At 61.5% G+C, this 115,343-nt stretch carries 105 protein-coding genes, 1 other RNA gene and 1 pseudogene (1 of these 107 running past the window's edge); 62 read left to right on the top strand and 45 right to left on the bottom strand.

Features of this window, described 5'->3' with window-relative positions; all coding sequences use genetic code 11:
• The 5 genes from ACODSK_RS11265 to sdhC form a co-directional block, all read right to left on the bottom strand.
• Positions 1-2,628, bottom strand: the 5' portion of a protein-coding gene (locus ACODSK_RS11265; RefSeq protein WP_489016008.1) for a 2-oxoglutarate dehydrogenase E1 component. 204 nt of this gene lie to the left of the window's left edge; only the first 2,628 of its 2,832 coding nucleotides appear in the window; it begins with the start codon at positions 2,626-2,628; its stop codon lies beyond the left edge, outside the window.
• Positions 2,629-2,862: 234 nt separating this feature from the next.
• Positions 2,863-3,567 carry a succinate dehydrogenase iron-sulfur subunit gene (locus tag ACODSK_RS11260; protein WP_489016006.1) on the bottom strand — a complete coding sequence of 235 codons (705 nt, stop codon included), beginning with the start codon at positions 3,565-3,567 and terminating at the stop codon, positions 2,863-2,865.
• Positions 3,568-3,578: 11 nt separating this feature from the next.
• Positions 3,579-5,351, bottom strand: a complete 1,773-nt coding sequence (gene sdhA, locus ACODSK_RS11255; protein WP_009396298.1) for a succinate dehydrogenase flavoprotein subunit — start codon at positions 5,349-5,351, stop codon at positions 3,579-3,581.
• Positions 5,352-5,354: 3 nt separating this feature from the next.
• Entirely contained in the window at positions 5,355-5,723 is a 369-nt protein-coding gene (gene sdhD / locus ACODSK_RS11250) for a succinate dehydrogenase, hydrophobic membrane anchor protein (RefSeq protein WP_009396297.1), read from the bottom strand.
• Complete coding sequence (gene sdhC, locus ACODSK_RS11245) at positions 5,717-6,103, bottom strand: succinate dehydrogenase, cytochrome b556 subunit (RefSeq protein WP_170394861.1); 387 nt, start codon at positions 6,101-6,103, stop codon at positions 5,717-5,719. The genes sdhD and sdhC overlap by 7 nt, the downstream gene beginning before the upstream one ends.
• A gap of 351 nt (positions 6,104-6,454) precedes the next feature.
• On the opposite strand from sdhC, the gene gltA reads away from it, so the two are divergent.
• Positions 6,455-7,744, top strand: a complete 1,290-nt coding sequence (gene gltA / locus ACODSK_RS11240) for a citrate synthase (protein WP_009396293.1) — start codon at positions 6,455-6,457, stop codon at positions 7,742-7,744.
• A 103-nt stretch (positions 7,745-7,847) separates the two neighbouring features.
• On the opposite strand, the gene ACODSK_RS11235 is transcribed toward gltA, so the two are convergent.
• The 9 genes from ACODSK_RS11235 to ACODSK_RS11195 form a co-directional block, all read right to left on the bottom strand.
• The gene (locus tag ACODSK_RS11235) at positions 7,848-8,453 is read right to left on the bottom strand and encodes an START domain-containing protein (RefSeq protein WP_489016004.1); all 606 of its coding nucleotides are present in this window, start codon (positions 8,451-8,453) and stop codon (positions 7,848-7,850) included.
• 34 nt (positions 8,454-8,487) lie between these two features.
• Positions 8,488-8,742: a YkgJ family cysteine cluster protein gene (locus tag ACODSK_RS11230; RefSeq protein WP_489016002.1), complete on the bottom strand. Its 255-nt coding sequence runs from the start codon at positions 8,740-8,742 to the stop codon at positions 8,488-8,490.
• 119 nt (positions 8,743-8,861) lie between these two features.
• Positions 8,862-9,362 (bottom strand): translation initiation factor 2, encoded by a 501-nt coding sequence (locus ACODSK_RS11225; protein WP_489016015.1) that lies wholly within the window; start codon positions 9,360-9,362, stop codon positions 8,862-8,864.
• A 69-nt stretch (positions 9,363-9,431) separates the two neighbouring features.
• Positions 9,432-10,877, bottom strand: coding sequence for an aminotransferase-like domain-containing protein (locus ACODSK_RS11220; protein ID WP_064301828.1), 1,446 nt, complete (start codon positions 10,875-10,877; stop codon positions 9,432-9,434).
• Between the two features lie 262 nt (positions 10,878-11,139).
• Positions 11,140-11,949, bottom strand: coding sequence for an OmpA family protein (locus ACODSK_RS11215; RefSeq protein ID WP_489016001.1), 810 nt, complete (start codon positions 11,947-11,949; stop codon positions 11,140-11,142).
• Positions 11,946-12,299 (bottom strand): DUF4398 domain-containing protein, encoded by a 354-nt coding sequence (locus ACODSK_RS11210; protein WP_489015999.1) that lies wholly within the window; start codon positions 12,297-12,299, stop codon positions 11,946-11,948. Before ACODSK_RS11210 ends, ACODSK_RS11215 begins: the two co-directional genes overlap by 4 nt.
• Positions 12,300-12,308: 9 nt before the next feature.
• Positions 12,309-13,133 (bottom strand): substrate-binding periplasmic protein, encoded by an 825-nt coding sequence (locus ACODSK_RS11205; RefSeq protein ID WP_489015997.1) that lies wholly within the window; start codon positions 13,131-13,133, stop codon positions 12,309-12,311.
• Between the two features lie 121 nt (positions 13,134-13,254).
• Entirely contained in the window at positions 13,255-14,184 is a 930-nt protein-coding gene (locus ACODSK_RS11200; protein WP_489015995.1) for an electron transfer flavoprotein subunit alpha/FixB family protein, read from the bottom strand.
• Entirely contained in the window at positions 14,185-14,934 is a 750-nt protein-coding gene (locus ACODSK_RS11195) for an electron transfer flavoprotein subunit beta/FixA family protein (RefSeq protein ID WP_489015993.1), read from the bottom strand.
• 539 nt (positions 14,935-15,473) lie between these two features.
• Between ACODSK_RS11195 and ACODSK_RS11190 the strand changes: the two genes are divergently transcribed.
• A complete protein-coding gene (locus ACODSK_RS11190; protein WP_489015991.1) occupies positions 15,474-17,138 on the top strand; it encodes an electron transfer flavoprotein-ubiquinone oxidoreductase in 1,665 nt (554 codons plus the stop codon).
• A gap of 62 nt (positions 17,139-17,200) precedes the next feature.
• Here ACODSK_RS11190 and ACODSK_RS11185 read toward each other — a convergent pair whose 3' ends face one another.
• A complete protein-coding gene (locus ACODSK_RS11185; RefSeq protein WP_489015989.1) occupies positions 17,201-18,511 on the bottom strand; it encodes an MFS transporter in 1,311 nt (436 codons plus the stop codon).
• Positions 18,512-18,602: 91 nt separating this feature from the next.
• Positions 18,603-19,088, bottom strand: a complete 486-nt coding sequence (locus ACODSK_RS11180; RefSeq protein ID WP_489015987.1) for a histidine kinase — start codon at positions 19,086-19,088, stop codon at positions 18,603-18,605.
• A 356-nt stretch (positions 19,089-19,444) separates the two neighbouring features.
• Here ACODSK_RS11180 and ACODSK_RS11175 point away from each other — a divergent pair, with 356 nt between their 5' ends.
• From ACODSK_RS11175 to ACODSK_RS11165, 3 genes are read left to right on the top strand one after another with little or no spacing between them, the layout of a single operon-like run.
• Entirely contained in the window at positions 19,445-20,617 is a 1,173-nt protein-coding gene (locus ACODSK_RS11175; RefSeq protein WP_489015985.1) for an efflux RND transporter periplasmic adaptor subunit, read from the top strand.
• On the top strand, positions 20,618-22,582 hold the full coding sequence (locus ACODSK_RS11170; RefSeq protein WP_489015984.1) for a MacB family efflux pump subunit: 1,965 nt from the start codon (positions 20,618-20,620) through the stop codon (positions 22,580-22,582).
• Positions 22,583-22,585: 3 nt separating this feature from the next.
• Positions 22,586-23,986 (top strand): efflux transporter outer membrane subunit, encoded by a 1,401-nt coding sequence (locus ACODSK_RS11165; RefSeq protein ID WP_489015982.1) that lies wholly within the window; start codon positions 22,586-22,588, stop codon positions 23,984-23,986.
• A 353-nt stretch (positions 23,987-24,339) separates the two neighbouring features.
• Here the strand turns inward: ACODSK_RS11165 and pvdP are convergent, their stop codons facing one another.
• The 3 genes from pvdP to ACODSK_RS11150 form a co-directional block, all read right to left on the bottom strand.
• Complete coding sequence (gene pvdP / locus ACODSK_RS11160) at positions 24,340-25,959, bottom strand: pyoverdine maturation tyrosinase PvdP (protein ID WP_489015980.1); 1,620 nt, start codon at positions 25,957-25,959, stop codon at positions 24,340-24,342.
• A gap of 204 nt (positions 25,960-26,163) precedes the next feature.
• Positions 26,164-27,486, bottom strand: coding sequence for an ATP-binding protein (locus ACODSK_RS11155; protein WP_489015979.1), 1,323 nt, complete (start codon positions 27,484-27,486; stop codon positions 26,164-26,166).
• Positions 27,483-28,166: a response regulator gene (locus ACODSK_RS11150; protein ID WP_489015977.1), complete on the bottom strand. Its 684-nt coding sequence runs from the start codon at positions 28,164-28,166 to the stop codon at positions 27,483-27,485. The genes ACODSK_RS11155 and ACODSK_RS11150 overlap by 4 nt, the downstream gene beginning before the upstream one ends.
• Before the next feature lie 167 nt (positions 28,167-28,333).
• Between ACODSK_RS11150 and dsbD the strand changes: the two genes are divergently transcribed.
• The 4 genes from dsbD (at position 28,334) to ACODSK_RS11130 (ending at position 32,536) form a co-directional block, all read left to right on the top strand.
• Complete coding sequence (gene dsbD / locus ACODSK_RS11145) at positions 28,334-30,046, top strand: protein-disulfide reductase DsbD (protein WP_489015976.1); 1,713 nt, start codon at positions 28,334-28,336, stop codon at positions 30,044-30,046.
• The gene (locus tag ACODSK_RS11140; RefSeq protein WP_489015974.1) at positions 30,046-30,891 is read left to right on the top strand and encodes a TlpA family protein disulfide reductase; all 846 of its coding nucleotides are present in this window, start codon (positions 30,046-30,048) and stop codon (positions 30,889-30,891) included. Before dsbD ends, ACODSK_RS11140 begins: the two co-directional genes overlap by 1 nt.
• Complete coding sequence (gene dsbG, locus ACODSK_RS11135) at positions 30,888-31,646, top strand: thiol:disulfide interchange protein DsbG (RefSeq protein ID WP_489015972.1); 759 nt, start codon at positions 30,888-30,890, stop codon at positions 31,644-31,646. The genes ACODSK_RS11140 and dsbG overlap by 4 nt, the downstream gene beginning before the upstream one ends.
• Positions 31,647-31,990: 344 nt before the next feature.
• Complete coding sequence (locus ACODSK_RS11130; RefSeq protein ID WP_489015971.1) at positions 31,991-32,536, top strand: RNA polymerase factor sigma-70; 546 nt, start codon at positions 31,991-31,993, stop codon at positions 32,534-32,536.
• Positions 32,537-32,566: 30 nt separating this feature from the next.
• On the opposite strand, the gene ACODSK_RS11125 is transcribed toward ACODSK_RS11130, so the two are convergent.
• Entirely contained in the window at positions 32,567-33,370 is an 804-nt protein-coding gene (locus tag ACODSK_RS11125) for a substrate-binding periplasmic protein (protein ID WP_489016014.1), read from the bottom strand.
• Positions 33,371-33,541: 171 nt separating this feature from the next.
• On the opposite strand from ACODSK_RS11125, the gene ACODSK_RS11120 reads away from it, so the two are divergent.
• Entirely contained in the window at positions 33,542-34,093 is a 552-nt protein-coding gene (locus ACODSK_RS11120; protein ID WP_489015970.1) for a 3'-5' exonuclease, read from the top strand.
• A gap of 72 nt (positions 34,094-34,165) precedes the next feature.
• Positions 34,166-34,450 carry a pyrimidine/purine nucleoside phosphorylase gene (gene ppnP, locus ACODSK_RS11115; RefSeq protein WP_489015968.1) on the top strand — a complete coding sequence of 95 codons (285 nt, stop codon included), beginning with the start codon at positions 34,166-34,168 and terminating at the stop codon, positions 34,448-34,450.
• 136 nt (positions 34,451-34,586) lie between these two features.
• Here the strand turns inward: ppnP and ACODSK_RS11110 are convergent, their stop codons facing one another.
• A complete protein-coding gene (locus ACODSK_RS11110) occupies positions 34,587-35,276 on the bottom strand; it encodes an alpha/beta family hydrolase (protein WP_489015966.1) in 690 nt (229 codons plus the stop codon).
• 49 nt (positions 35,277-35,325) lie between these two features.
• On the opposite strand from ACODSK_RS11110, the gene ccoN (ACODSK_RS11105) reads away from it, so the two are divergent.
• The 14 genes from ccoN (ACODSK_RS11105) (at position 35,326) to hemN (ending at position 49,492) form a co-directional block, all read left to right on the top strand.
• Positions 35,326-36,750 (top strand): cytochrome-c oxidase, cbb3-type subunit I, encoded by a 1,425-nt coding sequence (gene ccoN / locus ACODSK_RS11105; protein ID WP_489015965.1) that lies wholly within the window; start codon positions 35,326-35,328, stop codon positions 36,748-36,750.
• A 10-nt stretch (positions 36,751-36,760) separates the two neighbouring features.
• Positions 36,761-37,369 (top strand): cytochrome-c oxidase, cbb3-type subunit II, encoded by a 609-nt coding sequence (gene ccoO / locus ACODSK_RS11100; protein WP_489015964.1) that lies wholly within the window; start codon positions 36,761-36,763, stop codon positions 37,367-37,369.
• Positions 37,370-37,374: 5 nt separating this feature from the next.
• Positions 37,375-37,572, top strand: a complete 198-nt coding sequence (locus ACODSK_RS11095; protein ID WP_489015962.1) for a cbb3-type cytochrome oxidase subunit 3 — start codon at positions 37,375-37,377, stop codon at positions 37,570-37,572.
• Positions 37,569-38,504, top strand: a complete 936-nt coding sequence (ccoP, locus tag ACODSK_RS11090; protein ID WP_489015960.1) for a cytochrome-c oxidase, cbb3-type subunit III — start codon at positions 37,569-37,571, stop codon at positions 38,502-38,504. The genes ACODSK_RS11095 and ccoP (ACODSK_RS11090) overlap by 4 nt, the downstream gene beginning before the upstream one ends.
• A 492-nt stretch (positions 38,505-38,996) precedes the next feature.
• Positions 38,997-40,439 (top strand): cytochrome-c oxidase, cbb3-type subunit I, encoded by a 1,443-nt coding sequence (gene ccoN, locus ACODSK_RS11085; protein ID WP_489015958.1) that lies wholly within the window; start codon positions 38,997-38,999, stop codon positions 40,437-40,439.
• Complete coding sequence (gene ccoO / locus ACODSK_RS11080) at positions 40,439-41,047, top strand: cytochrome-c oxidase, cbb3-type subunit II (protein WP_489015956.1); 609 nt, start codon at positions 40,439-40,441, stop codon at positions 41,045-41,047. The genes ccoN (ACODSK_RS11085) and ccoO (ACODSK_RS11080) overlap by 1 nt, the downstream gene beginning before the upstream one ends.
• Before the next feature lie 5 nt (positions 41,048-41,052).
• Positions 41,053-41,250: a cbb3-type cytochrome oxidase subunit 3 gene (locus tag ACODSK_RS11075; protein WP_489015955.1), complete on the top strand. Its 198-nt coding sequence runs from the start codon at positions 41,053-41,055 to the stop codon at positions 41,248-41,250.
• Positions 41,247-42,227, top strand: a complete 981-nt coding sequence (ccoP, locus tag ACODSK_RS11070) for a cytochrome-c oxidase, cbb3-type subunit III (RefSeq protein ID WP_489015953.1) — start codon at positions 41,247-41,249, stop codon at positions 42,225-42,227. Before ACODSK_RS11075 ends, ccoP (ACODSK_RS11070) begins: the two co-directional genes overlap by 4 nt.
• A gap of 367 nt (positions 42,228-42,594) precedes the next feature.
• On the top strand, positions 42,595-44,013 hold the full coding sequence (gene ccoG, locus ACODSK_RS11065; RefSeq protein ID WP_489015952.1) for a cytochrome c oxidase accessory protein CcoG: 1,419 nt from the start codon (positions 42,595-42,597) through the stop codon (positions 44,011-44,013).
• 12 nt (positions 44,014-44,025) lie between these two features.
• Positions 44,026-44,562 (top strand): FixH family protein, encoded by a 537-nt coding sequence (locus ACODSK_RS11060; protein WP_489015950.1) that lies wholly within the window; start codon positions 44,026-44,028, stop codon positions 44,560-44,562.
• Positions 44,563-44,672: 110 nt separating this feature from the next.
• Entirely contained in the window at positions 44,673-47,126 is a 2,454-nt protein-coding gene (locus ACODSK_RS11055; RefSeq protein WP_489015948.1) for a heavy metal translocating P-type ATPase, read from the top strand.
• A 9-nt stretch (positions 47,127-47,135) separates the two neighbouring features.
• Positions 47,136-47,351: a cbb3-type cytochrome oxidase assembly protein CcoS gene (gene ccoS, locus ACODSK_RS11050; protein WP_489015947.1), complete on the top strand. Its 216-nt coding sequence runs from the start codon at positions 47,136-47,138 to the stop codon at positions 47,349-47,351.
• Entirely contained in the window at positions 47,344-48,027 is a 684-nt protein-coding gene (locus ACODSK_RS11045) for a sulfite exporter TauE/SafE family protein (protein ID WP_489015945.1), read from the top strand. Before ccoS ends, ACODSK_RS11045 begins: the two co-directional genes overlap by 8 nt.
• Before the next feature lie 82 nt (positions 48,028-48,109).
• Positions 48,110-49,492, top strand: a complete 1,383-nt coding sequence (hemN, locus tag ACODSK_RS11040) for an oxygen-independent coproporphyrinogen III oxidase (RefSeq protein WP_489015943.1) — start codon at positions 48,110-48,112, stop codon at positions 49,490-49,492.
• On the opposite strand, the gene ACODSK_RS11035 is transcribed toward hemN, so the two are convergent.
• The gene (locus tag ACODSK_RS11035; RefSeq protein WP_489015942.1) at positions 49,489-49,947 is read right to left on the bottom strand and encodes a hypothetical protein; all 459 of its coding nucleotides are present in this window, start codon (positions 49,945-49,947) and stop codon (positions 49,489-49,491) included. The two genes, hemN and ACODSK_RS11035, sit on opposite strands and share 4 nt — an antisense overlap.
• 156 nt (positions 49,948-50,103) lie before the next feature.
• Here ACODSK_RS11035 and fnrA point away from each other — a divergent pair, with 156 nt between their 5' ends.
• Together fnrA and ACODSK_RS11025 are read left to right on the top strand one after the other, a co-directional pair.
• Complete coding sequence (gene fnrA, locus ACODSK_RS11030; protein ID WP_476746895.1) at positions 50,104-50,838, top strand: Crp/Fnr family transcriptional regulator FnrA; 735 nt, start codon at positions 50,104-50,106, stop codon at positions 50,836-50,838.
• Between the two features lie 56 nt (positions 50,839-50,894).
• Complete coding sequence (locus ACODSK_RS11025; protein ID WP_489015940.1) at positions 50,895-51,443, top strand: adenine phosphoribosyltransferase; 549 nt, start codon at positions 50,895-50,897, stop codon at positions 51,441-51,443.
• A gap of 114 nt (positions 51,444-51,557) precedes the next feature.
• On the opposite strand, the gene recR is transcribed toward ACODSK_RS11025, so the two are convergent.
• The 4 genes from recR to ACODSK_RS11005 form a co-directional block, all read right to left on the bottom strand.
• On the bottom strand, positions 51,558-52,160 hold the full coding sequence (gene recR, locus ACODSK_RS11020; RefSeq protein WP_489015938.1) for a recombination mediator RecR: 603 nt from the start codon (positions 52,158-52,160) through the stop codon (positions 51,558-51,560).
• Positions 52,161-52,255: 95 nt separating this feature from the next.
• Positions 52,256-52,582: a YbaB/EbfC family nucleoid-associated protein gene (locus ACODSK_RS11015; protein ID WP_075802553.1), complete on the bottom strand. Its 327-nt coding sequence runs from the start codon at positions 52,580-52,582 to the stop codon at positions 52,256-52,258.
• Positions 52,583-52,642: 60 nt separating this feature from the next.
• The gene (gene dnaX / locus ACODSK_RS11010; protein ID WP_489015936.1) at positions 52,643-54,685 is read right to left on the bottom strand and encodes a DNA polymerase III subunit gamma/tau; all 2,043 of its coding nucleotides are present in this window, start codon (positions 54,683-54,685) and stop codon (positions 52,643-52,645) included.
• A gap of 206 nt (positions 54,686-54,891) precedes the next feature.
• On the bottom strand, positions 54,892-55,365 hold the full coding sequence (locus ACODSK_RS11005) for a DUF2938 domain-containing protein (protein ID WP_489015935.1): 474 nt from the start codon (positions 55,363-55,365) through the stop codon (positions 54,892-54,894).
• Between the two features lie 85 nt (positions 55,366-55,450).
• Here ACODSK_RS11005 and ACODSK_RS11000 point away from each other — a divergent pair, with 85 nt between their 5' ends.
• Complete coding sequence (locus ACODSK_RS11000) at positions 55,451-55,828, top strand: helix-turn-helix domain-containing protein (protein ID WP_489015933.1); 378 nt, start codon at positions 55,451-55,453, stop codon at positions 55,826-55,828.
• A 101-nt stretch (positions 55,829-55,929) separates the two neighbouring features.
• Here the strand turns inward: ACODSK_RS11000 and ACODSK_RS10995 are convergent, their stop codons facing one another.
• The 3 genes from ACODSK_RS10995 to ACODSK_RS10985 form a co-directional block, all read right to left on the bottom strand.
• The gene (locus tag ACODSK_RS10995; RefSeq protein ID WP_489015931.1) at positions 55,930-56,592 is read right to left on the bottom strand and encodes a Fic/DOC family protein; all 663 of its coding nucleotides are present in this window, start codon (positions 56,590-56,592) and stop codon (positions 55,930-55,932) included.
• Positions 56,585-56,770, bottom strand: coding sequence for an antitoxin VbhA family protein (locus tag ACODSK_RS10990; RefSeq protein WP_489015930.1), 186 nt, complete (start codon positions 56,768-56,770; stop codon positions 56,585-56,587). The genes ACODSK_RS10995 and ACODSK_RS10990 overlap by 8 nt, the downstream gene beginning before the upstream one ends.
• Before the next feature lie 201 nt (positions 56,771-56,971).
• Positions 56,972-57,868, bottom strand: coding sequence for a LysR substrate-binding domain-containing protein (locus ACODSK_RS10985; protein WP_489015928.1), 897 nt, complete (start codon positions 57,866-57,868; stop codon positions 56,972-56,974).
• Between the two features lie 124 nt (positions 57,869-57,992).
• On the opposite strand from ACODSK_RS10985, the gene ACODSK_RS10980 reads away from it, so the two are divergent.
• The 4 genes from ACODSK_RS10980 to tssD all read left to right on the top strand — a co-directional run bounded on the left by ACODSK_RS10980 (position 57,993) and on the right by tssD (position 60,734).
• Entirely contained in the window at positions 57,993-58,628 is a 636-nt protein-coding gene (locus ACODSK_RS10980) for a glutathione S-transferase family protein (protein WP_489015927.1), read from the top strand.
• Between the two features lie 21 nt (positions 58,629-58,649).
• Positions 58,650-59,675, top strand: coding sequence for an LLM class oxidoreductase (locus tag ACODSK_RS10975; protein ID WP_489015925.1), 1,026 nt, complete (start codon positions 58,650-58,652; stop codon positions 59,673-59,675).
• A gap of 335 nt (positions 59,676-60,010) precedes the next feature.
• On the top strand, positions 60,011-60,253 hold the full coding sequence (locus tag ACODSK_RS10970; RefSeq protein WP_489015924.1) for a hypothetical protein: 243 nt from the start codon (positions 60,011-60,013) through the stop codon (positions 60,251-60,253).
• A 160-nt stretch (positions 60,254-60,413) separates the two neighbouring features.
• Positions 60,414-60,734, top strand: coding sequence for a type VI secretion system tube protein TssD (gene tssD, locus ACODSK_RS10965; RefSeq protein ID WP_489015922.1), 321 nt, complete (start codon positions 60,414-60,416; stop codon positions 60,732-60,734).
• Between the two features lie 1,104 nt (positions 60,735-61,838).
• Here tssD and ACODSK_RS10960 read toward each other — a convergent pair.
• The 4 genes from ACODSK_RS10960 to ACODSK_RS10945 form a co-directional block, all read right to left on the bottom strand.
• Positions 61,839-62,729, bottom strand: a complete 891-nt coding sequence (locus ACODSK_RS10960; RefSeq protein WP_489016017.1) for a hypothetical protein — start codon at positions 62,727-62,729, stop codon at positions 61,839-61,841.
• Positions 62,730-63,254: 525 nt separating this feature from the next.
• A complete protein-coding gene (locus ACODSK_RS10955) occupies positions 63,255-64,088 on the bottom strand; it encodes an abortive infection family protein (RefSeq protein WP_489015920.1) in 834 nt (277 codons plus the stop codon).
• A 33-nt stretch (positions 64,089-64,121) separates the two neighbouring features.
• The gene (locus tag ACODSK_RS10950) at positions 64,122-64,751 is read right to left on the bottom strand and encodes a hypothetical protein (RefSeq protein WP_489015918.1); all 630 of its coding nucleotides are present in this window, start codon (positions 64,749-64,751) and stop codon (positions 64,122-64,124) included.
• A gap of 101 nt (positions 64,752-64,852) precedes the next feature.
• The gene (locus tag ACODSK_RS10945; RefSeq protein ID WP_489015917.1) at positions 64,853-65,938 is read right to left on the bottom strand and encodes a type I restriction endonuclease; all 1,086 of its coding nucleotides are present in this window, start codon (positions 65,936-65,938) and stop codon (positions 64,853-64,855) included.
• A 401-nt stretch (positions 65,939-66,339) separates the two neighbouring features.
• Here ACODSK_RS10945 and ACODSK_RS10940 point away from each other — a divergent pair, with 401 nt between their 5' ends.
• The 9 genes from ACODSK_RS10940 (at position 66,340) to ACODSK_RS10900 (ending at position 73,614) form a co-directional block, all read left to right on the top strand.
• A complete protein-coding gene (locus ACODSK_RS10940) occupies positions 66,340-67,635 on the top strand; it encodes a site-specific integrase (protein ID WP_489015915.1) in 1,296 nt (431 codons plus the stop codon).
• A gap of 330 nt (positions 67,636-67,965) precedes the next feature.
• Complete coding sequence (locus ACODSK_RS10935; RefSeq protein WP_489015914.1) at positions 67,966-68,787, top strand: phage antirepressor KilAC domain-containing protein; 822 nt, start codon at positions 67,966-67,968, stop codon at positions 68,785-68,787.
• Positions 68,784-68,969: a hypothetical protein gene (locus tag ACODSK_RS10930; protein ID WP_489015913.1), complete on the top strand. Its 186-nt coding sequence runs from the start codon at positions 68,784-68,786 to the stop codon at positions 68,967-68,969. The genes ACODSK_RS10935 and ACODSK_RS10930 overlap by 4 nt, the downstream gene beginning before the upstream one ends.
• Positions 68,966-69,190, top strand: a complete 225-nt coding sequence (locus ACODSK_RS10925) for a hypothetical protein (RefSeq protein ID WP_489015911.1) — start codon at positions 68,966-68,968, stop codon at positions 69,188-69,190. The genes ACODSK_RS10930 and ACODSK_RS10925 overlap by 4 nt, the downstream gene beginning before the upstream one ends.
• A gap of 245 nt (positions 69,191-69,435) precedes the next feature.
• Positions 69,436-70,284, top strand: a complete 849-nt coding sequence (locus ACODSK_RS10920) for a helix-turn-helix domain-containing protein (RefSeq protein WP_489015909.1) — start codon at positions 69,436-69,438, stop codon at positions 70,282-70,284.
• A 1,204-nt stretch (positions 70,285-71,488) separates the two neighbouring features.
• Positions 71,489-71,869, top strand: a complete 381-nt coding sequence (locus ACODSK_RS10915) for a hypothetical protein (RefSeq protein WP_489015907.1) — start codon at positions 71,489-71,491, stop codon at positions 71,867-71,869.
• 16 nt (positions 71,870-71,885) lie between these two features.
• Positions 71,886-72,434 carry a hypothetical protein gene (locus ACODSK_RS10910; RefSeq protein ID WP_489015906.1) on the top strand — a complete coding sequence of 183 codons (549 nt, stop codon included), beginning with the start codon at positions 71,886-71,888 and terminating at the stop codon, positions 72,432-72,434.
• A gap of 184 nt (positions 72,435-72,618) precedes the next feature.
• Positions 72,619-72,936 (top strand): hypothetical protein, encoded by a 318-nt coding sequence (locus ACODSK_RS10905; RefSeq protein WP_489015905.1) that lies wholly within the window; start codon positions 72,619-72,621, stop codon positions 72,934-72,936.
• Positions 72,937-73,614, top strand: coding sequence for a hypothetical protein (locus ACODSK_RS10900; protein ID WP_489015904.1), 678 nt, complete (start codon positions 72,937-72,939; stop codon positions 73,612-73,614).
• An 813-nt stretch (positions 73,615-74,427) separates the two neighbouring features.
• Here the strand turns inward: ACODSK_RS10900 and ACODSK_RS10895 are convergent.
• The gene (locus ACODSK_RS10895) at positions 74,428-74,706 is read right to left on the bottom strand and encodes a hypothetical protein (protein ID WP_489015902.1); all 279 of its coding nucleotides are present in this window, start codon (positions 74,704-74,706) and stop codon (positions 74,428-74,430) included.
• Positions 74,707-74,885: 179 nt separating this feature from the next.
• On the opposite strand from ACODSK_RS10895, the gene ACODSK_RS10890 reads away from it, so the two are divergent.
• The 5 genes and pseudogenes from ACODSK_RS10890 (at position 74,886) to ACODSK_RS10870 (ending at position 77,378) form a co-directional block, all read left to right on the top strand.
• Positions 74,886-75,143 carry a helix-turn-helix domain-containing protein gene (locus tag ACODSK_RS10890; RefSeq protein WP_489015901.1) on the top strand — a complete coding sequence of 86 codons (258 nt, stop codon included), beginning with the start codon at positions 74,886-74,888 and terminating at the stop codon, positions 75,141-75,143.
• Between the two features lie 200 nt (positions 75,144-75,343).
• Positions 75,344-75,676, top strand: a complete 333-nt coding sequence (locus tag ACODSK_RS10885) for a response regulator (protein WP_489015899.1) — start codon at positions 75,344-75,346, stop codon at positions 75,674-75,676.
• Between the two features lie 122 nt (positions 75,677-75,798).
• A pseudogene (locus tag ACODSK_RS10880) lies at positions 75,799-76,096 on the top strand (hypothetical protein).
• 420 nt (positions 76,097-76,516) lie between these two features.
• On the top strand, positions 76,517-77,140 hold the full coding sequence (locus tag ACODSK_RS10875) for a recombinase family protein (protein WP_489015898.1): 624 nt from the start codon (positions 76,517-76,519) through the stop codon (positions 77,138-77,140).
• A 31-nt stretch (positions 77,141-77,171) separates the two neighbouring features.
• Positions 77,172-77,378, top strand: coding sequence for a hypothetical protein (locus ACODSK_RS10870; protein WP_489015896.1), 207 nt, complete (start codon positions 77,172-77,174; stop codon positions 77,376-77,378).
• A gap of 221 nt (positions 77,379-77,599) precedes the next feature.
• Here ACODSK_RS10870 and ACODSK_RS10865 read toward each other — a convergent pair whose 3' ends face one another.
• From ACODSK_RS10865 to ACODSK_RS10840, 6 genes are all read right to left on the bottom strand, one after another.
• Positions 77,600-79,102, bottom strand: a complete 1,503-nt coding sequence (locus ACODSK_RS10865; protein ID WP_489015894.1) for an ATP-binding protein — start codon at positions 79,100-79,102, stop codon at positions 77,600-77,602.
• Between the two features lie 379 nt (positions 79,103-79,481).
• An RNA gene (gene ffs / locus ACODSK_RS10860) (signal recognition particle sRNA small type) lies at positions 79,482-79,578 on the bottom strand.
• A 342-nt stretch (positions 79,579-79,920) separates the two neighbouring features.
• Positions 79,921-82,278, bottom strand: coding sequence for an NAD-dependent DNA ligase LigA (ligA, locus tag ACODSK_RS10855; RefSeq protein WP_489015893.1), 2,358 nt, complete (start codon positions 82,276-82,278; stop codon positions 79,921-79,923).
• Positions 82,279-82,565: 287 nt separating this feature from the next.
• Positions 82,566-83,453 (bottom strand): cell division protein ZipA, encoded by an 888-nt coding sequence (gene zipA, locus ACODSK_RS10850; RefSeq protein ID WP_489015891.1) that lies wholly within the window; start codon positions 83,451-83,453, stop codon positions 82,566-82,568.
• Between the two features lie 201 nt (positions 83,454-83,654).
• On the bottom strand, positions 83,655-87,143 hold the full coding sequence (gene smc, locus ACODSK_RS10845; protein ID WP_489015889.1) for a chromosome segregation protein SMC: 3,489 nt from the start codon (positions 87,141-87,143) through the stop codon (positions 83,655-83,657).
• A gap of 1 nt (position 87,144) precedes the next feature.
• Positions 87,145-87,804 carry a GntR family transcriptional regulator gene (locus tag ACODSK_RS10840; protein WP_489015888.1) on the bottom strand — a complete coding sequence of 220 codons (660 nt, stop codon included), beginning with the start codon at positions 87,802-87,804 and terminating at the stop codon, positions 87,145-87,147.
• A 402-nt stretch (positions 87,805-88,206) separates the two neighbouring features.
• Between ACODSK_RS10840 and xdhA the strand changes: the two genes are divergently transcribed.
• The 4 genes from xdhA to guaD all read left to right on the top strand — a co-directional run bounded on the left by xdhA (position 88,207) and on the right by guaD (position 94,375).
• Positions 88,207-89,661 carry a xanthine dehydrogenase small subunit gene (xdhA, locus tag ACODSK_RS10835; protein WP_489015886.1) on the top strand — a complete coding sequence of 485 codons (1,455 nt, stop codon included), beginning with the start codon at positions 88,207-88,209 and terminating at the stop codon, positions 89,659-89,661.
• Entirely contained in the window at positions 89,654-92,053 is a 2,400-nt protein-coding gene (xdhB, locus tag ACODSK_RS10830; RefSeq protein WP_489015885.1) for a xanthine dehydrogenase molybdopterin binding subunit, read from the top strand. The genes xdhA and xdhB overlap by 8 nt, the downstream gene beginning before the upstream one ends.
• 152 nt (positions 92,054-92,205) lie before the next feature.
• Positions 92,206-93,051: a xanthine dehydrogenase accessory protein XdhC gene (gene xdhC / locus ACODSK_RS10825; RefSeq protein WP_489015883.1), complete on the top strand. Its 846-nt coding sequence runs from the start codon at positions 92,206-92,208 to the stop codon at positions 93,049-93,051.
• A 16-nt stretch (positions 93,052-93,067) separates the two neighbouring features.
• Positions 93,068-94,375 (top strand): guanine deaminase, encoded by a 1,308-nt coding sequence (guaD, locus tag ACODSK_RS10820; protein WP_489015881.1) that lies wholly within the window; start codon positions 93,068-93,070, stop codon positions 94,373-94,375.
• Between the two features lie 157 nt (positions 94,376-94,532).
• On the opposite strand, the gene ACODSK_RS10815 is transcribed toward guaD, so the two are convergent.
• Positions 94,533-95,303, bottom strand: coding sequence for a GntR family transcriptional regulator (locus ACODSK_RS10815; protein ID WP_489015879.1), 771 nt, complete (start codon positions 95,301-95,303; stop codon positions 94,533-94,535).
• 468 nt (positions 95,304-95,771) lie between these two features.
• Between ACODSK_RS10815 and ACODSK_RS10810 the strand changes: the two genes are divergently transcribed.
• On the top strand, positions 95,772-97,007 hold the full coding sequence (locus tag ACODSK_RS10810; protein WP_489016013.1) for an NCS2 family permease: 1,236 nt from the start codon (positions 95,772-95,774) through the stop codon (positions 97,005-97,007).
• Between the two features lie 416 nt (positions 97,008-97,423).
• Here the strand turns inward: ACODSK_RS10810 and uraH are convergent, their stop codons facing one another.
• Positions 97,424-97,777 (bottom strand): hydroxyisourate hydrolase, encoded by a 354-nt coding sequence (uraH, locus tag ACODSK_RS10805; RefSeq protein WP_489015877.1) that lies wholly within the window; start codon positions 97,775-97,777, stop codon positions 97,424-97,426.
• A gap of 390 nt (positions 97,778-98,167) precedes the next feature.
• Between uraH and puuE the strand changes: the two genes are divergently transcribed.
• The 8 genes from puuE to ACODSK_RS10765 all read left to right on the top strand — a co-directional run bounded on the left by puuE (position 98,168) and on the right by ACODSK_RS10765 (position 107,277).
• The gene (puuE, locus tag ACODSK_RS10800; protein WP_489015876.1) at positions 98,168-99,097 is read left to right on the top strand and encodes an allantoinase PuuE; all 930 of its coding nucleotides are present in this window, start codon (positions 98,168-98,170) and stop codon (positions 99,095-99,097) included.
• A complete protein-coding gene (gene uraD / locus ACODSK_RS10795; RefSeq protein ID WP_489015874.1) occupies positions 99,094-99,609 on the top strand; it encodes a 2-oxo-4-hydroxy-4-carboxy-5-ureidoimidazoline decarboxylase in 516 nt (171 codons plus the stop codon). Before puuE ends, uraD begins: the two co-directional genes overlap by 4 nt.
• A 68-nt stretch (positions 99,610-99,677) precedes the next feature.
• Positions 99,678-100,181 carry an ureidoglycolate lyase gene (locus ACODSK_RS10790; protein ID WP_042123240.1) on the top strand — a complete coding sequence of 168 codons (504 nt, stop codon included), beginning with the start codon at positions 99,678-99,680 and terminating at the stop codon, positions 100,179-100,181.
• 48 nt (positions 100,182-100,229) lie between these two features.
• Positions 100,230-101,597 (top strand): urate hydroxylase PuuD, encoded by a 1,368-nt coding sequence (locus ACODSK_RS10785; RefSeq protein WP_489015873.1) that lies wholly within the window; start codon positions 100,230-100,232, stop codon positions 101,595-101,597.
• Positions 101,598-101,724: 127 nt separating this feature from the next.
• Positions 101,725-103,080, top strand: coding sequence for a nucleobase:cation symporter-2 family protein (locus tag ACODSK_RS10780; RefSeq protein ID WP_489015871.1), 1,356 nt, complete (start codon positions 101,725-101,727; stop codon positions 103,078-103,080).
• Positions 103,081-103,216: 136 nt separating this feature from the next.
• Positions 103,217-104,005, top strand: coding sequence for an outer membrane protein OmpK (locus tag ACODSK_RS10775; RefSeq protein ID WP_489015870.1), 789 nt, complete (start codon positions 103,217-103,219; stop codon positions 104,003-104,005).
• A gap of 349 nt (positions 104,006-104,354) precedes the next feature.
• A complete protein-coding gene (locus ACODSK_RS10770; RefSeq protein ID WP_489015869.1) occupies positions 104,355-105,125 on the top strand; it encodes an outer membrane protein OmpK in 771 nt (256 codons plus the stop codon).
• Positions 105,126-105,330: 205 nt separating this feature from the next.
• Entirely contained in the window at positions 105,331-107,277 is a 1,947-nt protein-coding gene (locus tag ACODSK_RS10765; RefSeq protein ID WP_489015868.1) for an LTA synthase family protein, read from the top strand.
• Between the two features lie 30 nt (positions 107,278-107,307).
• Here the strand turns inward: ACODSK_RS10765 and ACODSK_RS10760 are convergent, their stop codons facing one another.
• Both ACODSK_RS10760 and ACODSK_RS10755 read right to left on the bottom strand, forming a co-directional pair.
• Positions 107,308-110,136 carry an RHS repeat-associated core domain-containing protein gene (locus ACODSK_RS10760; protein ID WP_489015867.1) on the bottom strand — a complete coding sequence of 943 codons (2,829 nt, stop codon included), beginning with the start codon at positions 110,134-110,136 and terminating at the stop codon, positions 107,308-107,310.
• A gap of 77 nt (positions 110,137-110,213) precedes the next feature.
• Entirely contained in the window at positions 110,214-111,122 is a 909-nt protein-coding gene (locus ACODSK_RS10755) for a DUF808 domain-containing protein (protein ID WP_489015865.1), read from the bottom strand.
• Positions 111,123-111,310: 188 nt separating this feature from the next.
• Between ACODSK_RS10755 and ACODSK_RS10750 the strand changes: the two genes are divergently transcribed.
• Entirely contained in the window at positions 111,311-111,919 is a 609-nt protein-coding gene (locus tag ACODSK_RS10750) for a TetR/AcrR family transcriptional regulator (protein WP_489015863.1), read from the top strand.
• A gap of 137 nt (positions 111,920-112,056) precedes the next feature.
• Here the strand turns inward: ACODSK_RS10750 and ACODSK_RS10745 are convergent, their stop codons facing one another.
• Entirely contained in the window at positions 112,057-112,497 is a 441-nt protein-coding gene (locus ACODSK_RS10745) for a GlcG/HbpS family heme-binding protein (RefSeq protein ID WP_009397627.1), read from the bottom strand.
• A gap of 256 nt (positions 112,498-112,753) precedes the next feature.
• Here ACODSK_RS10745 and gcl point away from each other — a divergent pair, with 256 nt between their 5' ends.
• Both gcl and hyi read left to right on the top strand, forming a co-directional pair.
• Positions 112,754-114,529, top strand: a complete 1,776-nt coding sequence (gene gcl, locus ACODSK_RS10740) for a glyoxylate carboligase (RefSeq protein WP_489015862.1) — start codon at positions 112,754-112,756, stop codon at positions 114,527-114,529.
• A gap of 57 nt (positions 114,530-114,586) precedes the next feature.
• On the top strand, positions 114,587-115,343 hold a 757-nt coding region (gene hyi, locus ACODSK_RS10735), incomplete at its 3' end, for a hydroxypyruvate isomerase (protein WP_489015861.1).

The raw sequence follows: 115,343 nt of genomic DNA, 5'->3' as shown, positions 1-115,343 counted from the left end.
GTTCTTCAGTTCGGTGTATGGCGCGAGGATTTCAACCAGATCGTCTTCAGGGAACGGATACAGTTGCTCGATACGCACGATGGCGATGTCTTCACGACCTTCGGCACGGCGTTTTTCCAGCAGATCGTAGTAGACCTTGCCGCTGCACAGGACCAGACGGGTGACTTTCTTCGGATCGAGGGTATCGATTTCCGGGATCACGGTCTGGAACGAGCCTTCGGCCAGTTCTTCCAGGGTCGAGATGGCCAGCTTGTGGCGCAGCAGCGACTTCGGCGTCAGCACGATCAGCGGTTTGCGCAGCGGACGGATCACCTGGCGGCGCAGCAGATGGTAGATCTGGGCCGGGGTGGTCGGTACGCAGACCTGGACGTTGTGCTCGGCGCACAGCTGCAGGTAACGCTCAAGACGTGCCGAGGAGTGCTCGGGGCCCTGACCTTCATAACCGTGTGGCAGCAGCATGGTCAGACCGCACAGACGGCCCCACTTGTGCTCGCCGCTGGTGATGAACTGGTCGACGACCACTTGCGCGCCGTTGGCGAAGTCACCGAACTGGGCTTCCCAGATCACCAGCGCGTTCGGCGTGGTGGTCGAGTAGCCGTATTCGAAGGCCAGTACCGCTTCTTCCGACAGGAAGGAGTCGTACAGGTCGAACTTCGGCTGGCCGGCAAACAGGTTCTGCAAAGGCAGGTAGGTGCTGGCGTCCTTCTGGTTGTGCAGCGCCGCGTGGCGGTGCGAGAAGGTGCCGCGACCAACGTCCTGACCGGTGATACGCACCGGGTGACCTTCGAACAGCAGGGTCGCGTAGGCCATGGTTTCGGCGTAGCCCCAGTTGATCGGCAAGCCACCGGCCTGCATCTTCTGGCGGTCTTCGTAGATCTTCGAAACCTGACGCTGGACCAGGAAGCCTTCCGGCAGTTCCAGCAGCTTGGCAGACAGTTCCTGCAGGGTCTTCAGATCGAAGCGGGTGTCGTGACGCGCGGTCCAGGCATGGCCCAGGTATGGACGCCAGTCGACGAACAGCTCCTTGTTCGGCTCCTTGACCAGGCTCTTGACCACGTGCAGGCCGTTGTCCAGGGCGCTGCGGTACTCGTCGACCTTGGCCTGGACGCGCTCGGCATCCAGACGACCAGCCTGCACCAGGCTGTCGGCGTAGAGTTCGCGGGTGGTGCGCTGCTTGGCGATCTGCTGGTACATCAGCGGCTGGGTGCCGTTCGGCTCGTCGGCCTCGTTGTGGCCACGACGACGGTAGCAGACCAGGTCGATGACCACGTCACGCTTGAACTGCATGCGGTAGTCGACGGCCAGCTGGGTCACGAACAGCACCGCTTCCGGATCGTCACCGTTCACGTGCAGGATCGGCGCCTGGATCATCTTGGCGACGTCGGTGCAGTACTCGGTGGAACGGGAGTCCAGCGGGTTGCTGATGGTGAAACCAACCTGGTTGTTGATCACGATGTGCACGGTACCGCCGGTCTTGAAACCGCGGGTCTGCGACATCTGGAAGGTTTCCATGACCACGCCCTGACCCGCGAACGCGGCGTCACCGTGGATGGAAATCGGCAGGACCTTGTCGCCAACGGTGTCGTTGCGGCGATCCTGGCGAGCGCGTACCGAACCTTCCACTACTGGCGAGACGATTTCCAGGTGGGACGGGTTGAACGCCATGGCTAGGTGGACTTCGCCGCCTGCGGTCATCACGTTGGACGAGAAGCCCTGGTGGTATTTCACGTCACCGGAGCCCAGCTCGACCTTCTTCTTGCCTTCGAACTCGTCGAACAGCTCGCGCGGGTTCTTGCCGAAGGTGTTGACCAGCACGTTGAGACGGCCACGGTGGGCCATGCCGATGACAACTTCCTTGGTGCCGTAGGAGCCGGAACGCTGGATCATTTCGTCCAGCATCGGGATCAGGCTCTCGCCACCTTCCAGACCGAAACGCTTGGTGCCCGGGTACTTGGTGCCCAGGTACTTCTCCAGGCCCTCGGCAGCGGTAACGCGCTCGAGCAGATGGCTCTGGATGTCGGCGGAGAAGGACGGACGACCACGCACGCTCTCCAGACGCTGCTGGAACCAGCTGCGCTGCTCGGAGTCGACGATGTGGGTGAACTCGGCGCCGATGGTGCGACAATATGTCTGCTGCAACGCATCGAAGATTTCGCGTAGGCTCGCTTCCTCTTTGCCGATGAACAGGTCGCCGGCACGGAAGGTCGTATCAAGATCGGCATTGGTCAAGCCGTAATGATTGATCGACAGGTCGACTGGCGCAGGGCGCTGCCACAACCCCAGGGGGTCGAGCTTCGCGGCTTGGTGGCCGCGCATACGGTAGGCCTGGATCAGTCGCAGCACTTCAACCTGCTTCTTCTCATGCTCACTGCTCACGCTACCGGCGGACACCGGTTGGGCGCGGCGCTGGTTCTTTGCCAGCAGCACGAAATGGTCGCGGATCGTCGAGTGCGATACATCGGTAGCAGTGCTGCCTTCTGCGGGCAACTTCTGGAAGTAGGTGCGCCACTCTTCTGGCACAGCGTTAGGGTCGTGCAGGTAGAGCTCATAAAGCTCTTCCACATATGCAGCGTTACCACCTGACAGGTGGGCGCTGTTCCACATGCGCTGCATCACGCTTTCTTGCATGCTTGGTCACCCTCGGTTAGGGGCCTCGATCGACAGAACCACGTAAGCCTGGAGTCATCTCACCAAAACCAGGCCTGCAAGATCCCGCAGATTTACCGGGTACCAGCCCGGATGCCCCTGCTGGTCTCATATCTTCATAGGTAAAAGCTCGGGCTTATGACCCTCGCTTGGTTTCACCTCGGTGCGGGCAAGATGCCCGCACTTCGGCGTACTGCGGTTACAACATCTTCAGAATCAGGTACCGCTTTGCAGCAGCATGTTGCGTACGTGACCGATCGCCTTGGTCGGGTTCAGACCTTTAGGGCAAACGTTCACGCAGTTCATGATCCCGCGGCAGCGGAATACGCTGAACGGGTCATCCAGGGACGCCAGGCGCTCCTGGGTCTTGGTGTCGCGGCTGTCGGCCAGGAAACGATAGGCCTGCAGCAGAGCGGCTGGACCGAGGAACTTGTCAGGGTTCCACCAGAACGACGGGCAAGAGGTCGAGCAGCAGGCGCACAGGATGCACTCGTACAGACCGTCCAGCTTGTCACGCTCTTCCGGCGATTGCAGACGCTCGATGGCCGGAGCCGGAGTATCGTTCTGCAGGAACGGCTTCACCTTCTCGTACTGCTTGTAGAAGATGCTCATGTCGACGACCAGGTCACGGATAACCGGCAAACCAGGCAGCGGACGCACGACCAACTTGTTACCTTTTACGACAGAAGACAGCGGCGTGATGCACGCCAGGCCGTTCTTGCCGTTGATGTTCATGCCGTCGGAACCGCAAACGCCTTCACGGCAGGAGCGACGATAGGAGAAACCTTCGTCCTGCTCCTTGATCAGCGCCAGCACGTCCAGCACCATCAGGTCCTTGCCACCGGTATCGATCTGGAACACCTGGGTTTTAGGGGCCGAGTCGGTATCCGGGTTGTAACGATAAACTTCAACTTGCAACATGGCAGCCACCCTTAGTAAGTCCGGACTTTTGGTTCGAACGCCGGTACGGTCTTCGGCGCGAAGTTGACTGCACGTTTGGCAACCCGCTTCTCACCTGGGAAGTACAGGGTGTGGCACAGCCAGTTTTCGTCGTCACGGTCTTCGTAGTCTTCACGGGCGTGAGCGCCACGGGACTCTTTACGGACTTCGGCCGCGATGGCGGTAGCTTCAGCGACTTCCAGCAGGTTCTGCAGCTCCAGCGCTTCGATACGTGCGGTGTTGAAGGCCTGGGACTTGTCGTTGATCTTGACGTTGGCGATACGCTCGCGCAGATCGGCCAGCTGGGCGATACCTTTCTGCATGTATTCGCCGGTACGGAACACACCGAAGTAGTTCTGCATGCAGCTCTGCAGCTCGCGCTTCAGGGTTGCCACGTCTTCGCCAGTGGTACGCTCGTTGAGCTTGTTCAGGCGGTTCAGGGCAACTTCGACGTCGGTGTCGCTGGCGTCGCGGTATTCGATACCGTCGGTCAGCGCTTTTTCCAGGTGCAGGCCGGCGGCGCGACCGAATACCACCAGGTCGAGCAGCGAGTTGCCGCCCAGACGGTTGGCACCGTGTACCGATACGCAAGCGACTTCACCTACGGCGAACAGACCTGGAATGATCTGGTCCTGACCGTTGGCGTCCTGGGTGATGGCCTGGCCATGAATATTGGTGGCAACGCCGCCCATCATGTAGTGGCAGGTTGGAACGACCGGAACCGGCGCGACCACAGGGTCGACGTGGGCGAAGGTCTTGGACAGTTCGCAGATGCCTGGCAGGCGGCTGTGCAGGACTTCCTCACCGAGGTGGTCGAGCTTCAGCATCACGTGGTCGCCGTTCGGACCGCAGCCGTTGCCGGCGATGATTTCCTTGACCATCGAACGCGCCACGACGTCACGACCTGCAAGGTCCTTGGCGTTCGGAGCATAACGCTCCATGAAACGCTCGCCATGCTTGTTGATCAGGTAGCCACCCTCACCGCGGCAACCCTCGGTGACCAGTACACCTGCGCCGGCGATGCCGGTTGGGTGGAACTGCCACATTTCGATGTCCTGCACCGGAACGCCGGCACGCAGGGCCATGCCCACGCCGTCACCGGTGTTGATCAGGGCGTTGGTGGTCGAAGCATAGATACGACCTGCACCGCCAGTGGCCAGTACAGTTGCCTTCGAACGGATGTACTGGGTTTCGCCGGTTTCGATGCAGATAGCGATCACACCGACGAACGCGCCGTCCTGGTTTTTCACCAGGTCAACTGCGTAGTACTCGTTGAGGAAGGTGGTGCCTGCCTTCAGGTTGCCCTGGTACAGGGTGTGCAGCAGCGCGTGACCGGTACGGTCGGAAGCGGCGCAGGTACGGGCAGCCTGGCCACCTTTACCGAAGTCCTTGGACTGACCGCCGAACGGACGCTGGTAGATACGGCCGGTTTCGGTACGCGAGAACGGCAGACCCATGTGGTCCAGCTCGAAAACCGCAGCCGGGCCTTCCTGACACATGTATTCGATAGCGTCCTGGTCACCGATGTAGTCGGAACCCTTGACGGTATCGTACATGTGCCAGCGCCAGTCATCGTTCGGGTCGGCCGAAGCGATGGCGCAGGTGATGCCGCCCTGGGCGGATACAGTGTGCGAGCGGGTCGGGAAGACCTTGGTGATCACGGCAGTCTTGTGACCACCCTGGGCCAGCTGCAACGCAGCGCGCATGCCGGCGCCGCCACCACCAACGATGATGGCGTCGAAAGAAATGGTTGGAATGATAGCCATGAATCAGATACCCCAGAGAATCTGCACACCCCAGACGAAGTACGCGAACATCGCGACACCACATACCGCCTGGAACAGGAAACGAATCGCAGTCGCCGACTTGCCGAACGCCATAGGGGTCAGGTAGTCGGTTGCAATGGTCCACATGCCGACCCAGGCGTGAGCGCCCAGGGCAACCAGTGCCAGCAGACTGAAGATACGCATCGCGTTATTGGAGAACAGAGCGTGCCACTGGGCATATTCGATGCCAGGGTGCGCCACCAGGTAGCCGATCAGGAAGATGAAATAAGCCGCGAGAACGACCGCAGAAACGCGCTGCGCCATCCAGTCATAGAGGCCCGAACGCGAAAGGTTCGTGACGTTGGTTACCATATCCAAACTCCCGCCAGCACGATCACCACCACGGAGATGACGATGACAATTTTCGAGCCCAGTTTGCCGCCTTCCAGCGTCTCACCGATGCCCATGTCCATGATCAGGTGGCGCACACCGGCCACCAGGTGATACAGCAAGGCGGACAGCAGAGCCCAGAACACGAACTTGGCCAGCGGACTGGTCAGACACGCCTTCACCTCGCCAAAGCCTTCCTCGGAACCCAGGGATTTGCCCAATGCATAAAGCATGATGGCCAGGCCCAGGAACAGGATGACGCCGGAGATGCGGTGAAGAATGGACGTGTAAGCGGTGATCGGGAGTTTGATGGTCCTTAGGTCTAGGTTTACAGGTCGTTGGCTTTTCACGGCTTTTTTCACACTGAAGAGCCCCTAGCAAGCAGGGCAAAGTTGTTGGTAAGTGTACTGGTCAGGTACCCACCACCCAGGGAGCGGCGACCCCCAGTGAGACGGGCGCGGATGCCCCTGGCGGTCGGGTGCCGAGTATAGACAGTTAGGCTACTAATGACAACGTGAAGGGGTAGCCCAAATAGCGCATTGCCTTTATCGAACAAAAGGCGTAAATGGGCGGCATTTTCGAGGAAAAACAGTGCCTAAGCCCCATTACAACCGTGCTTTAGGCAAATTGACTTTCGAATTTATCTCTCTATAGTGATGCGGGCCCTGCGTGGGGGGTCTGTCAGATGATTTCAAGCATTAATAGGAGGCCACATGGCTGACAAAAAAGCGCAGTTGGTCATCGAGGGCGCAGCCCCCGTCGAGCTGCCCATTTTAACCGGCACCGTTGGTCCAGATGTTATCGACGTTAGAGGGTTGGGGGCCACGGGTCACTTCACTTTCGACCCTGGTTTCATGGCGACCGCATCCTGCGAGTCGAAGATCACCTACATCGACGGCGACAAGGGCATCCTGCTGCACCGCGGCTACCCGATCGAACAGCTCGCCGAGCAATCCGACTACCTCGAAACCTGCTACCTGCTGCTCAACGGCGAACTGCCGAACGCCGAGCAGAAGGCCCAGTTCGTCAGCACCGTGAAGAATCACACCATGGTGCACGAGCAGTTGAAGTCCTTCTTCAACGGCTTCCGCCGCGACGCCCACCCGATGGCCGTCATGTGCGGTGTGGTCGGCGCCCTGTCGGCGTTCTACCACGACTCGCTGGACATCAATAACCCGCAACACCGGGAAATCTCCGCCGTTCGCCTGGTCGCCAAGATGCCGACCCTGGCCGCGATGGTCTACAAGTACTCCATGGGCCAGCCCATGATGTACCCGCGCAACGACCTGTCGTACGCGGAAAACTTCCTGCACATGATGTTCAACACCCCGTGCGAGATCAAACCGATCAGCCCGGTGCTGGCCAAGGCAATGGACCGGATCTTCATCCTCCACGCCGACCACGAGCAGAACGCCTCCACCTCCACCGTGCGCCTGGCAGGCTCGTCGGGTGCCAACCCGTTCGCCTGTATCGCCGCCGGCATCGCCGCACTCTGGGGCCCTGCCCACGGCGGTGCGAACGAAGCCGTGCTGACCATGCTGGATGAAATCGGCGACGTCTCGAACATCGACAAGTTCATCGCCAAGGCGAAGGACAAGAACGATCCGTTCAAGCTGATGGGCTTCGGTCACCGCGTCTACAAGAACCGCGACCCGCGCGCCACCGTGATGAAGCAGACCTGCGACGAAGTCCTGCGCGAGCTGGGCATCACCAACGACCCGCAACTGGAACTGGCAATGCGCTTGGAAGAGATCGCCCTGACCGATCCGTACTTCATCGAGCGCTCGCTGTACCCGAACGTCGACTTCTACTCGGGCATCATCCTGAAGGCGATCGGCATTCCAACCAGCATGTTCACCGTGATCTTCGCCCTGGCGCGTACCGTCGGCTGGATCTCGCACTGGAAGGAAATGCTCTCCAGCCCGTACAAGATCGGCCGCCCTCGTCAGCTGTACACCGGCTACGAGTCCCGCGACCTGGTCAAGCTGGAAGACCGCAAGTAAGCCGTCGACCAGACACAAAAAAGGCTGCCTGATGGCAGCCTTTTTTGTTAGCCCAATAATTACAGTTTCCGAGTAATAGCGACCACTTAGAAACTGTTATGTCTTATTTGGCTGCTTCAGCTCTTTCCTTCAGCGCTTTCAAGGTATTGAACGGCGCTTCGACGACGAATTTGTTCGACAACCAGGACGGCACGCTACCGCCAGGATCAGTGTGCAACTGGTAGGTCACTTCGGTGGCATCACCCTTGGACACCAGCTTCCAGAAACCAGTGGCCGCCGCCACCCGCACAAAGCCCTTTTCTTCCGGCTGATAGGTCGGTGCAGCCTCGATCTTGCGGGTCACGCTGCCATCAGCACCTTGCTCGGTGGTGATATGCAGCACCGAATCACGTGCAGTCACTGGCCAGGGAGTATTGAACTGGGCGTAAGTCCAGGTCTGGTCGCCCTCATGCTTGAGCAGCTTCTGCTGCTTGCACTCATGAATCCAGGCACAGGAACCGGCAACGTCCTCCTGCAACCGGGTGATGGTCGCCAGCGGCGCCTTGATCAGGGTGACCCCGCGATAAGCCTTGTACTTGGAACCGGCTACATCGCTGAGGGACACCTGGATACCCTGCTCATCCTTGACCACTTGCCATTGCTCGGCAAAGGCCATGCTCGACAAGGCAGTCAAACCCACGATTACTGCTACACGCTTGAACGATCTCATCCGCTTGTTTTCCTTATTGTCGAAGATCCAGCTTTCAGGCCGCAGTCATTTGCTCCCACCAGCCGATGATCCTGATCGCCTCGTCACGATCGCTGCCACACACCTCGATATCCGCCTTGAAACCGGAACAGACCGCCGGACGCTCCGGCTTGCCGAACAGATTGCACATATTGGCCACGGAGAGATGAATGCAACGCTCGCCAGCCGGCTTGCCTTCAGGCATGCCGGGAATGGACGAGCTGATTGATGGCGCTATGCAACAGGCGCCGCAGCCTTCTCGGCATTTCATGAATCAGAACCTCGGGAACGCAAATGGTGCGGATGAAAGGATAGTAACGACTAAAACAAGCGTTTGAAATTCCGGCAAGATGAAATATCGCTGACCGACCGGTTCTCGTTTTCGAGCGCTTACTGCTTGAATTCGAAATCGATGGCGGCGCCTTCGATTTCCTGCTGGCGACTGTCGTTGCGCAGTTGCAGCTGCATTTCGTTGCTGAGCAGGCGCCCGTTGAGCTGGAAAGGACTCTGGGCTTCCGGCTTCTCCCCGAACATCGCCGGAAGCAGCGGCTTGCGCACCTCCGCCTCGATCTGTTCCACCGGCTTCATTTCCTTGACCATATCCGGCGGAAGGCTCAAGTCGAGCCTGGCCTTGGGCAGTGGCGCAGCAATAGCGTCGGATTTCTTGCGCGCGGCGGTCTTTTTGACCTTGACCGGCTTCTTGGCAGCAGCGGCTGGCTTGGCCTTGGCCGGCTGCTGTTTCTTGGCAACAGCGCTATTGGCCTTCTGTACCTGCGGCTTGGCCTCGGCCAGCAACACGGAGGTTGCCAGTGGATCAGCCAGCGCCGGGCCGGCCACAGGCAATGCAAACAACCCTGCCAACACCAGTCCGACACAACGCAAAAGAGTCATAGGCAACGACAGACCACCAGGGGAAAGTGCCTATGCTCCCCGTTCCAGACACGCATGACAAGGTGCAGATTACAGATAGCCAGCACTCGCCGTTTCCTGGCACAGCTGACTGGCCAGCATCCCCAGGGTCATGAGCGCCCTCTCCGCCTCGCGATTCCAGGGGATGCCGCAGTTGAGGCGAATGCAGTGGTTGAACTGCTCGGTGTTACTGAAGATCAGCCCCGGCGCGATACTGATCCCTTGCTGCAGGGCCCGCACGTGCAGTTCCTGGGTATTGACCCTTCCCGGCAAACTGACCCAGAGAATGAACCCGCCCGTTGGCCGGGTCATCTGCGTACCTTCGGGGAAGTACTGCTGCACGGCCAGTTGATAGGCACTGAGATTCTTGCGGTACTCCTGGCGAATGAAGCGCAGATGGCGGTCATAGCCGCCATTTTCCAGGTAGGCGGCCACCCCCATCTGCGTCACGCTGCACGCGGAATGGGTGCTGAAGGTCTGCAAACGCTGGATTTCCTGCTGATAATTGCCAGCGATCATCCAGCCGATGCGTACACCCGGCGACAGGGTCTTGGAAAAGCTAGAACAGTAGATGACCCGCCCCAGTCGATCGAACGCCTTGAGCGACTTGGTCTTGCCCTGCTCGAACATCAGCTCGCCGTAGATGTCGTCTTCGATGATCTGGATATTGAAATCCGAGGACAGGCGCAACAGTTGCTTCTGTCGCTCCTCCGGAATGGTCCCGCCCAAGGGATTGCTCAGCCGTGCCGTGAGCACCAGGGCCTTGATCGACCATTGGTTGGCTGCCAGTTGCAGGGCCTCAAGACTGATCCCGGTGGAGGGGTCGCTAGGGATCTCGATTACTTTCAAGCCCAGCAAATCTGCCAGTTGCAGCAAGCCGTAATAGGTCGGGGACTCTGCAGCGATCAAGTCACCCGGCCGGGTCAGCACCCGCAAGGACATTTGCAAGGCATCGACGCAACCGTGGGTGACCACCACTTCTGAAGGGTCGACCACCACCCCGGCATCACGCATGCGGATGGCGATCTGCCGACGCAGCGGCTCGAAGCCCGGGCTGAACATATAGCTGAAGGCCCGCGGACTCTGGAAACGAGTGACCTTGGCCAATTGCTGATGCAGCGCTCGCACTGGCAGGTAATCCACATGAGGGACCGCCGCGCCAAGAGGGAAAACGCCATCACGGCGCGCTTCGGTCAGCACTTGCTGGATGATACTGGCCCGGGTGACCAGACCAGGCCGCTCGACCCTGGCGATATCCGGTGTCGACGCCGTCAGCGCGGGGGTCTGGTGCACGTAGTAGCCAGATTGCGGCCGGGCACGGATCAGCCCCTGGTCTTCGAGATTGGCATAAGCCTGCAGCACCGTGGCATGGCTCACATTCAACTGCGAACTCATCTTGCGCACGGACGGTACACGCTCACCCGGCTGATAAACGCCACGACGGATATCCTCGGCGAGCTGCTGGGCGATACGCTGGTAGAGCAACAGGTTGGTCATGGATCCTTCTCTCGACACGCCGGCAATCCAGTGATGGTGATCAAAGCCACGGAGAATACCGTAACAGTTGCCAAGTGTACTGGGACAGATTGCAGATCAGACGACGATACAGTTGTGTGACGGCGAAGCAAAGCTTCCTTTGGATATAAAAACGGCAAGCGGCCCATCATTTTCTACAGGCCACTGGTGCAGTCGTCGATTATCCCCATGAAAAAACCCGGGATCTTTCGATCACCGGGTTCCAGTCACGACAAGTGGCAACTCAGCGCTCGGCGCCCAGCCTGCCCTTTTCATCGGAGAAGACAATCTCGACCCGCCGGTTCTGCGCCCGGCCCCGCTCGGAGGCATTGGCCTCGACCGGATACTGGTCGCCATAGCCGATCACCTTGGTCCGCTTCTCGTCGATACCCAGATCCACCAGCATATCGGCCACCGACTGCGCACGATCGCGGGACAACTTGAGGTTGTCGTCCGGATTGCCGGTGCTATCGGTATAACCCTCGATGCGCACCACACGCTTGGGGTTGAGTTGGAGGAACTGGACCAGCTTCAGCACGGTGCGGCTGGCGGAACTCTTCAGGTCCGCCTCGCCGGTGTCGAACAGCACGTCACCCAGGGTCATGACCAGCCCACGATCGGTATCGGTGGTGGCAAGGCTGATGATCTGCTCTTCCAGCCACTTGCCCTGCTGCTGCACGCTGGACAGCTTGGCCTCGCGCAAGGCCAGTTGCAGGCGCTGGCGCTCCAGTTCCAGCTTGGCCTGACGCTCCTGGGTGAGAACCAGATTGCTGTGCTCACGAGCGATTTCACTGTAGCGCTGGCTCAGATAGGCGTAGTGGCGCACGTCGCTACCAGTCCCCCAATAGGTGGCCAGACGCTCGGCCTTGGCCAGCGACTCGCCGGCACGAATGACATCCCGTGGCGCGCTGCGCAGCACATTGGAATCATCCTTGACCGACTGGAAAGCACTGCTTGCCTGATCCAGAGCGACCTCGCTGCGCTCGCTGGCGCAGCCCTGCAATCCGAGAACACCGACGATGGCCAGCAATGCCAGAGGCTTGATCGAACTCACTGCTGTTCCCCCAGTTGCTTGCGAAGACGGTCTACCCGGGACTGCAGCAGCGTCAGTTGCTCCTGGCTTTTCAGGGTCAGCACCTTGGCCTCGGCCAGGCGCGCATCCAGCTCGGACTGCTCGGCACGCATCCGAGCATCGCGGAACGATTCGCCGAGCATGTTCGAACGAGCCCGCTCCAGCTTGTCTTCAGCCAGCTTGAGCTCGGCAACATCGTCAGTAGCACCTACTGCCTTGGCTTGCTCCACAGCCTGTTCGGACAGGCGCATCTGCTCCAGGGGAGCTGGATCACTGGCGCAACCGGCCAGGGCCAGCGCTGCCAGGGCAACGAATAGCGGTTGAATTCTCACACGGTCTTCCTACTGTTTTGGGGCATCGAGTGGCGCCTGCAACTGCGCCTGCCAGCGCTCGACATTGCGTTGCACCACCGCCTGGACTACGCCAGAAGCCGGCAATTCTGTCAGTTTTTTCGCCAACTGTCCGCGTAACCAGGCGTCGTTGCAGGCGGAATTGTGCGATAGCGCCAAAAACAACCCCGGATGATCGAGCGCCTGACCGCGAGGCACCAGGTCATTGCCCATACCCAACCCCTGGACCATGGCCATCCCGGCATAGCGCCCGGCGAGGACATAATCCACCTGCCCAAGCAGCAGCTTCTGCATGGCCTGGGTCAGGTTGGGAACCTGGGTCAGCTTCAATTCGGCCTTGCTGAATGCGGCAAACTCCGGGGTCAGCCGGGCTTTCTCGGAGATAGCGCCCTGATGCTTGTGCAGATCGGCGAGGTTGTCGTACACCAGCGTGGAGTCATGCCGGGTCCAGACCACGTACTCGTTCTGCAGCACGGACGGATGAATGTAGTCCATGGAAGTCAGCTCGCTGACGGCCAGCGGCGCATCCACCAGCAAGTCCATGCGACCGCTGCGCACCTCAGCCTGGGCCTCGCTGCGCTTGCCGGAATACAGCACCTCGATCTTCAGGCCCAGCTCACCGGCGACCTGTTTGAGCAGATCGACGTTGGCCCCCATCAGGTGCCGCGGATCCTGCGGATCACGCCACGAGTAAGGCGGTGCATCCGGGCTTCCCGTCGCCACCAGGCGTTCGCATTTGCCGGCCGCCATCGCCAACGACGGCAGGCAGGCCAGCCCAAGTGCCGCCAGGATTCCCTTTCGTGCAAACCGCACCATCACACGCCCCTTCTTCGACCTGCGGAAATCAAAAAGCCCGGTTGCCCGGGCTGTGTCGCAGTGGATAACCACCGAGCGCACGCCCCGGACAACCGGGCCCTTTATAAGTGAAGCGACTGGATTAAACCAGCTTCTCCAGCTCGGGAACGGCTTCGAACAGATCCGCCACCAGGCCGTAGTCGGCCACCTGGAAGATCGGCGCTTCTTCGTCCTTGTTGATCGCGACGATGACTTTCGAGTCCTTCATGCCGGCCAGGTGCTGGATCGCGCCGGAGATACCGACGGCGATGTACAGCTGTGGCGCAACGATCTTGCCGGTCTGGCCGACCTGCATGTCGTTCGGCACGAAGCCTGCGTCGACTGCGGCGCGGGAAGCGCCGACTGCCGCGCCGAGCTTGTCAGCCAGAGCGTACAGATGCTTGAAGTTGTCACCGTTCTGCATGCCGCGGCCGCCGGAAACGACGATCTTGGCTGCAGTCAGTTCAGGGCGGTCGGACTTGGCCAGTTCTTCGCCAACGAAAGACGACTTGCCAGCGTCGTGCACAGCGCCGACCACTTCAACGGCAGCCGAACCACCTTCGGCAGCAACGGCATCGAAGCCGGTGGCGCGAACGGTGATGACCTTGACCGCAGCGCTCGATTGCACGGTGGCAATGGCGTTGCCAGCGTAGATCGGACGCTTGAAGGTATCGGCCGATTCAACCGAGATGATCTCGGAGATCTGGTCGACGTCGAGCAGCGCGGCAACGCGCGGCAGGACGTTCTTGCCATTGGAGGTGGCAGGTGCCAGCACGTGGCTGTAGCCCTTGCCCAGCTCGGCGACCAGCGGCGCGACGTTCTCTGGCAGGAAGTTGGCGTAGGCAGCGTTGTCGGCTACCAGGACCTTGGCCACGCCTGCGATTTTCGCAGCGGCTTCGGCAACGCCACCAACGTTCTGGCCAGCGACCAGGACGTGGATGTCGCCACCGATCTTGGCGGCAGCGGCAACGGTGTTCAGGGTAGCGGGTGCAACGGCACCGTTTTCGTGTTCAGCGATAACCAGGATAGTCATTTAGATTACCTTCGCCTCGTTCTTCAGTTTCTCGACCAGTTCAGCAACCGACTTGACCTTGATGCCCGCGCTGCGTGCAGCTGGAGCTTCGACTTTCAGGGTCTTGTTGGTCGAGGCGGTGGAAACGCCCAGCGCGTCCGGAGTGACGGTCTCCAGCGGCTTTTTCTTGGCCTTCATGATGTTCGGCAGCGACGCGTAGCGTGGCTCGTTCAGGCGCAGGTCGGTGGTGACGATCGCCGGCAGGTTCAGGGCAACAGTCTGCAGGCCGCCGTCGATTTCACGGGTGACGTTGACCTTGTCGCCAGCGATTTCGACTTTCGACGCGAAGGTGCCCTGGCCGAAACCGGTCAGTGCAGCCAGCATCTGGCCGGTCTGGTTGTTGTCGCTGTCGATGGCTTGCTTGCCGAGGATGACCAGCTGAGGCTGCTCCTTGTCGACAACGGCCTTGAGCAGCTTGGCCACGGCCAGGGAGGTCAGCTCATCGGCGGACTCCACCAGCACGGCGCGGTCGGCGCCCAGAGCCAGAGCGGTACGCAGTTGTTCCTGGGCAGTGGCAGGACCGACGGTAACGACGACGATCTCGCTGGCCACGCCTTTCTCTTTCAGGCGTACGGCTTCTTCGACGGCGATCTCGCAGAAGGGGTTCATGGACATTTTGACGTTGGCGAGGTCGACGCCGGAGTTGTCCGCCTTGACGCGAACCTTGACGTTGTAGTCGACCACTCGTTTGACAGCTACAAGAACCTTCATGGATTCCTCGTTACTCTCCGGTGAAAAGAATGTCGCCTGGGCCGGACCCGGCGATTGCGTGGGTACAAGGGCACCTCTAAAAACGATTGCAGCGGGACAAAATTAGACTGACTGGCCAGTCTCGTTTCGACCCTTCATCGCAAAACCCGTGAGTCATTTTTTGTGGTGACGTGTAAACTTCACTACAAACCCCGGATTGGCGTAACTGCCCTGCTTTCTGCCAGGTCTTTAGGGGTGCTCCTGCATCCGACGGTCAGCCTACGGCGAGCGTAAAACCGCCCGTATCTTGACCGTAACGCCCAATCCGGTCAATACGGCAAAACCGCCAGCTTCAAGCCGCGCCACTTTGATTTTACTGGGCTGCGGCAAATTCAAACAAACGTTTGTATTGGACCGCGCAAGTGGTGTAGTTATAATGCGCGGCCAAGAGAAAGCGGTGTAGTACGTCATCCCCCGAAGCTACAGAATCGCCCCCTTCGAAGTGACCGCCTAACACCCACTACAAAGAAAAACCGAGAGCCTTGAGTAGGAGAGAACCTGTGGAACGCGAATACATGGAATTCGACGTGGTCGTCGTCGGCGCAGGCCCGGCGGGCCTGTCCGCCGCCTGCCGACTGAAGCAGAAGGCCGCCGAAGCCGGTAGCGAAATCAGCGTCTGCGTGGTCGAGAAAGGTTCCGAGGTCGGCGCGCACATCCTCTCCGGCGCGGTGTTCGAACCCCGTGCCCTGAACGAACTGTTCCCCGACTGGAAGGAACTCGGCGCACCGCTCAACACCGAGGTCAAGCGCGACGACATCTACGTCCTGAAAAATGGCGAAAGCGCGACCAAGGTCCCCGACCTGTTCGTGCCCAAGACCATGCACAACCAGGGCAACTACATCATCTCCCTCGGCAACCTGTGCCGCTGGCTGGCCCAGCAGGCCGAGAACCTTGGCGTCGAGATCTACCCGGGCTTCGCCGCCCAGGAAGTGCTGTTCGACGACAACGGCGTGGTCCGCGGCATCATCACCGGCGACATGGGTGTGGATCGTGAAGGCCAGCCGAAGGACGGCATGTACACCCCCGGCATGGAACTGCGCGGCAAGTACACCCTGTTCGCCGAAGGCTGCCGCGGCCACCTGGGCAAGCAGCTGATCAAGCGCTTCAACCTCGACAGCGATGCCGACGCCCAGCACTACGGCATCGGCCTCAAGGAAATCTGGGAAATCGACCCGGCCAAGCACGAGCAAGGCCTGGTGGTGCACACCGCCGGCTGGCCGCTGGACGTGACCAGCAAGGAAAACACCGGTGGTTCCTTCCTCTATCACCTGGAAAACAACCAGGTGGTGGTCGGCCTGATCGTCGACCTGTCCTACAGCAACCCGTTCCTCTCGCCATTCGACGAATTCCAGCGCCTCAAGCACCACCCGGTGATGAAGCAGTACCTCGAAGGCGGCAAGCGCATCAGCTACGGCGCCCGAGCCATCTGCAAGGGCGGCCTGAACTCGCTGCCGAAGATGGTCTTCAACGGCGGCGCCCTGATCGGCTGCGACCTCGGCACCCTGAACTTCTCCAAGATCAAGGGCAGCCACACCGCGATGAAGTCCGGCATGCTCGCCGCCGACGCCGTGGCCGACGCGCTGATCGCCGGTAGCGAGGGTGGCGACGCACTCAATACCTACGTCGACGCCTTCAAGGCCAGCTGGCTGTACGAAGAACTGTTCGCCAGCCGCAACTTCGGCCCGGCCCTGCACAAGTTCGGCCCACTGCTCGGCGGCGCGTTCAACTACGTCGACCAGAACTGGTTCGGCGGCAAGCTGCCGTTCACCCTGCACGACACAAAGCCGGACTACGCCTGCCTCAAGCTGGCCGCCGACTCGAAAAAGATCGACTACCCGAAACCGGACGGCAAGCTCAGCTTCGACAAACTGAGCTCGGTGTTCCTCTCCAGCACCAACCATGAAGAAGAGCAGCCCTGCCACCTCAAGCTGGCCGACGCCGGCATCCCGATCGGCACCAACCTGCCGCTGTACGACGAACCGGCGCAGCGCTACTGCCCGGCTGGCGTATACGAGGTGATCGCCCAGGAAGACGGCAGCAAGCGCTTCCAGATCAACGCGCAGAACTGCGTGCACTGCAAGACCTGCGACATCAAGGATCCATCGCAGAACATCACCTGGGTTACCCCTGAAGGTGCGGGCGGACCGACCTACCCGAACATGTAAGTCACCGGCCACGAAAAAGCCCCTCCACCGCAAGGTGAGAGGGGCTTTTCATTGCATCGGGCTCAGCTATTGGCCAACGCCAGATCCTCTTCCGCACTCAACTGCTCACGCCCACTGAAATACAGGGCCGTCAGCACACCAACCAGCCCCATCACTGCACAGAACCCCACGCACACCCACGGACTCCAGGGCATCAGCGCGATCAGCAGCAATGGTGTGGTACTCGCCCACAGCGCATAGGCGACGTTGTAGGTAAAGGAAATCCCCGACACCCGGATCCGCGCCGGAAACAGCCCGACCATCACCGACGGCACCACCCCCACCACACCGCACGCCAGGCCGGCCAGGGCGTAAGCCGTGCCGACAGTGTCCCAGCCGGCGACCAGGCTGCCGTACAGCGCACCAATCCCCAGCGGAAGCAAAAGCGAATACAGGACCAACGCACGCCAGGCCCCGATGCGGTCCACCAGCATCCCGGCCAGCACGCAGCCGATATTAAGGAAGACGATGCCGATGCTGCTCAAGGCGAAGGTGTGCCCGGCAGTCATGCCGAAACGTTGCTGCATCACGGTCGGGGTGATCACCACCAGCACCACCACGGCCGAGGTCAGCACGCAGGTCAGCAATGCCGCCGGCACCAGAGCCCGGCGATGCTCGCGCAAGACTGCACGCAAGGGGAACTCCACCGGCTTGTCGTTGCGCTGGCGCTCCAGGGCAAGAAAGATCGGGGTTTCGCTGAGCCAGCGCCGTAGCCACACTCCGATCACCCCGAACACGCCGCCAAGCAGGAACGGATAGCGCCAGGCGTGATCGAGGATTTCCTGGGGAGTAAAGAGCTGCGCCAGCAGGGTGGCGGTCAGGGCGCCGAGCAGGTAACCGAAGGTCAGCCCGGCCTGGAGAAAGCCCAAGGCATAGCCGCGTCGCCCGACCGGTGCATGCTCGGCGACGAAGGTCCAGGCACTCGGCACCTCGCCGCCCACCGCAGCCCCCTGCAGAATGCGCAGCGCCAGCAGGATCAGCGGCGCCGCATAACCGATCTCGGCATAGGTCGGCATTACACCGATCAGCAGACAGGGCAAGGCCATCATCAGGATGCTCAGGCTGAACACCTTCTTGCGCCCCAGATGATCGGCGAAATGGGCCATGAGGATGCCGCCCAACGGCCGTGCCAGGTAGCCGGTGACGAAGATCCCGAAGCTCTGCAGCAGACGCAGCCACTCGGGCATTTCCGGCGGGAAGAACAACTGACTCAGGGTCAGGGCAAAAAACACGAAGATGATGAAATCGTAGATCTCCAGCGCACCGCCCAGGGCCGCCAGGCCAAGGGTCTTGTGGTCGCCGCGCGAAAGCCGCGTCGAGTCGTTGGCAGTCATAGGGATTTCCGCAGGAATGAACGGGGCCGCGCACCAGGCGGGCCGCAACGAGGGGCAGAGCATATCAAAAATGCGCCGGGAAGCAGGCGCCTCAGGAGGGACGGGAGAACACCGTCTGGCCCATGTTCTGCCAGCGCTTCGCCGGCCCGCGCACGCCCGGCTTGCCGGTTGGCCGGGGCAACTGGCCGATCACCCGCGGTGTATCCACCAACGCCATGAACGCCTGCAGGGTTTCGTCATCGGGCACCTTGGGCAGGCTGATGCTCACCGCCTGGCGCTGTCCCGGCGGCGGCACCGGTATCTTCAGGTGTTGCGACTCGTACAACAGCGCGTGCTGGATCTGCACATTGACCCGGCAGAAGCGCTCCAGGTCCACGCCCGCATGGCTGGCCAGGTCGATATTGCCGATCAGCAGGTTGAAGGGCAGCAAGGCGTTCTGCACCAGATGCTGGAGATCGTCGAAGGACTGCACCGGAGCGATGCGGAAGTAGCCCATGCCGTTGAGCATTTTCTCCAGTTGCAATAGCTGCATCGGATGCGCGTCGGCGAGGAGGATTCGCAGGGATTTGTCGGGCATCGTCGTTGACCAAGGGCAGTGGTTAAAGGGAACAATCCTTGGTCGACGTACCGCGCGAAGCGGCGTTCCGTGGGTGCTTTCATTGATAGTTGACGGGAAACCGGCGGAAATCAAGGAAGCGTCAATATATTGTTGAAGTAGCCGATTCGCTGGTTGCTCCGAAACAGACGATTATATCGGCCAACAGTAAATGGTTCTCACATGCACTTACCCCTTTCAGCCTAGTATTGCCCGCCCTCGCCCGCCACGGCTCCCATCGTCTGCGGGTAAATCGGGGCGCAAGCCCTTCGTTTATCTGGGAGTCTCCCGTACCGCCCACGCGCGGCACGGGCCGAACCCATTGGCTGGAACCCCGCATGAGACGTCCGACTTTCAAACGCCGCCTGCTGCTCTGCGCCCTCGGCCTGGCCAGCCTCGGCGCCCTGGTGGCCTGGAAAACCCTGCCGGGCCATGACCCGCAGAGCACGGTCGCGGTCACCCGCGGCAATATCGAAAGCAGCGTGACCGCCCTCGGCACCCTGCAACCGCGCCGCTATGTGGATGTCGGCGCCCAGGCTTCCGGGCAGATCCGCAAGCTGCATGTCGAACCCGGCGACCAGGTCAAGGAAGGTCAACTGCTGGTGGAAATCGATCCTTCGACCCAGCAGGCCAAGCTCGATGCCGGCCGCTATTCCATCGACAACCTCAAGGCGCAACTGGCCGAACAGCAGGCCCAGTACAAGCTCGCCGAGCAACAGTACAAGCGCCAGCAGAGCCTGGCCGCCGGCGGCGCCACCCGCGAGGAAGACGTGCAGACCGCCCAGGCCCAGCTCAAGGTGACCCAGGCGCGGATCGACATGTACCGCGCGCAGATCCTCCAGGCCCAGGCCAGCCTGCGCAGCGACGAAGCCGAGCTGGGCTACACGCGGATCTACGCACCGATGTCCGGCACCGTGGTCGCGGTGGATGCCCGCGAAGGCCAGACCCTCAACGCCCAGCAGCAGACGCCGCTGATCCTGCGCATTGCCAGGCTGTCGCCGATGACCGTCTGGGCCCAGGTCTCGGAAGCCGACATCGGTCACGTCAAGCCGGGCATGCAGGCCTACTTCACCACCCTGGCCGGCGGCAAGCGCCGCTGGGTCAGCACGGTGCGGCAGATCCTGCCGATCCCGCCCAAGCCCCTCGACCCTTCGATGCAGAGCAGCGGCGGCTCGTCCAGCGGCGGTAGCAGCAGCGGCGGCAAGGTGGTGCTCTACACCGTGCTGCTGGATGTGGATAACCCGGACAACAGCCTGATGGCGGAAATGACCGCCCAGGTATTCTTCGTCGCCAGCCAGGCCAGCGACGTGCTGACCGCACCGCTGGCCGCCCTCGAAGAGGACGGCGGCAAGGCCGACCAACGCCTGGCCCAGGTGGTCGATCGCGACGGCAAGGTGCAGGTGCGCCACGTCCGCACCGGCATCAGCGACCGCCTGCGGGTACAGATCCTCGACGGCCTGGCCGAAGGCGAGCACCTGCTGATCGGCGCCCCCGTCGCCAGCGGAGGTTGAATGAGCACACCGCTGATCGAACTGCGCGATATCCGCAAATCCTACGGCGGCATCGACACGCCGAAAGTCGAAGTGGTGCGCGGCGTCGACCTGGCCATCCACCCGGGCGAGTTCGTCGCCATCGTCGGTGCCTCGGGCTCCGGCAAGTCGACGTTGATGAATATCCTCGGCTGCCTCGACCGTCCCACCAGCGGCCAGTACCTGTTCGCCGGCAAGGATGTCGCCGAACTGGACAGCGACGAGCTCGCCTGGCTGCGCCGCGAAGCCTTCGGTTTCGTGTTCCAGGGCTATCACTTGATCGCCTCCGGCTCGGCCCAGGAAAACGTCGAGATGCCCGCCATCTACGCCGGCACCCCGGCCGATGAGCGCCATGCCCGCGCCGCTGCCCTGCTGGAGCGCCTGGGCCTGGCTGGACGCACCGGCAACCGCCCGCACCAGCTCTCCGGCGGTCAGCAGCAGCGGGTTTCGATTGCCCGGGCGCTGATGAACGGCGGCCATATCATCCTCGCCGACGAACCCACCGGCGCCCTCGACAGCCAGAGCGGTGCCGAGGTCATGGCGCTGCTCGACGAACTGGCCAGCCAGGGCCATGTGATCATCCTCATCACCCACGACCGCGAAGTCGCCGCCCGCGCCCAGCGGGTCATCGAGATCCGCGACGGCCTGGTAATCAGCGACTCGATCAACCAGCAGCAAGAGCGCCAACCCGCCAAGGCCGGCCCCCGGGCCGAAGAACTGCGCCAGCACCTGGACCGCGGCGCAACCCAGACCGGCGCCTGGAAAGGCGAGTTGCTCGAAGCCCTGCAAGCGGCCTGGCGGGTCATGTGGATCAACCGCTTCCGCACCGCCCTGACCCTGCTCGGCATTGTCATCGGGGTCGCCTCGGTGGTGGTCATGCTCGCCGTCGGCGAAGGCAGCAAGCGCCAGGTAGTGGCGCAGATGGCCGCGTTCGGCTCGAACATCCTTTACCTCAACGCCAAGTCAGCCAGCCTTCACGAGCCGCCAGGGCGGGTCACCCTCGACGATGTCGAAGCCCTCTCCGGGCTGCCCCAGGTGAAAAAGATCATGCCGGTGATCGGCAGCGAACTGACCGTGCGCTACGGCAATGCCAGCCACAAGTTCTACGTCGGCGGCAACAACACCGAATTCCCGGCGATCTTCAACTGGCCGGTGGTCGAGGGCAGTTTCTTCACCGAAGCCGACGAACGCAACGCTGCCGCCGTGGCGGTGATCGGACCGAAGGTCAAGGAAAAGCTGTTCGCCGAACGCAACCCCATCGGTGAATACATCCTGATCGGCAACGTGCCCTTTCAGGTCCTCGGTATCCTCGTCGCCAAGGGCGCCAGCTCCGGCGACAGCGATAGCGACGGGCGCATCGTCGTGCCCTACTCCGCAGCGTCGGTGCGCCTGTTCGGCAGCCTCGATCCGGAATACGTGACCATCGCCGCCGTCGACTCGACCCGGGTCAAGGAAACCGAAGTCGCCATCGACCACCTGATGCGCAAGCTGCACCACGGCAAGCAGGACTACGAACTGACCAACTTCGCCGCATTGATCCAGGCCGAAGCCCGCACGCAGAACACCCTGTCGCTGATGCTCGGGGCGATCGCGGCGATTTCCCTGCTGGTGGGCGGTATCGGGGTGATGAACATCATGCTGATGACGGTCCGCGAACGCACCCGCGAGATCGGTATCCGCATGGCCACCGGCGCACGCCAGCGCGACATCCTGCGCCAGTTCCTCACCGAGGCGGTGCTGCTGTCGATGGTCGGCGGGGTGACCGGAATCATCCTCGCCGCGCTGATCGGTGGCGGACTGATGCTCGCCGATATCGCCGTGGCCTTCTCTCTCGGTGCCGTGCTCGGCGCCTTTACCTGCGCCGTGATGACCGGCGTGGTGTTCGGCTTCATGCCGGCCCGCAAAGCAGCCCGGCTCGATCCGGTCAAAGCCCTGACAAGCGAATAAGCGATGAACTCCAGCCGTCTCAGCCTTCTGTCCCTTTGCGTGCTGCTCGCTGCCTGCGCCAGCCAGACTCCCGAGAGCACCCTGCCCGCCGCTCCGGCGCAATGGCAAGGCCAGCCAGCCTCCCCGGCGGCGATCGCCGACGGTCCGTGGTGGCAGGCCTTCGCCAGCCCACAACTGGACCTCTTGATCGAACAGGCGCGGAACAACAGTTTCGACCTGGCCGCAGCCATGGCCCGGGTCCGCCAGGCCCAGGCCAGCGCGGTGATCGCCGGCGCGCCCCTGCTGCCGGAAGTGAAGTTCGGCCTCGACGCCAGCCGCCAGCGCCTGTTGCACGGCAATGGCTACAACGGCATCGATGCCAGCAGCAGCGAACGCACCTACACCTCCTACGGTTCTGCCCTCAGCGCCAGCTACGAGGTGGACTTCTGGGGCGGCAAGGCCGCCGCCCGCGACAGTGCCCTGCACAGCCTCGACGCCAGCCGCTTCGATCGCCAGACAGTGGAACTGACCCTGTTCAGTGGCGTCGCCAGCAGCTACCTGCAAAGCCTGGCCCTGGTCGAACAACTGGAGATTGCCCGGCTCAACCTGACCAACGCCCGGGATGTCCTCAAGCTGGTCCAGACCCGACATGACGCCGGCTCGGCCACCGCCCTGGAGCTAGCCCAGCAGCGCAGCCTGGTGGCGGCGCAGGAGCGCCAGGTGCCGTTGCTGGAGCAGCAGTTGCAGGACACCCGCATTACCCTGGCGACCTTGCTCGGCGAACCGGTGCAGCAATTGCCGGCCAGTGGTGAACACTTCGAATCCATTCATTGGCCGGAGATCGGTACCGGCGTGCCCAGCGACCTGCTCGGCAGACGGCCGGATATCGCCGCCGCCGAAGCGCGCATGGCCGCGGCGCAGGCCAATGTTCAGGTGGCGCGGGCCGCGATGCTGCCGAGCCTGACCCTGGGTACCACCTTTGGTTCTGGCGCCCAGATATTCGACCAGATACTGCGCAGCCCCTACTACAGCCTGACCGCCGGGCTGGCGGCGCCGATCTTCAACAATGGCCGGCTCAAGGCCGAGCGCGACAAGGCCAGCGCCGAGCAGGAGGAGTTGCTGGAGCTGTATCGCGGCAGCATCGTGGCGGCGTTCGGTGATGTGGAAAAGGCACTGAACGGGATCGGTGGCGTGGACCGCCAACGTCAGTGGCAGGACGAGGAAGTGCGCCAGGCGCGCACGGCATTCGAGCTGGCGGAAAGTCGCTATCGGGCCGGGGCGGAAACCTTGCTCACCGTGCTGGAGACCCAGCGCACCCTGTACCAGGCGCAGGATCAGCAGGTGCAGCTAAGGCTGGCGCGGGTGCAGGGTAGCGTGGCGTTGTACAAGGCGTTGGGTGGTGGCTGGCAGGTGGTTTCCCGGTGAGGCTCCTGGCCTCATCGCTGCATGGGCATCTACACATCTCAACCAAGCGCAACACGCCACCCCCTGTGGGAGCGGCTGTTAGCCGCGATTGGGCGCGAAGCGGCCATAAAACCGGTGCCCTCGGTGTGTCAGGCAGATCTGGGACTTAGGTTTTACGACGGCTTTGCGGCCAATCGCGGCTAACAGCCGCTCCCACAAGGTCCGTGTTGTACCTGATAGAGATGTGTAGATACCCATGCTCATCGCTGGCAAGCCAGCTCCCACAGGGACCGCGTCGATCACGGATACGGTGGCTGGCCCAAAACCCTGTGGGAGTCGGCCGGGCGGCGATCCGCTTGCCGACGATGAGGCCCTCAGACAATCCCTTTCATCGATAGATGCCGCGCATACCACGGCCGCTGCGGCACCCGCTTGAACAGCGGTTCCAGCAGATCGTCCTTGGTAAAGACGATGCGCAAGGCCAGCTTCATGGTCTCGATATCCATCTCCACCGACTTGCCCGGGAACATCCCCGGCGTGGTGCTGCAACCATGGGTGTCCGGTCCCAGCCAGGGATCTTCCACCTCGTTCCAGCGCCCCGGGGCGAACCAGTCCACGCCATTGACCTGCAAGCGCGTCACCTGCCCGGGATTGTGCCGTTCGTGGGCGCGGTACCAGTCGTCGATGCGATCGTCGATCCAGCCATGGAAGCCCCAGAACACCGGGTTCACATGGGACGAGAACGGGTCGCCGAGAAAGTCGTTTTCCGGCTCGTACCAGCGAGCGGCGAAGTCCGAGGGATCGCGGGCGAAAGGCACCGGCGCGCCATTGGACGGGTCACGCGGCACCGAGGCCCAGCACATGTGCAACCAGTCGTGCAGGTTCATCTCCAGTTCCGAACCCAACTCGCCGAGGGTCATCTTCGACAGGTAATGCGGATCCTGGTACTGGGATTCCCACACCTGGAAGTTGGAGCAGAAGGTCTCCTGCGCCTTGATCGCCGCGACCCACTGGGTGTAATCGCTGTCACCCGGAGCCCACCAGGTCGGCGGCACGCTGTAGCCGTCGTGGTTGTCGAAGTAGCGGGCGAAACCGTGGCGGTCGTATTCCACGTTCGGCTGCGGCAGGGGGAAATGCGCCCAGGACTTGAGCGGCTGGATCTTGCGGGCGGCGTTGAGCATATGCCGGTGCATGAACAGGAAGTCCACGCCCGAGCCATTGCGGTGCTTCTTCGGCCCTCGGGCATCGCGCTCCTTGTCCCGCGGCCCTGGCTGCCAGCCAAGCCCGCGCAAGGCGCCATGGCGCTCTGCGGAAAGGCGGTGCCATTTGTCCCGGGTCGCATGCCAGAGCTGGTGGAACAGACGGTGCTCGGCGCTGATCAGCCAGGCGTGCATTTCCGGGGTATAGGCTATGCGTTCACGGGCCTCGGGGAACGTGCGCTTGACCGCGACGAAATGGCTGTCCTGCAACGGCAGGGCCATGGAACGATCGAGGCGCTGCATGCGCCCGCTAAGGGTGCCGCTGCCGGCATTGCCGAACTCGCCCCAGACTTCGTCGAGGGTGGCGATGCATTCGAAGCCCGGTCCGCCCTGGTTGCTCAGCAGGCGCCAGCGCACCTCGGCGGTGGAGGCGCCAACCAGGTCGCCAAGCACGCGGTAGGCCGCCGGGCCGGGTTGTTCGAGGTTGTCCGGGGTACCCAGCACACCACGCAGGCCACGGCCCTTGGCGGCGATATCGAGGTAGAGCAACACACCATCGCGAGGCAGGTCCGGCAGGCCGCCGTCGGCGCCAGTGAAGCGGATATCCCAGACGCCACGCAGCTGGTTGCCCAGTTGCTGGCCGGCGATATCGGCCAGTTCGACGCTGGCTTCGCCGGGGGTAACGATGTCGTCCTCAGGGTCGTGGGTCAGCTTCTGATGGGCGTAATACACCGCCGGCACTGCCGCACCCGTCACCGCCAGACCTGCCAGGAACCCTCGCCGCGATATCGTCATTCCCCACCCGTGTCAGCCATGGAAACTGCTTATGTCCAAGCTAGAACGTTGGGTTGGCTGAAAAATTTAGGCAGGAGAATCGAATAGAGGTGGCATCACAAAACCCTGTGGGAGCTGGCTTGCCAGCGATTGCTGCGGTGAATTCACCATCGCTATCGCTGGCAAGCCAGCTCCCACAAGGGCCAATTCCACTGGATCACTTGCTCAGGCAGAGGCCTTCAACGGCATCCGCAACAACACCCGCAAGCCATCGCTGCGGCTGTCGAAATTCAGCGAACAGGCGCAGCGCTGGACGATCGCCTGGACGATCGCCAACCCCAGCCCGCTGCCTTCGCTGTGGCCATTGCGCCAGAAGCGCTGGGTCAGGTGCTGCAGGTCCTGCTCGGGAATGCCCGGGCCATGGTCGCGGACCAGGAAGCCGACCGCCTCGCCCTCCACCTGCACTTCCAGCTCCACCGGCGCCTCGCCACTGCTGTGACGCAAGGCGTTGTCCAGCAGGTTGCGCAAGGCCGCGACCGCCAGCGCACCGGGCATGTCCAGCAGCGCCCTGGCTGCCGGAGGCGGAGCATTGAGGACAATGCGACGGTTGTCGCCGGTGTCCTGGATCGCCTGCCGCGCCACCTGGTCGGCGCTGCACTGCACACCGTCGTCGAACGACAGGCTGCCCTCGACCCGCGCCAGCAACAACAACTGCTCCAGGGTCCGATGCAGGCGATCGGCGCCCTCCTCGGCATGGGCCAGTGCCTGTTCACGCACCAGGCCATCGGTCATTCGCGCCACCTGCAGGTGGGTCTTGATCGCGGTCAGCGGGCTGCGCAGTTCGTGGGCGGCATCGCCGGTCAGGCGTCGCTCGCGTTCGATGGTCTGGCCAATACGCAGGAACAGCTGGTTCTGGGTATCCAGCAGCGGTTGCAGCTCGCTGGGCACGGTCTTGATCTGCAACGGCTCCACCGAGTCCGGGCTGCGCCGGCGCAGGGCCTCACGCATCCAGTTCAGCGGCGCCAGGCCCTTGCCGATGCCGATCCACAGCAGACCGAGACTGCCGAGCAAGGCCACCAGCACCGGAGCCGACGCAGCCAGCAGGATCGAGCGATTGAGCGCCTCGCGCTCCAGATGGCGGTCGGCGGTGGTGATGCGGATATCGCCGTGGGCGAAGGTAAAGGTGCGCCAGCGGGCGCCGTCGATCATCTGGTCGTGGAAGCCGCCCTGGCCATCTTCCAGATGCTGGTCGGCGTGCTGATGGCTACGCGCGAGGATCTCGCCGCGCAGGGAGGTGACCTGGCAGGCCATGCCGTCAGGCACGCTCAGTTGGTCGGCGCTCAGGCGGGTCCCTTCGCCCTGGCTGGTCAGCGGCTGCGGCAACTGGTCGATCAGGCCGGCGACCATCCGCGCCGACGCCACCAGGCGCTGGTCCAGGGAAAACATCATCTGCTGGCGCAGGTCGCGCAGCATCCAGGCAGCGGCCAGGGCCCAGATCAGCACGAAGGCCGTGCCGAGGATCAGGCTCAGACGCAGACGCAGGCTCACGACCGGGCCTCAGCGGACGACTGCGCCGGACCGAGGCGATAGCCCAGGCCGCGGACGGTCTCGACGATGCCGTTGCCGAGCTTGCGCCGCAGGTGATGGATATGCACGTTGAGGGCGTTGCTTTCGACTTCGTCGCTGAAGCCGTAGACGCTGTCCTTGAGCTGCTCGCTGGAGAGCACCCGGCCGGGGTTGTTGAGCAGGGCCTGGAGCAGCGCCTGCTCGCGCCGCGACAGGTCCACCGGCTGCCCGCCCAGACTGACTTCGCAGTTGCTCGGATCGAAGCTCAGCGGGCCATGCTCGATGATGTTGACGCAGCGCCCGGCACTGCGCCGCACCAGGGTGTGCAGGCGCGCGGCCAGTTCGCGCAGGTCGAAGGGTTTGAGCAGGTAATCGTCGGCGCCGGCCTGCAGGCCGTCGACCCGGTCGGTTACCGCGTCGCGAGCGGTGAGGATCAGCACCGGCAGGCTATGGCCTTGCTGGCGCAGGCGCTGGAGCAACTTGAGACCATCTTCGTCGGGCAGCCCGAGGTCGAGCACCATCACATCGAAATGCGCGGCCTGGAGCATGGCCCGTGCCGCGCTGGCGTTGGCCACGCGGTCCACGTTCAGGGCCTGGGCGCTCAGGCCGGCTATGATGCCGCTGGCGATCAGGTCGTCGTCTTCACAGAGCAGTACATGCATGGGCTGGATTCGGTCATTGACGAGGAAAACCTGCATTGGGCCAGTGCAGGATTAACCGGGGATTATGCCCTGCCCCGCAGACCGCGTCGCCTGCCGGCCGACGGCTTAACCCTGGGTTAATCCAGCGGCGGCAGCCTTGGCCGCTCATGAAATCCCAAGGCTTCGACATGCGTGCATTGATCCTGGCATTTCTCTGCCTGTTCAGTTCCCTGAGCCTGGCGCAGAACTTCGCCAATCCCTTCGCCCAAAACGACTTCCTGCCGGTGGACAAGGCGTTCGTCTTCACCAGCGAACGCCTGCCCTCCGGCGAAACCCGTCTGCATTGGGCGATCACCGAGGGCTACTACCTCTACCAGAAGCGCCTGAAATTCGATGGCCTGACACCGCAACAGATCCCGCAACTGCCGCCGGCGGTCGACCATCACGACGAATTCTTCGGTGACCAGCCGGTATACCGCCAGCAACTCGAACTGATCCTTCCGGCTTCGGCCACAGGCACCCTGCGCATGGGCTGGCAAGGCTGCGCCGACGCCGGGTTGTGCTACCCGCCACAGACGTCGGTGGTCGATCTGGGCGGGGCGCCGTCCGCTGCAACCCAGGCCGACGACCAGGCCCTGGCGGGTACCCTGCAACAGGGCCAACTGGCCTGGGGCCTGCTGGTGTTCTTCGGCCTTGGCCTGCTGCTGGCCTTTACCCCGTGCTCGCTGCCGATGCTGCCGATCCTCGCCGGACTGGTGATGGGCAACAACGTCAGCAGCCGCCGCGGCTGGGTGCTGGCCGGCGCCTATGTACTGAGCATGGCGCTGGTGTATGCCGCACTCGGGGTGATCGCCGCGCTGCTCGGTGCCAATCTTCAGGCCTGGCTGCAGCAGCCATGGTTGCTGGGCAGCCTGGCGGCGCTGTTCGTACTGCTGGCGCTGCCCATGTTCGGCGCCTTCGAGCTGCAATTGCCGGTGTTCCTGCGCGACCGCCTGGAACGCGCCGGCAGCAAGACCCGCGGCGGTAACCTGGCGGGCGCGGCGCTGCTCGGTGCCTTGTCCGGCCTGCTGATGGGCCCGTGCATGACCGCGCCGCTGGCCGGCGCCCTGCTCTATATCGCCCAGAGCGGCAATGCCGTGCATGGCGGCCTGGTGCTGTTCAGCCTCGGCCTGGGCATGGGCCTGCCGCTGTTGCTGCTGGTCACCGTGGGCAACCGCTACCTGCCGCGCCCCGGCACCTGGATGAACCTGGTCAAGGGTCTGTTCGGTTTCGTCTTCCTCGGCATGGCCCTGTACACCCTGCGCGTGGTGCTGGCGCCAAGCCTGTGGCTGGCCCTGGCCGGGGCATGGCTGCTGGCCCTGGCATGGAGCGCCTGGCCGCCCCTGAAGCGCTTCCGCGCCATGCAGCCGCTGTTGTTGATCGGCGGTCTGTGGGGTGTGCTGGCCCTGGTCGGCGCGGCCGGTGGCGGCAGCGATCCGTGGCGCCCGCTTGCGCCCTTCAGCGGCGGCGGGTCCCAGGCGCCCGCCCATGAAGACGCCTTCACCACGGTCAGTACCCCGCAAGCGCTGCAAGCCGAACTGGATGCCGCGCGCAGCCAGGGCCAATGGGTGTTCCTCGACTACTATGCGGACTGGTGCGTGTCGTGCAAGGTCATGGAAAAGCAGGTGTTCGCCCGCGCCGATGTACTTGCCGCGCTCGACGGCGTGCGTCTGGTCCGCCTGGACGTGACCGCCGACGCCGCCCCCGCCCGCGAACTGCTCAAGCGCTACCAGGTGCCGGGCCCGCCAAGCATGCTGTGGATTGGTCCTGACGGCGAAGAACGCCGCGCTCGCCGCCTGGTCGGCGAGGTGGACGCAACCACCTTCCTGCAACACTGGAATGCCATTCGGAGCGAAGGCTGATGCTGACGGTGAACCTCGGCCCGATCGCCCTGGCCCTCGACCACCTGCTGCTGCTCCTGGCCCTGGGCCTCGCGACCCTGGTCGGCTGGCGAGTGGCCAAGCGTGGTGGCGACAATCCCGAATCCTCGCTGTTCAACCTGTTCATCGTTGGCCTGCTCTGCGCGCGCCTCGGTTTCGTCATTGCCTACTGGCCGCTGTACCGCGACGACCTGGTGCAGATCGTCGATATCCGCGACGGCGGTTTCCTGCCCTGGGTCGGCCTGGCAACCGTGCTGCTGGGGGCACTGTGGACCGCCTGGCGCAAGCCGGGGCGGCGCCGGCCATTGGGCTGGGGCCTGGCCAGCGGTGCGCTGTTCTGGATCCTGACCAGTTGGGCCAGCCACCTCTACGAGCAAGGCACTCGGTTGCCGCAACTGAGCCTGATGGACGCCCGCGGCCAGGCAGTCGCGCTCGACAGCCATCGCGGCAAGCCGCTGGTGATCAACCTCTGGGCTACCTGGTGCCCACCCTGCCGGCGTGAGATGCCGGTGCTGCAACAGGCCCAGCACGACTATCCGGACGTCACCTTCCTGTTCGTCAACCAGGGCGAGACGCCGCAGATCGTCACCAACTTCCTCGCCACCACCGGCCTCAACCTGTCCCATGTGCTGTTCGACGCTGGCGGTCAGTTGGCGACCCAGGTCGGTTCCATGGCCCTGCCCACCACCCTGTTCTACGACGCCGACGGGCGCCTGGTCGGCAGCCATCTGGGCGAGCTGTCCCGCGCCAGCCTGCATCACGCGCTGCAGTCCCTCGACGAGGACCTGCGCCGCGCCCCCACTCCCGCAACAAGGAATGCACCATGAGGATCCCTCTTTACCTGGGCCTGGTCGCTGGCCTGGTCGCCAGCCCGCTGATCGTCGCCGACGAGCTGCCTGCCGCCGTCCGCCAGATCGAAGCCAAGGGCGCCAAGGTGGTCGGCAGCTTCGACGCCCCCAACGGCCTGAAAGGCTATGCCGCACAGTTCCAGAACCGCGGGGTGGCCCTGTACCTGACGCCGGACGGCAAGCATGTGCTGGTCGGCAGTCTGTTCGATGAACAGGGCCGCGACCTCAGCGAGCAACCGCTGGAGCAACTGGTCTATGCACCCATGGCCAAGGAGGTCTGGGCGAAAATGGAGAAGTCGGCCTGGATCGCCGACGGCAAGGCCAATGCGCCGCGCATCGTCTACCTGTTCAGCGACCCTAATTGCCCGTACTGCAATATGTTCTGGGAACAGGCGCGGCCCTGGGTCGAGTCCGGCAAGGTGCAGTTGCGCCATATCATGGTCGGCATCATCCGCGCGGACAGCCCGGGCAAGTCCGCCGCCCTGCTCGCCGCCAAGGATCCGCAACAGGCCCTGCTCGATCATGAGAAGGCCGGCAAGGCGAGCAAGCTCAAGGCGCTGGACAAAGTGCCCGCCGATATCCAGGCCAAGCTCGACGCCAACCAGGCACTGATGGAAGAGCTGGGCCTTTCCGCCACCCCGGCGATCTTCTACCTCGACGATCAGCAGCGCCTGCAACAGCAGCAAGGCGCTCCGCGTCCGGAAATGCTCGGCAAGATCCTCGGCAAACGCTGACCCCCCTCCCCCCCCCGGAGCGAATTCAGCCCGCGCTCCGGGTTTCTTGACCGCCCATCGTGGCGGTCTTTTTTTGCCCGCTCGGCAGACCTCGATTCGTCATTTGCCTGTGCGATAAGGAAAGCCTGCCCCCTGCCCAAAAAGTGCCGAAGCCTCTATGGCGGCCCTGTCCGCCGCGGCCGATTCATGCGCCACGTCACAGCCTCGGACTTAGATCCAAATCGCAGGGTCGATCAGCAACTTTCGCATTTGACAATAATTATCATTAATACTAGTTTGTCGCACGTCGCAGCGTAGGACCCTGTAAGGCCTTTCGCTATCCACTTAGAGAAAAGGTGATTTCCATGGCGGAACAACTATCCACAAGTAAGTGCGATTCACCGTTACTCCAAGCGTTCGTCGACAATCGTGGCATTCTCGTCAAGATCGCAGCCCGCATCACCGGCTGCCGCTCACGGGCCGAGGACGTCGTACAGGACGCTTTCTTCCGTCTCAACTCCGCGCCACAGATCACCTCGTCGTTCAAGGCGCAGTTGAGCTACCTGTTCCAGATCGTGCGCAACCTGGCCATTGACCATTACCGCAAGCAGGCGATGGAGATGAAGTACTCGGGCAGCGAAGAGGAAGGTTTGAACGTGGTGGTCCAGGGCGCCTCGCCCGAGGCCGCGCATATCAACTTCGCCACCCTGGAGCACATCGCCGAGGCCCTGACCGAGTTGCCACCGCGCACCCGCTATGCCTTCGAGATGTACCGCCTGCACGGTGTGCCGCAAAAGGACATCGCCAAGGAGCTCGGGGTTTCGCCGACCCTGGTCAACTTCATGATCCGCGATGCCCTGGTGCATTGCCGCAAGGTGTCCAGCGCGCGCAGCGCCGGTCTGCCCAACTGAGTCCATGCCAGCCGGGATGATCCTCGACGCTCAATGCGCGTGCGGGCCGATCACCTGGATCTGGTAGGGCTGGAAAATCCTCGATAACTCGCCACTGCTGCGCAACTGCTCGAGCAATGCGGCGAACTCCTCGCCAGTGATCTTCGCCTGCGGGCGCAACAGCGCGTAATGGTGGTAGACCTGATCGATGCGCTGCGAAGCGAGCAACTCCCCGACGCTGTCCGGATTACGCACCTGGTAATCGCTCAGGTACGAGCGGGTGACCAGGGCAATGTCGGCGCGATCACGCTGGACCATCAGCAGGTTGCTGTCGTGGGAATAGGTCAGGGTGGCGTTGTAGGTAGTGGCCAGGTAGCGCGGATCGGGATTGAAGTTGGCGAAGGCGTAGTGATAACCGCTGAACAGCGCCAGGCGCTTGCCCTTCAGATCATCGAAATAATGCTGGTCGCGCCCCTCGGTACGATGGGTGACGAACACCTCGGCATCTTCCAGCCCCATGTCGACGCTGACATGGGGAATGTTCTGCCAGCCCCAGTCCGGGTTCTCGAAGATCGCCATGTCCACCCGCCCCTGCTCGAAATCGCGAAAACGCCGCGGAATCGAGGTGGGCACCAACACGAAATGGAAACGGTCCTGGGCCTGGTTCAGCGCTTGCGCCAGTTGCGGCAGCAGGCCAGTATCGGCGCCTTGCTCGGGACGCACGGTGGAGGGTGGGAAATGGGCCGCGCCGATCTTGATATCGACGGTTTCGACAGCGAAGACCGCCTCGGCCTGCCAGACCAGGGCGAGGCACAACAACGAAGGCAATACCCGTGGTATTGGCGCTGGGATCAAGGGCAACACTCTCAAGGATTTCCGGCCTGAATCTGACTAAGCTAGGTGTTTTCCCGGGGTAGCACAACCCGGCGCATGCGCCATTTTCGCGCACTGGGGCAAAATGCCATGGGCTACCGGCAATGCCCGTGCTTGGCTACGCTTGAGCGTCATCTTGTCAGGGAAACAGTTATGGGCCATTGGTTGGTGATCGACCTGGAAGCCACCACCGATGACGGCGGTTGGCCAATCACGGAAATGGAAGTCATCGAGATCGGCGCGAGCCTGGTCAATCGCGAGGGGCGCGAGGTGGATCATTTCCAGCGCTTCGTCAAACCGCGGCGGCGCCCGCAACTGACGCCGTTCTGCCGTCAGTTGACCCACATCACCCAGGCCAACGTCGATGGTGCGGCGCCATTTGCCGAGGTCTGGGGGCAGTTCGAACGCTGGCTGGGCAACTACCAGCCGCGCCTGGAGGGCTGGACCAGCTGGGGCGACTACGACCGCAAGCAACTGCTCCAGGAATGGCAGGCCAATGACATCGACAGCCTGCTCGCCCGCCTGCCCCACCTCAACCTCAAGCAGCGCTTCGCCAAGGCCCGTCACCTGAGCCGGCCGCTGGGGCTCAATGGTGCGCTGCAACTGGCCGGCCTGCAGTTTCATGGCCAGCAGCACCGCGCCCTCGAAGATGCCCGCAATACCGCGCGCCTGCTGCCCCTGACACTGCCGTTGCAGGGCACCTGAAAGCGGATGACGGAGCCGTCTGGCTTGGGCATACTGGCCGGCCTTTTTGGTCCCTTTTTTCAGGAGTCGCCCATGTTCAAAGTCAACGAGTACTTCGACGGCACGGTCAAATCCATCGCCTTCACCGGTACCGAGGGTCCGGCCACCATCGGCGTCATGGCCCCGGGCGAATACGAGTTCGGCACTGCCCAGCGTGAAATCATGCACGTGGTCTCCGGCGCCCTGACCGTCAAGCTGCCCGACAGCGACAACTGGGAAACCTTCTCTGCCGGCAGCCAGTTCAATGTCCCGGCCAATGCCAAGTTCCAGCTGAAGGTGGCGGTGGATACCGCTTACCTGTGCGAGTACCGCGACTGAGCAATCCCTTGGGATTGATGCTGTTGCTACCGGCCTCATCGCCGGCAACGCCGGCTCCCACAGGTATTGCGTACACCTCGGAACCTTGTGGGAGCCGGCATTGCCGGCGATGAGGCCCTGATAGCCTCCAGAAGAATCAACCCAGAAATGCGGCAACCCGCTCCGCCGCCGTCTGCAAATGATCTTCATGACTGAACCCTGAAGCCTTCAACGGCTTGAGGTCATGATCCCCCGCCTCCAGCCAGCACAGTTCGATCGCCGGCGACAATTCATAACCCTCCACCGTCTCCCGATTGCCCAGCGCATCCCGCGTTCCCTGGACGATCAAGGTCGGCGTCTGCAACCCGGCCAGATGCGCCACCCGCGGTTTCTCCGGTTTGCCCGCCGCATAGAACGGATAGCCCAGGCACACCAGCCCGTCCGCGCCCAACTCATCAGCCAGCAGACTGGCCATGCGCCCGCCCATCGACTTGCCGCCGATGGCCAGCGGCCCAGCGACCAATGGTCGCACCTCCTGCCACACCTCGCGCCAGCACTCCAGCAGCACGGCCTGCGGATTCGGCGGCCTTTTGCCACCAGTGAGCCGCCGCTCGGCCATGTACGGAAACTCGAAGCGCAATACGCCAACCCCTTGCCCGGCAAGCCTTTGCGCCATGTCCTGCATGAACCCGCTGTCCATCGGCGCACCCGCCCCGTGAGCCAGGATCAGGCAGCCGCGAACAGCGCCATCCGCCTGATTTTGCGGGGCATTCCATAGCCACCCCCGCACGTTCGCCTTGTCGGCCAGTTGATCCCCGTCAATACCGGCGATCTGCCCATTAATCATGCTTGCCTCGCTGTTTAGCCTGCCTATAACCGTGGATGGGAACCCATACATGAACACAACCAGCAGTACCGCCTACAACTACAGGGTGGTCCGCCAATTCGCCATTATGACGGTGATATGGGGAATCGTCGGGATGGGGCTCGGCGTTTTCATCGCCGCGCAACTCGTCTGGCCGTCCCTTAACTTCGACCTTCCCTGGACCAGCTTCGGGCGCCTGCGCCCGCTGCATACCAACGCGGTGATCTTCGCCTTCGGTGGTTGCGCGCTGTTCGCCAGTTCGTACTACTCCGTGCAGCGCACCTGCCAGACCCAACTGTTCGCGCCCGCGCTGGCGGCGTTCACCTTCTGGGGCTGGCAACTGGTGATCCTGCTGGCGGCGATCACCTTGCCACTGGGCTTCACCAGTTCCAAGGAATACGCCGAGCTGGAGTGGCCGATCGACATCCTCATCACCATCGTCTGGGTGGCCTACGCCGTGGTGTTCTTCGGTACGCTGATGAAGCGCACCACCAAGCACATCTACGTCGGCAACTGGTTCTTCGGTGCCTTCATCATCACCGTGGCGATCCTGCACATCGTCAACAACATGGAACTGCCGGTCAGCCTGACCAAGTCCTACTCGCTGTACAGCGGCGCTACCGACGCCATGGTGCAGTGGTGGTACGGCCACAACGCCGTGGGCTTCTTCCTCACCGCCGGCTTCCTGGGGATGATGTACTACTTCGTGCCCAAGCAGGCCGAACGTCCGGTCTATTCCTATCGCCTGTCCATCGTGCACTTCTGGGCGCTGATCACCCTGTACATCTGGGCCGGTCCGCACCACCTGCACTACACCGCTCTGCCCGACTGGGCCCAGTCTCTCGGAATGATCATGTCCCTGGTGCTGCTGGCGCCCAGCTGGGGCGGCATGATCAACGGCATGATGACCCTCTCCGGGGCCTGGCATAAGCTGCGTTCCGACCCGATCCTGCGCTTCCTCGTGGTATCGCTGGCGTTCTACGGCATGTCGACCTTCGAAGGTCCGATGATGGCGATCAAGACCGTCAACGCCCTGTCCCACTACACCGACTGGACCATCGGTCACGTACACGCCGGCGCGCTCGGCTGGGTAGCGATGATCTCCATCGGCGCGCTGTACCACATGATCCCGAAAGTCTTCGGCAAGACCCAGATGCACAGCATCGGCCTGATCAACGCGCACTTCTGGCTCGCCACCATCGGCACCGTGCTCTACATCGCCTCGATGTGGGTCAACGGTATCGCCCAGGGCCTGATGTGGCGTGCGGTCAACGCCGACGGCACGCTGACCTACTCGTTCGTGGAAACCCTGGTGGCCAGCCACCCAGGCTTCATCGTGCGCTTCGTCGGTGGTGCGATCTTCCTGACCGGCATGCTGCTGATGGCCTGGAACACCTGGCGCACCGTGCGTGCCCCGGCTCCGGCAACCGCAGACGCAACCGCGCAGCTGGCCTGAGGACTAGGACATGAAACACGAAGCCATTGAAAAGAACGTCTTCCTGCTGGTGCTGCTGATGGTCTTCGCCGTCAGCATCGGCGGCCTGACCCAGATCGTCCCGCTGTTCTTCCAGGACGTCACCAACAAGCCGGTCGAAGGCATGAAGCCCTACACCGCGCTGCAACTGGAAGGCCGCGATATCTACATCCGCGAAGGCTGCGTCGGCTGCCACTCGCAGATGATCCGTCCGTTCCGCGCCGAGACCGAACGCTACGGCCACTACTCGGTAGCCGGCGAAAGCGTCTGGGACCACCCGTTCCTCTGGGGTTCCAAGCGTACCGGTCCGGACCTGGCCCGCGTTGGCGGCCGCTACTCCGACGACTGGCACCGCGCGCACCTGTACAACCCGCGCAACGTCGTGCCCGAGTCGAAGATGCCGTCGTACCCGTGGCTGGTCGCCCAGCAGGTCGATACCAGCCACACCGAAGCCAAGATCAAGGCCATGCGCACCCTCGGCGTGCCGTACACCGACGACGACATCAGCGGTGCCGTCGCCTCGGTCAAGGGCAAGACCGAAATGGACGCCCTGGTCGCCTACCTGCAGGTGCTCGGCACCGCGATCAAGAACAAGAGGTAAGCGCCATGGATTTCAGCCTGGATATCGGCCAACTGCGCGGCCTCGGCACCCTGGTGGTGGCGATCGCCTTCATCGGCCTGTCGCTGTGGGTGTTCAACCGCCGCCGTGACCGCGAGTTCGCCGAAGCGAGCCTGCTGCCCTTCGCCGACGAACGCCTGCCCGACGCCGAACAAGAAAACGCCATGAGGAGTAATCGGCAATGACCACCTTCTGGAGTACGTATATCAGCGTACTGACCATCGGCAGCCTGATCGGCCTGACCTGGTTGCTGCTGTCCACCCGCAAGGGCGAGACACCCGGCAGCACCGACCAGACCATGGGCCACGCCTTCGATGGCATCGAGGAGTACGACAACCCGCTGCCACGCTGGTGGTTCTGGCTGTTCGTCGGCACCCTGGTGTTCGCCGCCGGCTACCTGGTGCTCTACCCGGGCCTGGGCAACTGGAAAGGCATCCTGCCCGGCTATGAAAACGGCTGGACCGGCGCCAACGAGTGGCAGAAAGAGATGGAACGTGCCGACGCCAAGTACGGCCCGATCTTCGCCAAGTTCGCCGCCATGCCGGTGGAAGAAGTGGCCAAGGACCCGCAAGCACTGAAGATGGGTGGCCGCCTGTTTGCCTCCAACTGCTCGGTGTGCCACGGTTCCGACGCCAAGGGTTCCTACGGTTTCCCCAACCTGACCGACAAGGACTGGCGCTGGGGCGGCGAGCCGGAAACCATCAAGACCAGCATCATGCTCGGTCGCCACGGGGTGATGCCGGCCTGGTCGGAAGTCATCGGCGAACAAGGCGTGGCCGACGTCGCCGCGTTCGTCCTGACCAAGCTCGATGGCCGCAGCGTGCCGGAAGGCACCAAGGCCGACGCGGCCAACGGCGAGAAGATCTTCGCCGCCAACTGCGTGGCCTGCCACGGCGCCGAAGGCCAGGGCACCCCGGCCATGGGCGCACCGAACCTGACCCATCCGCAGGCGTTCATCTACGGTTCCAGCTTCGCCCAACTGCAGCAGACCATCCGTTACGGCCGCCAGGGCCAGATGCCTGCACAGCAGGACATCCAGGGCAACGACAAGGTCCACCTGCTGGCCGCCTACGTCTATAGCCTTTCGCAGGAAGGCGACAAGACTTCTGCACAGTAAGACTTCGATCCAACTGAGGATTGACTGACACCGCCGCATCCGAACAGATGCGGCGGTGTTTTTTTGCCCTTGCGACAGAGTGTCGCACCCCCTTCCCACCCCTCCTTGCAGCCCCTCCGAACGGGACTAAGCTTGTTGCCACATGTGGCTGGAAGCGATGTCGCGCATGCACCCCTGTCGGTCCGGTTCATGTCATCGTGCCAGCGCAAAGGCTGGTGATTGCCAGCTTCGCTGCCGTTTCGAGGAAAAACGCGCCCTTGGGTTCGTATCGGATCGGCGCTTTGTCGAGCGTGCATTCCACGCTGAAAATGGTGCACATAAATAAATAATAATTGTGTACAATTTGCGCGGTAGAGGTTTCGGAAAGGCCTTGGAACAGGCTTTGGCAGGCTGTGGGGCAGGTCCCCTTGCGTTGCAATACCCACACTGTCTGTAGATACTTGCGCCGATTTTCTACCTACAAAAACACCTAAAAACCGTGGAACCTTGGAAATGAGCACAGCAATCAGTCCGACTGCTTATAACTATAAGGTCGTCCGCCAGTTCGCCATCATGACGGTGGTCTGGGGGATCCTTGGCATGGGTCTCGGTGTCTTCATCGCCTCGCAACTGGTCTGGCCGCAACTCAACCTTGACCTGCCGTGGACGAGCTTTGGACGCCTGCGCCCCCTGCACACCAACCTGGTGATCTTCGCCTTCGGTGGATGTGCACTGTTCGCCACCTCCTACTACGTCGTGCAGCGAACCTGCCAGACCCGACTGATCTCCGACAGCCTCGCGGCCTTCACCTTCTGGGGTTGGCAAGCGGTCATCGTCGGCGCGCTGATCACCCTGCCCATGGGCTACACCACCACCAAGGAATACGCCGAGCTGGAATGGCCGATCGCCATTTTGCTGGCCATCGTCTGGGTGACCTACGCCGTGGTGTTCTTCGGCACCATCGTCAAGCGCAAGACCAAGCACATCTATGTCGGCAACTGGTTCTACGGTGCCTTCATCCTGGTCACCGCGATGCTGCACATCGTCAACCACATGTCGCTGCCGGTCAGCCTGTTCAAGTCGTACTCGGCCTACTCCGGCGCCACCGACGCGATGATCCAGTGGTGGTACGGGCACAACGCCGTGGGCTTCTTCCTGACCACCGGCTTCCTCGGGATGATGTACTACTTCGTGCCGAAACAGGCCGAGCGCCCGATCTATTCGTATCGCCTGTCCATCGTCCACTTCTGGGCGCTGATCACCCTGTACATCTGGGCAGGTCCGCACCACCTGCACTACACCGCCCTGCCCGACTGGGCACAATCCCTGGGCATGGTGATGTCGATCATTCTCCTGGCACCAAGCTGGGGCGGCATGATCAACGGCATGATGACCCTCTCCGGCGCCTGGCATAAGCTGCGCACCGACCCGATCCTGCGCTTCCTCGTGGTATCGCTGGCGTTCTACGGCATGTCGACCTTCGAAGGTCCGATGATGGCGATCAAGACCGTCAACTCGCTGTCCCACTACACCGACTGGACCATCGGCCACGTGCACGCCGGCGCCCTCGGCTGGGTAGCGATGATCTCCATCGGCGCCGTGTACCACATGATTCCGAAACTCTACGGCCGTGCGCAGATGCACAGCATCGGCCTGATCAACGCGCACTTCTGGCTCGCCACCATCGGCACCGTGCTCTACATCGCCTCGATGTGGGTCAACGGCATCACCCAGGGCCTGATGTGGCGTGCGATCAACGATGACGGCACCCTCACCTACTCCTTCGTCGAAGCCCTGCAAGCCAGCCACCCGGGCTACATCGTCCGCGCCCTGGGCGGTGCGTTCTTCGCCTCGGGCATGCTGCTGATGGCCTGGAACGTCCTGCGTACCGTACGCGCAGCGAACTCGGCCGAAGCCAAGGCCGCCGAACAGATCGTCGTCGTGGGAGCGCACTGATGAAGCACGAAGTAGTCGAGAAGAATATCGGCCTGCTGGCCTTCTTCATGGTCATCGCCGTGAGCATCGGCGGCCTGACCCAGATCGTTCCGCTGTTCTTCCAGGACGTCACCAACAAGCCGGTCGAAGGCATGAAGCCACGTACCGCGCTGGAACTGGAAGGCCGCGACGTGTACATCCGCGAAGGCTGCGTTGGCTGCCACTCGCAGATGATCCGTCCGTTCCGCGCCGAGACCGAGCGCTACGGCCACTACTCGGTGGCCGGCGAAAGCGTCTGGGACCACCCGTTCCTCTGGGGTTCCAAGCGTACCGGTCCGGACCTGGCCCGCGTTGGCGGACGTTACTCCGACGACTGGCACCGCGCGCACCTGTACAACCCGCGCAACGTGGTCCCCGAGTCGAAGATGCCGGCCTACCCATGGCTGGTCGAGAACAAGCTCGATGGCAAGGACACTCCGAAGAAAATGGAAGTCCTGCGCACCCTCGGCGTGCCGTACACCGATGCTGATATCGCCGGTGCCCGCGACGCGGTCAAGGGCAAGACCGAGATGGACGCGCTGGTCGCGTACCTCCAGGGTCTTGGCACCATCATCAAAAGCAAACGGTGACGGCGATGGATATCGGGATGATTCGTGGCCTGGGCACCGTCGTGGTGATGGTGGCCTTCGTGGGCCTGGCGTTGTGGGTGTTCAGTTCTCGGCGCAAGTCCGAGTTCGACGAAGCGACCATGCTGCCCTTCGCGGATGATCCCGAGGCCAGCCAGCACGTCGAGCAAGCGCAAGCGAAAGCGTCTAGGAGTAACAACGAATGACTACCTTCTGGAGTCTGTACGTCACCGTTCTGAGTCTGGGCACCATCTTTGCCCTGACCTGGCTGCTGCTCTCCACCCGCAAGGGCCAGCGCAGCGAAACCACCGAGGAAACCGTCGGCCATTCCTTCGACGGCATCGAGGAGTACGACAACCCGCTGCCGAAGTGGTGGTTCATGCTGTTCGTCGGCACCATCATCTTCGCCCTCGGCTACCTGGCCCTGTACCCGGGCCTGGGCAACTGGCGCGGCGTGCTGCCGGGCTACGACTACGTGGATACCGAGAAGAAAACCGACTTCGCCAACGGCCAGACCGGCTGGACCGGCGTGCATGAGTGGGAAAAGGAAATGGCCCGGGCTGATGCGAAGTTCGGTCCGATCTTCGCCAAATTCGCGGCCATGCCAATCGAAGAAGTGGCGAAAGACCCACAAGCGCTGAAGATGGGCGGTCGCCTGTTCGCCTCCAACTGTTCGGTTTGCCACGGTTCCGACGCCAAGGGTTCCTACGGCTTCCCCAACCTAACCGACAACGACTGGCGCTGGGGCGGCGAGCCGGAAACCATCAAGCAGACCATCATGGGCGGTCGGCACGGCGTGATGCCGGCCTGGGCCGAAGTGATCGGCGAACAGGGCGTGGCGGACGTTGCCGCATTCGTGCTGACCAACCTCGACGGCCGCACCCTGCCGGAAGGCACCAAGGCCGATCCGGTTGCCGGGCAGAAGATCTTCGCCGCCAACTGCGTGGCCTGCCATGGTCCGGAAGGCAAGGGCACCCCGGCCATGGGCGCACCGAACCTGACCCACCCGCAGGCGTTCATCTACGGTTCGAGCTTCGCCCAGTTGCAGCAGACCATCCGCTATGGCCGTCAGGGCCAGATGCCGGCGCAGGAGCAGATCCAGGGCAACGACAAGGTCCACCTGCTGGCGGCCTACGTCTACAGCCTGTCGCACAAGGATGAGAAACCGGCCGAGGCGCAGTAAGGCCCGGCGGTAGAAAAGGCCCCGTCAGTGCAGACTGGTGGGGCCTTTTTTCTTGGCTGGGGATACAGGGGTGTTCTTTCTGGCCTCATCGCCGGCAACGCCGGCTCCCACAGGTATCGAGTACACCGCCGGACTTGTGGGAGCCGGCGTTGCCGGCGATGAGGCCCGAAAGAACACCCTCCCATGACCTGGATCAATTGACATCGCCAATACACCATTGCCGACTCCAAACCAACGCGACCCAGTGTCGCACCCGCACCCCGGAGTGCCAGCACAGGCGTATCATGCGGACCAGAGCAGCAACACTTCTGACTGCGGTCGGCACGCACTGGCCGCGGCGTTTTTCCACTGCCGTGGGACTGTAACGATGAGCAAGCAGATTCCTGTACACGACGTCACCCCGCCTGCCAAGCACAGCAAGGACCAGGGCGTCGACCTCTACGCCGCCCGGGAAAAGATCTACACCCGGGCCTTCACCGGACTGTTCCGCAACCTGCGCATGGCCGGTGGCGCGTTCCTCTTCCTCCTCTATTTCGGCACCGTCTGGCTCAACTGGGGCGGCCACCAGGCCGTCTGGTGGAACCTGCCGGAGCGCAAGTTCTACATCTTCGGCGCCACCATCTGGCCGCAGGACTTCATCCTTCTCTCCGGCATCCTCATCGTCGCCGCCTTCGGCCTGTTCTTCATCACCGTATTCGCCGGCCGCGTCTGGTGCGGCTACACCTGCCCGCAGAGCGTGTGGACCTGGATCTTCATGTGGTGCGAAAAGGTCACCGAAGGCGACCGCAACCAGCGCATGAAGCTGGACAAGGCGCCGATGAACGCCAACAAGTTCGCCCGCAAGTTCGCCAAGCACAGCCTGTGGCTGCTGATCGGCTTCGTCACCGGCATGACCTTCGTCGGCTACTTCTCGCCAATCCGCGAGCTGATGATCGATTTCTTCACCGGCCAGGCCGACGGCTGGGCCTACTTCTGGGTCGGCTTCTTCACCCTCGCCACCTACGGCAACGCCGGCTGGCTGCGCGAACAGGTGTGTGTGTACATGTGCCCCTACGCGCGCTTCCAAAGCGTGATGTTCGACAAGGACACCCTGATCGTCTCCTACGACCCGCGTCGCGGCGAAACCCGTGGCCCGCGCAAGAAGGACGTCGACTACAAAGCCAAGGGCCTCGGCGACTGCATCGACTGCACCATGTGCGTCCAGGTCTGCCCCACCGGCATCGACATCCGCGACGGCCTGCAGATCGAATGCATCGGCTGCGCCGCCTGCATCGACGCCTGCGACAGCATCATGGACAAGATGAACTACCCGCGCGGCCTGATCAGCTACACCACCGAACACAATCTGTCGGGCCAGAAAACCCACATGCTGCGGCCACGGCTGATCGGCTATTTCGTGGTCCTGCTGACCATGATCGGCCTGCTCGCCACCGCCTTCTTCATGCGCTCGCTGGTCGGCTTCGATGTCAGCAAGGACCGCGTGCTGTACCGCGAGAACGCCCAGGGCTGGATCGAGAACGTGTACAGCCTGAAGGTCATGAACAAGGACCAGCGCGACCACGTCTACGTCCTCGAAGCCAAGGGCCTGCCCAACCTGCGCCTGGAAGGTGCCAAGGAAATCCGCGTGGCCGCCGGCGATATCGTCAGCCTGCCGGTGCAGCTGTCGGTCTCCCCCGAACTGCTGCCGTCCACCACCAACGAAGTCACCTTCATTCTCCGGGACGCCGACGACAGCGCTTCCGAAGTCGAAGCCAAGAGCCGCTTCATCGGCCCGCAAATCCGTTAAGAGACTACGCCCATGCCTGCAACGAACACGGTTCACAGCGTCTGGTACAAGAACCTCTGGCCCTGGATCATCATCGGCATCCTGGCCACCTCGGTGACCTTGAGCCTGACCATGGTCAGCATCGCGGTGAACAACCCGGACAACCTGGTCAACGACAACTACTACGAGGCCGGCAAGGGCATCAACCGCTCGCTGGACCGCGAACTGCTCGGCCAGACCCTCAAGCTCAAGGCCAGCGTGCACCTGGACGAACTGACCGGCGAAGTGGAACTGCGCCTGACCGGCGACAGCCAGCCGCAGGCCCTGGAACTGAACCTGATCTCGCCGACCCAGCCGGAGAAGGACCGCAAGATCGCCCTGACCCTCACTGGCGAAGGCCGCTATGTCGGGCAACTGCCGGATCGCGTCGAAGGCCGGCGTTTCGTCGAGTTGCTGGGTACCGAGAAAGGCCAGACCTGGCGCCTGTTCGAGGAGGAAGAGGTGGCCCACGATGTGACCTTGCTGCTCGGGGATGAAGAACTGAAAGGGGCCGAGCACCTGGACAAGTAAGAAGCATCGCTGGCAAGCCAGCTCCCACAGGTACTGCCTGCACCGAACCCTGTGGGAGCTGGCTTGCCAGCGATTGGCTCCACCACCGAAAGGCCTGCGATAAGACAGTCATGACCCCCCCCACGCCTTGCTACCACTGCGCCCTGCCCGTCCCCGCCGGCAGTTCGTTCACCGCCGTCGTCCTCGGCGAACCCCGGGCCTTCTGCTGCCCCGGCTGCCAGGCAGTGGCCGAGGCGATCGTCGCCGGCAAGCTGGAGAGCTACTACCAGCACCGCAGCGAGGCCAGCGCCAACCCCGAAGCCCTGCCGCGCCAATTGAGCGACGAACTGGCCCTGTACGACCGCGCCGACGTGCAACAACCCTTCGTCCGCCACCAGGGCGACCTCTCGGAAACCACCCTGCTCATCGAAGGCATCAGTTGCGCCGCCTGCGGCTGGCTGATCGAGAAACACCTGCGCGGCCTGCCCGGCGTCGCCGAGGCGCGCCTGAACCTGTCCAACCACCGCCTGCTGGTGAGCTGGGCCGACAGCCAGTTGCCGCTGTCCAGGCTGCTCGCCGAGCTGCGCCAGATCGGCTACGCCGCCCACCCCTACCAGGCCGACCGCGCCGCCGAGCAACTGGCCAGCGAGAACCGCACCGCCCTGCGCCAGCTCGGTGTCGCCGGGCTGCTGTGGTTCCAGGCGATGATGGCGACCATGGCCACCTGGCCGGAATTCAACATCGACCTTAGCCCGGAGATGCACACCATCCTGCGCTGGGTGGCGATGTTCCTCACCACGCCCATCGTGTTCTACAGCTGCGCGCCGTTCTTCCGCGGCGCCGCCCGCGACCTGCGCACCCGCCACCTGACCATGGACGTCTCGGTGTCCCTGGCCATCGGCCTGGCCTACGGTGCCGGGATCTGGACCGCGATCACCGGCAGCGGCGAGCTGTACTTCGATGCGGTGGGGATGTTCGCCCTGCTCCTCCTCGCCGGCCGCTACCTGGAGCGCCGCGCCCGCGAGCGCACGGCGGCGGCCACCGCACAACTGGTCAACCTGCTGCCCGCCTCTTGCCTGCGCCTGGACGCCGCCGGCAACAGCGAGCGCATTCTGCTGCGCGAGCTGCAGATCGGCGATCGCGTGCAGGTCCAGCCCGGCGCGGTGATGCCGGCGGACGGACGCATCGTCGAGGGCCAGTCGAGCGTCGATGAATCGCTGCTCACCGGCGAGTACCTGCCACAACCGCGACAGCAGGGCGACAGCGTCACCGCCGGCACCTTGAACGTGGAAAGCGTGCTGACCGTGGAAGTCCAGGCCCTCGGCCACGACACCCGCCTGTCGGCCATCGTCCGCCTGCTGGAGCGGGCGCAGTCGGAAAAGCCGCGCCTGGCCGAGATCGCCGACCGCGCCTCGCAGTGGTTCCTGCTGTTCAGCCTGATGGCCGCCGTCGCCATCGGCCTGCTCTGGTGGCAGCTCGACCCTGAGCGGGCGTTCTGGATCGTCCTGGCCATGCTGGTCGCCACCTGCCCCTGCGCCCTGTCCCTCGCGACGCCAACCGCATTGACCGCCGCCACCGGCACCCTGCACAGCCTCGGCCTGCTGCTGACCCGCGGCCATGTGCTGGAAGGCCTGAACCAGATCGACACGGTGATCTTCGACAAGACCGGCACCCTCACCGAAGGCCGCCTGACCCTGCGCGCCATCCGCCCGCTGGCCGGACTGGATGCCGAACACTGCCTGCGCCTGGCCGCCGCCCTGGAAAACCGCTCCGAACACCCGATCGCCCGCGCCTTCGGCCGCACCGTCGCCGTGGCCGAAGCGGTACAGGCCACCCCCGGCCTCGGCCTTGAAGGCCAAGTGGAACAACGCCAACTGCGCATCGGCCAGCCGGCATTCGTCTGCGCCCTGAGCAACGCGGTGGTCCCGTCCATGCCCGACGAGCCCGGCCAATGGCTGCTGCTTGGCGACACCACGGGCCCGCTGGCCTGGTTCGTCCTCGACGACCGCCTGCGCCATGACGCCGCCGATCTGCTCGACGCCTGCCGCGCCCGTGGCTGGAAGACCCTGCTGCTGTCCGGCGACAGTTCGCCGATGGTCGCCAGCGTCGCCGCCGAGCTGAACATCGACCAGGCCATCGGCGGCCTGCGCCCGGACGACAAGCTGCAACGCCTCAAGGCCCTCCAGGCCGAGGGGCGCAAGGTGCTGATGCTGGGCGACGGGGTCAACGACGTGCCGGTGCTGGCGGCGGCGGATATCAGCATCGCCATGGGCTCGGCCACCGACCTGGCCAAGACCAGCGCCGACGCGGTGCTGCTGTCCAACCGCCTCGACACCCTGGTGCAGGCCTTCGTCCTGGCCCGGCGCACGCGGCGGATCATCATCGAGAATCTGTGCTGGGCCGCGCTCTACAATGGCCTTATGCTGCCGTTCGCCGCCCTCGGCTGGATCACTCCGGTGTGGGCGGCGGTCGGCATGTCGGTCAGTTCGCTGATCGTGGTGCTCAATGCCCTGCGCCTGACCCGGCTGCGTGGCACCCCGGCGACGCACAGCGCGCCCGCCACCGGCCACGCCGCGACCGCCTGAGGAGAAACCATGCCCGCGCTCTACGTGATGATTCCCGCCGCCCTGGTGCTGGTCGGCATCGCCATCTACATCTTCTTCTGGGCCGTGGACAGCGGCCAGTACGAAGACCTCGACGGCCCGGCCCACAGCATCCTGTTCGATGACCAGGACCCCAAGCACCAGGCTGCGGTAAAGGGCGAAGACGCCAGCGACGAAAACAAGCCAGAGCCGCCTGCCCGTGGTTGAACTGCTGCCCCTGCTCAGCTCCGCCCTGATCCTCGGACTGCTCGGTGGCGGCCATTGCCTGGGCATGTGCGGCGGCCTGATAGGCGCCCTGACCCTGGCCATCCCGGCCGAACAGCGCGGCCGCCGCCTGCGCCTGCTGATTGCCTACAACCTCGGCCGCGTCCTCAGCTACGCCAGTGCCGGCCTGCTGCTCGGCCTGGCCGGCTGGGCCGTGGCCGGCAGCCCGCTGGCCACCGCCATGCGCGTGATCGCCGCCTTGCTGCTGATCAGCATGGGCCTGTACCTGGCCGGCTGGTGGAGCGGCCTGACCTGCGTGGAAAGCCTTGGCCGCGGCCTGTGGCGGCATATCCAGCCGGTGGCTACGCGCTTGCTGCCGGTGTCCAGCCTGCCCCGCGCCCTGCTGCTCGGCGCGCTGTGGGGCTGGCTGCCCTGCGGCCTGGTCTACAGCACCCTGCTCTGGGCCGCGAGCCAGGGCAGCGCGATCCACAGCGCCCTGCTGATGCTGGCCTTCGGTATCGGCACCTGGCCGATCCTGCTCGCCACCGGCCTGGCCGCCGAGCGCAGCAATGCCCTGCTGCGCAAGCGCGGGGTGCGGGTGGCCGGCGGCCTGCTGGTGATCCTGTTCGGCCTGTGGACCCTGCCCGGCCCGCACCAGCACTGGCTGATGGGCCACTGAAGCGGGCTTGATGCAAATCAACACCCATGTACGTGGCGCTCCCTAGACTCCGGACACTGCCGCAATTCCTGGGACCGCCACCATGCACGACGCCCTCCAATGGGACTCTGACCTGATCCGCCGCTACGATCTGGCCGGCCCGCGCTACACCTCCTACCCGACCGCCGTGCAACTGCACAGCGAGATCGGCTCCTTCGACCTCCTCCACGCCCTGCGCGACAGCCGCCGCGCGGCGCGTCCGTTGTCCCTCTACGTGCATGTGCCGTTCTGCGCCAACATCTGCTACTACTGCGCCTGCAACAAGGTCATCACCAAGGACCGCGCCCGCGCCCAGCCCTACCTGCAACGCCTGGAACAGGAAATCCAGCTGATCGCCTGCCACCTCGACCCGGGGCAGACGGTCGAGCAACTGCACTTCGGCGGCGGCACCCCGACCTTTCTCAGCCATGTCGAATTGCGCGAGCTGATGGCCCACCTGCGCCAGCACTTCAACCTGCTGGACGACGACTCCGGCGACTACGGCATCGAGATCGACCCGCGCGAGGCCGACTGGTCGACCATGGGCCTGCTCCGCGAGCTGGGCGTCAACCGCGTCAGCCTCGGCGTGCAGGACCTCGACCCGGCCGTGCAGCGGGCGATCAACCGCCTGCAAAGCCTGGAGCAGACCCGCACCATCATCGAGGCGGCGCGCACCCTGCAATTCCGCTCGATCAACCTCGACCTGATCTACGGCCTGCCCAAGCAGACCCCGGAAGGCTTCGCCCGCACCGTCGACGAAGTAATCAAGCTGCAGCCGGACCGGCTCTCGGTGTTCAACTACGCGCATTTGCCGGAGCGCTTCATGCCGCAGCGGCGCATCGACAGCAGCGACCTGCCGGCGCCAGCGGCCAAGCTGGAGATGCTGCACCGCACCATCGAGCAACTGACCGCCGCCGGCTACCGCTACATCGGCATGGACCACTTCGCCCTGCCCGATGACGAACTGGCCATCGCCCAGGAAGAAGGCACCCTGCAACGCAACTTCCAGGGCTACACCACCCACGGCCACTGCGACCTGATCGGACTGGGCGTGTCGTCGATCAGCCAGATCGGCGACCTGTACTGCCAGAACAGCAGCGACCTCGCGGAATACCAGAACGCCCTCGACGCCGCGCAACTGGCCACCAGCCGCGGCCTCATCTGCAACCAGGACGACCGCCTGCGCCGGGCAGTGATCCAGGACCTGATCTGTCATTTCGAGCTGGAGTTCGAGCGCATCGAACAGGCCTTCACCATCGATTTCCGTGGCTACTTCAAGGACCTGTGGCCGGCGCTGGAAGGCATGGCCAAGGACGGCCTGATCGAACTGCGCAGCGACGGCATCAGCGTGCTGCCGGCCGGCCGCCTGCTGGTACGTTCGGTGTGCATGGTGTTCGACGCCTACCTCGACCTGAACAACCGCCAGCGCTTCTCGCGGGTGATTTAAGCGGCGAGGAGCTTCATGGCCTTGCCGACCTGTTCCGGGGTCAGCTCGACCTGGCTCATGGCCCGGACCAGGCCGAAATTGACCGTGTTCAACGAGGCCGACAGGGCACTGACCCGGGCCTGCAGGGCGGCGGTCTTCTTCTGCATCTCTACCGGATCGAGGGAACGATCCCGCATCAACGCCTGGAGCTGGCGGTTGGCCTCGGCCAGTTCCTTTTGCAGTTTGCGAATCATCTTGAGCAACTGACGAACGGACTCGGGCAGCCCGCTTTCGTCGATATCGGCATCGCCCTGCTGCTTGCTGGCGACTTCCAGGCCCTTGAGGGACAGGTTGACCCTGACCCCCTCGGATGACGCCGAAGCCCGCTCCACGGCCTCTTCAGCCTGGCTGGCACGGGACTCGGACTGTTGGGCGAGGATGGCCTGGCGAGTACTTTTGATATCGACGGTCAGCATGGCGTGGCCTGCCTGGGGAAAGGTTCATGAAGTTGCATCGGCAGCAAAGCCGCGAACTTGAGCGGAACGCGCACCAAAACAGAGCAAGCTGGCCTCCAGTAGCCCGGCTGGGTTACCCTTGCGTTCTATGTGTGCTTTCCCACAAGGATCGATGAAATGTCTGAGCCAGTTAAACTGCGCCCTCACAACCAGGCTCATTGCAAGGATTGCAGCCTGGCGCCCCTGTGCCTGCCCCTGTCGCTGAACCTGGAAGACATGGACGCACTGGATGAAATCGTCAAACGCGGTCGTCCGCTGAAAAAAGGCGAGTTTCTGTTCCGCCAGGGTGACAACTTCGGTTCTGTCTACGCGGTGCGCTCCGGTGCCTTGAAAACCTTCAGCCTGAGCGATGGCGGCGAAGAGCAGATCACCGGCTTCCACCTGCCGAGCGAGCTGGTCGGGCTGTCCGGCATGGACACCGAAACCTACCCGGTCTCGGCCCAGGCCCAGGAAACCACCTCGGTCTGCGAAATCCCCTTCGAACGCCTCGACGAACTGTCGGTGCAACTGCCGCAACTGCGCCGCCAGCTGATGCGGGTGATGAGCCGGGAAATCCGCGATGACCAGCAGATGATGCTGCTGCTGTCGAAGAAAACCGCCGACGAACGCATCGCCACCTTCCTGGTCAACCTGTCTGCGCGCTTCCGCGCCCGCGGTTATTCGGCCAACCAGTTCCGCCTGAGCATGTCGCGCAACGAAATCGGCAACTACCTGGGCCTGGCGGTGGAAACCGTGTCCCGGGTGTTCACCCGCTTCCAGCAGAACGGCCTGATCGAAGCCGAGGGCAAGGAAGTGCGCATTCTCGATCCGATCCAGCTTTGTGCGCTGGCCGGTGGCGCACTGGAAGCCTGACCCGCGCGACAAACGGGTATACTGACGGGCGTTTTGCCCACCAGGATACCCGTTCCATGCCCAGCGAAAGCTTTGATCTGAAATCCCTCATCCGCCCGGTCGTGGACTTCCCCAAGCCCGGCGTGATCTTCCGCGACATCACCCCGCTGTTCCAGTCGCCGCGTGGCCTGCGCCACGTCATGGATCAGTTCATCGAGCGCTATGTCGAAGCCGACTTCAGCCATATCGGCGCGATGGATGCCCGCGGCTTCCTGATCGGCTCGATCATCGCCCATGAGCTGAACAAGCCGCTGATCCTGTTCCGCAAGCAGGGCAAGCTGCCGGCCGACGTGCTCAGCCAGGGCTACCAGACCGAATACGGCGAAGCCTTCCTCGAAGTGCATGCCGACAGCCTGTGCGAAGGCGACCAGGTGCTGATCTTCGACGACCTGATCGCCACCGGCGGGACCTTGCTCGCGGCGGCCAGCCTGGTGCGGCGCATGGGTGCGGCGGTGTATGAAGCAGCGGCGATCATCGACCTGCCGGAGCTGGGTGGCTCGCAGAAACTGCGCGATGCGCAGGTGCCGACCTTCTGCCTGACCGAGTTTTCGTTGAGCGAATACTGATCGGCTTCAGGGCCTCATCGCCGGCAACGCCGGCTCCCACAAGGTTCAATGTCAACCTCGAACCTGTGGGAGCCGGCGTTGCCGGCGATAGGGCCCTCAGTAACAACACAAGACTCAGAGGGAAATCGGCTTGCGTCCGGCAAACGAGTGCGCCAGCGTCCCGCCATCCACCAGCTCCAGCTCCCCACCCAGCGGCACGCCATGGGCAATGCGCGATGCCACCAGCCCCTTGTCCGCCAGCAGCTGCGCGATGTAATGCGCGGTCGCCTCGCCCTCCACCGTCGGGTTGGTCGCCAGGATCACCTCGACAAAGGTGCCCTGCTCCTCGATCCGCGCCATCAGTTGCGGAATGCCGATCGCCTCCGGCCCCAGGCCGTCCAGCGGCGACAGATGCCCCTTGAGCACGAAGTAACGTCCGCGATAGCCAGTCTGCTCCACCGCATACACATCCATCGGCCCTTCCACCACGCACAACAGGGTGTCATCCCGCCGTGGATCGGCGCATTGCGGGCACAGCTCCTGCTCGGTCAGGGTGCGGCACTGGCGGCAATGGCCGACCCCGTCCATGGCCTTGGTCAGCGCTTCGGCCAGGCGGGTGCCGCCGCTGCGGTCGCGCTCCAGCAACTGCAAGGCCATGCGCTGGGCGGTTTTCTGACCCACGCCCGGCAGGGTGCGCAGGGCGTCGATCAACTGGCGAATCAGGGGACTGAAGCTCATGGTAAAAGGCCCGGCAAATCATCGAATGGGAGAAACGACGGTGGGAGCGACGACCCTGAGGCCGTGCTCCCACCGAGGGTGAAACAAATGCAGTCTTAGAACGGCATCTTGAAGCCTGGCGGCAGTTGCATGCCAGCAGTCATGCCGCCCATTTTTTCCTGGCTGCTCTGCTCGACCTTGCGCACCGCGTCGTTGACGGCGGCGGCGATCAGATCTTCCAGCACTTCCTTGTCTTCCTGCATCAGGCTGTCGTCCAGACTGATGCGCTTGACGTCATGACGGCCGGTCATGACCACGCTGACCAGACCGGCGCCGGATTGACCGGTCACTTCGGCGTTGGCCAGTTCTTCCTGCATCTTGGCCATCTTTTCCTGCATCTGCTGTGCCTGCTTCATCAGGCCGGCCATGCCACCTTTCATCATGAGAATCACCTCGGTAGTTGTTTGACATGCCGCGCACCAGGCGCGGCGCTGGATATTCGCTTAGTTGCCCTGGGTAACCACGGCGTCGACAGGTTCAATAGTATCGTGGCGCACGCTGGCACCGAACTTCTGGATCATCTGCTGGATGAACGGGTCGTTATGGATCGACTCTTCCGCCTCGCGCTGACGGTTGGCGCGCTTGCGCGCCGCGGCCTGGGCCGGGGTTTCCTGCTCCGGGCGGATCAACTCGATGCTCAGGTTCAGGGTGCGCCCCAGATGCTGGTTCAGGGCTTCGTTCAGGCGTCGCTGCTGGGTGGCGTTGAACAGTGCACTGTGATTCGGGTCCAGGTGCAGCAGCCAGTTGTCGCCCTCGGCGCTGATCAGCGTGCAGTTGGCGGCGATGCTGCCGGTCATGCCGGAAATCGGCAGGTGCGGGAACAGCTCCAGCCACTGCAAGGCCAGACCGGTCGCCGGCTGTCCGGCAGGCTCGGGTTCAGGCTCGGCGGCCGGCTCTTCGCTGAGTTCGGCGGCGTGCTCGGTGGCCAGTTCGTCCAGGTAGCTGTAGCCCACCGGATCGACTTCGCCCATGTAGTAATCATCGTCCGGCGGCGGCTCGTCGTCGCGGTCCATGCCGGCGGGAGCGTAGGCCTGCTCGTCCAGCGGCGGCGCTTCGTGCTGCACGGGCTGGGCGGCTACAGGTGCCGGTTGCGGCTCGGGTTCTGGCTGAGGTTCTGGCTCTGGCTCGCTGACCGCTGCCGGGACCGGATCTTCCCAGGGCGGGTTGATGGCCTCGACGACCGGCTCGGGAGCGGGTTCTGGTTCTGGCTCTGGTTCCGGCTCGGGCTCAGGTTGCGGCTCAGGCTCGGGCGCCGCCTCGACGAGGGGAGCAGGAACTGGAGCGGCAACCGGCTGCGGGGCTGGTGCGGCGATTGCGACCGGGGCCACCGGTACCGGGGAGTCAGTCGTGGCCTGGCTGATCCCCACTGGCTTTAGCGTCGTGCCCGGGGCATCGCCGCTGTCCGCCGGACGGAAGGCCAGCATGCGCAGCAGCACCATTTCGAAGCCGCCACGGGGATCCGGTGCCAGCGGCAGGTCGCGGCGGCCGATCAGGCCCATCTGGTAGTAGAACTGCACATCCTCGGCCGGCAGGGCCTGGGCCAGCGCCAGCACCTTGTCGCGGTCGCCCTGGCCGTTGTCCACCGCCTCCGGCAGCGCCTGGGCAATGGCCACGCGGTGCAGCACGTTGAGCATTTCCGAGAGCACGCCATTCCAGTCCGGGCCTTGCTCGGCCAGGTGGCGCACCGCTTCCAGCAGCGCCCGGGCATCGCCTTCCAGCAGGGCCTGGAGCACGCCGTAGACCTGGCCGTGATCGAGGGTGCCGAGCATTGCCCGCACATCGGCGGCGAGCACCTTGCCCTCGCCGAAGGCGATGGCCTGGTCGGTCAGGCTCATGGCATCGCGCATCGAACCATCGGCGGCGCGACCCAGCAGCCACAGGGCGTCGTCCTCGAACGGCACGTTCTCCACACCCAGCACATGGCTCAGGTGCTCGACCACGCGCTCGGGGGTCATGTTCTTCAGGGAGAACTGCAGGCAGCGCGACAGGATGGTCGCCGGAAGTTTCTGCGGATCGGTGGTGGCGAGGATGAATTTGACGTAGGGCGGCGGCTCTTCCAGGGTCTTCAGCAGGGCGTTGAAGGAATGGCTGGAGAGCATGTGCACTTCGTCGATCAGGTAGACCTTGAAGCGCCCGCGGCTTGGCGCGTACTGCACGTTGTCGAGCAGTTCGCGGGTGTCCTCGACCTTGGTCCGGCTCGCGGCGTCGATCTCGATCAGGTCGACGAAACGGCCCTCGTCGATCTCCCGGCACACCGAGCAGGTGCCGCAGGGGGTCGAGGTGATGCCGGTTTCGCAGTTGACGCACTTGGCGATGATCCGCGCGATGGTGGTCTTGCCCACGCCGCGGGTGCCGGTGAACAGATAGGCATGGTGCAGGCGCTGATTGTCCAGCGCGTTGATCAGGGCCTTGAGCACATGGGTCTGGCCGACCATTTCGCGGAACGAGCGCGGACGCCATTTACGTGCAAGAACCTGATAACTCATGAAAAACGTCGCAACCTGAACGAGCCGAGAGAGACCGCTAATCCTAGCGGAGCGGGGGCAAAATTGCATCCTGCCATTCAAGCTCCAGGCGTGCTGGCCCTTGCAAGCACCGCGAACCTTGTGGGAGCGGGTTTACCCGCGATAGCGATAGTGAATTCACCATAGTCATCGCGGGTGAACCCGCTCCCACAGGATTAGTGGTGCTTTCAGAAAAGGTGCGCAACCGCCGAGGCCGCCAGGAACAGCCCACAGCCGAACACCACATGTGTCATCAAGCTCCGCCCCCGATTCCGCCACGGCGTCGGTGTCCGGCTGGCAAACCACCCCGCCCCCATTGCCGGCTGCATCACACAAAGCGGCGCCAGTACGGTAACCACCCCAAAAATCAACGCCGGACCCAACGTCGGCGCCCGCAACCAGCCCTCCCCGCTCAGCACCACCAACCCGGCCGCGAATACCAGCCCAATGGCGTAATGCAGCACCCAACCCCAAACCAGCTCATGGGCAATCGGCTCACTCCTGGCGATCCCTGGGTGATAAACCCGCCCGCGCACCAGATGCCCGGCCCAGCGCCCGAGCATGGCGTAGTTCAAGGTCGCCACCCCAAGCCGCTTTAGCAGCAGCGTCCACAGGTCCATCACCAGCGTCGCGCCAACCCCGATCAACACAATGGAAAACATGGCAAAGCTCCTCGGCACATTGACGAAAATCGAACATGCCGCGCAGCATAGAAGTTGAAGTCAACTTCAAGTCAAGGGGTTATCCATGGACATCGCCGACGTCGCCAAACGCACCGGAGTACCGGCCTCGACGCTGCGCTACTACCAGAAAATCGGCCTGCTCGAATCCCTCGCCGGGCATGGGCAACGGCGCCAGTTCGCAGCGGATGTGGAGGACCGCCTGGCCTTGATCGCCCTCGGCCAGGCGGCGGGGTTTTCCCTGGATGAGGTCGGCGCGATGCTGGTAGAGCTGCGGGTCGACCGACAGAGGCTGGTGGAGCGTGCGGACGAGATCGATGCGCAGGTCAAGCGCCTGCAGGCGATGAGCAAGGGGCTGCGGCATGCGGCGGAGTGTCCGGAACAGGATCATCTGGCCTGTCCGACGTTTCGGCGGTTGATGAAGGTGTCGTTGCTCAAGCGCTGAACGGAACCTGTACAGCCGCCCGAAAGGGCTTAAGCGCCTGCATAAACTGGAGGCAAGAATCAGCGCCTGCGAAGCCGAAGGCAAGGCCCGGCAGCGAGGCTTCAATATGGGGTCAGGCGCGATGCATTCAATTTGATAAGGCGGATCAGCTTCCTGCAGGAAGGCTCATGTTCCTGACGGGATTCAGCGCAGGCCTCGATCATCGCTCGATCCGAAACCCCAGCCCAACTGATCTCGAATCCTGCCCGAGTGGCGAGCATCGCCAGGAATTCTCGCTGAGTACGACCGTTCCCTTCACGAAAGGCATGGATGAAGTTGATTTCAGCGAACACGGTCCCTGCTTCTTCGCTGAAGGCTTCCAGGTCGCCGTGGAAATCGCCAAGAAAGTTCGTGCGGGAGAGCCTCTCTGTCACCACTCGGAACCGTTCTTCAATCTGCTGGTGCCGAAGGAACATGGTGTCACCTTTGCCGGTATCCACCACCCTGGGCTTTCCAGCCCAAGGATAAACATCCTGGAAGATGTGGCCATGAATGGCACAAAGATGGGCAAGTGAAAAATCACCCTGGATTGGATTCTCAAGCAGTTCGATCAAGCGCGCTGAAGACAAGTCGGCCTCTGCAACACTCAATGACGCCGTGTCGGTCAGGCCAAGGTTATTGAGAAGCACACCGTTTGCGTCGACGAAGGGATCGTCCTCGACCGAGTATCCAGCGACGTAATAGTGATCATCAGGGCCGGGGGCAGGATTGCTAATGTCAACCATCGATGCCGTAGCGGGCTTTCGCGGCTGCTACCAACTCCGCCGAGGAAATCCGTCCTTTCTCATAGTCCGCCATTTTGGAGGACATGTAGGCACTGACTCGAACGCCCTCGAGGTTATTGGTGGCCTGGACATGGGCTACGTAGGAACTACGTTGGGCTGCTTCAGGTGTTTTACTCATGGACCACCTAAATTCACTGGTTTATGCGAATCACGTTATACGGCGCGCCAGTTCAAAATCAAGTTCAAAGCGACCGACGCCCTCGGCCGCAGTGGCTATGCCGAGAAATATGTCGCCTGTGGCGGCAGGCCCCCTCCGTTTAGCAGCCCAAGCGCGCGGCGAGTTCAATGACGCCCCGGCTCAAGCAACCGCAGCGGAAGTTCAGGCAGTACCCGCACTTTCAACCTGCCCCTGAATCCATTCCATGAACGCCCGCACAGCGGGCCGCCCCAAGTTCTCGCTGCGCGCCACAAGGTAATAAGCGAAGCGCGAAGGCCAGGGGCGGTCCAGTGCAACCACCAGCCGGCCGTTTCGCAGGTCCTCCTCGGCGTGCTGTGCCTGTACCAAAGCGATGCCCTGGCCAGCTGCGGCCGCGCGCAGCAACAGCAGGTCTTCATCGAAACTCGGGCCTCGACGACTACGCTCGTCGGGCTCGACACCATGGGCCCGCAACCACAACGTCCAGTCAGCGCGGTCGGCGTCCTGCAACAGTGGGTACCGCAGGCAATCCTCTGGCTCATGCAGCGCCGGCCCGTCGGCCAGCAGGTCCGGACTGGCCACCGGCAGCAACACAGGCGCCAATAGCGCTATCGACTCCAGCCCCGGGTAATCACCCAGGCCATGGCGCAGGGCGATATCGACAGGGTCGCGAAACAGGTCGACAAGCTCGCCCGTGGACTGCACGCGAACGTCGATCCCGGGATGCTGCGCATTGAAATCAGCCAATCGCGGCACCAGCCAGCCGGAGGCGAACGACGGCTGGGTGCTGATCGTCAGCGTGTTGCTGCGGGTCAGCATCTCAAGATCGAGCAGTGCGCTTTCAATCTGGCCGAACCCGCGCGACAGCCCCGGATAAAGGCTCGCCCCGGCCTCGGTGAGCTGCACGCCATAACGGCTTCGGGTCAGCAGGATGACGCCAAGGCGATCTTCAAGCAGGCGAATCTGCTGGCTGATGGCACCCGGTGTAACGCCCATGCGCTCGGCAGCAGCCTTGAGGCTGCCGAGGCGAGTGGTTTCGGTGAACGCGCGCAACGCGAGTAATGGCAAGACCGCCCCCATGCAATTCCAACCTTAGAAAAACTGATTTCAGCGAGAGCAATGATCGTTAGTCAGCCCTCTGTTCGGTGCCTAGCATAGCCCCTAAGAAACCCTAGACCGAATCAGTCTGACTAAGGTGAATACCATGCAGGATCCTTCGCTCGTGCTGTATACCGACAGCTCCCCCAACGGTTTCAAGATCACCATAGCCCTCGAAGAACTGGGACTGCCCTATCGCCTCGTCCACGTGAACATCGACCAGGGCGAGCATCGCCACGCTGGCTTCCTCGCGCTCAATCCGGCAGGGCGCATTCCGGTCCTGGTCGACCAGCAGGCCGGAATCGTCCTGTTCGAGTCCTCGGCCATCCTGCTCTACCTGGCGCAATACAGTGGCCAATTGCTGGAGCTGGCTGCGCAGCCACGCTGGGCAGCGATCACCTGGCTGATGTACCACAGCGCCAGCATGGGGCCCTTGCTGGGCCAGCGCGTGCACTTCGAATGCATCGAGGCCGTCGCCAATCCCGCCGCGCAAAAGCGCTACCGCACTCTCACCGAGGATGCCTTCGCCCTCCTCGACCAGCAGCTCGCAACCCGGCCGTGGCTGGCCGGCGAGGCCTATTCGATTGCCGATATCGCCAGCTTCGCCTGGCTGCACATTGCCGAGATCGTCGGTTTCGACTTCAGCGCCTATCGCCACCTTGAACGCTGGTACCGCCAGATCGAGCAGCGCCCGGCCGTGCAGCGCGGCATCCGCATCCCTGCGCCAGCCACCGGCCCCTGAGCCCCCGACCAAGGAATATCGATGAACGCCACCCACAGCAAAGGCGCCAGCGCCGATGCCTTCGCCCAGCATCCCGGCTATCGCCGCCTGTTCGCTCACGACCACCTGACCCTGGGCATTTTCCTGCCGCTGCGTTTCTATGATGGCGACATGGCCGTGCTTGCCGGACAGGCGCAACTGGTCAGCGAAATCGACCGCCTCGGCTTCGGCGCCGTATGGGTTCGCGACGTGCCCTTGTACGACCCGGCTTTCGGCGATGCCGGCCAGGTATTCGATCCGTTCACCTACCTGGCCTACCTGACGGCCCACACCCGCCACATCGCCCTGGCCACCGGCAGCGCGATCTTTGCCCTGCGCCATCCCATCGACCTGGCCAAGGCAGCCGCCAGCCTGGATTGCCTGTCGGGCGGACGCCTGGTGCTGGGCATCGCCTCGGGCGACCGCCCAGTGGAGTTCCCGGCCTATGGCCTGGAGCATGACAGCCGCGGGGAGCGCTTCGCCCAAGGCGTGGACTACTTCCGCCAACTGCTGGCCGGGCAGTCGGCGCCGATTAACTCGCCATTGGGACGGCTCGATGGCGCCCGCTTGTTGCCCACTCCCGTCGCCGGACGGATCCCGTTGCTGGTAACCGGCTCGTCACGCCAGACCCTGCCATGGCTTGGCGAGCAGGCCGACGGCTGGATCACCTACCCCGAAACCACCCACAACGTGCTCGGTCCCCGGCGCCTGGCCGAGAAGATCCGCGCCTGGCGGGCGCTCATCCCCGGGGGAGGCTTCCGCCCGCATATCACCAATGAATGGATCGATCTCGACGAAGACCCCAACTTCCCGCGCACGCCGCTGCGCGGCGGCTACGTCTTGCGCACCGGCCGCAACGGGCTGATTGAACTGCTGCAGGAATGGCGCGAAGCCGGGGTCAACCATGCCGCCCTGGGCATGCAGATGGCCCGGCGCCCACCACGGGAGATCATTCAGGAGCTGGCGGAAGAAGTGCTGCCGCTGTTTCCATCGCTGGCTGGGCCGGAGCCTCGCGGGCAAGACTGGTAGAGCAGCGCGGGGCCACAAGATGTTGCATTTGGCCGGAATACTTCACCGATCTCCGACTTTCTTGTAGGCAATTTCCCAAGCATACTCCCCGACCCTGCATGGTGGTTGCGTACCGTGGAAACGGTGCCTAGGCTGCGTCGGTCGTCGCAAATTCGGCGACCGGATTAGCAGTCCGACATTGGTAACCACCAGCAACCAGTTATGGCGGCTGTGCGTGTGGGCACCTTCGGGTGCGCCGGGTTCCCAATGTCCTGGTCTGCTAACTCACGTACAGTCGCCACCCTTCGTCTAGCAGCGACCTGTGGCGGCTCCGATCAAGACATTGGAGTTTCACCATGAAAAAGCTCGTACCCGATCCACCACCCGCGCTTTGTGTTGGCCCCGGCCTCTCCCATGAAGAAGCCATCAAGCGGGCTGCGGAACATCTCACCAAAGCCATACTCGACGTCGCCTACCTCCCTGATCCGCCAGAGGTGTGGCATAGGGAAATGCTCAACCGTGCGGTTCTGAATATGAGGATGTCCAAAGCGTTGTTGTCGCTTGCAACGACGGCTTCACCGGTGAACGTGCCGGGGTGAATGAAGGCCGTGGAGCCCAGCTCCACGGCCTTTTCGCTGTCGCTTTCTCTGAGCACCTGCCAGCTTGCTGAATTTCCGCAGGTTCTTTGGGAAACGTCCCACAGACATCGCTGTTTCTCTTCCCTAGCCTGCGAACTCCTACCTACAAGGCGTTCGAACCATGGCCAACCACAGCTACATGACCATCAACGGCAAGAAAATGGGCCTGATCTCGGCCGGGTGTTCCACCCAGGACTCGATCGGCAACAAATGCCAGATCGGGCATACCGACCAGATCCTCGTGCTGGCGCTGAATCATGCGATGAGCACCGTCAGCAATGTCTCCCACGCGGTCCACAATCCCCTGGTTATCCACAAGCACCTGGACAAATCCTCCCCCTTGCTGGCGCAGGCCATGGCCGGCATGGAAGCTATTCACACATATCAGGCCAGACTATGTCCGCTCTTACAGGCTAATGAACAAAGGCGCACGACTCTTTGAAATAGCCATGGGCTCATAGGCAACAAGAAACCTCATAGAAGAAATCAAAAAGTGATCACAATAGTATTTATTCCTTCTGCGCTTTTACTTGTCGCCTTTGCGTATTATTTGAAACTCAGATTTTCAGGAGAAAAATATAGCCACAAAAAAACCTTAGTGATCATGCCTTACAATTTCATCCTGGCGCTCTACCACATCGAACTCACACAAAATGGATGCATGCTGTTTTACAAATGCCTACCAAAATTTGAGGACAGCTACCCTCTAATCGCCTGGACCTCCCTTGTATGTATTTTCCTGCATTGCTTTGCTATCCCAACAGAATGGAAGCCGAGAAACCTATTTCAAGCAAGGCAAAAATGAGCTCGAAAAATGATTACAGCCACCTATATACTGTGTTCAGCATCCATCCTTTATATAGCTTATAGTTTCAGACAAAAATCCTCAGGGAGAAATTTCAAAAAACAGTATTTTATAATTTCTGCGGCAGCCAATTTTCCTTTTGGAGTTTTCCATCTCGAAATTGTTAAAAACCGCTGCGTCACGTTCCTTGGCTGTTTTCCAGATATTCACTTCGAATACCCGACTCTGAGCTGGGCAGCTCTTGTATTTGCTTTTCTTCACTGCTTTGCGTTCCCGGTAGAGTGGGAGCCCAACCGCTGGATTCGGAAAGGACGAAAATGATTGCCTATTTATTTGTGACTTGCGCAACACTCGGCGTACTTTTCTGCTACTACCTTAAATATAGATTTTCTGGGAAAAACTACAAAACCCCGACAGCCGCCGCAATCATATTCACCAACACCGTCTTGGCATTTTCTTATATAGAGCTAACTCAGAACGAATGCATACTGTTTTTTGAGTGCTTTCCGGGGCTGGTCAAGAACACCGTCATAGAATGGGTTGCAGCCGCTTACATTTTTCTTCACTGCTTTGCTATTCCAACGCAGTGGGAGCCTTGGAGACTGTTTCGATTCAGGCGAAGACTATGAACCCCATACTTTAAAGCAATAAAAAGAGAAAAGGAGTCAGAGAAAAGGAGTCAAATTTATTTTCACCTCCTTTTCGCTGAGTTCATTGCGCAAAGAATCGTAAAGCAGGCCGTTAGAAATGTTTCTGAGGCGCGCACTTTCGGTCGCCGGACTGCACGGCATTGCATGCATTTTCGGCGGCGGTGTAGGCGTCCAGGTACCGCTGGCGTTCATCGATCCGCTGTTGAGGGGTGCCGCCAGGACATCCGCCGTCGATCATGTCGATGGCCGTCTGGGTCATGAACATTACCGTCTCGGTACTACTGGTGACGGAGGCGTTATCGGGGATCCTGGTGTTGATTACGAGTTGTTTGCGGGTCTCGCAGTCACCGGAGGCGAACGTCAAACCCGATTTTTCGCCACCAACGGTTTCAGCCGTTTCATTGTCAGGATTGCCGGCGGCCTTGAGCACACTCAGCTTATAGTCCTTGGCGCAGGCCATGAGTGATTGGTACTCGGCATCACCGTTGCCGTATGGGGCGTTGGTGTAACACTCCTCATCTGCGGCGCATTCATTGAGCTTATCTATGTCTTGCTGGATGAGGCCAAGGCGTTTTTCGTAGGCAACCAAGGACCACGTATTGTTGTCTTTCGCTCCCCCGAGAGCGGCCTCTATGTAATGACCGCAGGACCGGGGATAGGTGGTACAGCTGTTTGCATTTGTCATGGCAGCAATCTCTGTCTGGCAGTGAGCCGCGACCTGCTCTTGGCCTGGACTGACGGTGTAAGTGGCTGCCGACTGCTCCGCCTCTGCGGCGATGTTTTCCGTGCCTTCGTCATCCTGGGTGTTGCCCAAAGTGGCAACATCCATGAGAAGCATGAAAGGCAGGGTAACGCTCATGATCCCAGCGCCAAGAACGTCGCCGTCCTTGGCGGAATCAGCGATCATCTGACCCGTCTGGCCGGTATGGGTAGAGCAACCGGTAAGCGCCAGCATCGCCATGGCAGTGACAAATTTCCGCATGTTTGATTCCTGTAGGGACGGGACACCCGTTTCTTGGCCAATGGCTGCGCCCTTTGGAATTTCTGCGGGCAAGTGTTTGTGATGCCCGGATAGGCTCCGATTCTCTTTAGCCGCTCTGGTCCCGATCAATGCGCCTGTACGGTCTTGCATTTTCCAGGGGCTATACGAATACAGAGTTCTGCCTGGACGGGTTCCGCCTGAGTCTGCTACCTGAACCGGGTTTTCTTCAGTTACGTAGTCGTCCAGACACTCCAGCAGCAATGTGGCCTGCGTCCGAGCCTCATCCTCAACCAATCGCTTCATGATTGTCCCTGCCACGATCACGACAATCTGAAGGTTAGACAATCGCTGATGGTTTCACACAGCCTGGGCCGTTTTCTGCCATTGATCCGCCCCTCAAGCAACATCCCAAAGGCCTTGATCACTCGAGTAGCAGATACGGATTCCAGAACACGACTGTCGGACTAAAAAGGGGGGTTATTTTCACCTGCGAAAAATAAATCCCCTTTTACCTTCTACTCATGACTAGGCACGTTTGGACAACTTACCGAGCAAGTAAGCAGCAATGGAACCTACGACCTCAATGGCTGCTTTAGCTTCTTCAGATGAAAGAGTGGACACCCAAGGCCTCCCGTGGCCAGCCCCCTGCTTATTACGAACTCGGTTGACACCGAGAGCAGCGACAAACAGGCCGCGCTCCATTGACTTAATCGCAGGCTCACCTGGCTCCTCGGGAAGCTCTGGCACGGCTAAGCCGAGGGCGATGAACGCCATACCCAAAAGCCCCTGAAAATTCGCCCTTTCAGGATAACGGCCCTCGAGGGTCATAAGCACATGAGCTGCGGTGGCCTCTAGCAAGTCCTTACCTGTACCCACTATGAGAGCGGCATCATCCGCCCCCTTCTGGGCGCGAAGGGCATATCCCCACAATGCATCTGTAACTTCTGCACCGACAAGTGCAGTAAGAACTTTAGGGGATACCGTTCCATCGTTTGCTAAGTCAAAGCCCTCCGCACTGAAAGCGGCCTTAGCGTTTTCAACCGCCTCACGCCCCACATAGTTCGCAGACGTTTCACGAAAACCACCGCAGGCGCGGACTTTAGATAGCAGTCCAGCGGCGAAACGAGCACCTGCCTCTGGATTAAACTCCATGGCACCATAGAGTACTGCACGAACTCGCTTCGCTTTGCCAATCACCTGCCCTTGCTGCTTTGGGTCATGCGTCGAGAGACAAGCGGTATTCACTTGAAATTCAATATCGGCATGCGATGGTTCTCGATAACTACCATTATTTCCAGAGTCATCTACAAGCTGAACCAGTGCATGAGCGATTGTATCTGTAAGTGGAATCTTACTCATAAGCCACCCAACAAGTTTTCGACAGAAACCCTACTAACGACTTATTACTCCTGTACGCACGTTGAGATACAACCGGTTGGCCTTGGTCATACCACCGCAGTACATAAAGTACATTTCCTTACCTTTAGAGGGAGAGGACATCCACCCGCCGACCTCTTCAAAGTCACCTGCTGTACAAGCCCCCTTATTTATTAGCTCACGAGCTGCTTTTGAAAACTGGGCACGATAGAGGCGATAATCGTCCGAGCTTTTAACCAATGCGTCGTCACCGGTTGCCCCCTCCCCCGGATCAGCGGGCCTCTCTTTTGTAAGAGCTTTTTTGGGAATCCACTCCGCGAACACTCCATTGCTAATACCATTACTACTAACACATGCAGAATTTCCACTTTTCACATATTCACTGAAACCATTGACACAAGAAGCTGAGTAAGGCTTTGTTATGCGAGCCCAAGAATCTTTTTCTTCAAAAACCTCAACCCCTTCTCGAAACATAAGCTGTCCAGCCACCCCACATTTCACAGATGGACATGTGTGGCGCGCAACCCGATCAGTAGCCACCCAAAAATCCGGATCCGCTACGGCAGTGGCACTGACCGTCAATAACGCTGCTGCAGTCAAGGCGGGTAACTGGATCCGGCGATAAAATTCAGCACTACTGATCATGCTTCCATCCCTTTGTTTGGAGGACCAGAAACGAATATCTCACTTCAGTTTAATAAGCAGAGTGACGACCTTGTACGACCATCACCCCGACACAAATAGACTTACTCGTACAACGAGATAGTTCCTTTCAATTGTTCTGCAAACACATAAATATCATCTACTGACGCAATTGGGTGCCGTGTCTCATTCTTTTCCTGATCAAAAATACCAATGTATTTTTGACTACGATTGAAATGCAAACGACAAATCGGTTTGCGATTGTTGTCATCAAGCAATATCCCAAAATAGCTTTGAGTATCACGATGCACGATCCGCTTGGCGTCCACGACTGCCCGAACAATCGCCTTGACGATATGGAAGCCCTCCAACTCCTCAAGAGTCGTTTGAACACGATCATCTCCAGTACTATCAGCCGATTCTTTTTCTGAGTCAGACTGGACAGTCGCCACCATGGCAAACGAAGGCTCCGGAGCACCACTCATTGCCGACTTCAAACGGTCATTGACTTGATCGCCAAGAAACTGAATTGCGGCCTTTCGCGTCAAGGTAGTGAATTGCTCTCTAACCTTTTGCGTGATCATGCCTTCATAGACACGAGCAGCGAAAAACTTAACGAAGTCTTCGTCAGGCTGACTGAACTGCGAAGCCATCTCTTTCTTGATCTGCCCCACATACTTCAACTCACCGGCAGCGCTGATGATCGAATCAACATCAAAAGCCGACTTGGTCAGTTTCTGAAGCTCCGGAAGCGCATGCTCATCCACATCAAGCAGATCGAGTTCCAGAAACGGCTTCTCGTCCATCTTGTTGGGAGCATCCAGATCGGTGAAGAACTTATATACCTGGCCGTTAGTCAGGATCGAAATACGAGCGCTGGTGACGTGGAAATACCGGAAGAGCTGGCTCGCATGATTGATATTCAGCGGCTCACCGATTTTCTTGCACTCGATCAGAATCTGGATTTCGCCATTCTTGCGGATGGCATAGTCGATCTTCTCGCCCTTTTTCGTGCCGACATCGCAGACGTACTCAGGGGTTACCTCGGACGGATCGAACACGTCGTACCCGAGGACGGAATTGATGAAGGGCATGACAAAGGCGATCTTGGTCGCCTCTTCTGTCTGGATTGCGGGTCCTTGCTGGCGGATCTTTGCCGATAACGCGTTCAGTCGCTCTACGAATTCCATATCTAGCTCCTTGCTCAGAAGCCACATCGTAGTGGCAGCGCAGCGCTACTGGCAATTGCAAATCACAGGGAAGCGCGCACCCCAGATAAACGGGCGCAAGGGAAAAGGACGTAGAAGCGAGGAGACAGAGGGCCTGAAGAGGATTTCAGCCCCCAGAAATGGAGGCGGCCCCACCAGCCACACCCCGGCACACAATGTTCCCGCTATGGCTGCTCCCTTCCGGGCCTGACCAGGTAGCATGCCAGCATGCTCGGGTAATCGTTGCGGGCCTTATGGGGCAAGGGTTTCAGGCTGATGGAGCTCCGATAGTTCTACCGTGCAAACACGAGGCACGGGCAAGGTGACACCAGGGGTGTGGCTGGAATTGGTCCACTCGCTTGTTCCACTCTGGTGTTCCACTCATGACTTACATCGTCCGCCGCCAAGCCGTCTATTACCTGAACTTGCGGCTACCCAAGCACCTCTTCCCGAAGCGGTCCACTCTTCGCCTTTGCCTGAACATCCGTGAGCGTCAGGCAGCAATGTTTCTGGCCGCTTCCCTGGCAGAGCAGGTCCAGCGACACCTTGGCGAACATCCGCTGACCACACCCCAAACGCTCCGTGCGTTGGTTTCCAAATGGCGGAATGCTGCACCTATCCCGATACCACGCCTCGCACCAAGGACGACCGCAACAACTGTGGCGACGCAGGTCGGCGATGGTCCTACGCTGGCATCCCTGTCGAAGCTCTATATAGAAGAAGGGAAACGTGGCGGAACGTGGCGCCAGGGCAGCACCGAGGAAGTCGAACGTGCCCTGGCCGATCTGTTTGACCTGATGGGCGATATGCCTGCCGATGCCTTCGACGTGCAACAAGCCCGACTGCTGAAAGAACGGCTTAGCCTGTGTCCGCAGTACTTTGCCCTGCGGCCTGAGTTCAAAGGGAAGACGCTGAAGCAGGTCGTGGAGTCTGGTGGCACGTACAAGACCATCACCGCCGTCACGGTGAACAACCGCCTCCGCAAGCTCACCGCGTTCATGAACTGGTGCAAGGCCAACGGGTATATAGAGGAGAACCCGCTGGCGGGGATGAAGGTGATGACGGGGTCTGCCAAGGAAGCCCGGTTGTCCTTCGACCAGCACGATTTGACCGCCCTGCTCGACCAGCAGCAGCTACTAAAGGAAAGCAGCAAGCATCCATGGCGGTACTGGCTACCACTCCTGGGTCGAGCCACAGGAGCAAGGCTGGAGGAAATCTGCCAGTTGCGGGTGGACGACTTCATCGAGCAACAGGGCATCCCGTGCATCCGCATTGACGACAGCCGGGACGGCCAGAACCTGAAGAACGCCAGCAGCCGCCGAGTACTCCCCCTGCACCCTGCCCTGATCGACTTGGGCCTGCTGCAACACGTCGAGTCCATAAAGGCCACTGGAGCAGACCGCCTCTTCCCCGAACTGGAAGCCGTCCGGGGCAAGCTGGGCCACGCCCCTTCGAAGTGGTTCGGTCGCTACAAGACTCGCCTGGGCATCGCTGACCCGAGGAAGACATTTCACAGCTTCCGCCACACTCTCATCGACGACCTGCGGGATGCCGGAGTCCAAGACTCGCTCATCAAGCGGATCGCTGGACACGAGGACGGGGCAGTGACGTTCAGCATCTACGGCAGCCGTAGCCCGCTCAAGGCAATGGCAGACGCACTCCGACACATCAGGCTGTAGCCCCTACTCCCCCGGCTACGGCAAGGAGTCTGAAGTCCGTGCAAACGTTGCCCACACCGAACGCATCAACCGTGAGTGGGTAGAGCGAACCTACCGTGGCTTCCTGACCAAGGAAGAGTTCTCCGCCATCCTGGATGACGGGAAGGACTTGTACTTCTACGCAGATGATCTGCGTGTTCGCTTGCCTAAGTACGCTGAGTACCGGGCACAGCGAGAAGCACAAGAGATGGAGGAACTTCGCCAATACTTGGAAGAGCAAGCGGCTTAATTGCAATAACTCGGGCCTGTAGTTACAGGCCCATCAATACCGCCCAGGAGGGCAACAGCAAGTTGAGTAAAATTGGAAGTATTGCAGACCGAACACCGGAATATGTACAGGGCTTTGGTCTGCCGTATGGCAAAGCACCGGTAGAGTGGATCCAGGGCAGCGGTGAGGCCCTGAGCATGACTAGCCAGGACATCGCGGATCTAGTCGGCAGTCGCCACAACAACGTGAAGGTATCCATTACGCGGTTGATGGATCGAGGAGTAATTCAACATGCTGCAATGCAGCAAGTCAGAAATGCCCAGGGTCAAGGTGTCGAGGTGTTCGTCTTCCAGGGCGAGGAGGGTAAGCGGGACAGCATCATTGCTGTGGCTCAGCTCTCGCCAGAGTTCACTGCGAAGCTGGTGGATCGCTGGCAGGAACTGGAGGCCAGGGTAGCGAAGCCAGCACCGGCAAACCTGAACGATCCTGCGGCCCTCCGGGGCCTGCTCCTGGGCTACACCGAACAGGTGTTGCAGCTTGAGCACCAAGTCGGCGTCCAGGCCGTCAAGATCGAGGAGGACAAGCCCAAGGTCGAGTTCCATGACGCGGTAGCCGTGGCAGAGAACTCCTACACCATGAAGCAGGTGGCAGACACCTTGAAGATTGGCCGTAACAAGCTCCTCAAGCATCTGCGGAACACGGGTGTGCTGATTACTGGCGGGAAGAATCACAACTTGCCCTATCAGGCACAGAAGGATGCAGGCCGCTTTGTTGTTAATTTGGAGCCGTACAAGCACCCACACACTGGAAAGATTGTGATGGGGCCTGTGCTCACCGTAACTGGCAAGGGTTTGATCTGGCTCCGCAAGCATGTTGCGGAGAACTACGAGGAGCTGGAAGAGTGATTGTAGTTGGTCACAAAGTTCGAGTCACCCGCGATTGCTGGTGGCTTAACAGCCTGGGTGAATTCGACCTGCTGGGCTTGGAAGGGCACGTATATGCCACAGAGGAAGATGATCTTTACGTCATGATTCCGGACGTTGGTCATGTATACCTGACTGCCGACGAAGTAGAGGTGATCGGATGATCGACTTTATCCTAGCCAAGTGGCTAGCAATCGCAATCGCTTACGGCATCATCTACGCAACTTACGTGGTCTATGCACTGTTCGCACTTCGGTTTGAACGCCAAGCCCAGGGTAAGCGTGTAACGGACCAGGACTTCTATGAGGTGCTTGGTGAAACGGATCTTGACTGGCATTTCTTCGCACCACGTTGGCGGATGACTCACAGTAAACTTTTCGCATAAATTTGAGTAGTAGAACAATCCCTCTTGACACTCTTATCCAGGAGTGTAACATCCGCCCCCCAGCCACCGGGCTGGTCATTGCAACACCACCTCTACGCAAACTGACCTCGCTTGTTCAAGCCACTAGGCCCCTGAGCAGAGCGGGTTTCGTGCTGCTCGCGATATGGCGATACGTTACCGAGCACCAACTAGCCGGAACATAAGAGGATTTGCATACAAATCAAAAAACCAAACAGAGCACCGACATGAAGTTTAAAGCTTCTAACAACGCTAACACCGAACTACTTTCAAAAAAAGAACTTGAAGAACTGCATGCACGCATCTCCGCGAACGCAGACAAGTGGTTGAAAGCAAATCTTCCACCGCCCAAGAACATAACTCCGCGACCACCGAAAAGCATGTACGGACGTAAGCCAAAGATCATCCACAATCCGTTCTACGGTTTTATTGGCTGCGTGACTTACTGGGGACGTTACCCAGTGTTTGCATTAGACATCATGGAAGGTATCGCACGCCTTGATTGGCACGACCGCCCTATCGGCGTAGGAGGGAAATCTATGCCGCTGTCTGTACGCAACCTCGCAGTCATTCTGGAAAGCCTCTCAATCGTCTCTAACGAGGCCGTAGAGGACTTACTTCAACTAGGTGAGCGTCATGCCAGACGATATGTCAAAGCGATTGAGCTCATCATCCCCAGCATGATGGAGAAACGCCCTCAATCCCTTAGTGATGAGATGGATGGCGTCGAACCAGAACAGGCCGCTTGTGAGTGGCTAGACGAAGATGAGTTGAACTTTCCCAGCCCAGACAATCTGGAGAAATTGCATTATGACTTGCGAACGCTAACTCAGTACAAGACGGCCAGAGAGTATGACGAAGAGTACGAGTCGGAGTTGGGCTACCCCACTAGGCAGCCGAACAGCATCAACTTCCCTGCTCGCGAGCAGCACCCGAAGAAAGCCCAGGCCATGCGAATGATACTGGAGGGTGCCACATGCAAAGCTGTGGAGCGAGAAACCTCAGTATCCGCGAAGACTATCCGAAAGTGGCGGAATGAGACTCTCGCCGTACAAAGAGAGTCGCAGGCTGCCTAACCTACCCCAGTGGGGGGGGGGGGGAGTAATTCGGCCGCATGTATCAAAGGGCAAGTGCCAACTTCCGCCAAAGGGCGGAATGGGGGCACAATCCCCAAAGCGGAGCTTTGAGATTAACCACTTCCACAATTCACCTTACAGTTATCTATATGGCGTCTACGCCACGATTAACTACCTGTGCCAACGCACGGATAACAACCTTATTAAGCAGGGGAAGAAAGGGGGGAAACCCCTTCCCCGCTCTTGATCTTGCTTTTAACTGCTCAGGCATCCTATGCAACATATACCCGTAACGGAACGTTACAGCATATCAGTAAAGTTCAACCCAAGAAGTTGGCGGGGAGCCCCTCCCCACTTAGTTAAATATCTATGCCGAAAGGCATGATAGAAACCGCCTCAGATAAGTTTGATTGGTGCTACAGCACCCGCTCTTACCTGCAACCATTCTGACACATTGAAGTTATCATCCGTGACAAATCGTCACTGGAATCCATCCAGAGTCAACGCAACAAGTATTGGGGGCTTTCGCCCCTGCCCCTATCCGAGCTCCAAGAAGACTCAAAACAGCAACTAACCACCACGCACAAAACACGGAATAATGCAATTATTTTTGTATGTATGTATTGACTTTTCAGCAACTTCGTGTATACTTAAAAGACTGGCAGAAACAACCAAACCAGTTCCTCAAGATACACTTACCCCTCCACCATCTCCCGCATAGTTGAAGCCATTCCTTCTTCAGCCATGCCGTGAGTCTGTTTTCGGTCCAGACCAACTTGATCGGATGTTTCATAGGACGAAAGCTGTACCGGTTAGGTTTGATGCGAGCCTTCAAGGTATATCCAGCCAGGGGATTCAGCGAGTCCTGGCACCTACAACCCCCGCCCGAGAACAACAACAACAACACATTACTTAGCCTGAGCAAGGCTAAGCGATTCTCCGTACCCCCCCCTGCAACATTAATAACAACACAGCGAGTAACAACATGGCCAACCGCCGACCACTGCGAAAGCACACCTGCGAGTGCTGCAACCGTAATTTCTTCAGCAGATCCCGCCGATGCCGATTTTGCTCAGTGCAATGTCAAGTCCGCACCTGGAGAGCGAACAACAAGCTTACCCAGTTACAACTGGAGCAACAGTTCCTTACCCAGGAAGCAAACCAAACAACACAACCTGAACAGCCGAACCATGAGGCCGCATAAATGAAAAATAACGATATCTGGCTGGAAGTTGATAAGAGCAATGGAGCAATCCTCTCCTACTTCTTAGCACAACCAACCTCACCATCGAACAAGCTAGATTACATCCGGGCTACTCAGGCCGAACTTCTGTATCTCAACTGCCTAGAGGACTACGTCCTCCCGCCTGGGATGGTAGTTACGCTGAGCGATCTGGAAAAGCACCGAGAGCGAGTACGAGAGGTGAACAAGGCCAAGGCAATTGCCATCAGTACCCCGCCAAAGCCACTCCAGACTCCCGAGAAGGGCGCCAGCAAGCCAAGTGCTACCGCACCATCAACCAAACAGAACAAGGCCAAAGAGAGCCTGATTCGTGCCGTACGCAAACGTCACGGAAGCAAGTAGTTCAAAGGAACCCATCGTGACAAATACCAAAAACCAAACCTACGGCACAGATGTTGTCGAATTCTTCAAACATGACGAGTCAGACATGCTCATGGCGCTGAAGGAGGCGGAGGTTCGCTACTTCCGACACAGCGAGTCCCTTGCATATCCACAGTTGGGCGCCAACGTGGACTGGTTCTCGGATCGTCCAATTACCCTTGCACTCAGCGATCTGACTGGATGGCTGCTGAAGGGATACACAGTCGTGGCAGCCGTGCATCGTCCTCTGTACCTGAAGATCCAGTTGAAAAAGCCGGAGACCATGATTGACGCAGACTTGCTCCAAGTCGCAGAGCAGGCGAAGGCTGAGTACGCCGATAGCCGCTACCGCCGTAATGCTGAAGAGACCAAACGCCAGATCGACATCACTGTGGCCCGCAAGATGCGGGAAGTTGAGTCCGCTGCCGCCAAAGCAGCAGCCGATGCCCTAGCCACCTCCGAGAAGGATGCCCTGGACGATCTGCTGGCCGCATATGCGAAGCCACCGAAGGCCCAGGCCAAGAAACCAGTGGAGGCCGCAGCGTGAGCGGCCACATCCCGAATCGCCTCCTGGGAGTAAACCTCACGGAGGACGAGTTCCACTTACTCAATGGGCACGCCCGCAAGCACAAGATGCCAGTGCGGGAATTCGTTGAGTACATGGTTCGCTGCTACCTAGCCTCGTTCAAGCGTGCCGGTAGGAAAATGGCAACAGATGAAGGACGAAACCAATGACTGCCGGACTCCAAGTCTTCGATGCCAACGGAAAAATTACATTGGACGCAACCAAGCGAATTGGCAAGATCGTGGCTTACTTCGAAAGCGGGACCACTAATTCATCGAGAGTTGTGCCCGAACTGCAAGACGCAGGCACACCATTTTTCTTCATAACTTCTGACGCCGACTACTTCACGGAAAATTTCGCTTATCCAGACGTGGAGATAACCGGAAACACTGTGAGCTGGAAGTTTACCGATTATGAGATTCCCGTTACGCCATTCAGCACTGCACCAAGGCGAAGCGTTGTTATAAACCTAGGAGTCTTCTAGATGACAGTGGGGTTCACACTCTTCACGGATCAGGGCATCACGCAAATTGATTCGAATTTCAAAACTGTAGCTCCAGCATTCAGACTAACGCACACCGGCCCCTACACCAATGGATCTAACACCTTCACTGGAACTTGGTATCAATTCACGATCACTGTACCGACCGATGTAAAATATCTCTTCTTCGCCTCTCCGGTGGATCGCACCATCGGCCTGATGAAGAAGAGTGGTACAGAGCAAACATTCCGAACGTCTACTTCAGGAACAGTGGAGATTTACGGATTCAAAGATACACCAGCCCAAGCAATGAGCGGAAACTTCGGACTTCAACTATTCAACGAAAGCGGAGTTCTTACTTTCGACTCCAGCAACAACTTCATGAAAGTGGCGAACGTGTTCACTGTTCCGACCACGGGAGTGAAGGTGGAGCCTTGGCCTGAAGCCGGTAACAAGTACGCAGTTGGGTTAGGGGTCTACCCGAAGCAGTGGCGTGGAGCAGCACAAGCGGGAGTACCGTGGGGTGTGATGATGAGCTACTGCGTGAGAGTAGGTCCTACAGCAGGAGGTGGAGGCTACACGGCAATCGCCTCAAGGCCCTGGGGTGGCGACTCTCCACCTAACGATACGCCCCAGGCACCGCCACCTACGGCCATGATCGTGGATGTGACGGGGCTTTGAGCCCCCTCCCCCAGCTCTTGACAGCAAAGCCAGCTTCTGGTTAATTCTAGCGTTAGCTATTTCTGCAAGTCCGCTGTACCGCAAGTCACGTAAAACAGATGTACCGCAAGTCCCCGCCAGTACCGCAGTACCGCAGTCCAAGCAAGTTCACGCCAGTCAAAACTCATATCGACTTTCGTCTGCCCGCAAGTCTTAAAAGCAAGTCAGGGCTAGATAGCTATCAACCGAGGTTCAAACGAACACTCGAAGGACGGCTATTTATCTGCCAGCAATCGATAGTTCGCAAGACGGCGCCGCTACCAGTCAATGGTTAGTCATCGCGCCAACCTCTCGCCTGTTCAGGCTGCAAGCAGTTGCGTAAATCGATTGCTCACAGTCCGAGCAGGCTTCTATTACATGAAATAGCTGAGGCTTATCGATGGCTCTCTCCAATGAGAAAAGAATAGAACTGTGTATCGACGAGGCTCTGTCTTACAAACGTCACCAATTGAGCAAGTGGGAGATCAAGTTCCTGAACGGCCTTCGTTCAGGGTATTGGAAGTACTCACAATTGACCGTTAAGCAAAAGACTGTAGTCAGGCCGATACTCAAGCGATTGAAGCTGCTGCCTCCATCGCCGAGATTCCCGATGTAAAGGCGGCTATCGCAGTGCAGGGTCAATAGGAAAGGAATCACAGCGGATGCAACGTCCGCCCCGTCACGACTACTGCACTGCGACAGATCTCATGTCACCGGACGGCTTCCCAGGAGCAAACTATTGCACCCAACGCGGGATCGCTACCGTGGGCCAGACGTCTGTAGCTCATAACCCACTCACTGAATCCGAACAGGACTGTAGCCCTTGCTGCTCATGCAGAGCTGGTAGGTCTGTTGCTGCTTGTGCTTGATGTTCGCGCCCTCCATGAACGTGCCCCGGTACTCGTAATCAGCCGCTTGCACGTAGTTAGCCTGCATCTGGCAATGAGCATCGTCCTGAGACACCTCCTGCTGCGTAACACCGCTCTTCACCATCTGGTACTTCGGTTGTGCAGCACATCCCCCCAACACCAGTGCAGCACCGAAAATCAACAAGTCCTGCGTCCATCTACCCATCCGAACCTCTCCTATCTCCCTGCCAGAAGCGGCAGGAGGTAATAAGCCCTGGACATGGCAGTAAGCCATCAATCCAGCCCGACTGGATGGTGACACGGATACGGTGAAATTCACAATATACTGTGAAGACCTGAGACCCACTGAGACCGACAGTTCACCCCTCTGACAAGGGGGTTGGCGTGGACGCAGGTTTGGCATTCGGGAAGGTTCTACGCGAGCGACGGAAGCTCGCAGGTCTCACCCAGGAACAACTGGCGCTAGAGGCCGACATTCAGCGGAACTATGTCAGCCTGATCGAACGGGGGGTGAACCAGCCAACCATCATGGTCATCTTCAAGCTTGCTGCTGCACTGGGGTGCTCTCCGTCATCCCTGATAGCTGAAGTCGAATCCTCGTTAGGCACCCAGCCAAACGACAGCCATGCTAGAATTCGCTAGATTGTGAACGATCCCATCAGCTTCATGGTCTGATTTCCCATGGGGCAAGTGTCTACCCCTCCATCCCGTTTGTTGCCTTTGATCTGCGACCTATTATTCGGTAGCAGCATATCTACCCTCGGCAGCTTCCAGGCCTCTCGCCTTTCAAGAAGTATCGTCGAATGCACACACCCCGAGCGTTACCTTCCACGATCCTCATCGTGGAGGATGATCCGGTCCTACGCTATTTATTCCAAGAAGTTCTTTACGAGCTAGGGCGCGAAATAATCGCGGTCGAATCCGCCGATCAAGGACTGATCGCCCTTCAGAACCATCGGATCAGCTTGCTCATAACAGACGTTCAAACTCCGGGAGATCTTGACGGCTGGGCCTTGGCCTGGATTGCTTACGAGAAGAGTCCAGATATACCGGTCATCATCATCAGCGGCTTCCATCTACATGCACAGGGTTCCAAACCACCCAACGCTGTGTACCTTCAGAAACCGTGGTCTGCCGGTAGCCTGTACCAACTCGCAGAAGACCTTATTGAGTGAAACGCAACAGCACCAAGAAGATGCCTTATTTGGTGTGCCGGAGAAGGTGCATCCCCCTTGCCTCTCATCGAAACGGCGCTATCTTGATTCTTGTGTCGTTGATTTCGCTTCGGGAGGGGGCAATGAGAGTTCGGGGCGAGGCGTTTTGGCGGTGGGCTGATCCGAAGCTTCACTGCCGTACCCATGAAGAGACGGTAGTGGACGGTACGTTCATTGACGTCCAAGTCAGGCTCTCAAGAGTTGGGCGACTCAGTTGTTTTTGGGCATTTACGGTGTGGATGGAACCATGATACTGGAAGAGGGTACGACTCTCGCCCAGGGGAATCCATGACGAAAGCTATGGCGTGGGGCGTGCAACGCGCCAGACACTTAGCTTCTGAACAGACGAAGCATTTCCAGGACGGACGCGTTTCAGGATGAATTAATTGCTCAAAAAGCAACCAATATCTAATCCCGCACGTCAGCCCACCCTCTCACACTACCCCAACCTCTTTCGGCCTTATCCCCGATTTCCGGGGCATCTACCGCTGCGGTATCAAGCCAGACGCCCGTTTAACACCTCTTCCCAGGACTCTCAGCGCTCCTCGGAAGAAAGCGGCGGCTATGGCCCCTTTCGCACTCCAGAGCTGGGGCTTAGTGCAACCGCCAGAGTCGAAAGCTAACGACTGCCTGCATCAGGTCCAGCCCCTGACCTGCTCAGCCCAAAGACCTATCATTTGAGTAGAGCCATATGGGAAGGCGATAGGAATCATCCGAAACCTATCAATCACCAGTAGCTATTTAGCCAAATGATAGATTATCATTTGACTATCTACTTTCTGGACAAAGGATAAAACGGACATGAGCGAAGCCCACCTCTACCTTCGGGCATCCACCAAGGATCAGGACGCGGAACGAGCCAAGCAGCTCCTGCTGGACTTCGCACAGAGCCATCACTTGAAGGTCACCGGTATCTACGCCGAGAACATCAGTGGCACCAAACTGGATCGCCCAGAACTCTCCCGGTTGTTGGAGACAGCAGCCCCTGGGGACGTCCTGTTAGTGGAATCGGTGGATCGCCTATCCCGCCTATCCCAGGAAGACTGGTCGCATCTCAAGGGCGTCATAGAAGCTAAGCGGCTGCGTCTGGTCGTGGCCGATCTACCCACCAGCCATATGCTCGTGAACGACAAGGGAATCACCGGGCAGGTGATGCAGGTAATCAACAGCATGCTGATCGACCTGATGGCTACCATGGCCCGACTGGACCAGGAGAAGCGTGTAGAACGGATCAAGCAGGGGCTGGAGAACAAACGTGCTCGTGGCGAGAAGGTAGGTGGCAAAGGCCGCGATCAGAAGAAGTGGGAGAAGGTGGCTGACTTGCTGAAACGAGGGAGTTTGACGATGGACGAGATTGCCAAGCTCGCTGGCGTTGGGGTCGCAACCGTCTACCGTATCAAGCGGGAGTTGTCTCAGCCAGCCTGAGGCGCCATCAGAGCCCTTGGGGGAAGCGTAAATGGACGACAAGACCGACGTGGTAGCCGATACCCTGGAATTGCTACTGATGAACCAGACAGCTCTCAGAGCAGCCCTGGAAGAAGTGTCGTTGTGGGTAGGCCAACGAGGATCGACACAAGTTCACGATAGCGTCCTGGCAGCCCTTCAGACGCTCGATATGAATGCCGAAAGTATCGATCAGGGGATCGTTCGCCTTCGCTCATAGCCGCCTTCGGGGCGGCTTTTTACTAGCTGCGATATTTTAGAATTAGCCGGTGGGGGGGGTAGGACGCAATCGATACAGGGGTTAAGTACCGAGCCACTGGACGCTCTGCGTCAGCGTCTCCAGACAGTTTCGACAACCGGCAGGAGTCGAACAAGAAAACAAAGGAAGCCCATGACCTCACAAACACGTACCCACCCACCATCTCCAGCACTGAATCGAATTCAAACCCCTAGATCATTTACATACTCTAAAACCTTCGAGAGAAGATACTGCTGAATATGCCCGACCGTCATTGAGCTTTGCTGCTCTGGAATCTCTCCGGGAATACCCTCACCAGTTGTCCGCCAAGTTGGCTCAATACAGATGAGCCTTCCATCAGCCAAATCAACCATAATATCAGGCTGCAAGTTACTTTTCGGATCCAGCTTCCGCTGCTCTGCGGTAACAACAGCGGCAACCCCAACGTCTTGAAGCGCACGATCTATACAACTTGCCAGCGCCTTATTCATTGACTTATCTGACTTAGACGCTAACTGCTGAACTCGCTTATACTCGTCGGAAGTTTCAGGAGATGCTGCCCTGATAGTTGCCGCATTAGATGCTTGCGTTCCCGCCAACAACTGGAAGAATCTCGCGACCTGCATAGCCGAACTTGCGTTAGCCGCAGACTCTTTCTTCTTTTTGAGTTTGTCAGTAATCGCAGCATCGCCGAAAGTGCGAATAGAGCTAACTGCCACGTTCGGCGTCAACTCAAAGAGTCGAACATCTAAGTGCCGTAGCAGGAATGCTACCTGATGCCTTTTCTTCCTCCACTCGCCCAAGTAGCCAGATGTGGAATCGCCAGCGTCAAGCACTGCAATCATCCGATCAATATCAATCCGCTTTTCGGTTCCTTGCGTTAGATTTGCGACTGTCAAACTCAGCTCGCGAGTATCATCACCTCCCACCAGAATCCAAACGCTCGGCAACCTTCGCTCTTTTAGAGTATCGCCAAACGCGTTATTCAACTCTTGGGATTTGGCCTCTAACAAGCTGTAGAACTGACTGATGGTTTCACTTCGCTGGAGCATTGGAAGTACGACATCATTACCGAGGCCAAAGGCCTCTAGCCCTTGTCCAGAGTTAAGCGAACGGGCCGTAATATCAGCAACTTCAAAATAGCTCTGCTTTGGAAGTCCAGTAAAGTTATAGCGACCTTGAGAGGCGAAATCAACGATACTGTCACTACCGACAGCCCATGCGGTAGTCTGAATCAACTTAGCCGAACGCTCATCAGTGATAGGCCAAACTATAAGAACTCTACCTTCTCTCGTCCTAAAGAACCGACGTAGCTCTTCAAAAAACACACGGAGCTCACCCTCATCCAACACAGGATTGTCTCGCTCGAGCATAACGAAGATTTGGCCTGTGACCGGAGAAGTACTCAAGGCGCGAATTTCAGCAATAGCCTCCACCAATGAAAACTTATCTGAAATCGGCGTAATGTGCGCCCCAGAATAGAATCGTGGCAAGGTACTCAGAAAGGTAGTTTTACCAGAGCCGGATGGCCCGACGAAAAGTTCAAACCTTCCCAATCCGCCATTGGAAACTTGGCGAAGAAGTTGCTCAACTCTCGCTGTTGCGTCAGGAACCTTTCGCACAATCTGGGTTAAATCCGCTTCTTTTTCAACAGCGGCATCCTGCAAGCTCTCATAGCGCTTGGGGAGAAGGAGGTTTGAAATCACCTGATCATCCTGAAAGTTAGATATAAAAATCCTATTGGACTAAAATTCTTTGCGCATTATATCTAACTCAATTCGAAGGATAGGTCAATGCAGTAGGACGGATAAGACCATAATCCGAATCAGATCCGAGCAGGTAGGGTCAGGGCATCACGCACCTGAACAGAGCCAAACACGCAAACACCGATGATGATATGACATCGACGTACGCATGGGTCAAAGATGGATGCTGCCGCACAACACTAACAGATTGGCTCAAGGCGCTCACAGCGCTAACATACCCTTTAGGGCGCACCACTCTGGTGTGCCTAAACGCTGGTCCACTTCTGGATTTTCTTGCGAAGAATCCTTGAAAAATCAAGGACTTATAGAATGGAGGCGGCCCCACCAGCCACACCCCGGCACACAATGTTCCCGCTATGGCTGCTCCCTTCCGGGCCTGACCAGGTTGACGGGTAATCGTTGCGGGGGGACCGATGGGGCCACCATTACGCAGCTCGTCAGGTGACGAGCCGCGCCATTGTACCGGTCTGAGGCAGAGTTACAACCTCTCGGCGAGAAAAAATCATCATTTCTCAAGGACTTGTCCGAAGGGGATGGCTGACAACAGACTTTTTTGCAGTTGGTCGCGAAGCTGTGGATAAACCTGAATGCCGGTTTTGTCAGGCGTATTAGGGACACCGGGTTTATGGGGGCACCCGAGGTCCGTAGCCTTCCTGACACAATTAGGTGAATGGTTTTGGGGCCGCTGTGCGGCCCTTCGCGAGCAAGCTCGCTCCCACAGTGTCATGACAAAGCCGGCTTGACTTGAGGCCGCCCTGTCAGATCGCGATGCCCTGCCCCGCCAGAAACTCGACGAAGGCATCCTCATCCATGACCTTGACCCCCAGCTCGTTGGCCTTGGTCAGCTTGGAACCGGCACCCGGACCAGCGACCACGCAGTGGGTCTTGCCCGACACGGAACCCGCCACTTTCGCACCGAGGCTTTCCAGCTTGTCCTTGGCCAGGTCGCGGTTCATGCGCTCCAGCGTGCCAGTGAGCACCCAGGTCTGCCCTGCCAGCGGCAGGCCTTCGGCGGTCTTTTTCTCGCTGGCCCAGTGCATGCCGAATTCCAGCAGTTGCGCTTCGATGGCGCGGGCGAGGTTGCGGTTTTCTTCGATGAGGAAGAACTCGCGCACCGCTTCGGCCTGCTTGGTCGCGAGGGCCTGGCGCAGATCAATCGCATCAGCGGCAAAGATCTTGTCCAGGCTGTCCAGCTTGGCCACCAGCTTTTCCGCACCGGTCGGGCCGACCGAGGCGATGTCGAGCTTGGCGATCATGCCGGCCAGGGTGGTGCTGGCAGCGAATTCGGCAGCCAGTTCGCCTTCGTCCTGCAGCTGCATGCCGCAGTCGAGCAGTTGCTGGATGACGCTGCGGTTGTGCTCGTCCTCGAAGAAGTTGTGGATCTCGTAGGCGACCTCCAGGCCGATGTCCGGCAGGTAGGTGAGCACCTGCGGCAGGGCCTGCATGACCCGCTGCAGCGAGCCGAGGGAGCGGGCCAGGACCTTGGCGGTTTCTTCGCCGACATCGGGGATGCCGAGGGCGTAGATGAAGCGGGCGAGGCCCGGGCGTTTGCTGTCCTGGATAGCAGCGAGCAGTTTGTTGCTGGAGACCTCGGCGAAGCCTTCGAGCTCCACCACTTGTTCGTAGGTGAGGCCGTAGAGGTCGGCCGGCGAGGTGATGAGGCCTTCGTCCACCAGTTGCTCGACGCTCTTTTCACCCAGGCCTTCGATGTCCATGGCGCGGCGCGAGACGTAGTGGATGATCGCCTGCTTGAGCTGGGCGGCGCAGGCCAGGCGGCCGACGCAGCGGTACACCGCGCCTTCGCTGACCGTTTCCTTGCCCTTGCTGCGCTTGACCAGCTGGGTGCGCTCGACCTGGGAGCCGCACACCGGGCATTCGGTGGGAATCTGCACCGGGCGCACGGCGTCCGGGTCGCGGCGCTCCAGCACCACTTGCATGACCTGCGGGATGACGTCGCCAGCGCGACGGATGATCACGGTGTCGCCGATCATCACGCCCAGACGGGCGACTTCGTCCATGTTGTGCAGGGTGGCATTGGCCACGGTGACGCCGGCGACCTTGACCGGTTTGAGCCGCGCCACCGGGGTGACGGCGCCGGTACGGCCGACCTGGAATTCGACGTCGAGCACTTCGGTGAGCTCTTCCATGGCCGGGAATTTGTGGGCGATGGCCCAGCGCGGTTCGCGGGCGCGGAAGCCGAGTTCACGCTGCGAGGCCAGGCTGTTGACCTTGAACACCACGCCGTCGATTTCGTAGGGCAGGTCGTTACGTCGGGCGCCGATGTCCTGGTAGTAGGCCAGGCATTCCTCGATGCCGGCTGCGTGCTTGAGCTCACGACTGATGGGCATGCCCCAGGCCTTGAGTTGCTGGAGGATGCCGATATGGGTGTCGCCGACCGGCGCGGAGACCTGACCGATGCCGTAGCAGCAGAATTCCAGCGGGCGGCTGGCGGTGATCTTCGAGTCCAGTTGGCGCAGGCTGCCGGCGGCGGCGTTGCGCGGGTTGGCGAAGGTCTTGGCGCCAACGGCCGCCTGGGCTTCGTTGAGTTTGTCGAAGCCGGCCTTGCTCATGAAGACTTCGCCGCGCACTTCCAGCACTTCCGGCCAGCCCTCGCCTTGCAGCTTGAGGGGGACGTTGCGGATGGTGCGGACGTTGACGCTGATGTCCTCGCCGGTGGTGCCGTCGCCGCGGGTGGCGCCTTGTACCAGTTGGCCGTTGCGGTAGAGCAGGCTGACGGCGAGGCCGTCGAGCTTGGGTTCGCAGCTGTAGTCCACTGGTGCGCCGCCACCGAACAGGTCGCCGGCCGGCAGGTCGAGGCCGTCGACCACGCGGCGGTCGAACTCGCGCAGGTCGGTTTCTTCGAAGGCGTTGCCCAGGCTGAGCATGGGCACTTCATGGCGGACCTGGGTGAAGGCCGAGAGAGCAGTGCCGCCGACGCGCTGGGTCGGCGAGTCCTCGGTGACCAGCTCCGGGTGCTCGGCTTCGAGGGCCTGGAGTTCGCGGAACAGGCGGTCGTACTCGGCGTCCGGGATGCTGGGCTGGTCGAGCACGTAGTAGCGGTGGTTGTGCTGGTCGAGTTCGGCGCGCAGTTCGAGGATTCGGGTTTCGGCTTTCATGGTTCGGGGTCTCTTGCTAAGCAGAAGAGCAGTCGGGCGATGGTCAGTTGGAAAGGAGAGCCTTGGGGCAGCGCGGACCTTGTGGGAGCGGGTTTACCCGCGATTGCGGTGGTGAATCCGGCATCGCATCGCGGGTAAACCCGCTCCCACAGGGTTCAGTGGTGGCTGCACTATCGCTATCGCTGGCAAGCCAGCTCCCACAGGGTTCCTCACTGCTCGCACTATCGCTGTAAGCACAAGGGCCGCTAAGCGGCCCCTGTGGTATCAACTGCGTGTTTCTAGTTTTTTCAGCGTTTCTGGGTCAGCGCCCGGCGTTCGAATTCAACGATACGCTGACGGTAGTGTTCGATGGTCTGCGCGGTCATGACGCTGCGCTGGTCATCCTTCAGTTCGCCATTCAGCTCGTGGGCCAGCTTGCGCGCGGCCGCCACCATCACGTCGAAGGCCTGCTTCGGATGACGCGGGCCCGGCAGGCCGAGGAAGAAGCTGACGGCGCGGGTGCTGAAGTGGTCGATGTCGTCCAGGTCGAAAACGCCCGGCTTGACCGCGTTGGCCATGGAGAACAGCACTTCGCCATTGCCGGCCATGCTTTCGTGGCGGTGGAAGATGTCCATTTCGCCGAAACGCAGGCCGCTTTCGAGGATGTTCTGCAGCAGGGCCGGGCCCTTGAAGCCGCCTTCGTCGCGGGAGATGACGCTGATCACCAGCACTTCCTCGACTGGTGGCAGTTCCTTGCCCTCGGCAGCGGTGCCGTAGCCGGTGGTCGTGGTGGTGCGGGTGTTTTCCGCCGGGAAGTCGTCTTCGGCATCGGCAAACAGGTCAGGCTCGCGCTCGCGCTCGCGCGGTTCGGCGCTGAGGTTGAGGTCGCCCTGCTGCGGCTCGTTGCCGCGCTTGCCACGCTTGTTGCCCTTGCCGGCCTTGGGTTCACGCGCCGGGGCGCTCATCGACGGCAGGTCGTCCTCGTCCAGTTGCGGCTCCTGGTGGTTATCCAGGACGCGGGACGGGCCGAGCACTTCGGCGTTGTTGTCGTCGTCAGGAAGATTGGAGAAGCTGCGGTCCAGACGGAATTTCAACTTGCCCTTGCCGCCGCGCATGCGGCGCCAGCCGTCGAAGAGAATACCGGCAATGACTATGATGCCGATGACGATCAGCCATTCGCGCAGACCGATTTCCATGTAATCCCGTGCCTCTGTAAAAAATGCTGAAAAATAAAAGGGTTAAAACCCTTTAAAACGTGGCGCCAACTCTATGTTCTGACTGACGTTTTACCCACGCACGAAAAATTGACATTAAGCTAGCACGACCAAAGATAACTTTACACCGTCTATACCGTTTGACCGGTGCATTTGCCCAAAGATCGTGCATCAACTCCCGTTTCAGGCGTCGACCATGGCCATCGCCTCCTCCACATCCACCGCCACAAGGCGCGAGCAGCCTGGCTCGTGCATGGTCACCCCCATCAGTTGATCGGCCATTTCCATGGCGATCTTGTTGTGGGTGATATAGATGAACTGAACGGTCTGACTCATCTCTTTCACCAGTCGCGCATAGCGGCCGACGTTGGCATCGTCCAGCGGCGCGTCGACTTCATCGAGCATGCAGAACGGTGCCGGGTTCAATTTGAAAATGGCAAATACCAGGGCCAGGGCAGTCAGCGCTTTTTCACCGCCGGAGAGCAAATGAATGGTGCTGTTCTTCTTGCCCGGCGGGCGCGCCATGATCGTCACCCCTGTATCGAGTAAATCTTCGCCCGTCAGTTCCAAGTAAGCGCTGCCGCCACCGAAAACTTTCGGGAAAAGTGCCTGCAATCCGGCATTTATCTGATCGAAGGTATCCTTGAAGCGGTTGCGGGTTTCCTTGTCGATCTTGCGGATGACGTTTTCCAGGGTGTCGAGGGCTTCGACCAGGTCGGCGTCCTGGGCATCGAGATAGCGTTTGCGCTCGGATTGCTGCTGGTACTCCTCGATGGCCGCCAGGTTGATCGCGCCGAGGCGCTGGATACGCCCGTCGAGGCGCTCCAGTTCAGCCTCGGCCTCCTGCTCGCTGGCCTCGGGAGCGAGGGTGGCGAGCACGCCGTCGAGGTCGTAGCCATCGGCGTGCAGTTGTTCGTGCAGGGTCTTGCGCCGCACGCTGAGGCCCTGCCATTCCATGCGGTGCTGCTCCAGCTGGCCGCGCAGCAATTGCGATTGCTGCTCGGCCTGGCTGCGGCGTTTTTCCGCGTCGCGCAGTTCGCGGTCGGCGTCTTCCATGTGCAGGCGCGCCTGACGCATTTCCTCGTCGACGCTCATGCGTTTTTCCAGCAGCTCTTCCAGCTTCAGGCGCAGCTCTTCCAGCGGTGCCTCGCCCTCCTCCAGGTTGAGGCTGAGCTGCTCGCGCTTTTCGGTGAGGCGTTCGGATTGCAGCTCCAGACGCTCCAGGGCCTGGCGCGTTGAGTCGTGCTGGGCCTTCAGCGAGCCGAGGCGCACGGCCAGCTGGTGGGCTTGGTCCTTGTGCTGGCGAGCTTCCTGACGCACCCGGTCGAGATGCTCGCGCAGGCCGTCGCGCTGGGCCAGCAGCAGTTCGCGCTGCTCGGTGTCCTGGGCCATCAGCTCCAGCGACTCCTGCAGGATCAGGCGTGATTCACCCAGCTGCTCGTGCTCGACGGCGCGCTGTTCGGCGGCCTCGGCCAGTTCGTCCTCAAGACGCTGGCGGCGCAGGTTGAGCTGTTCGGCGCGAGCCTTGCCGGCGGACAGTTTGGCCTTCAGCTCGCCCTGCTGGCGGGCTTCGTCCTGGGCACGGCGACGCAGTTGTTCGCGGCTGCCTTCCAGTTGGCGCTGCTGTTCGCGGACGTCGGCGAGTTGTTCGTCGAGCTGGGCCAGACGGGCTTCCTGCTCTTCCTGTTCGAGGCCAAGGCGCTCCAGCTCCTGACCACGGGCAAGCACGCCGCCCTGGGCATCGCTGGCGCGGCTGACCCGCAGGAAATGCCGGCCAACCCAGTAGCCATCGCGGCTGACCAGGCTTTCGCCCTCGCCCAACTGCCCGCGCTGGGCCAACGCCTGCTCTAGGGTTTCCACCGGGCGAACGCGCCCCAGCCATGGGGCCAGATCCACCGCGCCCTCGACCTTGTCCAGCAGGCTGCCGGGCAGGCGCGTTGCCCCGGCCTTGGCGTCGAGCAGGCGCAGTTCGCCCTGGTCGAAACCGTCGAAGCTCAGGCCGTCGAAGCCGTCCACCAGCACCGCTTGCAGATCGGCGCCGAGCACGGTTTCCACCGCCAGCTCCCAGCCGGCTTCGACGCGCAGGCCTTCGGCCAGCCGTGGCCGCTGTTCCAGGCCGTGCTCGCGCAGCCACTCGGCCGTGCCTTTGCCCGGCTCCAGCGCCGCCTGTTGCAGTGCCTCCAGCGACGCCAGCCGACCGCCCAGGCGTTGCAGTTCGCCTTGCGCCTGCTGCTGGGCCTGGGTGGCTTGTTGCAGTTGCTCGCGCAGCGTATCGAGACGCTCCGCCGCCTGTTGTTCTTCCAGTTGCAGGTCTTCCAGCACCAGTTCGCTGCTGGCCACCTGCTCGGCCAGTTCGAGGATCGCGGCGTCTTCCGGATCGGCACTGAGCTGATCGCGTTCTTCACCGAGCTTGCGCTGACGCTCGGCCAGACGCTCCAGGCTGTGCTCCAGTTGCTGGATGCGCGACTGCTGCACCTCGGCCTGACGCCGCGGCTCGGCGGAGCGGGCGTTGAAGCCGTCCCACTGCTCCTGCCAGCCGTGCATGGTGGTTTCCGCTTCTTCCAGGGTCGCGGCGGCTTCCTCGGAGGCGGCCAGGGTCATTTCCTGCTCGGGTTCGAGCATTTCCAGCTCTTCGCCGAGGGTCGCCAGCAGGGTGCGGTCGTGGCCGAGGTGGGATTCGGTTTCCTGGCGCGAGCGCTCGGCTTCCTTGAGGTCGTCCTGCAACTGGCGCAGACGCTGCTGGCCATGCTGGATGCTCTGCTCGATGCGGGCGATATCGCCGCCCACCGAATAGAAGCGGCCCTGTACCTGGTTGAAGCGCTCGGACAATTCATGGTGCCCATCACGCAACCGTTCGATGCTGGCGTCGGCGTTGCGCTGGTCGGCCACCAGGGCCTCGAAGGACACCTCCTGGTCGCCGATCACGCTTTCGCGTTGGCGTACCTGCTCGTCCAGGGCGCGCCAGCGCAGGGCCGACAGTTGCGCCTTGAGCTGACGCTCCTCGGCCTTGTATTCCTTGTATTTCTCCGCCGCCTGGGCCTGGCGGTGCAGGCGTTCGAGCTGGCGCTCCAGCTCTTCGCGCAGGTCGGTCAGGCGCTCGAGGTTTTCCTGGGTGCGGCGGATACGGTTCTCGGTTTCGCGGCGGCGCTCCTTGTATTTGGAGATGCCGGCGGCTTCCTCGATAAAGTTACGCAGCTCCTCGGGCTTGGCTTCGATCAGCTTGGAGATCATGCCCTGCTCGATGATCGAGTAGCTGCGCGGCCCCAGACCAGTGCCGAGGAAGATGTCGGTGATGTCCCGGCGCCTGCATTTGGTGCCGTTGAGGTAGTAGGTGTTCTGCCCGTCGCGGGTGACCTTGCGGCGGATCGAGATCTCGGCGTAGGCGGCGTATTCGCCGACCAGGGTGTTGTCGCTGTTGTCGAACACCAGCTCGATGCTCGCCTGGCTCACCGGCTTGCGGCTGGTGGAGCCGTTGAAGATGACGTCGGTCATCGACTCGCCGCGCAGGTTCTTCGCCGAGCTTTCGCCCATCACCCAGCGCACCGCGTCGATGATGTTGGACTTGCCGCAGCCATTGGGCCCGACCACGGCGGCCATGTTGCTGGGGAAATTGACGGTGGTCGGGTCGACGAACGACTTGAAGCCGGCCAGGCGGATGCACTTCAGGCGCATGTCAGTCGGTCACCAGGGCCGACAGCACCAGCTCGCAGCTACGGGTGCAATAGGCGGTAAGCACTTCGCGGATGCGCGGCAGGTCACCGGCGATCACCGCTTGCAGCAGTTCGGCGAACAGGGCGAGGAAGTCGCTCATTTCAGCCTTGCGTCGGTCCAGCGCCAGGTAATAGGCACGGCTCATGGCCGGCTGCAGGTTTTCCACGGTTTCCTGCAGGTAAGGGTTGTTGGCGAAGGGATAGGCGGCGCGCATCACGGCGAAGCTTTCTTCGACGAAGGCAGTGATGTCCTTGCGCTGGCAGGCCTCCTTGAGGCGCTGCTGGATGGCCAGGAACGGCATCAGGTCGGCTTCGCCCTTGCGGTTGTTGACCACCGAGTTGCCGAGCAGGATGTACAGCTCGCCCATCAGCGCGCAAAGGCTGCGCAGGTTGTGCTCGTTGAGCTCGGTCACATGGGCGCCACGGCGCGGCAGGATGGTCACCAGATGGCGGCGTTCGAGGATCAGCAGGGCCTCGCGCACCGAGCCGCGGCTGACATTCAGCGCCTGGGTGACCTTCTGCTCCTGGATGCGTTCGGCAGGCTTGAGTTCCCCCCGGATGATCCGCTCGGCCAGGTAGTGGGCAATTTGCTCGGAGAGGCTGTCCGGCGCCTTGAACGTCATGGTTTTCCTTCGCAATCGTTGAACGGCTAAAAACCCGGAAGTGTACCGCAAATGCCCTTTGCCGGGATGAAAGACGCCGCCAACTTGCACGAGGCTTTTGTCTCTGGCGTACGACTTTTCATGCAAAAACGGCTTGCCGTCGCGTACGCCCCACTCCCCGCGAAGGTTTCGCTCAAGGCTAGTCGAGGATCGGGCATGGTGCTTGCAGCTCATCGTTCATCTATTTGGGCGTTTTCCTACGACAACAGTGCTTAACTGAAGACAGGGAACAGCGCACCGGATGACAGGTCGTGGAAAATTTCCTGACCTTTAAGTCAGAAAATCGTTGACCGGAAAGTCAAGGCTGAATACATTCCGCCTCAGTCCGCTCAACAACAATAATTTCGCTTGTGAGGCCCTTCCGTGATCCAGTTTCTCTTGAACCAGGAATTGCGCAGTGAGCATGCCCTGGACCCCAACATGACGGTGCTCGAGTACCTGCGCGAGCATTTGGGAAAAACCGGTACCAAGGAGGGCTGCGCCAGTGGTGACTGCGGTGCCTGCTCCGTGGTGGTTGCCGAACTGCATACCGATGACGCCGGCAAGGACAGCCTGCGCTATCGCAGCCTGAACTCCTGCCTGACCTTCGTTTCTTCGCTGCACGGCAAGCAGCTGATCAGCGTCGAAGGCCTGAAGCACCAGGGCAAGCTGCACAGCGTGCAACAGGCGCTGGCCGACTGCCATGGCTCGCAATGCGGCTTCTGCACGCCAGGTTTCGTCATGTCGCTGTTCGCCCTGCAAAAGAACAGCGACGCCCCGGACCTGCACAAGGCCCAGGAAGCCCTGGCCGGCAACCTGTGCCGCTGCACCGGCTACCGGCCGATCCTCGCCGCTGCCGACCAGGCCTGCTGCCAGGCCAAGCCCGACCAGTTCGATGCCGCCCAGTGGCAGACCATCGAACGCCTGAAGGCCATCGCGCCGAAGGAAATCGGTGAACTCAACAGTGGCGACAAGCGCTGCCTGGTGCCGCTGACCGTGGCCGACCTGGCCGAACTCTATGGCTCGCACCCGGAAGCCCGCCTGCTCGCTGGCGGTACCGACCTGGCCCTGGAAGTGACCCAGTTCCACCGCACCCTGCCGGTGATGATCTATGTCGGCAACGTTGCCGAACTCAAGCGCATCGAGCATTTCGACGACCGTATCGAGATCGGCGCTGCCACCCCGCTGACCGACTGCTACGACGCGTTGAGCGCCGAGTACCCGGACTTCGGCGAACTGCTGCACCGCTTCGCCTCGTTGCAGATCCGCAACCAGGGCACCCTCGGCGGCAACATCGGCAACGCCTCGCCGATCGGCGACTCGCCGCCCCTGCTGATCGCCCTCGGCGCGCAACTGGTGCTGCGCAAGGGGGACGTCACCCGCACCCTGAAGCTGGAAGACTATTTCATCGATTACCGCATCACCGCGCGCCAGGACAGCGAGTTCATCGAGAAGATCATCGTGCCCAAGGCCCGCAACAACTGGGCGTTCCGCGCCTACAAGGTGTCCAAGCGCCTGGACGACGATATTTCCGCAGTCTGCGCGGCGTTCAACCTGCGCATCGAGAACGGCGTGATCGAACAGGCGCGCCTGGCCTTCGGCGGCATGGCGGCGATCCCGAAACGTGCCCGTGCCTGCGAGGCCGCGCTGACCGACAAGCCGTTCAACCAGGCCACCCTGGAGAAAGCCTGCCAGGCCCTGGCCGAGGACTTCACCCCGCTGTCGGACTTCCGCGCCAGCAAGGAATACCGCCTGCTGGGCGCGCAGAACCTGCTGCGCAAGTACTTCATCGAACTGCAAACACCGCACATCGAGACCCGGGTGACCGCTTATGTCTAACCATCATCACGTCGCCAAGAGCCAGGCGGAACTGGCCGAACTCTTCGCCCAGGACCTGACCACCGGGGTCGGTCGCAGCGTCAAGCACGACAGTGCCGACAAGCAGGTGTCCGGTGAAGCGGTGTATATCGACGACCGCCTGGAATTCCCTAATCAGCTGCACGTCTACGCCCGCACCGCCGACCGCGCCCACGCGCGCATCCTCAAGGTCGATACCAGCCCGTGCTACGCCTTCGAAGGCGTACGCATCGCCATCACCCACGAGGATATTCCCGGCCTCAAGGACATCGGCCCGGTAGTGGCCGGTGACCCGCTGCTGGCCATCGACAAGGTGGAGTTCTTCGGCCAGCCGGTGGTCGCCGTGGCCGCCCGCGATCTCGACACCGCGCGCCGTGCGGCGATGGCGGCAATCATCGAATACGAAGACCTGGAACCGGTGCTCGACGTGGTCGAGGCCTTCCGCAAGAAGCACTTCGTCCTCGACAGCCACACCCACCAGCGTGGTGACTCGGTTACTGCCCTGGCCAGCGCCCCGCACCGCCTGCAGGGCACCCTGCATATCGGTGGCCAGGAGCACTTCTACCTGGAAACCCAGGTGTCCTCGGTGATGCCCACCGAAGACGGCGGCATGATCGTCTACTGCTCGACCCAGAACCCCACCGAAGTGCAGAAGCTGGTGGCCGAGGTGCTGGACGTGCCGATGAACAAGATCGTCCTCGACATGCGTCGCATGGGCGGCGGTTTCGGCGGCAAGGAAACCCAGGCGGCCAGCCCGGCCTGCCTGTGCGCGGTGATCGCGCGCCTGACCGGCCAGCCGACCAAGATGCGCCTGCCACGGGTCGAAGACATGACCATGACCGGCAAGCGCCACCCGTTCTACGTCGAATACGACGTCGGCTTCGACGACAGCGGTCGCCTGCACGGAATCAACTTCGACCTGGCCGGCAACTGCGGTTACTCGCCCGACCTGTCCGGTTCGATCGTCGACCGCGCCATGTTCCACTCGGACAACGCCTACTACCTGGGCGATGCCACCGTGCACGGTCACCGCTGCAAGACCAACACCGCGTCGAACACCGCCTACCGCGGCTTCGGCGGGCCGCAGGGGATGGTCGCCATCGAGGAAGTGATGGACCGCATCGCCCGTCATCTGGCCCTCGATCCGCTGGCGGTGCGCAAGGCCAACTACTACGGCAAGACCGACCGCAACGTCACCCACTACTACCAGACCGTCGAGCACAACATGCTCGAAGAAATGACCGCCGAGCTGGAGGCCAGCGCCGACTACGCCGAGCGCCGCGAGTCGATCCGCCGCTTCAACGCCAACAGCCCGGTGCTGAAGAAAGGCCTGTCGCTGACCCCGGTGAAGTTCGGTATCTCCTTCACCGCCACCTTCCTCAACCAGGCCGGTGCGCTGATCCACATCTACACCGACGGCAGCATCCACCTGAACCATGGCGGCACCGAAATGGGCCAGGGCCTGAACATCAAGGTGGCGCAGGTGGTGGCCCAGGTGTTCCAGGTGGATATCGACCGGATCCAGATCACCGCGACCAACACCGACAAGGTGCCCAACACCTCGCCGACCGCAGCGTCCAGCGGCGCCGACCTGAACGGCAAGGCCGCGCAGAACGCCGCCGAAATCATCAAGAAGCGCCTGGTGGAGTTCGCCGCGCGGCAGTACAAGGTCACCGAGGAAGACGTCGAGTTCCGCAACAACCATGTGCGCATCCGCGACGAGTTCGTCACCTTCGATGCGCTGATCCAGCAGGCGTACTTCGCTCAGGTGTCGCTGTCGAGCACCGGCTTCTACCGCACGCCGAAGATCTTCTACGACCGCAACCAGGCCCGTGGCCGGCCGTTCTACTACTACGCCTTCGGCGCGGCGTGCTGCGAGGTGATCGTCGACACCCTGACCGGCGAGTACAAGATGCTCCGTACCGACATCCTGCATGACGTCGGCGCCTCGCTGAACCCGGCCATCGACATCGGCCAGGTCGAGGGCGGCTTCGTCCAGGGCATGGGCTGGCTGACCACCGAGGAACTGGTGTGGAACGCCAAGGGCAAGCTGATGACCAACGGCCCGGCCAGCTACAAGATCCCGGCGGTGGCGGACATGCCGATCGACCTGCGGGTGAAGCTGGTGGAAAACCGCAAGAACCCGGAAGACACGGTGTTCCACTCCAAGGCCGTGGGTGAGCCGCCGTTCATGCTGGGGATCGCCGCCTGGTGTGCGATCAAGGATGCAGTGGCGAGCCTGGCGGATTATCGCGAGCAGCCGAACATCGACGCCCCGGCGACCCCGGAGCGGGTGTTGTGGGGTTGCGAGCAGATGAGGAAGGTGGTGGCAGCGCGGCAGGCTTCGGTCGAGGTCGAGGCTGTGACCGAGTAACAGGCTGGCCTGTTTGTGAAGGCTGCTGGCCTCATCGCCGGCAACGCCGGCTCCCACAAGTTTCAGAGGTGTGCTCGGTACTTGTGGGAGCTGGCGTTGCCAGCGATGAGGCCAGCACTAGCAACACAAGATTCCTGGAGAGGACATAAATCATGCATCAATGGATCAACGCCCTCGCCGACCTGCAAGCCCAGGGCGAACCCTGCGTCCTGGTGACCATCATCGAGGAGCGCGGCTCGACCCCGCGCAATGCCGGTTCGAAGATGGTGGTCAGCGCCTTCCAACTGTACGACACCATCGGCGGCGGCCACCTGGAATACAAGGCCATGCACATCGCCCGGCAGATGCTTGCCGAGGGCCGCGAGTCGCCGCACCTGGAGCGCTTCAGCCTCGGTGCCAGCCTCGGCCAGTGCTGCGGCGGCGCCACGGTGTTGCTGTTCGAGCCGATGGGCGCAGTGCAGGCGCAGATCGCCGTGTTCGGCGCGGGCCATGTCGGCCGCGCTCTGGTACCCTTGCTCGCCGCCCTGCCCTGCCGGGTGCGCTGGATCGATTCCCGCGAGCAGGAATTCCCCGAAACCCTGCCCGCCGGCGTCAGCAAGATCGTCGCCGACGAGCCGGTGGACGAGGTCGACGAACTGCCCCCGGGCAGCTACTGCATCGTCATGACCCACAACCACCAGCTCGACCTGGAACTCACCGCCGCCATCCTCAAGCGCAACGACTTCACCTGGTTCGGCCTGATCGGCTCGAAGACCAAGCGTGCCAAGTTCGAACACCGCCTGCGCGACCGCGGTTTCGACGCCGAGCGCATGCAACGCATGCGTTGCCCGATGGGCCTGGCCGAGGTGAAAGGCAAGCTGCCGATCGAGATCGCCGTGTCCATCGCCGCCGAGATCATCGCCACCTACAACGCCAGTTTCGGCCAGCACAACCCGGCCGTGAACGCCGAACCCATTGCCCAGTTGCTGCCGCCTTCGCGGCGCAGCCACGCCATCTGAATTTGACGAGACCGTTATGAGCGCAACCCGCAAAGCCTACCGTTCCGCCATCCTGCACAGCATCGCCGACCCCGCCGAAGTGGGCATCGAGGCCTCCTTCGAGTACTTCGAGGACGGCCTGCTGGTGGTCGACAACGGCCAGATCAGCCGTCTCGGTCACGCAAGCGACCTGCTGCCGACCCTGCCCGCCGATATCGAGGTGGTGCACTACCAGGACAAGCTGATCACCCCGGGCTTCATCGACACCCATATCCACTTCCCGCAGACCGGCATGATCGGCTCCTACGGCGAGCAACTGCTGGACTGGCTGAACACCTACACCTTCCCTTGCGAGAAACAGTTCGCCGACAAGGATCACGCCGACAAGGTGGCGAAGATCTTCATCGAGGAACTGCTGCGCAACGGCACCACCACCGCGCTGGTGTTCGGCAGCGTGCACCCGCAGTCGGTGAATGCCTTCTTCGAAGAAGCCGAGCGCCTCGACCTGCGGATGATCGCCGGCAAGGTGATGATGGACCGCAACGCCCCGGACTACCTGACCGACACCGCCGAGTCGAGCTACACCGAGAGCAAGGCGCTGATCGAGCGCTGGCACGGCAAGGGCCGCCTGCACTACGCGGTCACCCCGCGCTTCGCCCCGACCAGCACCCCGGAGCAACTGCAACTGGCCGGGCAACTGCTGGGCGAGTACGACGGCCTGTACATGCACACCCACCTGAGCGAGAACCTCAAGGAAATCGACTGGGTGAAATCGCTGTTCCCCGAGCGCAGCGGCTACCTCGACGTGTACGACCACTTCAAGCTGCTCGGCGAGCGCTCGGTGTTCGCCCATGGCGTGCACCTGTGCGATGCCGAGTGCCAGCGCCTGGCCGAGACCGGTTCGGCCGTGGCCTTCTGCCCGACCTCCAACCTGTTCCTCGGCAGCGGCCTGTTCAACCTGCCGCAGGCCGAGCAGTTCAAGGTCAAGGTGGGCCTGGGCACCGACGTCGGCGCCGGTACCAGCTTCTCGCTGCTCAACACCCTGAACGAGGCATACAAGGTCATGCAGCTGCAGGGCGCGCGCCTGCATCCGTTCAAATCGCTGTACCTGGCGACCCTCGGTGGCGCGCGTGCACTGAGCCTTGACGACCGCATCGGCAGCCTGAAACCCGGCAACGACGCCGACTTCGTGGTCCTCGACTACAAGGCCACGCCGCTGCTGGACTACCGCCTGCAACAGTCCAACAGCATCGAGGAGACGCTGTTCGTGCTGACCACCCTGGGCGATGACCGCACCATCAGCCAGACCTTCGCGGCGGGTGCTTGCGTCCACCAGCGTAGCTGATATTTGAAGAGCACCGATGCCCCCTGTGGGAGCTGGCTTGCCAGCGATTGCTGTAGTGAATTCACGATAGCTATCGCTGGCAAGCCAGCTCCCACAGGGTTATTCATCGCCCATGAAAAAGGGGCTCATGCTTGAGCCCCTTTTCTCATCCTGGCTTTCAGTTCTTGGCCGAAACCGCACCACCGCGTTTCTTGCTCTGCAGCAGGTGCGAGAACACCGCGTGCAGGTCGTCCGAGGCGCTTTCCTCGTCGAGGTTGAGCTTGCTGTCGATGTGGTCCATGTGGTGCATCATCAGGTCCACCGCCTTGGCCGCGTCGCGGGCCTCGATGGCGTCGATCAGCTGCATGTGCTCGTCGTAGGAGCAGTGCGAGCGGTTGCCGCTTTCGTATTGGGCGATGATCAGCGAGGTCTGCGACACCAGGCTGCGCTGGAAGCTGATCAGCGGCGTGTTGCCGGCGGCCTCGGCGAGCTTGAGGTGGAATTCGCCGGACAGGCGGATGCCGGCACCGCGGTCGCCGCGGGAGAAACTGTCGCGCTCTTCGCGGACCATCTCGCGCAGTTCGTTGAGTTGCTCGGCGGTGGCGTGCTGTACCGCCAGCTCGGTGATAGCGCGTTCGACCATGCGCCGGGAGAAGAACACCTGGCGCGCTTCCTCGACGGTCGGGCTGGCCACTACCGCACCGCGGTTGGGCCGCAGCAGCACCACGCTTTCGTGGGCCAGGCGCGACAGGGCGCGGCGGATGATGGTGCGGCTGACGCCGAAGATCTCGCCCAGTGCTTCCTCACTCAACTTGGTACCCGGGGCCAATCGCTGTTCGAGAATGGCCTCGAAGATATGCGCGTAGACGATGTCATCCTGGGTGCCGCTGCGACCACCGGCCTTGCCGGCTCGCGGGGCTTTCTTGAGGGGTTGTAACTGTTCGTTCATGGGCACTCGCGCACGAAGATTCACCTATCGGGCCTCGACTGTAATACCAGCCAGTGGGGCGATGGCAAGTCCTGGGTAGAAAAATGACGGCATAAGGTATTGCCGCATTGTACACAGCAATCGGCATTTCTGCAGGCGCCATCATTCGTTATAGCCCTTGCGACAAACAAAGTGCGCACATCCAATAAAACAGTATTTGCATTCTTTGTATACAAACGCATAATCCACCGGGCAACTTCTTGACCCAAAAGTCAACTCACGGTCCGAAGTCGCCAACAACCTTCCCTCGCAGAGCCCCCAGTGAACGTGCAGGACCAGCTCTGAAAAACAAGAAAGACTTGAGGAGTACACGCTGTGGAAAGCCGCAAATCCGACGCCCCTACGCTGGATCTTGCCCCACCGCTCGAAACGAGCTGGCTGGAGCGGATTTTCAAACTCAAGCTACACGGCACCACTGTAAAGACCGAGATGATCGCCGGCCTGACGACGTTCATCACCATGGCCTACATCATCTTCGTCAACCCCAACATCATGGCCGATGCCGGCATCGATCACGGTGCGGCGTTCGTCGCCACCTGCATCGCCGCCGCCCTCGGCTGCCTGCTGATGGGGCTGTACGCCAACTGGCCGGTCGGCCTGGCGCCGGGCATGGGCCTGAACGCCTTCTTTACCTACACCGTGGTCGGGACCATGGGCTACACCTGGGAAGCCGCGCTGGGCGCGGTGTTCGTCTCCGGGGTGCTGTTCATGTTCCTGACCCTTTCCCGCGTGCGCGAATGGCTGCTCAACAGCATCCCGGTCAGCCTTCGCCATGCCATGGGCGCCGGCGTCGGATTGTTTCTCGGACTGATCGGCCTTAAAACCGCGGGCATCGTCGTCGACAGCCCGGCCACCTTGATCAAGCTCGGCCATCTCAACGAGCCCGGCCCGCTGCTGGCGGCCGTGTGCTTCCTGATGATCGCGGTGCTCAGCTACCACCGGGTGTTCGGCGCGATCCTCATCAGCATCATCACCGTGACCCTGGCCGGCTGGGGCCTGGGCCTGGTGGAGTACGGCGGGGTGTTCTCGCTGCCACCGAGCCTGGCGCCGACCTGGATGGCCATGGACGTGGCCGGGGTGTTCAACGTCAGCATGATCGCCGTGGTCCTGGCCTTCCTCTTCGTGCACATGTTCGACACCGCCGGCACCCTGATGGGTGTGGCCCAGCGCGCCAACCTGGTGAATGCCGACGGGCGCATCGAGAACCTGTCCCGCGCACTCAAGGCCGACAGTGCCTCCAGCGTGTTCGGTGCCGTGGTGGGCGTACCGCCGGTGACCAGCTACGTGGAAAGTGCCGCAGGCGTCGCCGCCGGCGGGCGTACCGGCCTGACCGCGGTGGTGGTGGGTCTGCTGTTCGTCGCGGCGATGTTCTTCGCCCCGCTGGCCGGCATGATCCCGGCCTATGCCACCGCTGGCGCGCTGATCTACGTGGCGATGCTGATGATGGGCAGCATGGCCCACATCGAATGGGACGAAGCCACCGACAGCATTCCGGCGATCGTCACGGTGATCATGATGCCGCTGACCTTCTCGGTGGCAGACGGCATCGCCCTGGGCTTCATCACCTACGTGGTGCTCAAGGCCTGCACCGGCAAGCACAAGGAAATCTCCGCCAGCCTGTGGGTGCTGTGCGCGATCTTCATTGCCAAGTTCATCTTCCTGTAAGGGATAGATGAGGGGACAGGAGCCTCACCTTCGGGTGGGGCTTTTTTGTGGGTGATGGATCAAGGATTTGCATTGAATGTGGCTTCATCGTCGGCAAGCCGACTCCCACAGGGTTTTGGGCCAGCCACAGCATCTGTGCTCGACGCGGACTTTGTGGGAGCTGGCCTTGCCAGCGATGAGGCCGGCAAGAACAAACCAGACCAGCAAGATTGATGTCGAGGCTGATGGCCTCATCGTCGGCAACGCCGACTCCCACAGGGTTTTGGGCCAGCCACAACACCTGTGCTCGACGCGGACTCTGTGGGAGCTGGCTTGCCAGCGGTGAGGCCCGAAAGAACTGCACAAAAACAGCAGACGAAAAAAAGCCCGCCAGTGTGAGCGGGCCAAAGACCTACGAAGATTCTTCTAGCGACCAACTAGCTTCCGCGATAGGTCGAGTAACTGTAAGGAGAGATCAGCAGCGGCACGTGGTAGTGATCCTGCTTGTCGTTGATGCCGAAACGCAGCACCACCACGTCAAGGAACGCCGGCTCGGGCAGTTGCACGCCGCGAGCGCGGTAGTAGTCGCCGGCGCTGAATTGCAGTTGATACACACCGCTGCGGTAGTCGTCGCCTTGCAGCAGCGGCGAGTCGACACGGCCGTCGCTGTTGGTCAGCGCGGTGGTCACCAGTTCCAGTTGCTGGCCTTCGACGCGGTACAGCTCGACCTTGATCGAGCTGCCAGGGCAGCCATGTGCGGCATCCAGTACATGCGTGGTCAAACGTCCCATTGCTTGCTCGCCTCTTGTTCACTCTCTGTGGGCAAAATTTACCCGCCTGCACCGAAGAGAAACACGGCAGCGGGCGGCCGTGGAAGCATTAAGACACTTTCTTGAAAAATTGTACACAATTTTTCTGGCAATTTTCCCATTCAGCGCTACACGCACCTGTGAATAGGCCATTAGTCGCAAAGCCATGGCCTATAAAGACGTCGGCGTCATTAGCTGACCAATCAGGCAGGTTTCTTGCTAGTCATATAAAGAGCGGCACGACGAAGAAATGGGAAAAAACAGGCTTACAAATCGTAAATAAAGTTGTATACAATCACTCCATCGTCGTGGCCCAACGCAAACCTGCGCACGCCACCACCTCCGATTTCACGTACAAGAAGGAAGATTGCAGTGAGCGCTGATTACCCTCGCGACCTGATCGGTTATGGCAATACCCCTCCCCACCCGCAATGGCCGGGGAATGCGCGCGTCGCGTTGTCTTTCGTGCTCAATTACGAAGAAGGTGGCGAGCGCAACATCCTCCACGGTGACAAGGAATCCGAAGCCTTCCTGTCCGAGATGGTCGCTGCCCAGCCGCTGCAGGGCGCACGCAACATGAGCATGGAATCGCTCTATGAATACGGCAGCCGCGCCGGGGTCTGGCGCCTGCTCAAGCTGTTCAAGGACAGCGGCGTACCGCTGACCATCTTCGCCGTGGCCATGGCCGCCCAGCGCCATCCGGACGTGATCCGCGCCATGGTCGAAGCCGGCCACGAGATCTGCAGCCACGGCTACCGCTGGATCGACTACCAGAACATGGACGAGGCCCAGGAGCGCGAGCACATGCTCGAAGCCATCCGCATCCTCACCGAACTGACCGGCGAACGCCCAGTGGGCTGGTACACCGGCCGCACCGGCCCGAACACCCGGCGCCTGGTGATGGAGGAAGGCGGCTTCCTCTACGACAGCGACACCTACGACGACGACCTGCCCTACTGGGAGCCGAACAACCCGACCGGCAAGCCGCACCTGGTGATCCCCTACACCCTGGACACCAACGACATGCGCTTCACCCAGGTCCAGGGCTTCAACTGCGGCGAGCAGTTCTTCCAGTACCTGAAGGACGCCTTCGACGTGCTCTACGAAGAAGGAGCGACCGCGCCGAAGATGCTCTCCATCGGCCTGCACTGCCGCCTGGTCGGCCGTCCGGCACGCCTGGCCTCGCTCAAGCGCTTCATCGATTACGCCAAGAGCCATGACCAGGTCTGGTTTGCCCGTCGCGTGGACATCGCCCGCCACTGGCACGCCACCCACCCTTTCCAAGCCGAGATTTCGCAATGACCGCTTTCAAAACCCTGACCCCGTCGTCCCTGGACCGTGCCGCGTTCGTCGAGGCGTTCGCCGACATCTACGAGCACTCCCCATGGGTGGCCGAGAAGGCCTACGACCTGGGCCAACTGGGTGAGCTGGACCAGATCGAGAACCTGCACCAGCGCATGAGCGACATCCTCCTCAGCGCCGATCACGCCGCCCAGCTGGCACTGATCAACGCTCACCCGGACCTCGCCGGCAAGGCCGCGATCCAGGGCGAGCTGACCGAATCGAGCACCAACGAGCAGGCCGGCGCCGGCATTCACCAGTGCACCGCCGAAGAGTTCGCCCGCTTCACCGAACTCAACGACGCCTACAAGGCCAAGTTCAAGTTCCCGTTCATCATGGCGGTCAAGGGCAGCAACCGGCACCAGATCCTCGCCTCCTTCGAAACCCGCATCCACAACGATGCCGATGCCGAGTTCAAGGAAGCCCTGGCGCAGATCAACCTGATCGCCCTGTTCCGCCTGCTGCAACTGTAAGACCCGCGCCGGCCCGGCCGGCGCCCACAGCCTGACGACATAAAACACAGAATTCAGAGAAAAAAAGCATGCGTACTCTAGTGATCGAGCCCCTGACCAAAGAAGCCTTCGCCCAGTTCGGTGACGTGATCGAAACCGACGGCAGCGACCACTTCATGATCAACAACGGCTCGACCATGCGCTTCCACAAGCTGGCGACGGTGGAAACCGCCCAGCCGGAAGACAAGGCGATCATCAGCATCTTCCGCGCCGACGCGCTGGACATGCCGCTGACCGTGCGCATGCTGGAACGCCATCCGCTGGGCAGCCAGGCCTTCATTCCGCTGCTCGGCAACCCCTTTCTGATCGTGGTCGCGCCAGTTGGCGATGCACCTGTATCAGGTCACGTCCGTGCCTTCATGAGCAATGGCAGGCAGGGCGTCAATTACCATCGCGGCGTCTGGCACCACCCGGTGCTGACGATCGAAAAGCGGGATGACTTCCTGGTGGTTGATCGCAGTGGTTCCGGCAACAACTGCGACGAGCATTTCTTTACCGAGGATGAGCAACTGATCCTCAATCCCCACCAATAAGAGAAGGCCGATCACCGTATTTCGGTGACCGGCAAGAGGTACAAGACTGTGGAAGCACATCTGTTGGAATGGCTGAACCTGAGCGTGCGCTGGGTTCACATGATTACCGGCGTGGCCTGGATCGGCGCGTCGTTCTACTTCGTCTGGCTGGAAAACAACCTGAACCGCGCCAACCCGCGGGACGGGCTGTCGGGTGATCTTTGGGCGATCCACGGTGGCGGTATCTACCACCTGGAGAAGTACAAGCTGGCGCCGCCGAAGATGCCGGAGAACCTGCACTGGTTCAAATGGGAAGCCTACTTCACCTGGATGTCCGGGATCGCCCTGCTGTGCCTGGTGTTCTACTGGCAGCCAACCCTGTACCTGCTGAAACCGGGCAGCACCCTGACCGGCTTCGAAGGCGTGACCATCGGTGTCGCTTCGCTGATCGCCGCCTGGTTCATCTACGACTTCCTCTGCGACTCGCCACTGGGCAAGCACCCTGCCCTGCTCGGCCTGGTGCTGTTCATCCTGGTCATCGCCGCCTGCTTCGGCTTCAGCCAGGTATTCAGCGGTCGTGGTGCGTACCTGCACACCGGCGCCATCATCGGCACCATCATGGTCGGTAACGTATTCCGCATCATCATGCCGGCCCAGCGCCAGCTGGTAGCGGCCATCGAAGCCAACACCACCCCTGATCCGGTACTGCCGGCCAAGGGTCTGCTGCGCTCGCGCCACAACAACTACTTCACCCTGCCGGTGCTGTTCATCATGATCAGCAACCACTTCCCGAGCACCTACGGCAGCGAATACAACTGGCTGATCCTGGCCGGTATCGCCATCGCGGCAGTGTTGATCCGTCACTACTTCAACACCCGCCACGACAGCAACAAGTTCGCCTGGGCCCTGCCTGCCGGCGCACTGGCGATGATCTGCCTGGCCTACGTGACCGGTCCGAAACCCGTGTCCACCGCTCCTGAGCAGGCGGCCGCGAAGATCGAGTACCAGCCACTGCCGGAAACCGCACTGGGTGGCAAGACTGCCGCCGAGAAAGCCGAGGAAGAGCAAGCCGCTGCATGGCAGGCCGCCCAGGCCAAGCCAGCCGAACCGGCCGCCCCTGCCGCACCGGCTGCACCCGCCGAGGCCCCGGCCCAGGCTACCGCAGCTGCCACCGGTAGCGGTTTCGAGAAGATCCACAGCGTCATCCAGGAACGTTGCGCCGTGTGCCATTCGGCCAAGCCGACCAGCCCGCTGTTCAGCGCCGCGCCTGCCGGCGTGATGCTCGACACCGCGCAACAGATCCAGGCCATGGCTCCGCGTATCCAGGCCCAGGCCGTCGCCAGCCAGATCATGCCGCTGGGCAACATCACCCAGATGACTGCCGAGGAACGCAAGCTGGTAGGTGACTGGATCGCCAGCGGCGCCAAGGTCAACTGATCCTTCTGCAACACACGCTCTACCGCTGCAAGCTTCACGCGGCGTCCCAGGCGGGAACCACGGACCGAAAGGTCCGCCGCCCGGGCGCTGCGGCTCAAAAAAATAACAACAAAACTCGAGGTGCTGCATGTCCGAGTCTCGCAAGGCGTACATCCCCGTTGCGCCGCCACGACAGCCCCTGCCCCTGCTGCAACTCATCCTCGTGGGTCTGCAACATGTGCTGTTGATGTACGGAGGCGCCATCGCGGTGCCGCTGATCATCGGACAGGCTGCCGGACTCTCCCGAGAAGAAGTCGCTTTCCTGATCAATGCCGACCTGCTGGTCGCTGGTGTCGCCACCATCGTCCAGTCGTTCGGCATTGGTGCTGTCGGCATCCGCATGCCGGTGATGATGGGTGCCAGCTTTGCCGCCGTAGGCAGCATGGTGGCCATGGCCGGCATGCCCGGCGTCGGTCTGCAAGGGATCTTCGGCGCGACCATCGCCGCCGGATTCTTCGGCATGCTGATCGCCCCGTTCATGTCCAAGGTGGTGCGGTTCTTCCCGCCGCTGGTGACCGGCACGGTCATCACTTCCATCGGCCTGTCGCTGTTCCCCGTGGCGGTGAACTGGGCCGGCGGTGGCGCAACAGCCGCGACCTTCGGCTCGCCGATCTACCTGACCGTTGCCGGCCTGGTACTGGCCACCATCCTGCTGGTCAACCGCTTCATGCGCGGTTTCTGGGTCAACGTTTCGGTGCTGATCGGCATGGGCCTGGGCTACATCCTCGCCGGCTCCATCGGCATGGTCGACCTGTCCGGCCTGGACGAGGCGCCCTGGCTGCAGGTGGTCACCCCGCTGCACTTCGGCATGCCGACCTTCAGCCTGGCGCCGATCCTGTCCATGTGCCTGGTGGTGGTGATCATCTTCGTCGAGTCCACCGGCATGTTCCTCGCCCTGGGCAAGGTGACCGACAGGGAGGTCACTCCCGGAATGCTTCGTCGCGGCTTGATGTGCGACGCCGGCGCGTCCTTTGTCGCCGGTTTTTTCAACACCTTCACCCACTCCTCCTTCGCCCAGAACATCGGCCTGGTGCAGATGACCGGCGTGCGTTGCCGCTATGTGACGGTGGTGGCGGGTGGCTTCCTGATTCTGTTGAGTCTGCTGCCGAAAGCGGCCTTCCTGATCGCCTCGATTCCACCGGCGGTACTGGGCGGCGCATCGATCGCCATGTTCGGCATGGTGGCCGCTACCGGGATCAAGATTCTCCAGGAAGCCGACATCAGCGACCGGCGCAACCAGCTGCTGGTGGCAGTGAGCGTCGGCATGGGCCTGATTCCGGTGGTCCGTCCGGAGTTCTTTGCACAAATGCCGCAATGGATGGAACCCATCACCCATAGCGGTATCGCCATGGCAACGGTCAGCGCCCTGGTGCTGAACCTGTTGTTCAACATCCTCGGCGGCGCCGAACGCGCCTCGCACAACGAAGCCGCCGCCCACCATTGAGCCCTTTGGGCGGCGCTTGCCGCCCGGCACTACCCGAGCAATACGCAGTACCGCCGACCCGTGGGAGCGGGTCGGTCGGGGCGCTTCGCGCCGAAGAAAGCGCAACGAACAACAATAATTAGCCGGGAATCACAACATGAAACGCACCACCACTTCCCTTCTCCTGGGCAGCAGCTTGCTGGCGAGTCTTCCAGCGGTAGCGGGGGATCTTCTGCTGTGGCAATCCAACAGCCTCAGCTACCTGTACGGCAAGGACTTCCAGGTGAACCCTGCGATCCAGCAGACCATCACCTTCGAACACGCCAACAAGTGGAAATACGGCGACACCTTCCTGTTCGTCGACAAGATCTTCTACAACGGCCAGGCCGACCGCGGCAAAGGCTACCGGACCTACTACGGCGAGTTCACCGAGCGCTTCTCGTTCGGCAAGATCTTCGACAAGAAGATCGAACTGGGCCCGATCAAGGACGTGCTCCTGGCCGTCAGCTACGAGTCCGGCGAAGGCGACAACGAGGCCTACCTGATCGGCCCCGGCTTCGACCTGGCGATTCCCGGCTTCAACTATTTCACCCTGAACATCTACAACCGCCATACCGAAGGCAGCCGCGCCGGCGACAACGTCTGGCAGATCACCCCGACCTTCTCCTACACCATTCCCGTGGGCTCGTCCGACATCCTCATCGACGGCTACATGGACTGGGTGGTGGACAACGACGAAACCAAGAAACGCGGCACCTACCACGCCAACCTGCAGTTCAACCCGCAGGTCAAGTACGACCTGGGCAAGGCCCTGAAGCTGGGGGCCAAGCAGTTGTACGTGGGTATCGAGTACAGCTACTGGAAAGACAAATACGGCATCGAGAACAGCAATCGTCTCGATACCAACCAGAGCGTGACCAGTGCGTTGATCAAAGTGCACTTCTAAAAACCTGATCTGCGTCAGGTGCTCCCTGGATGGGAGCACTTGAGGGCCAGCGCGCAAGCCAGTAACCTGCGCGCCCCCTCGACCTGGGCGGAGGGATTTCGCCCGCGTTTGCTGACTGTCCGGTCAATCAGGACGGGCGGTTGGCAGGCGCCAGCGCCAACAGTCGTAACCGTTTGAACTGTTCAGAAAGACGTCGAGCAGGATTGCTGCACCCTTCCGGGTAGGTTGGCTCAGCTCTTGCCCTTTTGCTGTGGCCGGTCGCAAAAACCTGACTCGGAAGACAAACCTTTCAACCCGACGACGCCAAACCAAGAGCGTCGCAAACAGAATCAATCAAGGGAGCAACGCGATGCGCTTTACCAACAGCCTGATCCTCGCCGGGGGCCTGCTGGCCGCCAGTTCCGCGATGGCCGACGACCTGCTGCTGTGGCAGAACAACAGCCTGACCTACCTGTACGGCAAGGATTTCGCCGTCAACCCGGAGATCCAGCAGACCTTCACCTTCGAGCACGCCGATGCCTGGAAGTACGGTGACAACTTCCTGTTCATCGACAAGATCTTCTACAACGGCAAAAAGGACGGCAACAACGGCCCGAACACCTACTACGGCGAGTTCAGCCCGCGCCTGTCGTTCGGCAAGATCCTCGGCCAGGACCTGTCGTTCGGTCCGGTCAAGGACGTGCTGCTGGCGATGACCTACGAGTTCGGCGAAGGCGATACCGAGTCGTACCTGATCGGCCCTGGCTTCGACCTGGCCGTTCCGGGCTTCGACTACTTCCAGCTGAACTTCTACCAGCGCCACACCGAAGGCAGCCGCGACGGCGACAACGTCTGGCAGATCACCCCGGTCTGGGCCTACACCATTCCGGTGGGCAAGTCCGACATCCTGATCGACGGCTTCATGGACTGGGTGGTCGACAACGACAAGAGCTACCACGCCAACCTGCACTTCAACCCGCAGGTCAAGTACGACCTGGGCAAGGCGCTGAACTTCGGCGAGAAGCAGCTGTACGTCGGCTTCGAGTACGACTACTGGAGCGACAAGTACGGGATCAAGGACACCCGCTACTTCGACACCAACCAGAACACCGCCAGCTTCCTGGTGAAGGTGCACTTCTAAGAGCGTGACAGGCTACCGGTTCCACCCGGCGGAACCGGTAGCTTCCTGCCAGAGCCCACAAAACACGGACGAAACTTTCATCTTTCGCCCACACCGCATTTACGTTCCCTTCTCTTTTCGCTTGTTAATTTCCCGCGCCAATCTCGCCGCTACCTGAAACCAAGGAATGGCTTCCGGTAATGGATCATCCAAAAGGGAATTAACCATGCGCCTTACACACTTCGCGCCCACGCGCTATCTGTTGCTGCTCACCACCACCTGGCTGGGCATCTTCCTGCTTACCCGCGCCGCCCTGCTGTTCAGCCACCTGGACGAAGCCGGGCACGCCTACTTCGCGGTCTTCGCCGTCGGCCTGCTCAATGACCTGGTGTTCCTCGTCTATACCGCCCTGCCGCTAAGCCTGTTCGTCCTGCTCTGCCCGCGCCGGCTGTGGCAGGCACGGGTAACCCGCTGGCTGCTGGTGGCCATCCTTGCCGTGAGCATCTACCTGATGCTGTTCACCGCCGTGGCCGAGTGGCTGTTCTGGGACGAGTTCGGGGTGCGCTTCAACTTCATCGCCGTGGATTACCTGGTGTATTCCGACGAGGTGCTGAACAACATCCTCGAGTCCTACCCGATCGCCCTGCTGCTGAGCATTCTCGGCCTGCTCACCCTGGCCCTGGTGCTGGCCCTGATCAAACCCCTGCAATGGGTGTTCGAGGCTCCCTACCCGAGCCTGCGTCAGCGCGCCCTGCAAACCGCCGGTATCGCCCTGGTGGCCCTGCTGTGCATCCAGTTCGCCGACCAGGACAGCCTGCGCAGCCAGGGTGGCAACACCTACCAGCGCGAGCTGGCGAGCAATGGCCCGTACCAGTTCTTCGCCGCCTTCCGCAACAACGAACTGGACTACCAGCAGTTCTACAGCACCCTGCCGGAAGCGGTCACCGCCCAGCACATGCGCGATGAACTGAACGAACCCGGGGTGACCTTCATCGGCAAGGAGCCCCTGGATATCCGCCGCACCGTGAGCAACCCGGGCACCCCGCGCACGCCGAACATCGTCCTGGTCACCATCGAGAGCCTCAGCGCCAAGTACCTGGGCAGCAACGGCGACCCGCGCAACCTCAGCCCCAACCTCGACGCACTGCGCAAGCAAAGCCTGTACTTCAACAATTTCTACGCCACCGGCACCCGCACCGACCGCGGCCTGGAAGCCATCACCCTGTCGATCCCGCCAACCCCGGGGCGCTCCATCGTCAAGCGCATCGGCCGCGAAGGCGGCTTCGCCAGCCTCGGCCAGCAACTGAGCGAGGTGGGCTACGACGCGGTATTCGTCTATGGCGGCCGCGGCTACTTCGACAACATGAACGCCTTCTTCAGCGGCAACGGCTACCGCATCGTCGACCAGAGCAGCGTCGACGAGCAGGACATCAGCTTCAAGAACGCCTGGGGCATGTCCGACGAAGACCTGTACAAGCAGGCGATCAGGCTGGCCGACGCCGACCACGCCAACCAGGTGCCGTTCTTCCTGCAGTTGATGACCACCTCCAACCACCGGCCCTACACCTACCCTGACGGGCGTATCGACATTCCATCCGGCAATGGCCGTGACGGCGCGGTGAAATACACCGACTACGCCATCGGCAAGTTCCTTGAGGAAGCACGCAAGAAGCCCTGGTTCGACGACACCCTGTTCATCTTCGTCGCCGACCACACTGCCGGCAGCGCGGGCAAGGAAGACCTGCCGGTGCAGAACTACCAGATCCCGCTGTTCATCTACGCCCCGAAGCTGATCGAGCCCCGCGAGGAAGGCAAGCTGGCCAGCCAGATCGATCTCGCGCCAACCCTCCTCGGCCTGCTCAACATGAGCTACACCTCGACCTTCTACGGGCGCGACCTGCTCAAGGAAGACAACCTGCCGCCACGGGTGCTGATCGGCAACTACCAGCATCTGGGCCTGTTCGATGGCCAGGACCTGGCGATCCTCAGCCCGCGCGGTGGCCTGCGCCTGCACCAGCAGGCCCTGGGGGAAAGCCGCGAGATTCCGGCGGAACCGGAAAACCTGCTGGTTGCCCGGGCCATCGCCTACTACGAGAGCGCCAGCTACGGCTTCAAGCAGCGCTTGCTGGAATGGGTGCCGGAGGCGCAGGCACACACGGCGGCCAATCCCTGAAGCGAGCCGAACGGCCACTCCGGTGGCCGTTCAACCGACGGACAAGCGGCGTCCCGGGCGAACCCCAGTCCAACGGCCCTCGGCATTGATCGACGAGTTGTAGCCGGCGAAGAACAGGCTCGACACATCCCGCGTGTGCAGCTTGCCGGCCGCTGCAACCGGTTGGCGGCTGTAGAATGCCGAGGTCGGCACGCCGTCCTGGTCGCGGCGGATCCGCCCTTCCCCCAGCACCGAGCGAATCATCGACGGCCCGCTCATGTACATGGTCAATTTCCAACGCGAAAACAAGCCACTGCCGGGGGTACTGCGCTTGCCAACCCATCCCGCATCCACGCCGGCGAAGTTCTTGTCCGAGCGGGGTGAATACTCATGCAGCAAGCGGTCCAGCAGCGCGTGTCCGGTAGTCGAACCCGGTACTGCAGCGATCACGCCATTGCTGACCATGTTGCCCTGGGTGTGCACGAAAAAGTCACCGCTGGCTGACGACAAGTCGATCGGTCCGCCCACGGCGATATCGAAATCCATATAGAGGCCGCCGTAAGCGCTGGTGGCCGCCAATCGCCCGATATCGCTCAAGGCTGCCCAGTTGGAGAAAGCCCCCTTGCCCTCCCGCGCATAGAGACTGCTGATCCGGTGTGCCTGCGGATAGCTGGAGGCCAGGTCAGCGAACATTTGCTCCGGCGGCCTGACCGTCATCGAGTCACCATGAGCCCGGGCCAGATAACGTTCCGCCGGTTCCAGGCTGTCTTCCATGGCCAGCAGGGTCGAGGTGTAGTTGCTCGGCCTGGACGTCCAGATATTCACCTGCCAGTCGGGGTTCTGCTCCTTGAACATGAAGGCGTTGTAGAGGTGGGCAGCGGGAATCGCCGATCCCTCCCAGATGTAGTGGGCCAGGTCCGGAATCTGCAGCAGCGCCGGTACGCCAAAGCCGCCGGCTGAATCGCGCAGGGTCATTGGGTTGTTATGCACCATGCGGTACAGGTTAAGCCCGTCTACCTCGCCCAGCGGGTCGCTGCTGGTCCAGCGCGCCAGCCATGGCGCGTAGTAGCGCAGGCCAAAGTAGTACAGGCCGCTGGCATCGAGCTCCTTGCCGCAATAGCGGTGGCGCTTGTCACGGGCCTGCACGGCACTGCGCGCCGCCCACACGGCAGTGCCGCCGAACGGATAGAACACCTCGCGGCTGATCAAGGCGCCCTCCTCGTCCAGTTCCATGGCAATCGATCCCAGGTGATCGCCAAGGCTGTAGCACCATTGCCCGTCCGCTACCCGCAGATGCTCATCCACCCTCAGCACCTGGCGGATTTCCCCGCCCGCGCGGTGGTGCAGCTCCAGCCCCGCCAGGTAACGCACCTCGGCATGCAGGCTGCGGGAGCGCGCCTGGCTCAGCATGACCTTGCGCACCCGGCTGCCATCGGCGGCGTAGATATAGTGCTCGCGATCGTCTTCGCCGGAGCTACGCAGCACCTGGCGCACTTCAGCCAGTCGGTTGCGCGGGTTCCAGCTCATCCCGGCGACACCCTCCAGGCGCAGCAGGTTGCCGCAACCATCATGGGCAGCCGCGATTTCCGCCTCATCAGGCAGGCTGCCATCCGGGCGCTCGGGCAGTGCGCGATTGCTCGTGCTCGCCACCGCCATGCGCAACCCAGCGGCCTGCTCGTGGTGGCGCTGCAGCAGGTTGCCGGCGGCATCGTAGGTAAAGCGTTGCAGGTAATTGACCAGCCGCGTCGGGTCCAGCGGCAGATCGTAGTGCGGCGGCAGTCCAGGTCCATGGGCGGGCTGGTCGACTTCCACGCCACGGGCCTCGATCAGTTGGTAGAGCGAGTCGTAGACCATCACCTGCTGCGCCGCAACCCGCTGGTTGCGGTAGAAGGTGACCGGTTGCGACAGGTCTTCGATGCCCAGCACATTACCGACCCGGTCGTACTCGTAGCGCAGGTCCTGCAACGCCGCCTGCCCTGGCAGCCGCGTCAGCTGACGCTGCAGGCGGCCATCGCGGGGACAGAAGCTGCGCTCGGTGACCACGCCGTTGCCTGCGGTCTCGCTGATCACCCGGCCGTGGGCGTCGTAGCGGAGCGTGTCGCGTACCGTTCGCGGCTGCTCGCTGCCGGACAGTTGCAAGGCCGAGCGACGCAACGCCCCCGCCTGGTCAAGGAACAGGCAGTGACGGTTGCCGAGGGCATCGATACGCAGGACCGGATCGCCGAGCGGGTTGCAGCGGGTCTCGCTGCTGTAGCCCGGGCCCGTTTCGAGCAGGGCATCGCGCGCGGCGGTGTCGGCCGGCCAATCCGGGGCTTGCGGCAACTCCAGGATACGCCGGCGCTGCACCTGTAGCTGGCCGCTGAGTGCATAGGCATCACACAGCAGCGTCCCGGCCGGATCGTCATGGCGCAGCAAGCGCCCGCACTGGTTGCGCAGAGCCTGGTCAGGGCCGGCATACTCCAGGCGCTCGATCACCCGCGAGGGCTCGCCGGACGCCTGCTCATGCAAGACGACGGCGCGCAGTTGCTCGTCGTATTCGGTGTGGAAGAAGGTATCGCGGCTATCCCAGGCCTGGCTGACCGGTCCGGCCTCGGTAAACAGCGCCAGGCGCCAGCCAGCATCGCTGCTATCGCTCAGCACGGCACGCCCGGAAAGCGAATAGCCCGTGGTGCGATTGGGCAGCCCTGCGTTGCTCCAGGCCCGGGGGTCACGGGCGGCAATATCACGGCCGTGCAGGTCGAAGTCATGGCCGGTGATGCGCGCCTCGGCTGGCATCTGCGGGTCAGCGCGGTAGTAGGCCACGCTGCGCAGCACCGCCCCGCGCGCATCGCTGACCGCCAGCAGCGGCGTGTGCTGGTGAAGCTGACGAATCGAAGGCATCCCTGGCGTCCCTCCGGTCTGCAGTGGACGTCAGTATGGGCCTGTGCGCGCGGGTTGAAACCTGACAAAAATACCAGTCAGCCGCGCACGGCCTTGTACAGCTTGCCAACCACGCTGACCACCGCCAGCACCAGCGCACCGGCCACCACACCGAGCACGCCATTGACCAGGGTCGAGGTCAGCGCACCGCCATAGCTGGCGCTGAAACCCTCGACCGCGTGATGCAGCGGCGCGATGCCATGCACGAGGATGCCGCCACCGACCAGAAACATCGCTGCGGTTCCCACCACCGACAGGGTCTTCATCAACCAGGGTGCGGCACGCAGAATGCCCTGGCCGATACGCTTGCCGATACCCTTGGAGGTTTCGCTCAGCCACAGGCCGAGGTCGTCCAGCTTGACGATGCCGGCCACCAGGCCATACACGCCGATGGTCATGACCAGGGCAATGCCGGACAGGACGATGATCTGCTGGGTCAGCGGCGCATCGGCGACGGTGCCGAGGGTGATGGCGATGATCTCTGCGGAGAGGATGAAGTCGGTGCGGATCGCGCCCTTGATCTTGTCCTTCTCGAAGGCCACCAGGTCCACCGCCGGGTTGGCTGCGGCCTCACTCAAGGCGGCATGATCAGCCTGCTTCTGCTCGGCGCCATGCAGGTACTTGTGCGCCAGCTTCTCGAAGCCCTCGAAACACAGGTAGGCGCCGCCGATCATCAGCAGCGGCGTCACCGCCCAGGGAATGAAAGCGCTGATCAGCAAGGCCGCCGGGACCAGGATCAGCTTGTTGACGAACGAGCCCTTGGCCACCGCCCAGACCACGGGAATTTCCCGCTCGGCGCGCACGCCCGAAACCTGCTGCGCGTTGAGCGCCAGGTCGTCACCCAGTACACCGGCGGTTTTCTTGGCCGCCACCTTGGTCATCACGGAAACGTCATCGAGTACTGCGGCAATGTCGTCGATCAGTAAAAGAAGGCTGCTTCCGGCCATGTGTCTCTATCTCGCATAAGGGGTGATTGCAAAAGGATAGCGGGTTGACCTTGGGAATACCTCATTGGTGCCCGCGAGGTTGCGCCCGGGGCCGCTGCCTTGAGCGCCGCGCGAGGCCGGTGCTACCATGCGCCACCGCCTGCCCGGGCCTGCCGCGGGCGGGCCGAGACCAAGGAACAGCGCCAACCATGAGCAGCATTCGCGAGCGCAACAAAGAACTGATCCTGCGCGCGGCCAGTGAAGAATTCGCCGACAAGGGTTTCGCCGCCACCAAGACCAGCGACATCGCGGCCAAGGCGGGGTTGCCCAAGCCCAACGTCTACTACTACTTCAAGTCCAAGGAAAACCTCTACCGCGAGGTGCTTGAAAGCATCATCGAGCCGATCATGCAGGCCTCGACGCCGTTCAATGCCGAAGGTGATCCGGAAGAAGTGCTGAGCGCCTACATCCGCTCCAAGGTGCGTATCTCCCGCGACCTGCCGTTCGCCTCGAAAGTGTTCGCCAGCGAGATCATGCACGGTGCGCCGCACCTGAGTCCGCGCCAGGTCGAGCAACTGAACGTCCAGGCCCGGCACAACATCGCCTGCATCCAGCGCTGGATCGACAAGGGCCAGATCGCCCCGGTCGACCCGCACCACCTGATGTTCAGCATCTGGGCGGCGACCCAGACCTACGCCGATTTCGACTGGCAGATCTCGGTGGTCACCGGCAAGGCGAAGCTGGATGAAAGTGACTACGAAGCGGCGGCGCAAACGATCATCCGCCTGGTTTTGAAAGGGTGCGCGCCGGACAATTGATGCCTGGCGTCAAGGCCTCATCGCTGCGGTTCGGCGCCCCGACAGGCCAGCTCCCACAGGGTGCTATGGAGCACATGAAACCTGTGGGAGCCGGCATTGCCGGCGATGAGGCCAGCAATCACGACACAGCAGTCAGATCAGGCAGCAACCCCCGCATCCGCCCGCAACCCCGCCTCCTCGATGGCACTGATCGCACACTGCTCATCGATATCCGACGTATCCCCACTGATCCCGATCGCCCCTAGCACCACGCCCGCCTCGTTGCGGATCAGCACGCCACCCGGCGCCGGCACCACCGGGCTCTGACCCAGACCATTCAACGCGGCGAAGAACGCCGGCCGCTGCTGCGCATCCAGCGCCAGTAAACGCGAGCCCTTGCCCAGGGCGATCGCTCCCCACGCCTTGCCCATCGCCACCTGCGGACGCAGCAGGCTGGCACCGTCTTCCCGTTGCAAGGCCAGCAGATGGCCGCCGGCGTCCAGCACCACCACGGTCAGCGGCGCGGCGGAGATCTTGCGTCCCGCAGCCAGCGCGCCATTCACCAGGCCGACAGCGACTTTCAAGCTCAATGCGTTCATGAAACGGTCCTCTTGTTGTTATGAAGCCCAGGGGGCAAGTGAAAAATTGATAGGCCAAATAGAACACAATGGCGAATATTTTTGTATACAATAATTTGACCACTGCGACCTTATGCCACGGCAACCCTTTATCTACGGCATTTCGACGAAAGCGCAGGCCGTCGATGAAAATGGATTGACCAGAGCCGTATACCGTGAATACACTCTGGCAAAAGCAGTTTTGTATACAATTACAACATCAATGAGGCACAAAGCCATGAGCAAAATGAGAGCAATCGATGCAGCCGTTCTGGTGATGCGCCGCGAAGGTGTGGAAACCGCGTTTGGCATTCCTGGTGCAGCGATCAACCCGCTGTACTCGGCCCTGAAGAAAGTCGGCGGTATCGATCACGTCCTCGCTCGCCACGTTGAAGGCGCCTCGCACATGGCCGAGGGTTACACCCGCACCAAGGCCGGCAATATCGGCGTGTGCATCGGTACCTCCGGCCCTGCCGGCACCGACATGGTCACCGGTCTGTACAGCGCCTCCGCCGACTCCATCCCGATCCTCTGCATCACCGGCCAGGCCCCTCGCGCCCGCCTGCACAAGGAAGACTTCCAGGCCGTCGACATCACCAGCATCGTCAAGCCGGTGACCAAGTGGGCGACCACCGTTCTGGAACCGGGCCAGGTGCCTTACGCCTTCCAGAAAGCCTTCTATGAAATGCGCACCGGCCGCCCAGGACCGGTACTGATCGACCTGCCGTTCGATGTGCAGATGGCCGAGATCGAGTTCGATATCGACGCCTACGAACCACTGCCAGTGACCAAGCCAGCCGCGACCCGCAAACAGGCGGAAAAGGCCCTGGCCCTGCTCAATGACGCCGAGCGTCCGCTGCTGGTGGCCGGTGGCGGCATCATCAACGCCGACGCCAGCGACAAGCTGGTCGAGTTCGCCGAACTGACCGGCGTGCCAGTGATCCCGACCCTGATGGGCTGGGGCACCATCCCTGACGACCACGCGCAAATGGTCGGTATGGTCGGCCTGCAGACTTCGCACCGCTACGGCAACGCCACCCTGCTCAAATCCGACCTGGTGTTCGGTATCGGCAACCGCTGGGCCAACCGCCACACCGGTTCGGTCGACGTCTACACCGAAGGCCGCAAGTTCATCCACGTCGATATCGAACCGACCCAGATCGGCCGTGTGTTCACCCCGGACCTGGGCATCGTCTCCGACGCCGGTGCCGCCCTGGACGTGTTCCTCGAAGTGGCCCGCGAGTGGAAAACCGCCGGCAAGCTGAAGTGCCGCGGCGAATGGCTGAAAGACTGCCAGGCGCGCAAGTCGAGCCTGCAACGCAAGACCAACTTCGACAACGTGCCGGTCAAGCCGCAGCGCGTGTACCAGGAAATGAACGAGGTGTTCGGCAAGGACACCACCTACGTCAGCACCATCGGTCTGTCGCAGATCGCCGGCGCGCAGTTCCTCCACGTCTACCAGCCACGTCACTGGATCAACTGCGGCCAGGCCGGCCCGCTGGGCTGGACCATTCCGGCTGCGCTGGGCGTGGTCAAGGCCGACCCGAGCCGCAAGGTGGTGGCACTGTCCGGCGACTATGACTTCCAGTTCATGATCGAAGAACTGGCAGTGGGCGCGCAGTTCAACCTGCCGTACGTCCACGTGCTGGTGAACAACGCCTACCTGGGTCTGATCCGCCAGGCGCAGCGTGGTTTCGAGATGGATTACTGTGTACAACTGGCGTTCGAGAACATCAACGCTCCGGACGTCAACGGTTACGGCGTCGATCACGTTGCCGTGGTCGAAGGCCTGGGTTGCAAGGCCCTGCGCGTGTTCAAGCCGGAAGAAATCGCCCCTGCCCTGGTCAAGGCGCAGAAGCTGGCCGAAGAGCACCGCGTGCCGGTGGTGGTCGAGGTGATTCTCGAGCGCGTCACCAACATTTCCATGGGTACCGAAATCAACGCGGTCAACGAATTCGAAGACCTGGCCCTGGTCGGCAACGACGCGCCGACCGCGATTTCGCTGCTCGACTGATCGTCTGTGCGGCCCCGCCCTTCGCGGTGCGGGGCCCAACCCAGCAAGGAGACTTCCATGCCACGCTTTGCCGCCAACCTGTCCATGCTGTTCACCGAACAGGACTTCCTGGCCCGTTTCAAGGCTGCCGCCGACGCTGGCTTCAGCGGTGTCGAATACCTCTTCCCGTACGACTACCCTGCGGCCGAGATCAAGCAGCTGCTCGACGCCCATGGCCTGACCCAGGTGCTGTTCAACCTGCCGGCCGGCGACTGGGCCAAGGGTGACCGCGGCATCGCCTGCGACCCGGCCCGCATCGAGGAATTCCGTACCGGCGTCGACCTCGCCATTGCCTATGCCAAGGTGCTCGGCAACACCCAGGTCAACGCCCTGGCCGGTATCCGCCCGCAAGGCCCGGACTGCGCCACCGTACGCAAGACCTTCGTGGAAAACCTGCGCTACGCCGCCGACAAGCTGAAAGCCGCCGGGATCAAGCTGGTCATGGAAATGATCAACACCCGCGACATCCCCGGCTTCTACCTGAACACCACCCAACAGGCCCTGGAAATCCAGGCCGAGGTGGGCAGCGACAACCTGTTCCTGCAGTACGACATCTACCACATGCAGATCATGGAAGGTGACCTGGCGCGGACCGTGGAAGCCAACCTGGCGAAGATCAACCACATCCAGCTGGCCGACAACCCGGGCCGTCACGAGCCGGGCACCGGCGAGATCAACTACCGCTTCCTGTTCGAACACCTGGACCGTATCGGCTACCAAGGCTGGGTGGGTGCGGAGTACAAGCCCAAGACCACCACCGAGGAAGGTCTGGGCT

It is taken from the genome of Pseudomonas sp. FG98, from assembly GCF_057808595.1.
Note: the sequence above shows the minus strand (reverse complement) of the source record. Positions and strands in the feature narration are given on the sequence as shown.

Excerpts from the sequence above, each read along its gene's own strand:
- ACODSK_RS11260 (WP_489016006.1), bottom strand. The coding sequence starts at position 3,567 with ATGTTGCAAGTTGAAGTTTATCGTTACAACCCGGATACCGACTCGGCC.
- sdhA (WP_009396298.1), bottom strand. The coding sequence starts at position 5,351 with ATGGCTATCATTCCAACCATTTCTTTCGACGCCATCATCGTTGGTGGT.
- sdhD (WP_009396297.1), bottom strand. The coding sequence starts at position 5,723 with ATGGTAACCAACGTCACGAACCTTTCGCGTTCGGGCCTCTATGACTGG.
- gltA (WP_009396293.1), top strand. The coding sequence starts at position 6,455 with ATGGCTGACAAAAAAGCGCAGTTGGTCATCGAGGGCGCAGCCCCCGTC.
- ACODSK_RS11235 (WP_489016004.1), bottom strand. The coding sequence starts at position 8,453 with ATGAGATCGTTCAAGCGTGTAGCAGTAATCGTGGGTTTGACTGCCTTG.
- ACODSK_RS11230 (WP_489016002.1), bottom strand. The coding sequence starts at position 8,742 with ATGAAATGCCGAGAAGGCTGCGGCGCCTGTTGCATAGCGCCATCAATC.
- ACODSK_RS11225 (WP_489016015.1), bottom strand. The coding sequence starts at position 9,362 with ATGACTCTTTTGCGTTGTGTCGGACTGGTGTTGGCAGGGTTGTTTGCA.
- ACODSK_RS11220 (WP_064301828.1), bottom strand. The coding sequence starts at position 10,877 with ATGACCAACCTGTTGCTCTACCAGCGTATCGCCCAGCAGCTCGCCGAG.
- ACODSK_RS11205 (WP_489015997.1), bottom strand. The coding sequence starts at position 13,133 with ATGGTGCGGTTTGCACGAAAGGGAATCCTGGCGGCACTTGGGCTGGCC.
- ACODSK_RS11200 (WP_489015995.1), bottom strand. The coding sequence starts at position 14,184 with ATGACTATCCTGGTTATCGCTGAACACGAAAACGGTGCCGTTGCACCC.
- ACODSK_RS11195 (WP_489015993.1), bottom strand. The coding sequence starts at position 14,934 with ATGAAGGTTCTTGTAGCTGTCAAACGAGTGGTCGACTACAACGTCAAG.
- ACODSK_RS11185 (WP_489015989.1), bottom strand. The coding sequence starts at position 18,511 with ATGACTGCCAACGACTCGACGCGGCTTTCGCGCGGCGACCACAAGACC.
- ACODSK_RS11180 (WP_489015987.1), bottom strand. The coding sequence starts at position 19,088 with ATGCCCGACAAATCCCTGCGAATCCTCCTCGCCGACGCGCATCCGATG.
- ACODSK_RS11175 (WP_489015985.1), top strand. The coding sequence starts at position 19,445 with ATGAGACGTCCGACTTTCAAACGCCGCCTGCTGCTCTGCGCCCTCGGC.
- ACODSK_RS11170 (WP_489015984.1), top strand. The coding sequence starts at position 20,618 with ATGAGCACACCGCTGATCGAACTGCGCGATATCCGCAAATCCTACGGC.
- ACODSK_RS11165 (WP_489015982.1), top strand. The coding sequence starts at position 22,586 with ATGAACTCCAGCCGTCTCAGCCTTCTGTCCCTTTGCGTGCTGCTCGCT.
- pvdP (WP_489015980.1), bottom strand. The coding sequence starts at position 25,959 with ATGACGATATCGCGGCGAGGGTTCCTGGCAGGTCTGGCGGTGACGGGT.
- ACODSK_RS11150 (WP_489015977.1), bottom strand. The coding sequence starts at position 28,166 with ATGCATGTACTGCTCTGTGAAGACGACGACCTGATCGCCAGCGGCATC.
- dsbD (WP_489015976.1), top strand. The coding sequence starts at position 28,334 with ATGCGTGCATTGATCCTGGCATTTCTCTGCCTGTTCAGTTCCCTGAGC.
- ACODSK_RS11140 (WP_489015974.1), top strand. The coding sequence starts at position 30,046 with ATGCTGACGGTGAACCTCGGCCCGATCGCCCTGGCCCTCGACCACCTG.
- dsbG (WP_489015972.1), top strand. The coding sequence starts at position 30,888 with ATGAGGATCCCTCTTTACCTGGGCCTGGTCGCTGGCCTGGTCGCCAGC.
- ACODSK_RS11130 (WP_489015971.1), top strand. The coding sequence starts at position 31,991 with ATGGCGGAACAACTATCCACAAGTAAGTGCGATTCACCGTTACTCCAA.
- ACODSK_RS11120 (WP_489015970.1), top strand. The coding sequence starts at position 33,542 with ATGGGCCATTGGTTGGTGATCGACCTGGAAGCCACCACCGATGACGGC.
- ppnP (WP_489015968.1), top strand. The coding sequence starts at position 34,166 with ATGTTCAAAGTCAACGAGTACTTCGACGGCACGGTCAAATCCATCGCC.
- ACODSK_RS11110 (WP_489015966.1), bottom strand. The coding sequence starts at position 35,276 with ATGATTAATGGGCAGATCGCCGGTATTGACGGGGATCAACTGGCCGAC.
- ccoN (WP_489015965.1), top strand. The coding sequence starts at position 35,326 with ATGAACACAACCAGCAGTACCGCCTACAACTACAGGGTGGTCCGCCAA.
- ccoO (WP_489015964.1), top strand. The coding sequence starts at position 36,761 with ATGAAACACGAAGCCATTGAAAAGAACGTCTTCCTGCTGGTGCTGCTG.
- ACODSK_RS11095 (WP_489015962.1), top strand. The coding sequence starts at position 37,375 with ATGGATTTCAGCCTGGATATCGGCCAACTGCGCGGCCTCGGCACCCTG.
- ccoP (WP_489015960.1), top strand. The coding sequence starts at position 37,569 with ATGACCACCTTCTGGAGTACGTATATCAGCGTACTGACCATCGGCAGC.
- ccoN (WP_489015958.1), top strand. The coding sequence starts at position 38,997 with ATGAGCACAGCAATCAGTCCGACTGCTTATAACTATAAGGTCGTCCGC.
- ccoO (WP_489015956.1), top strand. The coding sequence starts at position 40,439 with ATGAAGCACGAAGTAGTCGAGAAGAATATCGGCCTGCTGGCCTTCTTC.
- ACODSK_RS11075 (WP_489015955.1), top strand. The coding sequence starts at position 41,053 with ATGGATATCGGGATGATTCGTGGCCTGGGCACCGTCGTGGTGATGGTG.
- ccoP (WP_489015953.1), top strand. The coding sequence starts at position 41,247 with ATGACTACCTTCTGGAGTCTGTACGTCACCGTTCTGAGTCTGGGCACC.
- ccoG (WP_489015952.1), top strand. The coding sequence starts at position 42,595 with ATGAGCAAGCAGATTCCTGTACACGACGTCACCCCGCCTGCCAAGCAC.
- ACODSK_RS11060 (WP_489015950.1), top strand. The coding sequence starts at position 44,026 with ATGCCTGCAACGAACACGGTTCACAGCGTCTGGTACAAGAACCTCTGG.
- ACODSK_RS11055 (WP_489015948.1), top strand. The coding sequence starts at position 44,673 with ATGACCCCCCCCACGCCTTGCTACCACTGCGCCCTGCCCGTCCCCGCC.
- ccoS (WP_489015947.1), top strand. The coding sequence starts at position 47,136 with ATGCCCGCGCTCTACGTGATGATTCCCGCCGCCCTGGTGCTGGTCGGC.
- hemN (WP_489015943.1), top strand. The coding sequence starts at position 48,110 with ATGCACGACGCCCTCCAATGGGACTCTGACCTGATCCGCCGCTACGAT.
- ACODSK_RS11035 (WP_489015942.1), bottom strand. The coding sequence starts at position 49,947 with ATGCTGACCGTCGATATCAAAAGTACTCGCCAGGCCATCCTCGCCCAA.
- fnrA (WP_476746895.1), top strand. The coding sequence starts at position 50,104 with ATGTCTGAGCCAGTTAAACTGCGCCCTCACAACCAGGCTCATTGCAAG.
- ACODSK_RS11025 (WP_489015940.1), top strand. The coding sequence starts at position 50,895 with ATGCCCAGCGAAAGCTTTGATCTGAAATCCCTCATCCGCCCGGTCGTG.
- recR (WP_489015938.1), bottom strand. The coding sequence starts at position 52,160 with ATGAGCTTCAGTCCCCTGATTCGCCAGTTGATCGACGCCCTGCGCACC.
- ACODSK_RS11015 (WP_075802553.1), bottom strand. The coding sequence starts at position 52,582 with ATGATGAAAGGTGGCATGGCCGGCCTGATGAAGCAGGCACAGCAGATG.
- dnaX (WP_489015936.1), bottom strand. The coding sequence starts at position 54,685 with ATGAGTTATCAGGTTCTTGCACGTAAATGGCGTCCGCGCTCGTTCCGC.
- ACODSK_RS11005 (WP_489015935.1), bottom strand. The coding sequence starts at position 55,365 with ATGTTTTCCATTGTGTTGATCGGGGTTGGCGCGACGCTGGTGATGGAC.
- ACODSK_RS11000 (WP_489015933.1), top strand. The coding sequence starts at position 55,451 with ATGGACATCGCCGACGTCGCCAAACGCACCGGAGTACCGGCCTCGACG.
- ACODSK_RS10995 (WP_489015931.1), bottom strand. The coding sequence starts at position 56,592 with ATGGTTGACATTAGCAATCCTGCCCCCGGCCCTGATGATCACTATTAC.
- ACODSK_RS10990 (WP_489015930.1), bottom strand. The coding sequence starts at position 56,770 with ATGAGTAAAACACCTGAAGCAGCCCAACGTAGTTCCTACGTAGCCCAT.
- ACODSK_RS10985 (WP_489015928.1), bottom strand. The coding sequence starts at position 57,868 with ATGGGGGCGGTCTTGCCATTACTCGCGTTGCGCGCGTTCACCGAAACC.
- ACODSK_RS10980 (WP_489015927.1), top strand. The coding sequence starts at position 57,993 with ATGCAGGATCCTTCGCTCGTGCTGTATACCGACAGCTCCCCCAACGGT.
- ACODSK_RS10975 (WP_489015925.1), top strand. The coding sequence starts at position 58,650 with ATGAACGCCACCCACAGCAAAGGCGCCAGCGCCGATGCCTTCGCCCAG.
- ACODSK_RS10970 (WP_489015924.1), top strand. The coding sequence starts at position 60,011 with ATGAAAAAGCTCGTACCCGATCCACCACCCGCGCTTTGTGTTGGCCCC.
- tssD (WP_489015922.1), top strand. The coding sequence starts at position 60,414 with ATGGCCAACCACAGCTACATGACCATCAACGGCAAGAAAATGGGCCTG.
- ACODSK_RS10960 (WP_489016017.1), bottom strand. The coding sequence starts at position 62,729 with ATGCGGAAATTTGTCACTGCCATGGCGATGCTGGCGCTTACCGGTTGC.
- ACODSK_RS10955 (WP_489015920.1), bottom strand. The coding sequence starts at position 64,088 with ATGAGTAAGATTCCACTTACAGATACAATCGCTCATGCACTGGTTCAG.
- ACODSK_RS10950 (WP_489015918.1), bottom strand. The coding sequence starts at position 64,751 with ATGATCAGTAGTGCTGAATTTTATCGCCGGATCCAGTTACCCGCCTTG.
- ACODSK_RS10945 (WP_489015917.1), bottom strand. The coding sequence starts at position 65,938 with ATGGAATTCGTAGAGCGACTGAACGCGTTATCGGCAAAGATCCGCCAG.
- ACODSK_RS10940 (WP_489015915.1), top strand. The coding sequence starts at position 66,340 with ATGACTTACATCGTCCGCCGCCAAGCCGTCTATTACCTGAACTTGCGG.
- ACODSK_RS10925 (WP_489015911.1), top strand. The coding sequence starts at position 68,966 with ATGATCGACTTTATCCTAGCCAAGTGGCTAGCAATCGCAATCGCTTAC.
- ACODSK_RS10920 (WP_489015909.1), top strand. The coding sequence starts at position 69,436 with ATGAAGTTTAAAGCTTCTAACAACGCTAACACCGAACTACTTTCAAAA.
- ACODSK_RS10915 (WP_489015907.1), top strand. The coding sequence starts at position 71,489 with ATGAAAAATAACGATATCTGGCTGGAAGTTGATAAGAGCAATGGAGCA.
- ACODSK_RS10905 (WP_489015905.1), top strand. The coding sequence starts at position 72,619 with ATGACTGCCGGACTCCAAGTCTTCGATGCCAACGGAAAAATTACATTG.
- ACODSK_RS10900 (WP_489015904.1), top strand. The coding sequence starts at position 72,937 with ATGACAGTGGGGTTCACACTCTTCACGGATCAGGGCATCACGCAAATT.
- ACODSK_RS10895 (WP_489015902.1), bottom strand. The coding sequence starts at position 74,706 with ATGGGTAGATGGACGCAGGACTTGTTGATTTTCGGTGCTGCACTGGTG.
- ACODSK_RS10875 (WP_489015898.1), top strand. The coding sequence starts at position 76,517 with ATGAGCGAAGCCCACCTCTACCTTCGGGCATCCACCAAGGATCAGGAC.
- ACODSK_RS10870 (WP_489015896.1), top strand. The coding sequence starts at position 77,172 with ATGGACGACAAGACCGACGTGGTAGCCGATACCCTGGAATTGCTACTG.
- ligA (WP_489015893.1), bottom strand. The coding sequence starts at position 82,278 with ATGAAAGCCGAAACCCGAATCCTCGAACTGCGCGCCGAACTCGACCAG.
- zipA (WP_489015891.1), bottom strand. The coding sequence starts at position 83,453 with ATGGAAATCGGTCTGCGCGAATGGCTGATCGTCATCGGCATCATAGTC.
- smc (WP_489015889.1), bottom strand. The coding sequence starts at position 87,143 with ATGCGCCTGAAGTGCATCCGCCTGGCCGGCTTCAAGTCGTTCGTCGAC.
- ACODSK_RS10840 (WP_489015888.1), bottom strand. The coding sequence starts at position 87,804 with ATGACGTTCAAGGCGCCGGACAGCCTCTCCGAGCAAATTGCCCACTAC.
- xdhB (WP_489015885.1), top strand. The coding sequence starts at position 89,654 with ATGTCTAACCATCATCACGTCGCCAAGAGCCAGGCGGAACTGGCCGAA.
- xdhC (WP_489015883.1), top strand. The coding sequence starts at position 92,206 with ATGCATCAATGGATCAACGCCCTCGCCGACCTGCAAGCCCAGGGCGAA.
- guaD (WP_489015881.1), top strand. The coding sequence starts at position 93,068 with ATGAGCGCAACCCGCAAAGCCTACCGTTCCGCCATCCTGCACAGCATC.
- ACODSK_RS10815 (WP_489015879.1), bottom strand. The coding sequence starts at position 95,303 with ATGAACGAACAGTTACAACCCCTCAAGAAAGCCCCGCGAGCCGGCAAG.
- ACODSK_RS10810 (WP_489016013.1), top strand. The coding sequence starts at position 95,772 with ATGATCGCCGGCCTGACGACGTTCATCACCATGGCCTACATCATCTTC.
- uraH (WP_489015877.1), bottom strand. The coding sequence starts at position 97,777 with ATGGGACGTTTGACCACGCATGTACTGGATGCCGCACATGGCTGCCCT.
- uraD (WP_489015874.1), top strand. The coding sequence starts at position 99,094 with ATGACCGCTTTCAAAACCCTGACCCCGTCGTCCCTGGACCGTGCCGCG.
- ACODSK_RS10790 (WP_042123240.1), top strand. The coding sequence starts at position 99,678 with ATGCGTACTCTAGTGATCGAGCCCCTGACCAAAGAAGCCTTCGCCCAG.
- ACODSK_RS10780 (WP_489015871.1), top strand. The coding sequence starts at position 101,725 with ATGTCCGAGTCTCGCAAGGCGTACATCCCCGTTGCGCCGCCACGACAG.
- ACODSK_RS10775 (WP_489015870.1), top strand. The coding sequence starts at position 103,217 with ATGAAACGCACCACCACTTCCCTTCTCCTGGGCAGCAGCTTGCTGGCG.
- ACODSK_RS10770 (WP_489015869.1), top strand. The coding sequence starts at position 104,355 with ATGCGCTTTACCAACAGCCTGATCCTCGCCGGGGGCCTGCTGGCCGCC.
- ACODSK_RS10765 (WP_489015868.1), top strand. The coding sequence starts at position 105,331 with ATGCGCCTTACACACTTCGCGCCCACGCGCTATCTGTTGCTGCTCACC.
- ACODSK_RS10760 (WP_489015867.1), bottom strand. The coding sequence starts at position 110,136 with ATGCCTTCGATTCGTCAGCTTCACCAGCACACGCCGCTGCTGGCGGTC.
- ACODSK_RS10755 (WP_489015865.1), bottom strand. The coding sequence starts at position 111,122 with ATGGCCGGAAGCAGCCTTCTTTTACTGATCGACGACATTGCCGCAGTA.
- ACODSK_RS10750 (WP_489015863.1), top strand. The coding sequence starts at position 111,311 with ATGAGCAGCATTCGCGAGCGCAACAAAGAACTGATCCTGCGCGCGGCC.
- ACODSK_RS10745 (WP_009397627.1), bottom strand. The coding sequence starts at position 112,497 with ATGAACGCATTGAGCTTGAAAGTCGCTGTCGGCCTGGTGAATGGCGCG.
- gcl (WP_489015862.1), top strand. The coding sequence starts at position 112,754 with ATGAGCAAAATGAGAGCAATCGATGCAGCCGTTCTGGTGATGCGCCGC.